At 61.4% G+C, this 115343-nt stretch carries 90 protein-coding genes, 4 tRNA genes, 3 rRNA genes, 1 other RNA gene and 3 pseudogenes (2 of these 101 only partly in view); 66 read left to right on the forward strand and 35 right to left on the reverse strand.

Annotated features, from left to right (window positions below; all coding sequences use genetic code 11):
* From K8374_RS02840 to K8374_RS02850, 3 genes and pseudogenes are all read right to left on the reverse strand, one after another.
* Nucleotides 1–195 (reverse strand): annotated as a pseudogene (locus K8374_RS02840) (hypothetical protein) (its annotated part extends 52 nt beyond the left edge of the window); the annotation flags it as partial.
* A gap of 654 nt (nucleotides 196–849) precedes the next feature.
* On the reverse strand, nucleotides 850–1338 hold the full coding sequence (locus K8374_RS02845) for a LexA family protein (RefSeq protein WP_224457852.1): 489 nt from the start codon (nucleotides 1336–1338) through the stop codon (nucleotides 850–852).
* Nucleotides 1339–1668: 330 nt separating this feature from the next.
* Entirely contained in the window at nucleotides 1669–2544 is an 876-nt protein-coding gene (locus tag K8374_RS02850; protein ID WP_224457853.1) for a WYL domain-containing protein, read from the reverse strand.
* Between the two features lie 73 nt (nucleotides 2545–2617).
* On the opposite strand from K8374_RS02850, the gene K8374_RS02855 reads away from it, so the two are divergent.
* From K8374_RS02855 to K8374_RS02905, 11 genes are all read left to right on the forward strand, one after another.
* Nucleotides 2618–2962 (forward strand): hypothetical protein, encoded by a 345-nt coding sequence (locus tag K8374_RS02855; RefSeq protein WP_224457854.1) that lies wholly within the window; start codon nucleotides 2618–2620, stop codon nucleotides 2960–2962.
* Between the two features lie 65 nt (nucleotides 2963–3027).
* A complete protein-coding gene (locus K8374_RS02860; RefSeq protein ID WP_224457855.1) occupies nucleotides 3028–3675 on the forward strand; it encodes a peptidase M15 in 648 nt (215 codons plus the stop codon).
* A 395-nt stretch (nucleotides 3676–4070) separates the two neighbouring features.
* The gene (gene hsdR, locus K8374_RS02865) at nucleotides 4071–6437 is read left to right on the forward strand and encodes an EcoAI/FtnUII family type I restriction enzme subunit R (RefSeq protein ID WP_224457856.1); all 2367 of its coding nucleotides are present in this window, start codon (nucleotides 4071–4073) and stop codon (nucleotides 6435–6437) included.
* A gap of 38 nt (nucleotides 6438–6475) precedes the next feature.
* Complete coding sequence (locus tag K8374_RS02870; RefSeq protein ID WP_224457857.1) at nucleotides 6476–7795, forward strand: HNH endonuclease; 1320 nt, start codon at nucleotides 6476–6478, stop codon at nucleotides 7793–7795.
* Nucleotides 7796–7797: 2 nt separating this feature from the next.
* The gene (locus K8374_RS02875) at nucleotides 7798–9267 is read left to right on the forward strand and encodes a type I restriction-modification system subunit M (RefSeq protein ID WP_224457858.1); all 1470 of its coding nucleotides are present in this window, start codon (nucleotides 7798–7800) and stop codon (nucleotides 9265–9267) included.
* Nucleotides 9264–10901 carry a restriction endonuclease subunit S gene (locus tag K8374_RS02880; protein ID WP_224457859.1) on the forward strand — a complete coding sequence of 546 codons (1638 nt, stop codon included), beginning with the start codon at nucleotides 9264–9266 and terminating at the stop codon, nucleotides 10899–10901. Before K8374_RS02875 ends, K8374_RS02880 begins: the two co-directional genes overlap by 4 nt.
* 17 nt (nucleotides 10902–10918) lie before the next feature.
* Nucleotides 10919–11995: an endonuclease NucS domain-containing protein gene (locus K8374_RS02885; protein ID WP_224457860.1), complete on the forward strand. Its 1077-nt coding sequence runs from the start codon at nucleotides 10919–10921 to the stop codon at nucleotides 11993–11995.
* Between the two features lie 52 nt (nucleotides 11996–12047).
* Complete coding sequence (gene zorA, locus K8374_RS02890) at nucleotides 12048–14174, forward strand: anti-phage ZorAB system protein ZorA (protein ID WP_224457861.1); 2127 nt, start codon at nucleotides 12048–12050, stop codon at nucleotides 14172–14174.
* Nucleotides 14174–14938, forward strand: coding sequence for a flagellar motor protein MotB (locus K8374_RS02895; RefSeq protein WP_224457862.1), 765 nt, complete (start codon nucleotides 14174–14176; stop codon nucleotides 14936–14938). The genes zorA and K8374_RS02895 overlap by 1 nt, the downstream gene beginning before the upstream one ends.
* Nucleotides 14935–17100, forward strand: a complete 2166-nt coding sequence (locus tag K8374_RS02900) for an EH signature domain-containing protein (protein WP_224457863.1) — start codon at nucleotides 14935–14937, stop codon at nucleotides 17098–17100. The genes K8374_RS02895 and K8374_RS02900 overlap by 4 nt, the downstream gene beginning before the upstream one ends.
* On the forward strand, nucleotides 17100–20141 hold the full coding sequence (locus K8374_RS02905) for a DEAD/DEAH box helicase (RefSeq protein ID WP_224457864.1): 3042 nt from the start codon (nucleotides 17100–17102) through the stop codon (nucleotides 20139–20141). The genes K8374_RS02900 and K8374_RS02905 overlap by 1 nt, the downstream gene beginning before the upstream one ends.
* Nucleotides 20142–20306: 165 nt before the next feature.
* On the opposite strand, the gene K8374_RS02910 is transcribed toward K8374_RS02905, so the two are convergent.
* The 10 genes and pseudogenes from K8374_RS02910 to K8374_RS02955 all read right to left on the reverse strand — a co-directional run bounded on the left by K8374_RS02910 (nucleotide 20307) and on the right by K8374_RS02955 (nucleotide 30284).
* Entirely contained in the window at nucleotides 20307–20579 is a 273-nt protein-coding gene (locus tag K8374_RS02910; protein ID WP_224457865.1) for a hypothetical protein, read from the reverse strand.
* Nucleotides 20580–20641: 62 nt separating this feature from the next.
* A pseudogene (gene tnpC, locus K8374_RS02915) lies at nucleotides 20642–22033 on the reverse strand (IS66 family transposase).
* Between the two features lie 63 nt (nucleotides 22034–22096).
* Nucleotides 22097–22432, reverse strand: coding sequence for an IS66 family insertion sequence element accessory protein TnpB (gene tnpB, locus K8374_RS02920; RefSeq protein ID WP_224457866.1), 336 nt, complete (start codon nucleotides 22430–22432; stop codon nucleotides 22097–22099).
* Nucleotides 22429–22749 (reverse strand): IS66-like element accessory protein TnpA, encoded by a 321-nt coding sequence (gene tnpA, locus K8374_RS02925; protein ID WP_224457867.1) that lies wholly within the window; start codon nucleotides 22747–22749, stop codon nucleotides 22429–22431. Before tnpA ends, tnpB begins: the two co-directional genes overlap by 4 nt.
* Before the next feature lie 101 nt (nucleotides 22750–22850).
* Nucleotides 22851–23421: pseudogene (locus K8374_RS02930) on the reverse strand (tyrosine-type recombinase/integrase); the annotation flags it as partial.
* Nucleotides 23422–23493: 72 nt separating this feature from the next.
* Nucleotides 23494–23885: a transfer-messenger RNA gene (gene ssrA, locus K8374_RS02935) on the reverse strand.
* An 89-nt stretch (nucleotides 23886–23974) separates the two neighbouring features.
* The gene (locus K8374_RS02940) at nucleotides 23975–24274 is read right to left on the reverse strand and encodes a hypothetical protein (protein ID WP_224457868.1); all 300 of its coding nucleotides are present in this window, start codon (nucleotides 24272–24274) and stop codon (nucleotides 23975–23977) included.
* Between the two features lie 245 nt (nucleotides 24275–24519).
* Nucleotides 24520–27330: an FAD-binding and (Fe-S)-binding domain-containing protein gene (locus K8374_RS02945; RefSeq protein ID WP_224457869.1), complete on the reverse strand. Its 2811-nt coding sequence runs from the start codon at nucleotides 27328–27330 to the stop codon at nucleotides 24520–24522.
* A gap of 74 nt (nucleotides 27331–27404) precedes the next feature.
* A complete protein-coding gene (gene lldD, locus K8374_RS02950; protein ID WP_224457870.1) occupies nucleotides 27405–28550 on the reverse strand; it encodes an FMN-dependent L-lactate dehydrogenase LldD in 1146 nt (381 codons plus the stop codon).
* Between the two features lie 63 nt (nucleotides 28551–28613).
* Complete coding sequence (locus K8374_RS02955; protein ID WP_224457871.1) at nucleotides 28614–30284, reverse strand: lactate permease LctP family transporter; 1671 nt, start codon at nucleotides 30282–30284, stop codon at nucleotides 28614–28616.
* A gap of 253 nt (nucleotides 30285–30537) precedes the next feature.
* Between K8374_RS02955 and K8374_RS02960 the strand changes: the two genes are divergently transcribed.
* Nucleotides 30538–31305 carry an FCD domain-containing protein gene (locus K8374_RS02960; RefSeq protein ID WP_224457872.1) on the forward strand — a complete coding sequence of 256 codons (768 nt, stop codon included), beginning with the start codon at nucleotides 30538–30540 and terminating at the stop codon, nucleotides 31303–31305.
* Between the two features lie 168 nt (nucleotides 31306–31473).
* Here K8374_RS02960 and smpB read toward each other — a convergent pair whose 3' ends face one another.
* Nucleotides 31474–31956 carry an SsrA-binding protein SmpB gene (smpB, locus tag K8374_RS02965; protein ID WP_084855496.1) on the reverse strand — a complete coding sequence of 161 codons (483 nt, stop codon included), beginning with the start codon at nucleotides 31954–31956 and terminating at the stop codon, nucleotides 31474–31476.
* 162 nt (nucleotides 31957–32118) lie between these two features.
* Between smpB and K8374_RS02970 the strand changes: the two genes are divergently transcribed.
* Nucleotides 32119–32553 carry a type II toxin-antitoxin system RatA family toxin gene (locus K8374_RS02970; protein ID WP_224457873.1) on the forward strand — a complete coding sequence of 145 codons (435 nt, stop codon included), beginning with the start codon at nucleotides 32119–32121 and terminating at the stop codon, nucleotides 32551–32553.
* Complete coding sequence (locus K8374_RS02975; protein ID WP_224457874.1) at nucleotides 32546–32854, forward strand: RnfH family protein; 309 nt, start codon at nucleotides 32546–32548, stop codon at nucleotides 32852–32854. The genes K8374_RS02970 and K8374_RS02975 overlap by 8 nt, the downstream gene beginning before the upstream one ends.
* Nucleotides 32855–32910: 56 nt before the next feature.
* Here the strand turns inward: K8374_RS02975 and K8374_RS02980 are convergent, their stop codons facing one another.
* Nucleotides 32911–33441 carry an outer membrane protein assembly factor BamE gene (locus K8374_RS02980; RefSeq protein ID WP_224457875.1) on the reverse strand — a complete coding sequence of 177 codons (531 nt, stop codon included), beginning with the start codon at nucleotides 33439–33441 and terminating at the stop codon, nucleotides 32911–32913.
* Nucleotides 33442–33538: 97 nt separating this feature from the next.
* On the opposite strand from K8374_RS02980, the gene fur reads away from it, so the two are divergent.
* Nucleotides 33539–33943, forward strand: a complete 405-nt coding sequence (gene fur, locus K8374_RS02985) for a ferric iron uptake transcriptional regulator (protein WP_084855492.1) — start codon at nucleotides 33539–33541, stop codon at nucleotides 33941–33943.
* A gap of 197 nt (nucleotides 33944–34140) precedes the next feature.
* On the opposite strand, the gene recN is transcribed toward fur, so the two are convergent.
* Complete coding sequence (gene recN, locus K8374_RS02990; RefSeq protein ID WP_224457876.1) at nucleotides 34141–35808, reverse strand: DNA repair protein RecN; 1668 nt, start codon at nucleotides 35806–35808, stop codon at nucleotides 34141–34143.
* A 192-nt stretch (nucleotides 35809–36000) separates the two neighbouring features.
* On the opposite strand from recN, the gene grpE reads away from it, so the two are divergent.
* The 8 genes from grpE (at nucleotide 36001) to K8374_RS03030 (ending at nucleotide 46396) form a co-directional block, all read left to right on the forward strand.
* Entirely contained in the window at nucleotides 36001–36555 is a 555-nt protein-coding gene (grpE, locus tag K8374_RS02995; protein WP_084855490.1) for a nucleotide exchange factor GrpE, read from the forward strand.
* Nucleotides 36556–36656: 101 nt separating this feature from the next.
* Complete coding sequence (dnaK, locus tag K8374_RS03000) at nucleotides 36657–38582, forward strand: molecular chaperone DnaK (RefSeq protein ID WP_084855489.1); 1926 nt, start codon at nucleotides 36657–36659, stop codon at nucleotides 38580–38582.
* A gap of 190 nt (nucleotides 38583–38772) precedes the next feature.
* Nucleotides 38773–39897 carry a molecular chaperone DnaJ gene (gene dnaJ / locus K8374_RS03005; RefSeq protein WP_224457877.1) on the forward strand — a complete coding sequence of 375 codons (1125 nt, stop codon included), beginning with the start codon at nucleotides 38773–38775 and terminating at the stop codon, nucleotides 39895–39897.
* Between the two features lie 13 nt (nucleotides 39898–39910).
* Nucleotides 39911–40717 (forward strand): 4-hydroxy-tetrahydrodipicolinate reductase, encoded by an 807-nt coding sequence (gene dapB, locus K8374_RS03010; protein ID WP_084855487.1) that lies wholly within the window; start codon nucleotides 39911–39913, stop codon nucleotides 40715–40717.
* A gap of 316 nt (nucleotides 40718–41033) precedes the next feature.
* The gene (gene carA, locus K8374_RS03015) at nucleotides 41034–42170 is read left to right on the forward strand and encodes a glutamine-hydrolyzing carbamoyl-phosphate synthase small subunit (RefSeq protein WP_224457878.1); all 1137 of its coding nucleotides are present in this window, start codon (nucleotides 41034–41036) and stop codon (nucleotides 42168–42170) included.
* A 107-nt stretch (nucleotides 42171–42277) separates the two neighbouring features.
* Nucleotides 42278–45499 (forward strand): carbamoyl-phosphate synthase large subunit, encoded by a 3222-nt coding sequence (gene carB / locus K8374_RS03020; protein ID WP_084855485.1) that lies wholly within the window; start codon nucleotides 42278–42280, stop codon nucleotides 45497–45499.
* The gene (greA, locus tag K8374_RS03025; RefSeq protein ID WP_003258067.1) at nucleotides 45496–45978 is read left to right on the forward strand and encodes a transcription elongation factor GreA; all 483 of its coding nucleotides are present in this window, start codon (nucleotides 45496–45498) and stop codon (nucleotides 45976–45978) included. Before carB ends, greA begins: the two co-directional genes overlap by 4 nt.
* On the forward strand, nucleotides 45956–46396 hold the full coding sequence (locus K8374_RS03030; RefSeq protein ID WP_224457879.1) for an MFS transporter: 441 nt from the start codon (nucleotides 45956–45958) through the stop codon (nucleotides 46394–46396). The genes greA and K8374_RS03030 overlap by 23 nt, the downstream gene beginning before the upstream one ends.
* A 141-nt stretch (nucleotides 46397–46537) precedes the next feature.
* Here K8374_RS03030 and yhbY read toward each other — a convergent pair whose 3' ends face one another.
* A complete protein-coding gene (gene yhbY / locus K8374_RS03035) occupies nucleotides 46538–46846 on the reverse strand; it encodes a ribosome assembly RNA-binding protein YhbY (RefSeq protein WP_084855483.1) in 309 nt (102 codons plus the stop codon).
* A gap of 102 nt (nucleotides 46847–46948) precedes the next feature.
* Here yhbY and rlmE point away from each other — a divergent pair, with 102 nt between their 5' ends.
* From rlmE to K8374_RS03115, 16 genes are all read left to right on the forward strand, one after another.
* Complete coding sequence (rlmE, locus tag K8374_RS03040; protein WP_084855482.1) at nucleotides 46949–47575, forward strand: 23S rRNA (uridine(2552)-2'-O)-methyltransferase RlmE; 627 nt, start codon at nucleotides 46949–46951, stop codon at nucleotides 47573–47575.
* A gap of 204 nt (nucleotides 47576–47779) precedes the next feature.
* Nucleotides 47780–49687, forward strand: a complete 1908-nt coding sequence (gene ftsH, locus K8374_RS03045; protein ID WP_224457880.1) for an ATP-dependent zinc metalloprotease FtsH — start codon at nucleotides 47780–47782, stop codon at nucleotides 49685–49687.
* Nucleotides 49688–49695: 8 nt separating this feature from the next.
* Nucleotides 49696–50547 carry a dihydropteroate synthase gene (gene folP, locus K8374_RS03050; RefSeq protein WP_224457881.1) on the forward strand — a complete coding sequence of 284 codons (852 nt, stop codon included), beginning with the start codon at nucleotides 49696–49698 and terminating at the stop codon, nucleotides 50545–50547.
* A 16-nt stretch (nucleotides 50548–50563) separates the two neighbouring features.
* Nucleotides 50564–51904 (forward strand): phosphoglucosamine mutase, encoded by a 1341-nt coding sequence (glmM, locus tag K8374_RS03055; RefSeq protein ID WP_224457882.1) that lies wholly within the window; start codon nucleotides 50564–50566, stop codon nucleotides 51902–51904.
* 66 nt (nucleotides 51905–51970) lie between these two features.
* A complete protein-coding gene (tpiA, locus tag K8374_RS03060; RefSeq protein ID WP_224457883.1) occupies nucleotides 51971–52726 on the forward strand; it encodes a triose-phosphate isomerase in 756 nt (251 codons plus the stop codon).
* A 4-nt stretch (nucleotides 52727–52730) separates the two neighbouring features.
* The gene (secG, locus tag K8374_RS03065) at nucleotides 52731–53123 is read left to right on the forward strand and encodes a preprotein translocase subunit SecG (protein WP_224457884.1); all 393 of its coding nucleotides are present in this window, start codon (nucleotides 52731–52733) and stop codon (nucleotides 53121–53123) included.
* A gap of 21 nt (nucleotides 53124–53144) precedes the next feature.
* Nucleotides 53145–53230, forward strand: a tRNA-Leu gene (locus K8374_RS03070).
* A gap of 98 nt (nucleotides 53231–53328) precedes the next feature.
* Nucleotides 53329–53405: transfer RNA gene (locus K8374_RS03075), tRNA-Met, on the forward strand.
* A gap of 130 nt (nucleotides 53406–53535) precedes the next feature.
* Nucleotides 53536–53994 (forward strand): ribosome maturation factor RimP, encoded by a 459-nt coding sequence (gene rimP, locus K8374_RS03080; RefSeq protein ID WP_043210161.1) that lies wholly within the window; start codon nucleotides 53536–53538, stop codon nucleotides 53992–53994.
* A gap of 59 nt (nucleotides 53995–54053) precedes the next feature.
* On the forward strand, nucleotides 54054–55535 hold the full coding sequence (nusA, locus tag K8374_RS03085; protein ID WP_224457885.1) for a transcription termination factor NusA: 1482 nt from the start codon (nucleotides 54054–54056) through the stop codon (nucleotides 55533–55535).
* Nucleotides 55536–55562: 27 nt separating this feature from the next.
* Nucleotides 55563–58100: a translation initiation factor IF-2 gene (gene infB, locus K8374_RS03090; RefSeq protein ID WP_224457886.1), complete on the forward strand. Its 2538-nt coding sequence runs from the start codon at nucleotides 55563–55565 to the stop codon at nucleotides 58098–58100.
* Between the two features lie 115 nt (nucleotides 58101–58215).
* The gene (gene rbfA / locus K8374_RS03095; protein WP_224457887.1) at nucleotides 58216–58614 is read left to right on the forward strand and encodes a 30S ribosome-binding factor RbfA; all 399 of its coding nucleotides are present in this window, start codon (nucleotides 58216–58218) and stop codon (nucleotides 58612–58614) included.
* A gap of 3 nt (nucleotides 58615–58617) precedes the next feature.
* Complete coding sequence (truB, locus tag K8374_RS03100) at nucleotides 58618–59535, forward strand: tRNA pseudouridine(55) synthase TruB (protein WP_224457888.1); 918 nt, start codon at nucleotides 58618–58620, stop codon at nucleotides 59533–59535.
* A gap of 149 nt (nucleotides 59536–59684) precedes the next feature.
* Complete coding sequence (gene rpsO, locus K8374_RS03105; RefSeq protein ID WP_011532144.1) at nucleotides 59685–59954, forward strand: 30S ribosomal protein S15; 270 nt, start codon at nucleotides 59685–59687, stop codon at nucleotides 59952–59954.
* Between the two features lie 250 nt (nucleotides 59955–60204).
* Nucleotides 60205–62310 (forward strand): polyribonucleotide nucleotidyltransferase, encoded by a 2106-nt coding sequence (gene pnp / locus K8374_RS03110; protein WP_084855473.1) that lies wholly within the window; start codon nucleotides 60205–60207, stop codon nucleotides 62308–62310.
* 255 nt (nucleotides 62311–62565) lie between these two features.
* Entirely contained in the window at nucleotides 62566–62913 is a 348-nt protein-coding gene (locus K8374_RS03115) for a BON domain-containing protein (protein ID WP_084855472.1), read from the forward strand.
* A gap of 102 nt (nucleotides 62914–63015) precedes the next feature.
* Here the strand turns inward: K8374_RS03115 and K8374_RS03120 are convergent, their stop codons facing one another.
* Nucleotides 63016–63330, reverse strand: a complete 315-nt coding sequence (locus K8374_RS03120) for a putative quinol monooxygenase (RefSeq protein WP_084855471.1) — start codon at nucleotides 63328–63330, stop codon at nucleotides 63016–63018.
* 60 nt (nucleotides 63331–63390) lie between these two features.
* On the opposite strand from K8374_RS03120, the gene K8374_RS03125 reads away from it, so the two are divergent.
* The gene (locus tag K8374_RS03125) at nucleotides 63391–63804 is read left to right on the forward strand and encodes a VOC family protein (protein ID WP_084855470.1); all 414 of its coding nucleotides are present in this window, start codon (nucleotides 63391–63393) and stop codon (nucleotides 63802–63804) included.
* Between the two features lie 120 nt (nucleotides 63805–63924).
* Here the strand turns inward: K8374_RS03125 and K8374_RS03130 are convergent, their stop codons facing one another.
* The 13 genes from K8374_RS03130 to dksA all read right to left on the reverse strand — a co-directional run bounded on the left by K8374_RS03130 (nucleotide 63925) and on the right by dksA (nucleotide 82737).
* Nucleotides 63925–66861: a DUF748 domain-containing protein gene (locus tag K8374_RS03130; RefSeq protein ID WP_224457889.1), complete on the reverse strand. Its 2937-nt coding sequence runs from the start codon at nucleotides 66859–66861 to the stop codon at nucleotides 63925–63927.
* Between the two features lie 79 nt (nucleotides 66862–66940).
* Entirely contained in the window at nucleotides 66941–67810 is an 870-nt protein-coding gene (locus K8374_RS03135; protein WP_224457890.1) for an oxygenase MpaB family protein, read from the reverse strand.
* Between the two features lie 30 nt (nucleotides 67811–67840).
* Nucleotides 67841–69775 (reverse strand): acetate--CoA ligase, encoded by a 1935-nt coding sequence (gene acs / locus K8374_RS03140; RefSeq protein ID WP_224457891.1) that lies wholly within the window; start codon nucleotides 69773–69775, stop codon nucleotides 67841–67843.
* A 198-nt stretch (nucleotides 69776–69973) separates the two neighbouring features.
* On the reverse strand, nucleotides 69974–71638 hold the full coding sequence (pgi, locus tag K8374_RS03145; RefSeq protein ID WP_224457892.1) for a glucose-6-phosphate isomerase: 1665 nt from the start codon (nucleotides 71636–71638) through the stop codon (nucleotides 69974–69976).
* Nucleotides 71639–71866: 228 nt separating this feature from the next.
* Nucleotides 71867–72730: a pantoate--beta-alanine ligase gene (gene panC, locus K8374_RS03150; protein ID WP_224457893.1), complete on the reverse strand. Its 864-nt coding sequence runs from the start codon at nucleotides 72728–72730 to the stop codon at nucleotides 71867–71869.
* Nucleotides 72727–73527: a 3-methyl-2-oxobutanoate hydroxymethyltransferase gene (panB, locus tag K8374_RS03155; RefSeq protein ID WP_224457894.1), complete on the reverse strand. Its 801-nt coding sequence runs from the start codon at nucleotides 73525–73527 to the stop codon at nucleotides 72727–72729. The genes panC and panB overlap by 4 nt, the downstream gene beginning before the upstream one ends.
* A gap of 251 nt (nucleotides 73528–73778) precedes the next feature.
* On the reverse strand, nucleotides 73779–74258 hold the full coding sequence (gene folK / locus K8374_RS03160) for a 2-amino-4-hydroxy-6-hydroxymethyldihydropteridine diphosphokinase (RefSeq protein ID WP_224457895.1): 480 nt from the start codon (nucleotides 74256–74258) through the stop codon (nucleotides 73779–73781).
* A 2-nt stretch (nucleotides 74259–74260) separates the two neighbouring features.
* Complete coding sequence (locus K8374_RS03165) at nucleotides 74261–75649, reverse strand: polynucleotide adenylyltransferase PcnB (RefSeq protein WP_224457896.1); 1389 nt, start codon at nucleotides 75647–75649, stop codon at nucleotides 74261–74263.
* 838 nt (nucleotides 75650–76487) lie between these two features.
* A complete protein-coding gene (locus K8374_RS03170) occupies nucleotides 76488–77945 on the reverse strand; it encodes a sigma-54-dependent transcriptional regulator (RefSeq protein WP_224457897.1) in 1458 nt (485 codons plus the stop codon).
* A 4-nt stretch (nucleotides 77946–77949) separates the two neighbouring features.
* A complete protein-coding gene (locus tag K8374_RS03175) occupies nucleotides 77950–80925 on the reverse strand; it encodes a sensor histidine kinase (protein ID WP_224457898.1) in 2976 nt (991 codons plus the stop codon).
* On the reverse strand, nucleotides 80909–81085 hold the full coding sequence (locus K8374_RS03180) for a hypothetical protein (protein ID WP_003250005.1): 177 nt from the start codon (nucleotides 81083–81085) through the stop codon (nucleotides 80909–80911). The genes K8374_RS03175 and K8374_RS03180 overlap by 17 nt, the downstream gene beginning before the upstream one ends.
* Before the next feature lie 255 nt (nucleotides 81086–81340).
* Entirely contained in the window at nucleotides 81341–82228 is an 888-nt protein-coding gene (gluQRS, locus tag K8374_RS03185) for a tRNA glutamyl-Q(34) synthetase GluQRS (RefSeq protein ID WP_224457899.1), read from the reverse strand.
* Nucleotides 82229–82290: 62 nt separating this feature from the next.
* Complete coding sequence (gene dksA / locus K8374_RS03190) at nucleotides 82291–82737, reverse strand: RNA polymerase-binding protein DksA (RefSeq protein WP_084855459.1); 447 nt, start codon at nucleotides 82735–82737, stop codon at nucleotides 82291–82293.
* Between the two features lie 211 nt (nucleotides 82738–82948).
* Between dksA and K8374_RS03195 the strand changes: the two genes are divergently transcribed.
* Together K8374_RS03195 and sfsA are read left to right on the forward strand one after the other, a co-directional pair.
* Nucleotides 82949–84121 (forward strand): pyridoxal phosphate-dependent aminotransferase, encoded by a 1173-nt coding sequence (locus K8374_RS03195; protein ID WP_084855458.1) that lies wholly within the window; start codon nucleotides 82949–82951, stop codon nucleotides 84119–84121.
* The gene (sfsA, locus tag K8374_RS03200; RefSeq protein WP_224457900.1) at nucleotides 84121–84834 is read left to right on the forward strand and encodes a DNA/RNA nuclease SfsA; all 714 of its coding nucleotides are present in this window, start codon (nucleotides 84121–84123) and stop codon (nucleotides 84832–84834) included. Before K8374_RS03195 ends, sfsA begins: the two co-directional genes overlap by 1 nt.
* Here sfsA and K8374_RS03205 read toward each other — a convergent pair.
* The gene (locus K8374_RS03205; protein ID WP_224457901.1) at nucleotides 84824–85141 is read right to left on the reverse strand and encodes a Rieske (2Fe-2S) protein; all 318 of its coding nucleotides are present in this window, start codon (nucleotides 85139–85141) and stop codon (nucleotides 84824–84826) included. The genes sfsA and K8374_RS03205 overlap by 11 nt on opposite strands.
* A gap of 151 nt (nucleotides 85142–85292) precedes the next feature.
* Between K8374_RS03205 and K8374_RS03210 the strand changes: the two genes are divergently transcribed.
* From K8374_RS03210 to K8374_RS03225, 4 genes are read left to right on the forward strand one after another with little or no spacing between them, the layout of a single operon-like run.
* Nucleotides 85293–86162 carry a hemin ABC transporter substrate-binding protein gene (locus K8374_RS03210; protein ID WP_224457902.1) on the forward strand — a complete coding sequence of 290 codons (870 nt, stop codon included), beginning with the start codon at nucleotides 85293–85295 and terminating at the stop codon, nucleotides 86160–86162.
* Nucleotides 86163–86212: 50 nt separating this feature from the next.
* Entirely contained in the window at nucleotides 86213–87196 is a 984-nt protein-coding gene (locus tag K8374_RS03215; RefSeq protein WP_224459260.1) for a FecCD family ABC transporter permease, read from the forward strand.
* Nucleotides 87196–87963: a heme ABC transporter ATP-binding protein gene (locus tag K8374_RS03220; protein WP_224457903.1), complete on the forward strand. Its 768-nt coding sequence runs from the start codon at nucleotides 87196–87198 to the stop codon at nucleotides 87961–87963. Before K8374_RS03215 ends, K8374_RS03220 begins: the two co-directional genes overlap by 1 nt.
* Nucleotides 87964–87974: 11 nt before the next feature.
* Complete coding sequence (locus K8374_RS03225) at nucleotides 87975–88853, forward strand: ChaN family lipoprotein (RefSeq protein WP_224457904.1); 879 nt, start codon at nucleotides 87975–87977, stop codon at nucleotides 88851–88853.
* 189 nt (nucleotides 88854–89042) lie between these two features.
* Here K8374_RS03225 and K8374_RS03230 read toward each other — a convergent pair whose 3' ends face one another.
* Together K8374_RS03230 and K8374_RS03235 are read right to left on the reverse strand one after the other, a co-directional pair.
* Nucleotides 89043–89321 (reverse strand): TfoX/Sxy family protein, encoded by a 279-nt coding sequence (locus K8374_RS03230; protein ID WP_224457905.1) that lies wholly within the window; start codon nucleotides 89319–89321, stop codon nucleotides 89043–89045.
* 215 nt (nucleotides 89322–89536) lie between these two features.
* Nucleotides 89537–91099 carry an AAA family ATPase gene (locus tag K8374_RS03235; RefSeq protein WP_224457906.1) on the reverse strand — a complete coding sequence of 521 codons (1563 nt, stop codon included), beginning with the start codon at nucleotides 91097–91099 and terminating at the stop codon, nucleotides 89537–89539.
* A gap of 153 nt (nucleotides 91100–91252) precedes the next feature.
* Between K8374_RS03235 and mrcB the strand changes: the two genes are divergently transcribed.
* From mrcB to K8374_RS03320, 17 genes are all read left to right on the forward strand, one after another.
* A complete protein-coding gene (mrcB, locus tag K8374_RS03240; RefSeq protein ID WP_084855449.1) occupies nucleotides 91253–93571 on the forward strand; it encodes a penicillin-binding protein 1B in 2319 nt (772 codons plus the stop codon).
* Nucleotides 93572–93596: 25 nt separating this feature from the next.
* Nucleotides 93597–94379: a tetratricopeptide repeat protein gene (locus K8374_RS03245; RefSeq protein WP_224457907.1), complete on the forward strand. Its 783-nt coding sequence runs from the start codon at nucleotides 93597–93599 to the stop codon at nucleotides 94377–94379.
* Nucleotides 94376–94708 carry a YqcC family protein gene (locus K8374_RS03250; RefSeq protein WP_224457908.1) on the forward strand — a complete coding sequence of 111 codons (333 nt, stop codon included), beginning with the start codon at nucleotides 94376–94378 and terminating at the stop codon, nucleotides 94706–94708. Before K8374_RS03245 ends, K8374_RS03250 begins: the two co-directional genes overlap by 4 nt.
* 408 nt (nucleotides 94709–95116) lie before the next feature.
* Nucleotides 95117–96841 (forward strand): acetolactate synthase 3 large subunit, encoded by a 1725-nt coding sequence (locus tag K8374_RS03255; protein WP_084855570.1) that lies wholly within the window; start codon nucleotides 95117–95119, stop codon nucleotides 96839–96841.
* A gap of 1 nt (nucleotide 96842) precedes the next feature.
* Nucleotides 96843–97334 carry an acetolactate synthase small subunit gene (gene ilvN / locus K8374_RS03260; protein ID WP_003250040.1) on the forward strand — a complete coding sequence of 164 codons (492 nt, stop codon included), beginning with the start codon at nucleotides 96843–96845 and terminating at the stop codon, nucleotides 97332–97334.
* Nucleotides 97335–97392: 58 nt separating this feature from the next.
* On the forward strand, nucleotides 97393–98409 hold the full coding sequence (gene ilvC / locus K8374_RS03265; protein WP_043215774.1) for a ketol-acid reductoisomerase: 1017 nt from the start codon (nucleotides 97393–97395) through the stop codon (nucleotides 98407–98409).
* A 153-nt stretch (nucleotides 98410–98562) separates the two neighbouring features.
* Nucleotides 98563–99420: a CDP-diacylglycerol--serine O-phosphatidyltransferase gene (pssA, locus tag K8374_RS03270; RefSeq protein WP_084855446.1), complete on the forward strand. Its 858-nt coding sequence runs from the start codon at nucleotides 98563–98565 to the stop codon at nucleotides 99418–99420.
* Between the two features lie 71 nt (nucleotides 99421–99491).
* Nucleotides 99492–100505 (forward strand): protein-methionine-sulfoxide reductase catalytic subunit MsrP, encoded by a 1014-nt coding sequence (gene msrP / locus K8374_RS03275; RefSeq protein ID WP_224457909.1) that lies wholly within the window; start codon nucleotides 99492–99494, stop codon nucleotides 100503–100505.
* Complete coding sequence (msrQ, locus tag K8374_RS03280; protein ID WP_224457910.1) at nucleotides 100505–101113, forward strand: protein-methionine-sulfoxide reductase heme-binding subunit MsrQ; 609 nt, start codon at nucleotides 100505–100507, stop codon at nucleotides 101111–101113. Before msrP ends, msrQ begins: the two co-directional genes overlap by 1 nt.
* A gap of 485 nt (nucleotides 101114–101598) precedes the next feature.
* Nucleotides 101599–103135: ribosomal RNA gene (locus K8374_RS03285) — 16S ribosomal RNA — on the forward strand.
* A gap of 85 nt (nucleotides 103136–103220) precedes the next feature.
* Nucleotides 103221–103297 (forward strand) — tRNA-Ile (locus K8374_RS03290).
* 21 nt (nucleotides 103298–103318) lie between these two features.
* Nucleotides 103319–103394: transfer RNA gene (locus tag K8374_RS03295), tRNA-Ala, on the forward strand.
* A 241-nt stretch (nucleotides 103395–103635) separates the two neighbouring features.
* Nucleotides 103636–106529 (forward strand): 23S ribosomal RNA (locus K8374_RS03300).
* A gap of 127 nt (nucleotides 106530–106656) precedes the next feature.
* A 5S ribosomal RNA gene (rrf, locus tag K8374_RS03305) occupies nucleotides 106657–106772 on the forward strand.
* The 16S, 23S and 5S rRNA genes sit together here with 2 tRNA genes alongside, the layout of an rRNA operon.
* Nucleotides 106773–107068: 296 nt before the next feature.
* Nucleotides 107069–107728 carry a paraquat-inducible protein A gene (locus tag K8374_RS03310; RefSeq protein ID WP_224457911.1) on the forward strand — a complete coding sequence of 220 codons (660 nt, stop codon included), beginning with the start codon at nucleotides 107069–107071 and terminating at the stop codon, nucleotides 107726–107728.
* Entirely contained in the window at nucleotides 107715–108338 is a 624-nt protein-coding gene (locus K8374_RS03315) for a paraquat-inducible protein A (RefSeq protein ID WP_224457912.1), read from the forward strand. The genes K8374_RS03310 and K8374_RS03315 overlap by 14 nt, the downstream gene beginning before the upstream one ends.
* Nucleotides 108331–110631, forward strand: coding sequence for a PqiB family protein (locus K8374_RS03320; RefSeq protein WP_224457913.1), 2301 nt, complete (start codon nucleotides 108331–108333; stop codon nucleotides 110629–110631). Before K8374_RS03315 ends, K8374_RS03320 begins: the two co-directional genes overlap by 8 nt.
* A gap of 132 nt (nucleotides 110632–110763) precedes the next feature.
* On the opposite strand, the gene rpsT is transcribed toward K8374_RS03320, so the two are convergent.
* Complete coding sequence (gene rpsT, locus K8374_RS03325; RefSeq protein WP_023382471.1) at nucleotides 110764–111042, reverse strand: 30S ribosomal protein S20; 279 nt, start codon at nucleotides 111040–111042, stop codon at nucleotides 110764–110766.
* Between the two features lie 251 nt (nucleotides 111043–111293).
* Here rpsT and murJ point away from each other — a divergent pair, with 251 nt between their 5' ends.
* The 3 genes from murJ to ileS form a co-directional block, all read left to right on the forward strand.
* Nucleotides 111294–112832, forward strand: a complete 1539-nt coding sequence (gene murJ / locus K8374_RS03330; protein WP_224457914.1) for a murein biosynthesis integral membrane protein MurJ — start codon at nucleotides 111294–111296, stop codon at nucleotides 112830–112832.
* A 118-nt stretch (nucleotides 112833–112950) separates the two neighbouring features.
* Complete coding sequence (gene ribF, locus K8374_RS03335) at nucleotides 112951–113901, forward strand: bifunctional riboflavin kinase/FAD synthetase (protein ID WP_224457915.1); 951 nt, start codon at nucleotides 112951–112953, stop codon at nucleotides 113899–113901.
* Nucleotides 113898–115343, forward strand: the 5' portion of a protein-coding gene (gene ileS, locus K8374_RS03340; RefSeq protein ID WP_224457916.1) for an isoleucine--tRNA ligase. 1392 nt of this gene lie beyond the right edge of the window; the window shows 1446 of its 2838 coding nt (coding positions 1–1446); the start codon lies at nucleotides 113898–113900; the stop codon falls past the right edge of the window. The genes ribF and ileS overlap by 4 nt, the downstream gene beginning before the upstream one ends.

A 115343-nucleotide genomic window follows, 5' to 3' on the forward strand; every position in this document is an offset into this window, starting at 1 on the left:
TTGGGCGTTGACGAATAAGATCCGGGCAGAAATGGGTACGGGGAGTGAGTCAATGTAACAGCCGGGGTGTTGTTCGATGTCTGGGTAATGGCTGCTGCCGCTGCCAGCCTGCGGATGTTTTCAGGCAAGGCCAGTGCCAGCGGCAATACCGCCCGGGAGTTGCGCGTGGAGGCGCTGAAGATTTACCGCGCGTGGTTCGCTGGGCTGTAGGCGCCGCGGGCGCGCTGAGAGCAAACCGAGCCGCGGTGCCACGGGTCAGAATCCAGCTGATTGCCGTGCTCGCGCTCTTCGTGCAGCTTCTGGGGGTTGCTCAGGGTACGCTCGTTGGAAGGGGGGGTTATGCTAGGCACCTGATGATGCCCCACGGGAATGTAAAACGTCAGTGGTATACCGGTAAAAAATGCTAGTTCTGGATAGTGCAAATTCCCAAAGAAGAGACGTCCGTGGACGTTTTTAATGGCCGGGGTAATCTGAAATGATTTTATATACTATTGATTTGTAAGGAACGGCGTTTTTCAAGGTAGTTTTCGCGTCAACTATCCCCCGGCGGCCCTGCAAAAGCTGCAGCCCCTGCGATGTTGACCGGGAGTAATCGGAGTAGACCACAATATTGATTTATGACGGGGTAGTCCAAAACTAATTTTGCTGCCAGTGAGTGGCTGCCCTTGGCCGCTTGTCGCCCGTTACGACCGAACGATTTGGGGCGACTGCAGCCGATGAAGGAAGCGCCATTTCGAGTGGTGACATACATATCCTTGCCATTGGCTAGATTCAGTAGAATACGGGCCTCGAAAAATCTATGAATAGTTACAAACAGTAACGCGTTGAATTACATTAAAAAAATCAATACTAACGGTTAGTAAGGGTCCGGAAGCATTGCAGTCGACGAGTGCGTATACCGATACAGCCATGGGCTAGGTGATTCCGCAGGCTGTGAGTGACGACGCCCCAAATCGTCAGCTCATCGTTCTCTAGGATGTAGCGTGGAGAGTAATTCGGGTTCTCCGACTGCAAAATGTACTGGCCCTGCTCCTTTGCCAGGCGCTTTACCAAGACATCACCGTTTAGGCAGGCAACGACCACATGGCCAGGTTTTGCCGTGATGGCGCGGCTGACGATCAGATGGTCACCATCGAATATGCCTGCACCTGTCATGCTGTCACCGCTCACGGCAACCACATAAGTGTGTGTGGCCTGCAGATCCAGCGCATCAAGCGAAAGCTTGTGCTCCATGTGGTCAAGCGCGGGGCTGGGAAAACCAGCCGGAACGCGTGCATCAAAGAGCGGGAGTGCTGTGCTGCTGAGCTGCAGCGGGCCGAGGATAAATGCAGTGCTCATAGCGGGATGCTCAATTACTGTGTCTATATACAGTAATCCGGCCTCCGCAATCCAAACAAGGTGCGTTCGTCGCCGGTGCCTAGGGTATGCACGAATTGTTTACAGGCGAAAAGTAGACAGATCGCGCTGTCGGGTCGATTTAGCTAGGTTGGTGGAAACCGACCAGGAGGATCTCCTATGAACTTGCTGCCAACCCTTAGCGATCTTTTGCCACTGGTGCTGCTGTTGCCTGCACTGCTCGGGCTGGCCAAGCTGGCCTGCGGTGGTACTACGGACTAAGAAATAGCCTCGCCTGGCAGCATCGACTCAAGCCGATGCGCTTGTTCCTTGTCAGTGATACAGCCAGGGCTGCAGCTCATCCAGGTTGGTTACGACGATCTGCTGAGCCGTTGCCTTGGCATGCACCTTGGTTGGGTCGATCTGATAGCGCTGCAACACGTACTGCACCAACGCGCCTCGGGTCTCGATCACCAGTTGTCCATCACGCATACCGTAGTCTGCTTCGATAATCGTTCGCTGCTCGGGTTTCAGGCGTGAGTCCGGCTCGATGATGACTTGCACCCGCGTGCTCCACCCAGGATCTTGTTCGCGGGTATTTTCGGTCTTGTCGTCCATCAACTCCGGCACACCGCGAAAGCGGCTGAGCACGAAGTCGCGATAATCCCTGTTCTTCTCGCAATACGCCCGCACATGCCAGCGCATACCTGTGTAGATCAGTGTGTGTGGGGCGATCAGGCGCGTTTCACCGTCCGGAGTTGTGAAAGACACGTACTCACATTCCAGCCGCAGCCCTTCGCGGCAGGCGCGCAGAAGCGGGCGCAGCAGCTCCGGCCGCACCGAGCGATCCGGCACCAGCAGCACCTCGGTGTGCGCATAGGCCAATGCCAGTCCTTCGATGTGTGGTGCACGGTCATGGTTCTGGTTGAGTAGGTGCAAATAGGCGCTGGCACTGTCATCTATAAACAGCGGTCTGAAGTGGCTGCTCGGCACATACCCCTTCAGATGCTTGTCGTATTCCAGGTTCTTCGGCGCGTAGTCGGTGATGTAGGAATTGATGTCCTTCGATGCTTGCTGCCGGCTGATACCGAAGCTCTGCATCAGGTGCCCGGTGGTTAAACGTCCTTCCCACCACACCACCGTCTCGATCAGGCGATAGCGCAGCGCCAGATCCCAGCGTACGGACTCGATTTCCTGTTTGCGTTTCATGGTCTCTCCATCTGCACGAAAACTTTACCTGTACGGGCAAACACTCTAGATACGTCGTTTAAAGCTACATATCGTGGCGCTGTCATTCAAGCTCGCCGTAACACGGCGGGCCAGCAAGGGAGAGCGAAGCGTGTTTGGACTTGGGGTGTCGTGGCTCGTCGTAGGTGTTTGCTTAGTAATTGTCCAAGGTGCCGGAGCTGCGCTGTACTGGCAGATTCTTAAGCAGCGCGAAGCACGTGCCAACTTGCATGCCTCACAGACCAAGCTGGAGTACCTTCAGATGCGGGTGCATCAGCAAGAGGACGAAATACTTGAGCTGACGGCCGGCCTGCGAGCCGAAAGGGCGCATGTCGAGCAGTTGAAGCGTCAGCTTGAGTTTGCTCAGGGGCAAGCTACGCAGATGCGGCACGACAGCTGATGATCTACAGGTAGCGTTGATTTACCGGAAGCAATGGATATTGAGTCGCAGCGGAGCACATTAGGATGAATAAGCCAGCATCGGTACAGGCCCTAGAAGAGCTGGGGCGCGTCCGGCTATCCAAGCACTTTTTCATGCGGGATTTCCTCTACTCGGAAATCAGCCAGATCGAGGGCATCCCCAACATTCCGGATTATCCTGATCGCGCCATTGAAGCCGGGCGAGGGCTTTGCGAACAGCTGTTGGAGCCACTTCAGGAGCGCTTTGGGCGGATCGTCATTCGCTCGGCTTACAGGGCTCCGGCAGTCAACGCTAAAGGGGCCGAGAACAACAACCAGTACAGCTGTGCCGCCAACGAAAAAAACTACGCGGAGCACATATGGGATTATCCGGACCCTGAAGGGCATCTGGGCGCGACTGCCTGCATCGTGGTGCCGGCATTGCTGCCCTGGTATGAGGAGCGCAAGGACTGGACGCCGCTGGCCTGGTGGACTCACGACAACCTGCCGTATGCCAGCCAGTTCTGGTTTCCCAGACTTGCGGCATTTAACCTTCGGTGGAGCGCAAACCCGAACACGTTACCCAGCATCAGCACGTACGTTACCAACCCCCATACCGGGGACAAGAAAGCATTGGTAAAAGACGGGGTAGCCACACTCAGTCTGGATGAGCGCAAGGTGATCGTTCGCCCATGGTTGGAGAGCCTGGCATGAGCCGTGGCTCCAGTAAGCTGAAACATCGCGGATGCGGCGTGCCATCTTGCCGAGACGGAACCTCGCGTGAAGGAACAGCCTGCAGATGTGGTCTACAGGAGCATTCCCCGTCAGGGTGCCTGCGCGACAGATTGCATTAGGGGAACTGAGCATTTCAGCTGCTGCTGATGTGAGTCAGCTCAGTGGTTGGCATGTTGCTTTTAATCTTTACCCGGTAGTGGCAGATGGATATTGTGACGGGCATCGCACCAGGGCAGGCCGAAGTACCTCAGGGAAGGCCATTTATAGCGGTTGCATACGTTTTCAAGTCCTCCGGGGCCTATCACTGCCATCTGGTTCGATCACCTGATGCTCATGATTTGAGCATGCGCATTGGTTTCGTTTAAGGCCGGAGCATGGACAAGAAATCGCTTTCCGAGCGTGATATCTGCAGCAAATTCATTTCACCAGCTATTGGCAACGCTGGCTGGGATTTGCATAAGCAGGTACGTGAGGAAGTCAGCTTCACCAAGGGACGCATTATCGTGCGCGGCAAAATGCACAGCCGTGGCGAGTCGCGCCGAGCTGACTACATTCTCTATCACCAGCAGAACCTGCCCATTGCCGTGATCGAGGCGAAGGATAACAAGCACTCGCTCGGCTCCGGCATGCAACAGGCCCTCGGCTATGCTGAGGCGCTCGACGTGCCGTTCGTGTTTTCCAGCAATGGCGATGGCTTTCTGTTCCATGATCGCAGCGGCACCGGCGCGCAGGTTGAAACCGAGCTAGGGCTCGACCAGTTTCCCAGCCCGGACGAGCTCTGGCAGCGGTATTGCCAATGGAAAGGCCTGGATGGCGCCGCTCGGCAAAAGATCGAAGCGCCATACTACGACGACGGCTCCGGGCGCATGCCGCGCTACTACCAGATGAATGCCATCAACCGCACGGTTGAGGCCGTAGCGCGTGGTCAGGATCGCGTTCTGCTGGTGATGGCCACCGGCACCGGCAAGACCTACACCGCGTTTCAGATCATCTGGCGGCTGTGGAAGTCGAAGCAGAAGAAACGCATCCTCTTTCTTGCCGATCGCAATATTCTGGTCGACCAGACCAAGAACAACGACTTCAAGCCCTTCGGCCAGGCGATGACCAAGATCGCCAAGCGCCAGATCGAGAAATCCTACGAGATCTACCTGTCGCTTTACCAGGCAGTAACTGGCTCCGAAGAAGAAAAGAACGTCTACAAGCAGTTCTCCCCGGACTTCTTTGATCTGGTTGTGATCGACGAATGCCACCGTGGCAGCGCCGCGGAAGATTCCGCCTGGCGCGAGATCCTCGAGTACTTTTCCAGCGCCACTCACGTCGGCCTGACCGCCACGCCCAAGGAAACCAAGGACGTTTCCAGCATCACCTATTTTGGTGAGCCGGTGTACAGCTACACCTTGAAGCAAGGCATCGAGGACGGCTTCCTCGCCCCTTATAAAGTGGTGCGCATCGACTTCGACAAGGACCTGCAGGGCTGGCGCCCGCCCAAGGGCATGCTCGACAAGAACGGCGAGCTGATCGAAGACCGCATCTACGACCTCAAGGATATGGACCGCCATTTGGTCATCGAAGCGCGTACCCAGATGGTGGCGCAGAAGGTCACCGAGTTCCTCAAGGCCACCGACCCGTTTCAGAAGACCATCATTTTCTGCGATGACATCAACCACGCCGAGCGCATGCGCCAGGCCCTGGTCAACCTCAATCCTGAGCGCATCGCCGAGAATCGCAAGTACGTCATGCGCATCACCGGCGATGACCAGGAAGGCAAGGCCGAGCTGGACAACTTCATCAACCCGGAAGCGCGCTACCCGGTCATCGCCACCACCAGCAAGCTGATGACCACCGGCGTCGATGCGCAGACCTGCAAGCTCGTGGTGCTCGACCAGCACATCAAGTCGATGACCGAGTTCAAGCAGATCATCGGTCGTGGCACGCGCATCAACGAGGACTACGGCAAGTTCTGGTTCACCATCATGGACTTCAAAAAAGCCACCGAGCTGTTCGCCGATCCGGCATTCGATGGCGAACCCGTGGTGATCTTCAGCCCCGAAGGCGATGACTCGCCTGTGCCGCCAGATAGTCCTCTGGCGGATGAGGAAGGCATCGTCGACGGTGGCGATTGGCTGCCCGAGGGCGACGAAACCGATGGCGGCGAAGAGGGCAAAAAGCGCATCAAGTACGTGATCGACAACGTGCCGATCCACGTCATTGCCGAACGTGTGCAGTACTACGGCCCGGACGGCAAGCTGATCACCGAATCGCTGCGCGACTACACCCGCAGCTGCGTGAAAAAGCAGTTCGCGTCTCTGGATGACTTCCTGCGTCGTTGGACGGATGCCGAGCAGAAAAAGGCCATCATCGACGAGCTCGCCGCCCAAGGTGTGATGTGGGAAGCCCTGGACGAGGAAGTGCAGGCCAAGCGCGGCCAGCCGCTCGATCCTTTCGACCTGATCTGCCATATCGCCTTCGACCAGCCGCCGCTGACTCGCAGGGAGCGGGCCGAGCAGGTGAAAAAACGCAACTATTTCGCTAAATACTCCGGCGCCGCCCGGCAGGTGCTGGAGGCCTTGTTGGACAAATACGCCGACACCGGCATCGAGCATATTGAAGACATCAAGATTCTCCAGCTCGATCCTTTCAGCCAGATCGGTGCGCCGATTGAGTTGGTCAGGGCGTTTGGCGGTAAGCCTGGTTATCAGCAGGCGATTCAGGAGTTGGAGAGTGAGCTCTATGCATCCTGATAGGCGGCCGGCTTATCCGCGTGTTTTAAGGACCGAGCATGGAGCTTAAGGACAAGGGGCAGTGGCGTACTTTCCTGGTCTCAGCCATGGACAGCCCACCGACGGTTACGCTTGCCCGGGCTATCAGGCCGGTAAGCACTGACGAATACCGGCAGGCATTGCAGAGCTTGGCGCCCGCAATCACTGAGAAGCAGCGTCGCATGCTCATCGGGCATGCCCAGGCTCCGGGCCACGCAATCACCATGTCCGAACTCGCTGCTTTGGTGGGGTTCCCGGGTTACAGCGCTGCAAATTTGCAATACGGCCTTTTGGCTGGAAAGTTGGCTGATGCCCTGAGCGTCCCGCGTCCGAGCTTTCTGGTGTACGTCCTTGCCAGTTTTGATGACGATCCAGGTACGTCTCATAGCCGAGCTCATATGTACCCCGAGCTCGTCGAGGCGCTGCAGCAACTGGGGTGGGCCGAGAGTGAGTCCGCGAATCGGGACGAGGGTTCGACCACAGATGCGGGCAGTGACTCGCTGACAATTCAGCAACTGATGATGACGCTAGAGCGCCAGGGGTTCACTCGGCCCGTGCAATCAGGCCTGAAAGTGCTACGTATGGAACATCCGTTGCTGCCTCAGCCGTTATTCGTCAAACAAAGCACCAGCGCTCAAGCTCGGCCAAAGACACCGTTGGTATTGCATCCGGATTACGAAAGCCAGCTACCTGAGCTGCTAGCCATCAGCGGTGTTGAGCGCAGCGATGGGCGTTACTACCACAACAGCAACCTGCGCGGCTTTCCCAAGCGCCGCAATGGTGGGGCGACTGATATCGCCTACGGCTTGGATCTTGGCTTTCGGCACGTCGCCGCCCTGGAGCAGTTGTTGGTGCATCTTCTGGGTAAGGCGTCAGATACTGCGACTCAGGAGCCCAGCCATACCAACGTGCTCTTGCCGAATGACTTTGGCTTGCAAGACCAGGCAGTAACCGACACCGAGCGTGACGCCCTGATCAAGGCCCGCATTGGTCAGAGTGGTTATCGCGATGATCTGTTGGCCTACTGGGGTGGCTGTGCGGTGACCGATTGCAGCGTACCGGAGCTGCTGCGCGCCTCGCATATCAAACCCTGGCGCGCTGCCAGCCCGACCGAGCGGCTCGATCCATTCAACGGCCTGCTGCTCACACCCAACCTCGATCTTGCCTTCGACCAGGGTCTGATCAGTTTCGACGACCAGGGGCAGATTCTGATAGGTGAGGATCTCGACCCCGACAGCGCCCGTGCGCTCAACATCACCCCGCATCTTCGCCTGCGCCAGATCGAGCCGCGTCACCGTGGCTACCTGGCCTGGCATCGTGAACACCTGTTTAGGAAGTAAGCATGTCCATCAGCAGCACCATCAAATCCATCCAGGACATCATGCGCAAGGACGTCGGCGTCGACGGCGACGCCCAGCGCATCGGCCAGCTCGTGTGGATGTTGTTCCTCAAGATATTCGATGACCGCGAGCAGGAGTGGGAACTGCTGGATGACGCCTATCGCTCGCCGATTCCAGAAAGCTGCCGCTGGCGCACCTGGGCTGCCGACCCGGAAGGCATTACTGGTGACGAGCTTAAGAGCTTTATCGACAACAACCTGTTCCCGCAACTGCAGAACCTTCACGAATACAGCACCACTCCAGCCGCCTACGTGGTGCGTGGCGTATTCGAGGATGCCTACAACTACATGAAATCCGGCCAGCTTATCCGCCAGGTGATCAACAAGATCCAGGAGGGCGTGGACTTCAACAAGGCGCAAGAGCGTCATGCCTTCGGCGACATGTACGAGCAGTTGCTGCGCGACCTGCAGAATGCCGGCAACGCCGGTGAGTTCTACACGCCGCGCCCGGTCACCGAATTTATGGTGCGCATGGTCGATCCCAAGCTGGACGAGAAGGTCATGGACCCGGCCTGCGGCACTGGCGGCTTCCTTACCTGCACCATCGAGCACAAGCGCCAGCGCTACGTGAATACCGCCGAGGACGAGCGCGTGCTGCAAGCCAGCATCTTCGGCGTGGAGAAAAAGCCGCTGCCGCACCTGCTGGCCACCACCAACATGATCCTGCACGGCATCGAGGTGCCCAGCCAGATCAGGCACGACAACACCCTGAGCCGCCCGCTGATTAGCTGGGGGCCGGGCGAGCGGGTCGACTGTATCGTCGCCAACCCGCCGTTCGGTGGGATGGAAGAAGATGGCATCGAAACCAACTTCCCCGCCGCCTTCCGCACCCGCGAGACCGCCGACCTGTTCCTAGTGCTGATCATGCACCTGCTCAAGGACGGCGGCCGCGCCGCCGTGGTGTTGCCGGACGGCTTCCTGTTCGGCGAAGGCATCAAGAGCCGGATCAAGGAAAAGCTGCTCACCGAGTGCAACCTGCACACCATCGTTCGCCTGCCCAACGGCGTGTTCAACCCCTACACCGGCATCAAGACCAACCTGCTGTTCTTCACCAAGGGCACGCCGACCAAGGATGTGTGGTTCTACGAGCACCAGTACCCGGCCGGTTACAAGAGCTACTCCAAGACCAAGCCCATGCGCATTGAGGAGTTCGCCGTCGAGGAAGCCTGGTGGGGCCGCGAGGCCGATGGCTTTGCCGCGCGGGTGGAAAGCGAGTTCGGCTGGAAAGTCAGCCTGGATGAGCTCAAGGCGCGCAACTGGAACCTGGACTGCAAAAACCCGCATGTGGGCGAGCAGATCAGCCATGATCCGGACGAGCTGCTGCGCGATTACGCCAAGCTGCAAGGCGAGATTGGCGAGCTGCGCGACCAGCTCAAGGCCGTGCTGGCCGAAGCACTGGAGCGCCAGGTATGACGGCGTTGCTCACCGACAACCTGCCGCTGCTGGCCGGTGCGCCCAATGGTATTAAAAAGCTGCGTGAGCTGATTCTGGAGCTGGCGGTGCGCGGCAAGCTGGTGCCGCAAGATCCGAATGATGAACCGGCCAGTGAATTGCTGAAGCGGATTGCCGAGCAAAAGGCGCGACTGGTGGAAAAGGGTGAGATCAAAAAGCAGAAGCCGATGGCAGCGATTGCTGAGGAAGAAAAGCCATACGATCTGCCAGATAGCTGGGCGTGGGTAAGGCTTCCAGAAATCTATTACTCGGTCTCGGTCAGTGGGAATAAATTGCTGTCCTCTCAGATTAGTGAAGAAGGAATTTTTCCTGTCGTCGACCAAGGGAAAAAGTTTGTTTCTGGCTTCACAGACGACGAATCTCTATTGATTCGCCTCCCTGGCCCAGTTGTTGTGTTTGGTGATCACACGACGGAACGGAAATACGTCGACTTTGATTTTGTCGCTGGGGCTGATGGCGTCAAGATTCTCAGGCCAGTTCTGCTAGATGAGAAGTTCTTCTGGTGGCATCTAGTTGGTTTAAAGCTAGAAGGCAGAGGATACGCACGGCACTTCAAAGTTTTGAATGATGCTTTCTTTGCGTTACCTCCCAAGGGCGAGCAGTCGCGCATCGTCGCCAAAGTCGATGAGCTGATGGCTCTGTGCGACCGGCTGGAAGCCCGGCAGGCCGATGCCGACAGCGCCCACGCCCAACTGGTGCAGGCGCTGCTGGATAGCCTGACCCAGGCGCGCGATGCCGAGGACTTTGCGCAAAGCTGGCAGCGCCTAGCCGAACACTTCCAAACCCTGTTTACCACCGAATCCAGCATCGACGCCCTCAAGCAAACCCTGCTGCAACTGGCCGTGATGGGCAAACTGGTGCCGCAAGATCCTAGCGATGAGCCAGCCAGTGAGTTGCTTAGCCGTATTGCTGAGGAAAAAGCGCGACTAGTAACTGAAGGCAAGCTCAAGAAGCAGAAGCTTTTGGATGAGATAGATGAGAAGGAGCAAACATTCAATTTGCCTGATGATTGGGAGTGGGTTCGCCTTGGCAGCCTGAGCCAAGTTAAAGGCGGTAAACGTTTACCTGCTGGAGCAACGTTTTCATCTTCTAGAACTCCGCATGTGTACATCCAGGTCACCAATATGAAGGGCGGCACTATTATTGATGAAAACCTTAAATATATTGATGAGGTGACCCAGGCTGCCATCAAGCAATACACCATCTCAAAGGATGACATCTACATAACTATTGCAGGCACCATTGGTGAGGTTGGCACTGTTCCTGAGCGCTTTGACAAGATGAACCTTACTGAAAACGCAGCAAAGATAGTATTCCAGAGGATCAATAAATACTGGTTGCAGCGCGCATTAAGTAGTCAGTTTGCTCAACGCCAATTCTCAGATAACACAAACCAGTTAGCTCAGCCCAAGCTAGCGCTTCATCGGATCGCTGATGCAGTTCTCGCGTTGCCACCTCTCGAGGAACAACACCGCATCGTCGCGAAAGTCGATCAGCTAATGTCGCTGTGCGACCAACTCAAAGCCCGCCTTAACCAGGCCCGCCAGGTGCATGAGCAGCTAGCCAATGCCCTGGTTGAGCAGGCCATGGCCTAGGCAACAGGAGTGCAGGGATGCCCATTCGCACCCAGATCTGGACCGTCGGCGCGCAGCCCGCGCCGCTGAAAAATGCCGTGTTGGCCAGCGAGCAGTTTCTTGAAGAAATGATCGTCAGTGCCCCGGCGCTGCTCTCCGAGGACTGGCTGCTGATCGGCCGCCAGGAAAGCACCGGCCAGGGCGGGCGTATCGACCTGCTGGCGCTGGCGCCGGATGCCTCATTGGTGCTGATCGAACTCAAGCGCGAGCGCACCCCGCGCGAGGTGGTGGCGCAGGCGCTGGACTATGCGGTGTGGGTCGAGCGCTTGCAGGCCAACGAGATCGAGGCCATCTATCAGCGCTTCAAGCCGCAGGGCGATCTTGCCGCCGACTTCCAGACTCGTTTCGGCACGCCGCTGGAGGCCGAGGCGCTGAACCAGAGCCATCAGATCGTTATCGTCGCCGCCGAGCTGGATGCCAGCAGCGAGCGCATCGTCGGCTACCTGAGCGAGCGCGATATCGCCATCAACGTGCTGTGCTTTCAGGTGTTTCAGTTGAGCGAGCAGCAACTGATCAGCCGCGCCTGGCTGCTCGACCCAACCGAGGCGCCGCAGGCCAGCAGCGCCAGTAAGCCCGGCATGCCGGCCGAACCCTGGAATGGTGAGTTCTATGGCTCCTTTGGCCACAGCAGCACGCGCGACTGGGCCGAGGCGCGGCATTTCGGTTTCATCTGCGGCGGTGGCGGCAGTTGGTACAGCAACAGCCTGAAGATGCTCGCTCCCGGCGACCGTGTATGGGTCAACGTGCCCGGCGCCGGTTACGTGGGCGTGGCCAAGGTCACCGGCCACGCTACCCCGGCCAGGGACTTCTGCCTGCTGCACAACGGCGAGGAACGCCCGGCGTTGGACGTGCTGCAGGCGGACTACCACCGCGAGTTCGTCGACGACCCCGAGCGCTGCGAATACTTCGTGCCGGTGCAGTGGCTGCACAGCCTGCCGCTGAACGAGGCAGTAAAGGAGGTCGGCCTGTTCGGCAACCAGAACACCATCTGCCGCCCGACCACGCCGAAATGGCGGTGGACGGTGGAGCGCTTGAAGGAGCGCTTCGCGCTCTGAACGCTTTGTTGAGATTTATCCCGTAACCGATGCAGTGATTGGAAGCTTTGCCATGATGGATCTGCTGAAACACCTGATCCCCGACTTCGCCCACATGTTCAGTGCCAATCCCAACGGCATCAGTGCCTGGTTTTGGTCTGCGACGGCACTGATTTTCGTCCTGTCGCTGTACTTTCTGTCTGTGCACTTTCGCCATTTTCGTACCCGGCTGCGTGCCCTGCGTTCTTTGCTTGAAGGGCAAAGCAAGGAAACCCTGGCGCTTAGCCGGCGCGAAACCATGCAAAAGGCGCAGGGTTTGGATGCGCCCAATGTCGGCATGCTGTGGCGTGAGTTCGACGAAAGCCTGGTGCTGTCGTCCGATCAGAAGCATCTGTTCAATACGCTGGATGCCGAGCATTTCTTCAATGCCCGAACCTTGGCTCCCGGCCTGACAGCCAGCCGCTTGCTGGCTGCTGCACCGAGCTTCCTGGTGGCCATTGGTGTGCTCGGAACATTCGTGGGCCTGACGGTGGGGCTGGAAGGATTGGTCGGCACCTCGGATGAGATCGAGTCGCTCAAGGGCGGTATCAACAAGCTGATTTCCGGTGCTGCCGTAGCTTTCATGACGTCGGTATGGGGGGTGTTCTTCAGCCTATTACTGAACTTTGTCGAAAAGATGTTCGAGCGTTCAGCGCTGGGCCAGATCCAGCAGCTGCAGCACGACATCGATTTCCTCTATCCGCGTATTCCCGCCGAGCAGTCGCTGGTGCATATCGCCGAGTACGGCAAGGAGAGCAAGGAAGCGCTGCAGGAGCTGCACGAGCGTATTGGCGATCGTCTGCAGGAAACGCTCAATGGCATGAGCGAAGCGATGCAGACGGCGCTGACCGATGCCCTGAACAACATAATGGCGCCAGCCATTCAGACCCTGGTCAGCACCACCAGCCAGCAGTCCACGCAGGTGCTGGAAAAGCTGGTGGGTAATTTCATGGACGGCATGACCTCTGTGGGCCGTGAGCAGGGCTTGCAGATGCAGCAGGCGGCGGCTGACGTGAACGCTGCCGTCAGTGGAATGAGTGAGCGCTTGAACCAACTGTTCAGCACCCTGAGTGAACAGCAGGGTCGACAGATGGAAGTGGCTCAGCAACAGAGTGCGGCCTTCGAGACGCAGCTGCAGCGCATCAGTGGTTCTGCCGAAGAGCGCCAGGCACAGATGGAGCAACGCTTTGCTGAGTTGATGTCGGGGCTGACGAACCAGTTGCAGACCCAGTTGGGTACTGCCCAGCAGCGCGACGAGGAGCGCCAGGTGCTGTTCGAGCGCCTGCTTGGCCAGGCTAGCAGCAGCCAGATGGCGATGTTGGAGCAATTTTCCAGCTCAACCCGCGAGCAGATGCAAGCGATGGCTGAGGCGGGCAACGAGCGCCACAGCATTCTGGAGAAGGTGTTCTCTCGTTTGATGATGAACCTCAACACCCAGCTCGATTCACAAATGGGCGCGGCAGAGCAGCGCGAGCAGGCACGCCAACAACGCTTTCAGGAGCAGCTCGATCAGGTGTCGACCCATCAACAGGAACTGCTCTCAGGTCTGGCCAGCGCTGTGCAGGCGACCCAGCAGCAAAGCCGCCTAATGGCGGATCAGCATCAACAGTTGCTGGGCCAGCTCAAGCAGGTATCGGAAGCGACTGCACAAAGCAGCAAACATCTGGACAGCAGTGCGAATCAGCTTGGGCTTCTATCCGCGAATCTGCGCCAGGCCGCCGATACCTTGGGGCAGCGACTGGAGGCCGTTACTCATGGTGTCGAGAAAGCCGGCCAGCAGAACGCCGAATTGGCAGCTCAGTTGCAAAGCCAGGCCGCTACCCTGGCGCAGTTGCAGGCCACGTTGCTTGAGGGGGCGCAGCGTTTCGAGCAAGCAGCAGGTGAGGCGCGTAATGGCTTTGGAGAGATGAAATCCGCTCAGCAGGAGTTTCTCTCTGGCGTACGCCACGAATTCACCGCGCTGGGTGAAAAGCTACGTGAGCAGGTCGAGGCGGTAGAGAAGCAAGCCGAGGAGTGGCTGCGCAGCTATGCCGGCGAAGTACGGATGCAGATCGATGACCGCATGAACAAGTGGAACGAGGTATCGCTCAGCTACGCCGACCAGATGCATCGAACGGTGCAAGCCATGAGCAGCATTCTGGATGAGCTGGAGGCACGCTGATGCGCCTCGGTAAATCCAAGGAAGTGAGCGTCGACGAAGAGAACCCTTATTGGATGTCCTTCTCGGACATCATGTCGGCGCTATTGGTGATCTTCATTCTGGCTTCGGTGATTCTGATCCTGCAGTTGATGGAAATTCAGCGTGAGCTGAAAGAGCGCCAGGTGCAGTTCGAGCAGGAACTGGTCGAGCTGAAAAAAGCAGAGCAGGTGCGCCGCACTATTCTTGATGAGGCCGTGGAGGCCCTGCGCGAGCGCGGCATCAAGGTCGAGGTGAGCGAGAACCATACGGTCCTGAGTATTCCCAACGATCTGCTGGGTTTCGACACCGGTGCCTATGACATACATGCCGCCTATCAGGCGCGTGCTCTGGAGATCGGCAAGGTCATCAATGAGGTGATCTCGCGAGAGGATCGAGTCGAGTTCCTCGATACGATCTTCATCGAGGGGCATACGGACAATCGTCCGCTCCAGGGCTTTATGGGCAAAGGCAACTGGGGGCTCTCAACCTTCCGTGCCATTTCTCTCTGGCAGTTCTGGGGCAGCGCGCTGTCCGCCGATGAGCAACTGGCAAGGCTGAAGAATAAGGATGGCAAGCCACTGTTCTCGGTTAGCGGTTACGGCGAAACCCGCCCCGTTCTGGTCGACCAGCAGACTGAGGATGACTTCAAGCGCAACCGACGCATCGATATCCGCTTCACCATTCGTCGTCCCGACAGCGCTCAGTACGAGCAGGTGCGTGAGCGTCTGGAGGAGGTCAAGCCGTGAAGTTGCCTCCTGTTCACATGCCGGTCGCTGAATGGGCGCCCGTGGTGCGGGAGCGATGGACGGTGCTGGTCGAAAAGGTCGCTCGAATGAAGGCCGCAAGTGGCAAGAGCGATGCCTTTGACGCCATGTTGGCACGATTGCGCGACATGGCGAGTACGGGGCGTTTCGACGGCCTGCCTGAGCTGCTAAAACGTCGTCTCACTGCGCGTGCGTTGACCTGGTTGTGGCTCAACGACGAGGCCATGGGTAGGCGTTTGCTTAGTTCGCGTCTGCTTTCGGTGCTGGTCGATGCTCAGCAGCCGAGGCTGACACGTATCACCTTGCAGCAGTTGGCTCAGTTTTACTTTCGTCGCTTCGACAAGCTGGATGAGCACGATGGGCTGCGTGAGCAGCTTGAGCAGATTTTGCTCCAGCAACTGCATTTAATGCCCGAGCCCAAAGTAAGTGGCCCCCAGACTGATCCGCTGGTAACCCTCAAGCGTGATGGTCATTGGTTGTTGCCGCCTGACGGGCCAGTCCAGCTAGTTGAGCGGGTACGCGACAGTGGCCATGAGCTGGGCGAGACCTTTGAGGTCATGGGATTGCAGGGCTTTGATGACGGGCGTTATGGCGATATCTGCCGGGCCCACTTCTACCTGGAAACCTTACGAGGGCTTTCGCCCGGTGAATACGATCCCGTGCTGGATGAGTTGCAGAAGCCCGCTGTGTCCAAGGCTCCGTACGAGGGCGAGCGTCGTATCGGTCATATTGCGCTGGAGATTCTGATCGATCGCGCCGGTCAGGAACCGGGGGAGGTCTGGCAGAACTTTATTCTCAATCTGGCGGGGGATCCGCGGATCGCAAGTACCGCAGCCAACTACCGTGAGTGGTGGCAACCACTTGGTGAGGCGCGTATCCAGAAGGTGCGTGGTTGGTTGTCTAAGGAAGACCTTCGGTTGTTCCTGCAGGCGGTTGAGCAATATGGCTTGGAGTCGGGAAAGGAAGATCTCAAGCGTATGTTCCCGGCGCGCAAACTGTTCTTGGAGGGATTGTTTGCGCTCGGCTTGATCCGACATACGAGGTTGATGCTTGGCCGCAATGCCAAGCTGTCGGTGAAGCGTATTCTCGGAAGTGAGGTAAAAACCAGCTTCGCGGGCATGGATTCAGCCATGAGCGACAAGGCGGTGATCTATCTCGATTGTGGCGACTTCCATCTGGTCGAGGGCTCCCATAGTTTCAAAATTTGGGTTTACCTCGGCCAGCCAGGGCATTGGGTCAAGTCGTATGAGCGAAATCAGTTCTCGCACTTCGATCTGACAACGTCGTTGCCTAATCAATACAAGGCAGCCTACCCAAGCCTTCCCTACGAGGCAGTGACCCATAACGGTTCCTGGCAGCGTAAGGTGTTCGATTTCCTGGCGGATAACGGTATTGCGCTGGATATCGAAAAATTGCTTAGCCGGTCGGAGTACAAGGCATATTTGAGCAAATACGGCCTACCCGTCGTGAGGGGCAAGAAAGCGCGCGTTGAGCCACTGGTTCAGCAAAGCGCGAAGTCTGATTCGGCCCCAGTTTCTCAGGGTGGAGCAACCGGCTCTGTGTCCGCGCATCGTATGGCTGAACCGCGTCCTCCTGCTGTGGATGCTTTTGCCTCAGAAGCTCCAAGAGCCTCCGGCACCGAACTGACCGACACGCAATTATCGATTCTGGCCTACCTGTCCAAGCACCCGGAAAGCTTGATGGGAGATATTCGTCGAGCCCTAGAAGGCGATGAAGCACTCTTTTACGAGATCCAGGACGCTCTTCGAGGCAGTATTTCAAGCTACGTCCAACAGAACGAAGTCTTCCAATGGTCCCTATCCAGCAAGGGAGAGGCATTGTTGCGTAAAGCGGATTTAGATCCTGCACCCAACACCTCTGATGCAGACCAGCAACCTTTAAAGGCTACTTTGCAGCATTTGGGGACGTTTGACTTGCAGGTGCTGTGGTACTTCAAAAATAACCCAGGCGACAAGGTGCGCCACGCAGCGAACGTTTTCGGCGTCGAGGCGCGGGTGATTAATCAGGTGCTTTACGGTTCGTTGAAGGGCATGTGTGTGCAGGACAAGCAGTTCGGCTGGTCCGTTAATGAAACGACTCGCCTCTCACTTGAAGCGTTGGATAAACAGGACAGGGCTGAATAATGGGATTGATGGATATTTTCCGCTCGCTGATTGGTGAGCGGGACGGAGCGCTCAGTACCCAGCAAGGCTTTCAGTCTCAGCCTGATTCCAATGGCTTGAATTTCTATCTGCCCTTGCCGGCCTTCAAGGCACTGCAAGCCGGGCAGGGCAGTGCTTTAGAAAAAATTCAGCTGATAGTGCTCAACATGCTGGTTGAGCAAGGGGTTGCCGAAAACACGGCCAACGGTTTTCACATCGGTGCAGAAGATATTGCCGGGATGGATTTGGAGCAGGCGGAGATCCTGCGCTTGCCAAGACGTCTGGCCGGACGCTTTCTCACTTCGATTAGTGGGCGCACGGGCAACAGTGGTTTTCGTGTGGCGATCACGCTGGAAATGCCGGACGGCCCTGCCAGCTTCAATCGCAAAGGCCCCTATCTGTATCTAACCAGCAGCGAGTGCTATTGGCTGACGCCGGCTGAAATGATGGGGTTGCAGGCTTGGGAGCGGCATGAGTCTTTAGGCCCAGAACAGCGAGGAGAGGCGGCTAATCTGCGCCTGATGGCCGAGCTGCAGACCGCTGCGCGCAGCGGGATGCGTATTGATCTTAGCCACTTTGAGCGGCTGGATGTCGTGGTGCCTCAGAACATCGGAGTTATCGCTACGCGTTTACCGGACGGCAGCCTCCAACTCTGCCCGAGCCTGGGGGATGGTTCCAGTGCTGACCAGCTGGAAAAACGCTGGTCGCAGTTGGATATGACTGCCGATGGCGGTGTACTGCGCATCGATAATCGCGTACTGCTGCTGGATCAGGCGCGGATGGATGGCATCCGCAATGTGCTGGCTAAAAAACGTATCCCGGCTGATCAGGTCAACGAGTTTATAGCCACGCCAACGGCGTTTCTCGATGCTGCGCTGGTCAATCTTGAGGTGGGCTTCTCTACCCGGGTTGCGGGTATTGGCAAACTTCAGCACATGGATTTCGGTGTGCTGGATGCAACCAAGAATGACTGGTTTGCGCTGGATAAGCGCCCGGCACCTGCAGCGATCCTGAGCAAGCTGATTCAGTCTCCTGAGGATTTGCAGCGCTTCGAGGAGGTACTGCAGGCGGCTAATGAACAGGGCGCGACGAGTCTGTCGTTTGCTGGCGAGGTGATCGATATCTCTGACGCGCCGACTGTTCAGCAAGAGCTGGCCAGGGCTCGCCAGAACATGGCTCATGTGAGCGATAGCGAGCCGCACAGCGAGGAGGGTGTTCTCCCTGGGGAGGACAAGGAGAAAGTCGGGGTCATTCTGAAGGATGCCGACGAGATTAATTCTGCGCTGTTGCGTAAGGCTGCTGCTGCGAAGCCGCTGGTGGTGCCAGATTGGTCGGCCTATGCCCGGGAGCCGTTCCCTCATCAGCGTGAGGGGATCGAGTGGATGCTGAAGCTGATGGGCGCAGCGTTGCAGGATGAAACTGATGATCTCTATCGCCTGCAGGGTGGTTTGCTTGCAGATGACATGGGGCTCGGCAAGACATACATGTCGCTGGTCGCAGTCGGGGAGTATCTGGCCAGTCAGCGCGCAGCTGACAAGCCGCAGAAGCCGGTTCTGGTGGTGGCGCCACTGAGTCTGCTGGAAAACTGGGAGGATGAAGTCGGTAAGACCTTCGCCAGCATCCCGTTCCGCGATGTGGTGGTGCTGCAGTCGGGGCGTAGTCTGCGTGACTATCGTGTCAAAGGTGCTGAGCGTGAATCGGTGCAGTTGGCGTCGATGATTGATGACAGCAGCGGCATGCTGGATGAGCAGAGCATTCGCTATGCACTGCATGTGGGGCCGGAGGCAGGCGTGCATCGTCTGGACATGGACCGTCGCTTGGTGCTCACGACCTATCAGACCCTGCGTGATTATCAGTTCTCCTTGTGCCGAATCGACTGGGGCATGGTCATCTTCGACGAGGCGCAGAACATCAAGAACCCCAATGCACTGCAGACTATTGCCGCTAAAGGGCTCAAGGCGGATTTCAAACTGTTGGCGACTGGAACACCGGTAGAAAATAGCCTGGGCGATTTCTGGTGCCTGATGCATACGGTGCAGCCTGGCTTACTTGGTGGCTGGGAAAGCTTCCGCGATACCTGGATCAAGCCAATTCTGGCTGCAAGCGATGAAGAGCGTGATGAGGTACGGGCGCGTTTGGGCGAGCAGCTGCGGCGTGCTGTAGGCATATTCATGTTGCGGCGGGTTAAAGAAGATCAGCTCAAAGGCCTGCCAGCCAAGACTATTCTCAGTGGTGTCGAGCAAGCCGATCATGGCCTGCAACGGTATGCGGCGCAGTTGGGTGTGGTGATGAAAGGCATCCAGTTGCAGGCCTACGACGAAGTCCTCGACAGCTATCGGGCTCGTCGTGCAAGCGCTGAGGATATGCGTGGTACCGCACTGGCGGCTTTGACTCAGCTTCGCTCCATTTCCCTGCACCCACGGCTGGAGAATGAGTCGGCGCTGTACAGCGAGGATGGCAAGCAGGCGCGACAACTGATGATAGAGTCCGGCAAGCTGGCGGTGCTGCTGCAGTTACTCGATGAGATCAGTAGCAAGGGTGAAAAGGTCATCCTGTTCATGATGACCAAGCGCCTGCAGCGAGTCCTCAAGCTTTGGCTAGATCAGATCTATGACCTGAATGTGGCGGTGATCAATGGTGACACCCAGGCTGTGGCGAGTCGCGCCGAGGATATGACGCGCAAGAAGCTAATTGCCGAGTTTGAAGCGAAAAGTGGCTTCAACATCCTGATCATGTCGCCAGTAGCCGCTGGTGTCGGTTTGACGGTGATTGGGGCCAACCATGTGGTGCATTTAGAGCGCCATTGGAACCCGGCTAAAGAAGCGCAAGCGTCCGATCGGGTTTACCGGATCGGCCAAACCAAGCCTGTGTTCATCCATCTGCCTGCCGTCACTCACCCCCAGTTTGATTCATTCGATGTGCACCTCGACCGCTTATTGCGCGGAAAGCTGATGCTTAAAGACGCGGTAGTGACACCAGAGGCGGTTAGTGAAAGTGAGATGATTCAATCGATGGGGCTCTGATTGGGACACAGGCGCTGTTTTGCAATCGAACTCTGAATTTAAGATTCGGAGCTCAGATAGCTGGTACTTCAGGCATTGGCTGATAGCCGACGTCCTTCATCGGGGCAAAAAATAAGTCATGCCGCGTACCCGTAGGTACGAGGCATGTGTTTGCACAAAAGTCAGTCACTGGCTCGGCAGACCACACTCTTCAAGGATCTGACGGATCATGTAGTAATCCTCCAGCGGTGCGCCTATTTTGCTCTCAATGGCATTGACGGCGTCGTCGTGGCAGGCGTCGGTGCTGTATTTGGCGATGTTTACCAAAGGCTCGTAAGGTGCGTCGCCTCTGTCCGGTCCAACATCTCCATGGTATGCAGTGGCGTGACCATTGCTGTCATAGCCTAGGTACCAACCCGATTCGATGATGAAGTAACCGTTGGCTCCTTTACCTACCATCGTGCCCTTCGGAAACCCTGGCTGATTCGAGGTAAGCGTACGGCTAACTCACATTGCGTAAATCAGGCCGGTACCCACTGATGCGGTGGCAATTGCCCGATCTCACTGGCCCGCTGCGTCGACAACCGCGTCAGAACATCTTTGAGATAGGCATACGGATCATGCCCATTCATGCGCGCCGACTGGATCAAGCTCATAATCGCCGCAGCCCGTTTGCCACTGCGCAGCGACCCGGCAAACAACCAGTTCGAGCGCCCGAGTGCCCATGGCCGGATCTGGTTCTCCGCCTGATTGTTGTCGATGGGCACAGCCCCATCGTCCAGGTAGCGCGTCAGCGCTACCCAGCGTTTCAGGCTGTAATCGAGGGCTTTGGCCGTGGCTGATCCGTTGGGCGCCAAGTCGCGCTGGGCCAACATCCAGTCATGCAGTGTTTTGCTGATCGGTACCGCCATTTCCTGACGTAGTCGCCAACGGTCTTCGTTGCTCATATCCCGAGCCTGGCGTTCAATCTCGTACAAAGCGCCAATCGAGTGCAGCGCCTGTTCCGCCAACAGGCTTTTGTTCGCGACATGCAGGTCGAAGAACTTGCGGCGAGCATGAGCCATGCAGCCGATTTCAGTGATGCCTTGCTCAAAACCGGCCTTGTATCCAGCGAAATCGTCGCAGACCAGCTTGCCGTTCCAGTCGCCCAGGAAGTTACGTGCATGTTCTCCGGCACGGCTTGGGCTGAAGTCGTAAACCACCGCTTTGAGCGCCGAAAACGGTGTAGCGCTATACGCCCAGACGTAGGCCCGGTGGGTTTTCTTCTCGCCTGGCGCAAGCATTTGAACCGGTGTTTCGTCAGCGTGAATCACGCCCTGGTTCAGCACCGCTTCACGCAGTGCATCGACCAGCGGCTGGAGTCGCACGCCGGTTTGCCCGACCCACTGGGCCAAGGTCGAACGAGCGATTGCCAGCCCGGCGCGACCAAAGATTTTCTCCTGCCGGTAGAGCGGCAAGTGATCGGCGAACTTGGCACCATCACGTGGGCCAACAGGCCTGCGGTTGGAAACCTTTGTCGATGACCTGCGCGGGCACTGGGTGCTTTCTGGCTCGTGATGAATCACAGTGCGCGGAAACTGCGGCGGCAATGGCACACGTTTGGGCGATTGCCGTGGCTCGGCCTGTGACGAAGCGGGAAGAAGCTGTTTTAGCTCGGCCTCGATAGCGTCAAGGTCTGTATCGAGCAGGTCATCCAGCAAGCTGCCTTGCGCCGGGCTGATTTGCTCGCTGCGCTTAGCAAACTTGTGGCGTTTGAGCAGGGCGATTTCGAACTTGAACTGATCGACGAGGATTTCATCGTTCTGGATCTTCCTGCTCATCGCCTCGACTTGAGACTGCAACTGCAACGTCTGTGCCGCCAAGGCACGAAGCTGTTCCGGGGTCATCTGATCGAGGTTGGGCGAGAAAGTCATGTCGCCGATTGTGCCAGAGCAGGCGCAGGACGACGACAAGCAGATCGGTCAAATGGCCGGCGATTACAGCATGCTGATCACACCACCTGCGCCGACGCGCTGCCAAGGCAGGCCCAATACCAACGCCTGGAGTTGTTCGCTATCGAGTTCGACCTCGCCGCCATGGCGAATGTCCGGCCAGTGGAACTTGCCTTGATTCAGTCGTCTCGCTGCGAGCCAGACGCCCACGCCGTCGTGCACCAACACTTTCATCCGGTTAGCCCGGCGATTGGCGAACAGGTAAGCGCAGTGCGGCTTCGCCGCACCGAACACCGCGATCACCCGGGCCAATGCGGTTTCGGTACCGGCGCGCATATCCATCGGCTCGGTGGCCAGCCAGATTGCATCGATGCGGATCATCGAGCGACAGCCCGGATAAATTGCGCGCAGCCCTCGGGGTCTGAGGTTGACCATTTCACGGTGATCACTTGGCCGGCCATGGGCAACTCGATGATCACTGATGCTTCGGCTGGCCGTTTAGGTGCGGCTTTTAGCGGAACAAATGCCGGTAGTGAAGCCGCTGCGGGCTGGTCTCGATAGAGCGGCATCCATTTGCGGATGACGTTGGCATTGATGCCGTGGCTGATGGCGACACTGGAAATGGATGCGCCAGGTTGCAGGCATTCCTGAACGACCTGGGCTTTGAACGGTTTCGGATAAGAGCTTCGTTGGCGCATGGAAATCCTTGCGATAAGGGTGATCGCGTCCGCTTAAAAATACGCGGACACCATCGCCCTTAAAGCTGGCGTTCGGAAGATGAGTTTGCCGGACGCTTACCTAGAGCCTGCTCTGTGAGCGGGACGATATGCGTACGGCGTTTCTTCCTGCGCTCTGCAGGGATCGTCCAGATCCTCCTCCATATCGATACCTGCCCAGCGTGTGGTTGCTGCTTCCGCTGGCCGAGTCATGGTGTGGAGCTGCCACTCGATCAGGCAGCGAGTGGTCCTTTTGATGCTCGCCTTAGCGATTGCCACCATGAGCTCTTTCAGCTCATTAGGAGGGAGCGCCGCCATGTTCTTTTTCTTCGGCTTCTTGAAGACGGAGCGGATCCCGCTAAGTGGGTTCGCGTGAATTCCGAATTGACCCCGTAGGTCATGATCTCGTTGAGCCGCTGCGTCAGCCGCTTCACGGTCTCAAGGCTGCCCTTAGTTTCAAGCGGCCGGAGCAGGTTGATGACTTGAGGGGGCGTTGATGGCAGAGATCGGGGTAGTGCCCAAGTTGGGGAAGATGTGCAGCGTGAGGGAGCGCCAGATGTCCTCGGCGTAGGGCTGAGTCACCGTATGCTTTTTCAGTTCGTACCAGGCCGTCGCGACGTTCTGGAAGGTGTGCTCGGTCGCCGCCTTTGATGACGCTGAAAGCCCCGTATTTACTGGATCTCAGGCACAAAAAAAGACGTCCATGGACGTCTTTGTTTGATAATTTGGTGGAGCCGGGGGGATTTGAACCCCCGTCCGCCAGTACTCCGCTGTCGGTACTACATGCTTAGCCGTGTCTACTGAGTTAATCCGCAGCCGCCCGACGGGCAGGGTGCTTTGGACGAGTTGTGTAAGTTTTAGTCGCTTTGCCCACAACGTGCTACACGACGATCCTGTTCTGTATGACAATCACTTCGGGTTTACAGGCATCCCCTGGTGATTGCTGGAGCCGAAGCTACCAGGAGAGCGGGCTCAGCTGCTTACGCAGCGAGAGCGTAGCCCTCGTAGTTTTCGTCATTGGCAACTATAGAAAGTTGCAACAGTGGATTTACGAGTTCTGTTACCAACTCGGCATGCACCTAGAGTTTCGCTACCGGCGTCGAATCCTGATCGGCCCCACACTCAGCTCTAGCTGACGTGCCCTTCGACACGTGAGCGCAGTATACGCCTTTGCATGGGCTGCGTCGACTGCTGCGACCGGCGTGCCTCAAGAGCCGCTGCCGGTGCCGCCGGAGGGGCCGCTGCCTTTCTCGGTTTTCTCCATGCGTTCGAGCACTTTGGAGGTGACGGCGATGCATTCCTTGGTATCGCCGGCGGCTTGGGCTGCCTTGGCTTTGTCGACCTGCTCGGTGATGGCTTTGTCCAGGCCTTCGGAGGTGGCGCCGACGGTGGCCATGTTGTCATCGATCTTCTGCAGGTTGATGGCGCAGAGGTCCTCGGCGGCGAACACCGGCGAGGCCAGCAGGGTTGCGGCCGCGAACAGGGCGGAAAGCGCAGTACCTTTCATGGGTGTCTCCTCGTGATGGCCTCTGGTAGGTGGGCCTGTAAGGGTGGACTCCCGGGATTTGGCGAGGGTTCAATCGAGGTGCAGGGGCTGTGGGCGAGAATCCGGTCCTTGGGGGCGCACAGAGAATATAAGGTTGCACCGATGTTGTAGGGGGCATGCCCGTGATCATGCCATGCGGCCACGATGGCAGGACGGGCGCAATCGCGGGACAAGCCCGCTCCTACAAGGTTCGCGCCGCGCCGCAGTCACGGGGTTCGTGGTCGGGTCACGCGATCCACCAGGTACACCAGCCCGTGATAGTCGATGCCGCTGTGGCTGGACAGGCCGATTTCGCAGGTGCGGCTGGTGGAAATGCCTTCGCTGCACTGCTGCACCGCATCCTTGAGGGTGCGCAGGGAGTGGGCGTTGAGCTCGGGTGTGGTGAAGCCTTTGTCGCCGGCGAAGCCGCAGCAATGGATGCCTTCCGGGATCACCACCTGCTGGCTGCACAGTCGCGCCAGGTCGATCAGCGCCTGGCTTTCGCCCAGGTGCTGGGTGCTGCAGGTGACGTGTACGGCCACGGGCTCGCGCTGCGGCGTGAACTCCAGCTTGTCCACCAGGTGGGTGCGGATGAAGCGCACCGGGTCGTAGAGGTCCAGGCGGGTGTCGCCCAGGTCCTGGACCAGGCGCAGGGTGCAGGGGCTGGTGTCGCAGTAGATGGGATCGAGGCCGCCGCGGCTGGCGTGCAGCAGGGCGTTGATCAGTTCCTGGCGTTTGTGTTCGGCCTGCTCTGGGTAGCCCTTGGAAGCGAACGGCTGGCCGCAGCATAGGTTGTCGGCGTTTTCCGGGAATATCACGTGGTAGCCGGCTTTTTCCAGCAGGGCGCGGGTCTTGTCCAGCAGTGAGCTTTGTTCCTTGTCGCCAGCGGCCGGGCCCATGACCCGGGACACGCAGGCAGCCAGGTAGACCACCCGTGGGCGGGCGTCGTTGCTTGGCAGGGCCGGGGCGAAGGTGCGCAGCGGCTGCGGCATGGCTGGGGTCCACTGCGGCAGGCGGCCGTTGCTGGCCTTGCTCAGCGAGGCGCTCAGGCGCTCCAGGCGTGGGGCGCCGAGCAGTTTGCGCGCGCCGTTGGCGGCGGCCAGCGTCAGGCGTGCGCCGCGCAAGGCGGTATGGAAGTTATCGGCGAGCCAGTCGGCGGCCTTGTTGTGCTCGGCCGCCTGGCTGCGCAGCTTCTTCACCAACTCGCCGGTATTGATGCCCACCGGGCAGCGCTGGGCGCACAGGCCGGTGGCGGCACAGGTGTCGATGCCCTGGTACTGGTAGGTCCGCATCAGTTCGCGGGTATCGACGCCGGCGCGTTTCTTGGCCTGGATGTCGCGCCACATGACGATCCGTTGGCGTGGGCTCAGGGTCAGCCCTTTGGACGGGCACACTGGCTCGCAGAAGCCGCATTCGATGCACTTGTCGACGATGTCATCGGCGGCCGGCAGGGGCTTGAGGTGCTTGAGGTGGATGTCTCGGTCGTCGCTGAGCACCACGTCAGGGTTGAGGATGCCGTTGGGGTCGAGCAGGCGCTTGAGCGTCCACATCAATTGATAGGCCTCATGGCCCCATTCGAGCTCGACGAAGGGGGCCATGTTGCGCCCAGTGCCGTGCTCGGCCTTGAGTGAACCGCCGAATTCCACGGCCACCAACTGCGCCACATCGTCCATGAAGGCCTGGTAGCGCGCCACTTCCTCGGTGCTGTTGAAACCTTGGGTGAACACGAAGTGCAGGTTGCCCTCCAGAGCATGGCCGAAAATGATCGCTTCGTCGTAGTGATGCTTGTCGAACAGCTGGATCAGGCGGTTGACGCCTTCGGCCAACTGTTCGATGGGGAAGGTCACGTCTTCGATGATCACCGTGGTACCGGTCTGGCGCACGGCACCGACGGCGGGGAAGGTGTCCTTGCGGATCTTCCACAGCTGGTTGTACACCGCCGGGTCTTCGCTGAAGTCGACCCGCTGCTCCAGCGGGAATTCGGCGATGGCGGCCATCACCTGGCCAAGCTGCTCGTGCAGCAGGCTGTGGCTGGCGGCGCGGGACTCGATCAGCAGGGCGCAGGCATTGGCCGACAGGCCTTTCACCCAGCTCGGCATGCCGGGCATGCCCTGCACCGAGCGCAGGCTGCGGCGGTCGAGCAGTTCCACGGCGGACACCGGCTGCGGCTTGAGTACGGTCACGGCGCGGCAGCAGCTTTCCACCGTGGGGAAGACCAGCAACGCGCTGGCCTTGTGCGGGTGGTCGGGCACGGTGTCGTAGGTGACCGCGCTGATGAAGCCGAGGGTGCCTTCGGAGCCGACCAACAGGTGCTGGAGGATGTCCAGCGGCTGGTCGTAGTCGATGAGCGAGTTGAGGGACAGCCCGGTGGTGTTCTTCAGGCGGTACTTGTGTCGGATCTTGTCGGCCAGGGCCGTGTTGGCGCGGGTTTCGCGGCCCAGGCGGGCCAGCTCGTCCAGCAGTTTGGCGTGGCTCTGCTCGAAGGCGGCGACGCTGGCCGGGTCTTCGGTGTCCAGGCGGGTGCCGTCGGCCAGCACCAGGCGCATGCCGGCCAGGGTGTGGTAGGTGTTCTGCGCCGTGCCGCAGCACATGCCGCTGGCATTGTTGGCGACGATGCCGCCGATCTTGCAGGCGTTGATCGAGGCCGGGTCCGGGCCGATCTTGCGGCCGAAGGGCGCCAGCCAGGCGTTGGCCTGGGCGCCGATCACGCCGGGCTGCAGGCGGATCTGCTCGCCCTGGCCGCGGATTTCGCGACCATTCCAGCTGTCGCCCAGCACGATCAGCACCGAGTCACTGATGGCCTGGCCCGAGAGGCTGGTGCCGGCGGCGCGGAAGGTCACCGGCACGCGATCGCGCTGGGCCAGGTGCAGCAGGCCGACCACTTCGTCTTCGGATTCGACCCTGACCACCAGCTTGGGGATGAGCCGGTAGAAGCTGGCATCGGTACCGAAGGCCAAGGTCGAGGTCGGGTCGTCGAACCGGCGCTCGGCGGGAATCAGGCGCTCGGCATCTCGCAGGAAGGCGGCGGGCAAGCTCATGCATTCTCCTCGCGGGGCCGCGGCGTCTGGTGCGCGGCGTGCCCCGGGCAATCAGGCAGTGTTCAGACGGGCACTCAGGCGCCCAGTTCGCGGACCAGCGAGTCGCGGCTGATCTCGCTGATGGACTTGGCGCCGGTCAGCACCATGGCCACGCGCATTTCCTTCTCGAACAGCTCGAGCAGGTTCTTCACCCCGGCTTCGCCGTGGGTGGCCAGGGCGTAGAGGAAGGCGCGGCCGATCAGCACGGTGTCGGCGCCCAGGGCGACCATGCGCACCACGTCCAGGCCATTGCGGATGCCGGAGTCGGCGAGGATCTTCAGGTCGCCCTTGACTGCATCGGCGATCGCCGGCAACGCGCGGGCGCTGGACTGCACGCCGTCCAGCTGGCGACCGCCGTGGTTGGACACCACGATGCCATCGGCGCCGAATTTCACTGCGTCCTTGGCATCCTCAGGGTCGAGGATGCCCTTGATGATCATCGGGCCGTCCCAGAACTCGCGGATCCACTCCAGGTCCTTCCAGGAAATGGACGGGTCGAAGTTGGCGCCCAGCCAGCCGATGTAGTCGGCCAGGCCGGTGGGGTTGCCACGGTACTTGGAGATGTTGCCCAGGTCGTGGGGGCGGCCCAGCAAGCCGACATCCAGGGCCCATTGCGGGTGGGTCATGGCTTGCCAGATGCGCCGCAGCGGCGCGTTCGGGCCGCTCATGCCGGAATGGGCGTCGCGGTAGCGGGCGCCGGGGACCGGCATGTCGACGGTGAACACCAGGGTCTTCACGCCGGCGGCCTTGGCCCGTTCCAGGGCGTTGCGCATGAAGCCGCGGTCCTTGAGCACATAGAGCTGGAACCACATCGGCCGGTCGATGGCCGGAGCGACCTCTTCGATGGGGCAGACCGAGACGGTCGACATCGTGAAGGGAATGCCCTTGGCCGCCGCCGCGCGCGCTGCCTGCACTTCGCCACGGCGTGCGTACATGCCGGTCAGGCCCACTGGGGCCAGGGCGACCGGCATGCTCAGGGTCTCATCGAACAGCGTCGTCTGCAGGCTCAGCTCGGACATGTTCTTCAGCACCCGCTGACGCAAGGCGATGCTCGCCAGGTCCTCGACGTTGTGGCGCAGGGTGTACTCGGCGTAGGCGCCGCCGTCGGCGTAATGGAAGAGGAAAGGAGGCAGCTTGCGTTGGGCCGCGGCGCGATAGTCGGTGGAGGCGGAAATGATCATGGATTCTCGCAGCGTGGGTGGGTGTGGTTGCCAGGCGCGCCAGGGCGCCCGGCCCCTTTCACTTTAGTGATGAACCAGCATGCCGGTGAGCCAGTAGGCCTGGACCAGGGTGATCAGGCCGACGAGGGTGGCGAAGAACAGGCTGTGCTTGACGGTGAAGCGGAACAGGTCGGACTCCTTGCCGACCAGGCCGGTGGCGGCGCAGGCCACAGCGATCGATTGTGGCGAGATCATCTTGCCGGTCACGCCACCGCTGGTGTTGGCCGCGACCAGCAGGGTGTCGTTGACGCCGATCTGGTGCGCGGTGGTGGCTTGCAGCGAGCTGAACAGGGCGTTGGACGAGGTGTCGGAGCCTGTCAGGAACACGCCCAGCCAGCCGAGGAACGGCGAGAAGAACGGGAAGGCGGCGCCCGTGCCGGCCAGCACCAGGGCCATGGTCGAGGACATGCCCGAGTAGTTGGTGACGAAGGCGAAGGCCAGGACCATGCCGATCGACAGGATTGGCCAGCGCAGCTCCCAGAAGGTTTCCTTCAAAGTGGTCAGACCGGTTTTGAAGTTGATCTTCAGCACCATCATCGACAGCAGCGCCGAGAGGAAGATCGCGGTGCCGGTGGCGGAGATCGGGTCGAGCTTGAAGATCGCTGGCATGGCGGTTGGCGTGGCGGCGATCGGCGCGCCCTTGATCACCAGTTGGTCCAGGTGCGGGATGGCGAAGTTGAACACGAAGTCGTACATCGAGCCACCCGCAGCGAACGCGGCCTTGAACGGCTTCAGCGTCCAGATGGTCACCAGTACGGTGAGGATTAGGAACGGCGACCAGGCCTTGAAGATCTCGCCCAGGCTGTACGGGGAAGGCTGGCTGCCACCGCTGCTGACCACGGCGGCACCGACGCTGCCCTGGGCTTCGGCGAAGGCGCGCTTGGGCTGCCAGACTTTCAGGAACAGGGTCAGGGCGATCAGGCTGGCCAGGGCCGAGGTGATGTCCGGCAGTTCCGGGCCGATGAAGTTCGAGGTGAAGTACTGGGTGACGGCGAAGCTCAGGCCAGCGACCAAGGCGGCAGGCCAGGTTTCCTTCACGCCGCGCAGGCCGTCCATCATGAACACCAGCCAGAACGGCACGAACAGCGACAGCAAGGGCAGCTGGCGGCCGGTCATGGCGCCGATGTGGAAGGCGTCGATGCCCGTCACCTGGCCGGCGACGATGATCGGAATGCCCAGGGCGCCGAAGGCCACGGGCGCGGTGTTGGCGATCAGGCACAGGCCGGCGGCGTACAGCGGGTTGAAGCCAAGGCCCACCAGCAGCGCGGCGGTGATGGCCACCGGAGCGCCGAAGCCGGCCGCACCTTCCAGGAAGGCGCCAAAGCAGAAGCCGATCAGCAGCACTTGCAGGCGCTGGTCGTCGGTGATCGACAGGACTGAGCTGCGGATCACTTCGAACTGGCCGCTCTTGACCGTGAGTTTGTACAGGAACACCGCGGCGACGATGATCCAGGCGATGGGCCATAGGCCGTAGAGGAAGCCATAGCCCGCGGCGGCCAGGGCCATGTCGACAGGCATCTGGAAGGCGAAGATCGCCACCAGGATCGACAGGGCAAGGGTGATGCTGCCGGCGACGTGGCCTTTGAGGCGGAACACGGCCAGGGCAAGGAAGAAGAACACGATGGGAATGACTGCCGCCAGCGCGGACAGGCCAAGACTACCAAGCGGACTATAGAGCTGTTGCCAGGTTTGCATATGGGGTGGCCCCTAATTGTTGTTGGTCAGGCACTGGCATTGGATAATTGGTAAGACCAATTTACAATGGCTGGTCGCTAGGTTAAAAGCCTCGTCGAGGCCGTGTCAATTTGTCTCGGGGAAAACTTTGGTCGGATGTCGATGAATGGGCATCTGCCGGGTAGGGAAAATCGTCATCTGATGGGTGTCGTCGTGGCCGGTATCGGCGAGAATAGGCGGCCCCGGTGTTCGTGGGGTTTGTGGAGAACATGTGATGGTTTTTGATCAGGTCCGCCAACGGCGCCTGTCCGACGATATCGTCGACCGGTTGGAAGGGATGATTCTCGAGGGCACGCTGACCTCGGGGCAGCGCCTGCCGGCCGAGCGTGTCCTGGCCGAGCAGTTCGGTGTGTCCCGGCCGTCCTTGCGCGAGGCGATCCAGAAACTCGTGGCCAAGGGGCTGCTGGTCAGTCGCCAGGGCGGTGGCAACTACGTCGCCGAGACGCTGGGCTCGACCTTCAGCGACCCGCTGATGCAGCTGTTCGAGCGCAACCCCGACGCGCAGCGCGACCTGCTGGAGTTTCGTCACACCCTTGAGGCTTCATGCGCCTTCTACGCAGCCCAGCGCGCTACCGAGCCTGACCGCGAGCGGCTCAAGGCGGCCTTCGACGCGCTGCAGGACTGCTATTCCCGGGCCGACGAGGTCAGCCGGGCGGAGGAGGGCGCGGCCGATGCGCGTTTCCACCTGGCGATTGCCGAGGCCAGTCACAACGCGGTGTTGCTGCATACCATCCGTGGCCTGTTCGACCTGCTCAAGCGCAACGTGGTGACCAACATCGGCGGCATGTACCAGCAGCGCTCCGAGACCCGGGACATGCTGATCAGCCAGCACCGGGAGCTGTACCAGGCGATTGTCGAGGGCAGGGCGGAGGAGGCGCGGGAGGTGTCGAGCCGGCATATCCTGTATGTGCAGGAAGTGCTCGAGGAAGCGCAGGAAGAAGCCCAGCGGGTGGCGCGGGCGGAGCGGCGCAGCGGGCGTTGATCGCCCGCGGCCGACGATCTACGGTCGTTGTAGGAGCGGCCTTGCGCCGCGAAAGGGCCGCATGGCGGCCCCGGGGCCTTGGCCTTGGTGCTCAGAGTGCTGGGGCTGCTGGGCAGCCCTTTCGCGGCACAAGGCCGCTCCTACAACTGCGCCAGCTGGCTAGGGGGATTACTCGTCCTTGCCCTTGTTACGCACAGCCCGCTGCAGCTCGCGGTTGGAATCGCGTTCGCGCATGGTGTCGCGCTTGTCGTATTCCTTCTTGCCCTTGCCGAGCGCGATTTCGCACTTGATCAGGTGCTTGCTCCAGTACAGCGACAAGGCCACGCAGGTGTAGCCCTTCTGGGCCACGGACGCTTCCAGGCGCTCGAGCTCGCGCTTGTTCAGCAGCAGCTTGCGGGTGCGCGTGGGGTCGGCGATGACGTGGGTGCTGGCGGTGGTCAGCGGGGTGATGTGGCTGCCGAACAGCCAGGCTTCGCCGTCCTTGAGCAGCACGTAGCTGTCGGTCAGGTGCGCCTTGCCGGCCCGCAGGCTCTTTACTTCCCAGCCGGACAGGACCAGCCCGGCCTCGAACTTGTGCTCGATGAAGTAATCGTGTCGCGCTTTCTTGTTTTGCGCGATGGTCCCGGTCGGATGTTTCTTTTGCTTAGCCATAGGGGCCGCATTATAGGGAGTCGCCGCGTTGTCGGCTACGGGGTTTAGGTGTGCTTGAGCCTGTAGGATGAATCCCGGACAATGCAGGGCCTGTTTCTTTGAACAGCACTGTTTTCGAAGCGCTGAGAAGCGCTGCCGCCCTGTCTTGGAAGTGACGCCTGGATGACTACCCATATTCAACGCTCTGCCCTGCTGCCATACCCTGCCCAGGCGCTCTACGATCTGGTCAACGATGTGGCCAGTTATCCGAAGTTCCTGCCGTGGTGCTCGGCCGCGACTGTGATCGAGGCCAGCGAGACGCACATGCGGGCGAAGCTGGAAGTGGCCAAGGGCGGCATGAGCCAGCAGTTCGTCACGCGCAATGTGCTGGTGCCGGGGCAGTCGATCGAGATGAACCTCGAAGAGGGGCCGTTCACTCAGTTGCACGGCGTGTGGGTATTCAAGCCGCTGGGCGAGAAGGCCTGCAAGATCAGCCTGGACCTGTCCTTCGACTACGCCGGGCCACTGGTGCGCGCCACCCTGGGGCCGCTGTTCAACCAGGCAGCCAATACCCTGGTCGATGCCTTCTGCCAGCGGGCCAAGCAGCTCAATGGCTGACGCGGGCCTGAATATAGAGGTGGTGTATGCCACGGCCGAGCGCCAGTGGTTGTTGGCGTGCGTGGTGCCTGAAGGGACGTGTGTGCGTGAGGCGCTGCGTCTGTCCCGGCTTGCTGAGCAGGTGCCTGGCCTGGACCTGGAGGCGTGCCCGGTAGGAGTGTTTGGCAAGGTGGTCGCTGATCCTGCGCAGCGCAAAGTGGAGGAGGGTGACCGGCTGGAGGTCTACCGCCCACTGCTGGCCGACCCCAAGGACGTGCGCAAGCAGCGGGCAGCCAAGGCGCGGGCAGCGCGGCAAGGTTGAGGATGCGTGCATGAAAAAGCCCGGGCACTGCCCGGGCTTTTTCGTGTCCGCCGCGTTTACTGCGGGGAGGTTTCCAGCGGTGCAGGTGTCGGGACCGGTGTGGTCTCGATGGTGTCGATCTCTTTCTGGATCGACTCTTCAAGCGAACCTGGCTTGGCGGGTTTTTCTTCCGGTTGGCTCGGCTGGCCCTGTTCCGCGGCTGGGCTGACAGTGGTGTCGCCGCTGCCACCGAGGATTTCCTGGTCGCGGCTCACGCCTGGCATGAAGTCGCCGGACAGGCTGACCAGTTGGTCGCTGTCGTTGAAGAAGATGCTCATGCGCTCTTGCTGGCGCTGGCCACCACCAGGCTGGAGGCTGTAGAGGTAGTCCCAGCGGTTGGTATTGAAGGTGTCCTGAATCAGTGGGTTGCCCATGATAAACCTTACTTGCCGGCGGGTCATTCCGGGGCGCAATTGGTCTATCATGTCCTGCGTAACGACATTGCCCTGCTGGATGTCGATTTTGTAAACCCCGGGAAACGAGCAACCGGCGAGTGCGAGCAGTCCCACGAGGGTGAGGCTGGTTAGCAAGAGCTTGGTGTTTTGCATCGGTGGGCGACTTCCACTATCTTGGCTGGACAACGTAAACCCCGATCATACCCGTATTAAGAGAAGCTGCGAAGCAGCATCGGCGAGAAAGCTGACCATGGTTGAAAATAGCGAATTGCGCAAAGCCGGTCTCAAGGTGACCCTGCCTCGAGTCAAGATCCTACAGATGCTCGACTCCACCGAGCAGCGTCACATGAGCGCCGAGGATGTCTACAAGGCGCTAATGGAGGCTGGCGAGGATGTTGGCCTGGCGACCGTGTATCGCGTACTGACCCAGTTCGAAGCGGCGGGTCTGGTGGTTCGCCACAACTTCGACGGCGGTCATGCAGTATTCGAGCTGGCTGACGGCGGCCACCACGACCACATGGTCAACGTGGATTCCGGCGAGGTCATCGAATTCATGGATGCCGAGATCGAGAGGCGCCAGAAAGAGATCGTTGCCCAGCACGGCTACGAGCTGGTGGATCACAATCTGGTCCTGTACGTGCGCAAGAAAAAGTAACGATTTTCTCGTTACCAAAAGCAAAGGCGACCTTCGGGTCGCCTTTGTACTTTCAGCAGGTGATGCCCGCCCCTGTAGGAGCGGCCTTGTGCCGCGAAGGGGGTGTGTAGCGCTCCTTAATTTCAGCTTCGCAGCAGAGATTGCAGGGCCGCTTTGCGGCCCTTTCGCGGCACAAGGCCACTCCTACAGCATTGATATCAGGGCTTCACCACCATCTTGCGCGCATGGGCCAACGATTCCTTGGTCAGGTCGATGCCTCCCAGCATTCGCGCCACTTCCTCCACCCGCTCGCGCTTGCCCAGGTTGGCAACTGCCGTGTGGGTGGTGTCGCTGTTGCGCACCTTGTGCACGAACAGGTGGTGGTGCCCTTGCGCGGCGACTTGGGGCAGGTGGGTGACCGTCAGTACCTGGCCACGCTCGCCCAGGCGGCGCAGCAGTTGGCCAACGATCTCGGCGGTCGGGCCGCCAATGCCCACGTCCACTTCGTCGAACACCAGGGTCGGGATGCGCGAGGTCTGTGCGGTGATCACCTGGATCGCCAGGCTGATGCGTGACAGTTCGCCGCCCGACGCTACCTTGGCCAGGCCCTTGAGCGGTTGCCCGGGGTTGGCGCTGACCAGCAGTTCGACCGTTTCAATGCCATGGGGTGACAGTTCGTCGCCCGTGTACGGTGTCAATTCGATAGAGAAGCGCCCACCGGGCATACCCAGGCGCTGGATTTCCTGCTCGACGGCGGTTGCCAGCTGTTTGGCTGCCTGCTGGCGCAAACCGCTGAGCTCGGTGGCTTTTTCGCGGTAATGCTGGGCGTAGGCTGCGAGCTCTTCGCCCAGGCGCTCGATCGACTCGTCGCTGGCGTTGAGCCCTTCCAATTCTTCCATCAGGCGTTGCTGCAGGTGCGGAAGCTCGGTGGGGTGCACGCGGTGTTTGCGTGCCAGGGTATAGATGGTGTCGAGCCGCTCTTCCAGGGCCTGCAGGCGCATGGGGTCGGCGTCGAAATGATCGAGAAAACGGTTGAGCTCGCCCACTGCTTCCTCGACCTGGATCTGTGCGCTGGCGATCAGGTTGGCCGCTTCACCGAGTGCCTTGGGTGCATTGGCCACGGCGCTCAGGCGGTTGAGGCTGGCTGTCAGGGCGCTGAGCACATTGCCCGAGTCGCTTTCGCTGCATTGGTCGATGACCTGGCGGCAGATGCCGAACAAGGCCTCGGCGTTGGTCAGGCTCTTGTGTTCCTGTTCCAGTTGCTCCAGTTCGTTCTCGCCCAGGCCGAGGTTGTCCAGCTCCTCCAGCTGGTAGCTGAGCAGTTGATGGCGGGCGCGTTGCTCGTCGCCGGAGTTGGACAGGCGCTCCAGCTCCAGACGGGTCTGGCGCCAGCGCTGGGCCGCCAGCTGTACCTGGCGGGCCAGGTCGATGGCGCCGGCGTATTCGTCCACCAGGCGGCGATGGGTGTCGGCTTTGAGCAGGGACTGGTGCTCGTGCTGGCTGTGGATGTCGATCAGCAGTTCACCGAGTGCCTTGAGGTCGCCCAGCGGGCAGGGCGTGCCATTTATATAGCCACGGCTACGGCCCTCGCCGGTGATCACCCTGCGCAGGATGCACGGGCCGGCGTTGTCCAGGTCGCGTTCGGCGAGCCAGTTGCGGGCCTCCGGGATTTCGTCCAGGTCGAAGGTGGCGAGGATGTCCGCCTTGTCCGCACCCGGGCGTACCACGCCGCTGTCGGCGCGATCGCCCAGGGCCAGGCCGAGGGCGTCGAGCATGATCGACTTGCCCGCGCCGGTCTCGCCAGTGATCACGCTCATGCCGCGGGCAAGCTCGAGATCCAGGTGTTCGACGATGGCGTAGTTGTGAATGGACAGGTGCACCAGCATGGGGCGGCTCCCGGAGGCTTTTGTCTGTTTATTTATACAGTACTTTTTTCAGGCCTGCCAATCCCCGCAGGGCGAACAGGGTGTGTCATGAAAAGCGACCTCCCCCTTGAACCCGGTTTTTCCGACCCCATATAGCCGGCAAGACAAGACGAGCTCGGCTCGCCCACCAAGAAATTGCGGAGGAGAAACCTAATGGCTGACGAACAGCTGGATGAGAAGAACCTTAACGCCGAAGAGGCTGGTGCAGAGGATCTCGGTGCCCGCGTCCAAGTGCTCGAGGAGCAGCTGGCCGCCGCCAAGGACCAGTCCCTGCGTACTGCCGCCGAGCTGCAGAACATCCGCCGTCGCGCCGAACAGGATGTCGAGAAGGCCCACAAGTTCGCTCTTGAGAAGTTCGCTGGCGACCTGCTGCCGGTGGTCGACAGCCTGGAGCGTGGCCTGGAGCTGTCCAGCGCCGACGACGAGACCATCAAGCCGATGCGCGAAGGCATCGAGCTGACCCTGAAGATGTTCCACGACACCCTCAAGCGCTACAACCTCGAGGCGGTCGACCCGCACGGCGAACCCTTCAACGCCGAGCACCACCAGGCCATGGCCATGCAGGAAAGCGCCGAGGTCGAGCCCAACAGCGTGCTCAAGGTGTTCCAGAAGGGCTACCTGCTCAATGGTCGCCTGCTGCGTCCCGCCATGGTGGTGGTCAGCAAGGCGCCGGCGGCGCCCCAGCCATCGATCGACGAAAAGGCTTGAAATCCTTCCGGGCATCCCCATCTAGGTGTCAAGCATTCAAGTATTACCGCAGTTGGCCAAAGTAGTCGCTGCTACCTAATTCAAGTTTCGGGAGAGTAAACATGGGCAAAATCATCGGTATCGACCTGGGGACCACCAACTCGTGCGTCTCCATCCTGGAAAACGGTAACGTCAAGGTCATCGAGAACGCCGAAGGCGCGCGTACCACCCCTTCGATCGTGGCCTACGCCAACGATGGCGAGATCCTGGTCGGCCAGTCGGCCAAGCGCCAGGCCGTCACCAACCCGCACAACACCCTGTTCGCAGTGAAGCGCCTGATCGGCCGTCGCTTCGAAGAAGACGTCGTGCAGAAAGACATCAAGCTGGTGCCGTACAAGATCGTCAAGGCCAACAACGGTGACGCCTGGGTCGAAGCCGGCGGCAAGGAAATGGCGCCCCCGCAGATCAGCGCCGAAGTCCTGAAGAAAATGAAGAAAACCGCCGAAGACTACCTCGGCGAGCCAGTCACCGAAGCGGTCATCACCGTTCCGGCCTACTTCAACGACAGCCAGCGCCAGGCCACCAAGGACGCAGGTCGCATCGCCGGCCTGGACGTCAAGCGCATCATCAACGAGCCGACCGCTGCTGCGCTGGCCTACGGCATGGACAAGGCCAAGGGCGACCACACCGTCATCGTCTATGACCTCGGTGGTGGTACCTTCGACGTCTCGGTCATCGAAATCGCCGAAGTCGACGGTGAGCACCAGTTCGAAGTACTGGCCACCAACGGCGACACCTTCCTGGGTGGCGAAGACTTCGACATGCGCCTGATCGACTACCTCGTCGACGAGTTCAAGAAAGAGTCCGGCATGGACCTGAAGAACGACCCGCTGGCCCTGCAGCGCCTGAAGGAAGCAGCTGAAAAGGCCAAGATCGAGCTGTCGTCCTCGCAGTCGACCGACGTCAACCTGCCGTACATCACTGCAGACGCGACCGGTCCTAAGCACCTGAACGTGAAGATCTCCCGCGCCAAGCTGGAGTCGCTGGTCGAAGACCTGGTCAAGCGCACCATCGAGCCTTGCCGCATCGCCCTGAAGGACGCCGGTATCGACGTCAGCAAGATCGACGACGTGATCCTGGTCGGCGGCCAGACCCGTATGCCGCTGGTACAGAAAGCCGTTGCCGACTTCTTCGGCAAGGAAGCGCGCAAGGACGTCAACCCGGACGAAGCCGTGGCCATGGGTGCAGCCATCCAGGGTGCGGTACTGGCCGGTGACGTGAAGGACGTGCTGCTGCTGGACGTCAGCCCGCTGACCCTGGGTATCGAAACCATGGGTGGCGTGATGACCGCGCTGATCGAGAAGAACACCACCATCCCGACCAAGAAGTCGCAGGTGTTCTCGACCGCCGACGACAACCAGAGCGCCGTGACCATCCATGTACTGCAGGGTGAGCGCAAGCAGGCTGCACAGAACAAGTCGCTGGGCAAGTTCGACCTGGCCGACATTCCGCCGGCTCCGCGTGGCGTGCCGCAGATCGAAGTCACCTTCGACATCGACGCCAACGGCATCCTGCACGTCGGCGCGAAGGACAAGGCCACCGGCAAGACCCAGTCGATCGTGATCAAGGCCAACTCCGGCCTGTCGGACGAAGAAATCGAGCGCATGGTGCGTGATGCCGAGGCCAACGCCGAGGAAGACCGCAAGTTCGAAGAGCTGGCCGCTGCCCGTAACCAGGGTGACGCGCTGGTGCACTCGACCCGCAAGATGGTCGCCGACGCCGGTGACAAGGTCACCGCCGAAGAGAAAGCTGCCATCGAGGCTGCCGTCGTTGCCCTGGAAGCCGCTGTCAAAGGCGACGACAAGGCCGCGATCGACGCCAAGGTCGAGGAGCTGTCCAAGGTCTCCGCGCCGGTTGCCCAGAAGATGTACGCCGAGCAGCAGGCCGAGCAGCCTCAGGGCGGTGCCCAGCAGGCCGAGCCGGAAGCCAAGCACGACGACGTGGTCGATGCCGAGTTCGAAGAAGTGAAAGACAACAACAAGCAGTAATCCCTGCATGTTGTCGGCCGGCTCACCGTCGTTTGTCGGTGAGCTGGTAGGATGTCGCCGCGCGGGGGCTTGCTCCCGCGTTGGCGTATCTGGAATTCGAGAATTTTTACAGCATCTGTCAGCGCCGAGGGGCGGCAGGTGTTGATGGCGTGGCGCAGATGCCAGACGCCCAACAAGGTGCAAATGACCTATGTCCAAGCGTGATTATTATGAGGTACTGGGTGTCGAGCGCGGCGCCAGCGAAGCAGACCTCAAAAAAGCCTATCGTCGGCTGGCGATGAAGTACCACCCGGACCGCAACCCGGGCGATAAAGAGTCGGAAGACAAGTTCAAGGAGGCCAACGAGGCCTACGAAGTGCTGTCTGACGCGAGCAAGCGTGCAGCGTTCGACCAGTATGGCCATGCCGGCGTCGACCCGAGCATGGGTGGCGGTGGTGCCGGCTTCGGTGGCGCCAACTTCTCCGATATTTTCGGCGATGTGTTCAGTGACTTCTTCGGCGGTGGCCGGGGCGGTGGACGTGGCGGTGCCCAGCGCGGCAGCGACCTGCGTTACACCCTGGAGCTGAACCTCGAGGAAGCGGTGCGTGGCACCACGGTCAGCATTCGCGTGCCGACGCTGGTCAACTGCAAACCGTGCGATGGCTCCGGTGCGAAGAAGGGCTCGGCTCCGGCGACCTGCCCGACCTGCGGCGGTATCGGCCAGGTGCGCATGCAGCAGGGCTTCTTCTCCGTGCAGCAGACCTGCCCGCGCTGCCACGGCCAGGGCAAGATCATCACCGACCCATGCTCGTCCTGCCATGGCGAAGGCCGTGTCGAGGAATACAAGACCCTATCGGTCAAGGTGCCGGCCGGTGTCGACACCGGCGATCGCATCCGTCTCTCCGGCGAGGGCGAGGCGGGTACCCATGGTGGTCCGACCGGTGACCTGTACGTGGTCATCAATGTGCGTGAGCACCCGATCTTCCAGCGTGACGGCAAGCACCTGTATTGCGAAGTGCCGATCAGCTACACCGATGCCGCCCTGGGCGGCGAGCTGGAGGTGCCGACCCTCGATGGCCGGGTCAAGCTCAAGATCCCGGAAGGTACCCAGACTGGCAAGCAGTTCCGCCTGCGCGGCAAGGGCGTGGCCCCGGTGCGTGGTGGTGCGGCAGGTGACCTGCTGTGCCGCGTGGCGGTGGAAACGCCGGTCAACCTGAGCCGCCGCCAGCGCGAGCTGCTCGAGGAGCTGCGTGACTCGCTGCAGGGCGACAGCTCCCATTCGCCCAAGGCCAGCGGCTGGTTCGAGGGTGTGAAGCGCTTCTTCGGCGATCTCTGACAAGGAACAGGCTATGCGACGTATTGCAGTGATGGGCGCGGCGGGGCGGATGGGCAAGACCCTCGTCGAGGCCGTGCAGCAACAGGCGCCCCAGGCGGGCCTGACGGCGGCGATCGATCGCCCCGACAGCACCCTGGTCGGGGCCGATGCCGGTGAGCTGGCGGCGCTGGGGCGCATCGGCGTGGAAATCTGTGGTGACCTGGCCAAGGTCGCCGACGAGTTCGATGTGCTGATCGACTTCACTCACCCCTCGGTGACCCTGAAGAACCTGGCGTTCTGCCGCAAGGCGGGCAAGGCCATGGTCATCGGCACCACCGGCTTCACGCCGGAAGAGAAAGAGCTGCTGGCTGAGGCGGGCAAGGAGATCCCGATCGTCTTCGCTGCCAACTTCAGCGTTGGCGTCAACCTGTGCCTGAAGTTGCTGGATACTGCAGCGCGGGTGTTGGGCGACGAGGTGGACATCGAAATCATCGAGGCGCACCACCGGCACAAGGTCGATGCGCCGTCCGGTACCGCGCTGCGCATGGGCGAGGTGGTGGCCCAGGCGCTGGGGCGTGACCTGGGTGAAGTGGCGGTCTATGGTCGCGAAGGCCAGACCGGTGCCCGTGATCGCCAGACCATCGGTTTCGCCACGGTGCGGGCCGGCGACGTGGTGGGTGACCACACCGTGCTGTTCGCCGCGGAAGGCGAGCGCGTCGAGATCACCCACAAGGCCTCCAGTCGCATGACCTTCGCCAAGGGGGCGGTGCGTGCCGCGCTGTGGCTGGATGGGCGCGAGCCAGGCCTGTACGACATGCAGGATGTGCTCGAGCTGCGTTGATCGTAATGGGGTCGCTTCGCGGCACAAGGTAGCTCCTACAGGTCTGGCGCCGCTCTCGAAGGCGGTGAGGTGCTTGTAGGGGCTTGTCCCGCGATTGCATTTGATCAGGCAGCACTGTCGCCTGTCGCATTCCCGTGTTTCAGAGACACATACGCGGTAGACCTAAAACGTAATTTTCTGTAAGCTACAGCTTTAGTGTGTCCACTAAAAGCGCGCAGACAAATTCAGCATAAAAGCGGGGTGACGTGTCCATACGTCATTCCGCTTTTTTGCAACCTGCGATCGCCCTTTCAGGCTTGATTTACGGGAGGTCTTCTTGACTAAGCCAGCCATACTCGCCCTTGCCGATGGCAGCATTTTTCGCGGTGAAGCCATCGGAGCCGACGGTCAAACCGTTGGTGAGGTGGTGTTCAACACCGCTATGACCGGCTACCAGGAAATCCTTACAGACCCTTCCTATGCCCAGCAAATCGTCACCCTGACTTACCCGCACATCGGCAATACCGGCACCACCCCTGAAGACGCTGAGTCCAATCGCGTCTGGTCCGCCGGCCTGGTCATCCGCGACCTGCCGCTGCTGGCCAGCAACTGGCGCAACACCCAGTCGCTGCCTGAATACCTGAAAGCCAACAACGTCGTGGCCATCGCCGGCATCGACACCCGCCGCCTGACCCGTATCCTGCGCGAAAAAGGCGCTCAGAACGGCTGCATCCTGGCCGGTGACGACATCAGCGAAGAAGCCGCCATCGCCGCTGCCCGCGCCTTCCCGGGCCTCAAGGGCATGGACCTGGCCAAGGAAGTGTCCACCAAGGATCGCTATGAGTGGCGCTCCAGCGTGTGGAACCTGGCAACCGACAGCCACCCGACCCTGGAAGCGGCCGACCTGCCCTACCACGTGGTGGCCTACGACTACGGCGTCAAGCTGAACATCCTGCGCATGCTGGTCGCCCGTGGCTGCCGCTTGACCGTGGTGCCGGCCCAGACCCCAGCCAGCGAAGTCCTGGCCCTGAACCCTGATGGCGTGTTCCTCTCCAACGGCCCTGGCGACCCCGAGCCGTGCGATTACGCGATCCAGGCGATCAAGGATATCCTCGAGACCGACATCCCGGTCTTCGGTATCTGCCTGGGCCACCAGCTGTTGGCCCTGGCCTCCGGCGCCAAGACCATGAAAATGGGCCACGGCCACCACGGTGCCAACCACCCGGTCCAGGATCTGGACAGTGGCGTGGTCATGATCACCAGCCAGAACCACGGTTTCGCCGTCGACGAAGCCACCCTGCCGGGCAATGTTCGCGCCATCCACAAGTCGCTGTTCGACGGCACCCTGCAGGGTATCGAGCGTACCGACAAGAGCGCGTTCAGCTTCCAGGGCCACCCTGAAGCGAGCCCAGGCCCGACCGACGTCGCGCCACTGTTCGATCGTTTCATCGATGCCATGGCCAAGCGCCGCTGAGCATCCTGCATCAAGGCCCCGGGGCGGCTCGCGCCGCGCCCGGAAGCGCCTGACCCAGATTGTTCAAGACGGCTTGCCGACTGACCCGCGGATTTGAGTGACAACCCATGCCAAAACGTACAGACATCAAAAGCATCCTGATTCTCGGCGCCGGCCCGATCGTGATCGGCCAGGCCTGTGAATTCGACTATTCCGGCGCCCAGGCCTGCAAGGCCCTGCGCGAGGAAGGCTTCCGCGTCATCCTGGTGAACTCCAACCCGGCCACCATCATGACCGACCCGGCCATGGCCGACGCCACCTACATCGAGCCGATCAAATGGCAATCGGTGGCCAAGATCATCGAAAAGGAACGCCCGGACGCGCTGCTGCCGACCATGGGGGGCCAGACCGCCCTGAACTGCGCCCTGGACCTCGAGCGCCACGGCGTGCTGGAGAAGTTCGGCGTGGAAATGATCGGCGCCAATGCCGACACCATCGACAAGGCCGAAGACCGTTCGCGTTTCGACCAGGCGATGAAGGCTATCGGCCTGGAGTGCCCGCGCTCCGGTATCGCCCACAGCATGGAAGAAGCCAATGCGGTGCTCGAGCGCCTGGGCTTCCCCTGCATCATCCGCCCGTCGTTCACCATGGGCGGTACCGGTGGTGGTATCGCCTACAACCGTGAAGAATTCGAAGAAATCTGCGCCCGCGGCCTGGACCTGTCGCCGACCAAGGAGCTGCTGATCGACGAATCGCTGATCGGCTGGAAGGAATACGAGATGGAGGTTGTCCGCGACAAGAAGGACAACTGCATCATCGTCTGCTCCATCGAGAACTTCGACCCGATGGGCGTGCACACCGGCGACTCGATCACTGTCGCTCCGGCGCAGACCCTGACCGACAAGGAATACCAGATCATGCGCAACGCCTCGCTGGCGGTGCTGCGTGAAATCGGCGTCGAGACCGGTGGTTCCAACGTGCAGTTCGGTATCTGCCCGAACACCGGCCGCATGGTCGTGATCGAGATGAACCCGCGGGTATCGCGTTCCTCGGCCTTGGCCTCGAAGGCCACCGGCTTCCCGATCGCCAAAATCGCCGCCAAGCTGGCTGTCGGCTACACCCTCGACGAGCTGCAGAACGACATCACCGGCGGTCGTACCCCGGCATCCTTCGAGCCTTCCATCGACTACGTAGTCACCAAGCTGCCGCGCTTCGCCTTCGAGAAGTTCCCGAAAGCCGACGCCCGCCTGACCACCCAGATGAAGTCCGTGGGTGAGGTCATGGCCATCGGCCGTACCTTCCAGGAGTCCATGCAGAAAGCCCTGCGCGGCCTGGAAGTCGGCGCCTGCGGCCTGGACCCGAAGGTCGACCTGGCCAACCCGGAAGCCATGAGCATTCTCAAGCGTGAGCTGACTGTGCCGGGCGCCGAGCGTATCTGGTACGTCGCCGATGCCTTCCGTGCCGGCATGAGCCGTGACGAAATCTTCGCCCTGACCAAGATCGACCACTGGTTCCTGGTGCAGATCGAAGACTTGATCCAGGAAGAAGAGAAGGTCAAGACCCTGGGCCTGGCCGCCATCGACAAGGCACTGATGCTGCGCCTCAAGCGCAAGGGCTTCTCCGACCAGCGTCTGGCCAAGCTGCTGGGCGTGACCGACAAGAACCTGCGCCGTCACCGCCACAAGCTGGAGGTGCTGCCGGTCTACAAGCGCGTCGACACCTGCGCCGCCGAGTTCGCCACCGACACCGCCTACCTGTACTCCACCTATGAGGAAGAGTGCGAGGCCAACCCGTCGACCCGCGACAAGATCATGATCCTCGGTGGTGGCCCGAACCGTATCGGCCAAGGCATCGAGTTCGACTACTGCTGCGTGCATGCAGCCCTGGCACTGCGCGAAGACGGTTACGAGACCATCATGGTCAACTGCAACCCGGAAACCGTCTCCACCGACTACGACACCTCCGACCGCCTGTACTTCGAGCCGCTGACCCTGGAAGACGTGCTGGAAATCTGCCGTGTCGAGAAGCCAAAAGGCGTCATCGTCCACTACGGCGGCCAGACTCCGCTGAAACTGGCGCGCGCGTTGGAAGAAGCCGGCGTGCCGATCATCGGTACCAGCCCGGACGCCATCGACCGTGCCGAAGACCGTGAGCGTTTCCAGCAGATGGTCCAGCGCCTGAACCTGCGCCAGCCGCCAAACGCCACCGTGCGCAGCGAAGACGAAGCCATTCGCGCCGCCGGCGACATCGGCTATCCGCTGGTGGTGCGTCCGTCCTACGTGTTGGGTGGCCGTGCCATGGAAATCGTTTACGAGCTGGACGAGCTCAAGCGCTACCTGCGCGAAGCGGTCCAGGTGTCCAACGACAGCCCGGTACTGCTCGACCACTTCCTCAACTGCGCCATCGAGATGGACGTGGATGCGGTCTGCGACGGTACCGACGTGGTGATCGGCGCGATCATGCAGCACATCGAGCAGGCCGGCGTGCACTCCGGTGACTCCGCGTGCTCGCTGCCGCCGTACTCGCTGCCGGCCAACGTCCAGGACGAAGTCCGCGAGCAGGTCCGCAAGATGGCCCTGGAGCTGGGCGTGGTCGGCCTGATGAACGTGCAGCTGGCCCTGCAGGGTGACAAGATCTATGTGATCGAAGTCAACCCGCGCGCCTCGCGTACCGTGCCGTTCGTCTCCAAGTGCATCGGCACCTCTCTGGCGATGATCGCGGCCCGTGTCATGGCCGGCAAGTCGTTGAAGGAGCTGGGCTTCACCAAGGAAATCATCCCGAACTTCTACAGCGTCAAGGAAGCCGTCTTCCCGTTCGCCAAGTTCCCGGGTGTTGACCCGATCCTCGGCCCTGAGATGAAATCCACCGGTGAAGTCATGGGCGTCGGCGACAGCTTCGGTGAAGCCTTCGCCAAGGCCCAGATGGGCGCCAGCGAAATCCTGCCTTGCAGCGGTACCGCGTTCATCAGCGTGCGCGACGACGACAAGCCACAAGTGGCCGGTGTCGCCCGCGACCTGATCGCCCTGGGCTTCGAAGTGGTCGCTACCGCGGGCACCGCCAAGGTCATCGAGGCGGCAGGCCTGAAGGTGCGCCGCGTGAACAAGGTGACCGAAGGTCGCCCGCACGTGGTCGACATGATCAAGAACGACGAAGTGTCGCTGATCATCAACACCACCGAAGGCCGCCAGTCGATCGCCGATTCCTACTCGATTCGTCGCAATGCGCTGCAGCACAAGATTTACTGCACCACGACCATTGCGGCAGGTGAAGCCATCTGTGAAGCGCTGAAATTCGGTCCCGAGAAGACCGTTCGTCGCTTGCAGGATCTGCACGCAGGATTGAACGCATGAGCATTACCAAGTACCCGATGACCGTCCAGGGCGCTCGCGCCCTGGAAGAGGAGCTGCTCTTCTTGAGCAAGACCGAGCGCCCGCGCCTGAGCCAGGCGATTGGCGAGGCGCGTGAGCTGGGTGACCTGAAGGAAAACGCCGAATACCATGCCGCCCGCGAGGAGCAGGGCATGGTCGAGGCGCGTATCCGTGACATCGAGGGTCGCCTGCAGAACTCGGTGGTGATCGATGTCACCACCATTGCGCACACCGGCAAGGTGATCTTCGGGACCACCGTGGACCTTGAGAATACCGAGACCGGCGATCAGGTGACCTACCAGATCGTGGGTGAGGACGAGGCGGACGTAAAGAAAGGCAAGCTCTCGAACAGTGCGCCGATCGCCCGGGCCATCATCGGCAAGGAAGAAGGTGACACCGTTGTCGTCAAGACACCAAACGGCACGGTCGAGTACGAGATTGTCGAAGTCAAGCACATCTGACCGGCATCCGCGGGCGCCATCCCTCGAAGGGATCCTCTGGCAGCTGGCCCAGGTCTTCTGGGTCGGCGGCCTATGGGTATTTCATGTAGGCTTGGTGCCGGCGCTCAAGGTGACCGGCCTTGCGCCATTGCTCGTGCAGGACGTGGCTGCGCAGATCGACCGCTGGTTGATCGGCGTCGCGTTGCTCGGCCTGATGACCCAGCTGGCGGTATTGGCGAGGGTGGATGGCCTTTCAGCCTGGTGGCGACAGTTCCGCGGCCAGATGCTATTGCTCGGCTTCGGTGCCTGCATCGGCTACTACACGCTGCGCTACGGGATCTCCGTGGGCGAGCGGTGGCAAATGTTCTGTTTCCTGGTGCTGGGCTTTTCCGGCATCGTGTTGGTGGCTCAACCGGTCCCGGTCAGGCCGCGCCGGTGAATGGCGTGGCATTGCGGGGCCGCTTTGCGGCCCTTTCGCGGCACAAGGCTGCTCCTGCAGGAATTGCATTGCGCCAAAGGTCGGTGCGCCCCCTGTAGGAGCGGCCTTGTGCCGCGATGGGCTGCGCAGCAGCCCTTTGCCTTACTTGTAGCGGTGGATATTGGACAACTGCTTGTTCGGCTGCGGGTTCTTGCGGTAGATCAGCGCCTTCTTGCCGATGGTCTGCACCAGCTCGGCACGGCCGGCCTTGCACAGTTCTGCAATGGCGGCGGCACGCTCTTCGCGGTCTTCCGAGCGGATCTCGACCTTGATCAGTTCGTGATCGGTCAGGGCGCGCTCCAGTTCGGCGACCACGCCTTCGTTCAAACCATTGCCCGCGACGATCAGGACCGGCTTCAGGTCGTGACCAATCGATTTGTATTGTTTCTTCTGCTCGTTATTGAGCGGCATAATCTGACCCTTTTCGTCTGATTCTGTAAAATTGGTGGCCATTTTACCCGAGGGCCACTGGCTCCGCCCAGTCAATCACGACGCATATCATCGAGGTGCCCTGTGGCGCAACGTTCCAAGAGCAGCCATAACTGGCTGAGAGAGCATTTCAACGATCCTTTCGTCAAGCAGGCGCAAAAGGATGGCTACCGCTCGCGCGCGAGCTACAAACTGCTGGAGATCCAGGAAAAGGACAAATTGATCCGCCCTGGCATGAGCGTGATCGACCTGGGCGCGGCCCCGGGAGGCTGGTCACAGGTGACCAGTCGTCTGATCGGCGGGCAAGGGCGTCTGATCGCTTCGGACATCCTGGAAATGGACTCGATCCCCGACGTTACCTTCATCCAGGGCGATTTTACCCAGGATGAAGTGCTCCAGCGCATCCTCGAGGCGGTGGGTGATTCGCACGTGGACCTTGTGATTTCCGACATGGCCCCCAATATGAGTGGTACGCCCGCCGTGGACATGCCACGCGCCATGTTCCTCTGTGAGCTGGCCCTGGATCTCGCGACCCGCGTATTGCGCCCTGGTGGGGACTTCCTGATCAAGATCTTCCAGGGTGAGGGTTTCGACCAGTACCTCAAGGATGTACGCAGCAAGTTCGACAAGGTGCAAATGCGCAAGCCTTCGTCTTCCCGGGATCGCTCCCGCGAACAGTACCTGTTGGGCCGCGGCTTCAAAGGGGCGTGAGTGACGTTTTGCGGGGCCTCCGATAGTTATTTCCAATCGGCGGTTCCGTCCAGGATCGTCCGAACTTCGTGTAGTCTAGCTTTCACAAAGGGTTACAGACGGCGCCTGCGGATGCGTAGGTAATGTAGTAAGTTAGGGCGGTGAATATCATGCGAGGCACGGCAGCGTCGTGCGCTGGCCTCAGAGGGTAGCTAATTGAACGACATGGCAAAGAATTTGATCCTGTGGTTGATCATCGCGGCAGTCCTCGTGACGGTGATGAACAACTTCTCCAGCCCGAACGAGCCGCAGACCCTCAACTACTCCGACTTCATTCAGCAGGTCAAGGACGGTAAGGTCGAGCGTGTCACCGTCGACGGCTATGTCATTACCGGCAAGCGCACCGACGGCGACAACTTCAAGACCATCCGCCCGGCCATCACCGACAACGGCCTGATCGGCGACCTGGTCGACAACCACGTCACCGTCGAAGGCAAGCAGCCCGAGCAGCAGAGCATCTGGACCCAGTTGCTGGTGGCCAGCTTCCCGATCCTGGTGATCATTGCCGTGTTCATGTTCTTCATGCGCCAGATGCAAGGGGGCGCGGGCGGCAAGGGCGGCCCGATGAGCTTCGGCAAGAGCAAGGCGCGCCTGTTGTCCGAAGACCAGGTCAAGACCACCCTGGCTGACGTCGCTGGTTGCGACGAGGCCAAGGAAGAGGTCGGCGAACTGGTCGAGTTCCTGCGCGACCCGGGCAAGTTCCAGCGCCTGGGTGGCCGCATTCCGCGTGGCGTACTGATGGTCGGCCCGCCCGGTACCGGTAAGACCCTGCTGGCCAAGGCCATCGCGGGCGAGGCCAAGGTGCCGTTCTTCACCATTTCCGGTTCCGACTTCGTCGAGATGTTCGTCGGCGTGGGTGCCAGCCGTGTCCGTGACATGTTCGAGCAGGCGAAGAAGCACGCGCCTTGCATCATCTTCATCGACGAGATCGACGCTGTGGGTCGCCATCGTGGTGCCGGCATGGGCGGTGGTCACGACGAGCGCGAGCAGACCCTCAACCAGTTGCTGGTCGAGATGGACGGCTTCGAGATGAACGACGGCATCATCGTGATCGCCGCCACCAACCGTCCGGATGTCCTGGACCCTGCGCTGCTGCGTCCTGGCCGCTTCGACCGCCAGGTGGTGGTCGGCCTGCCGGATATCCGTGGTCGTGAGCAGATCCTCAAGGTGCACATGCGCAAGGTGCCGGTCGGCGAGAACGTCAACGCGGCTGTCATCGCTCGTGGTACCCCCGGCTTCTCCGGTGCTGACCTCGCCAACCTGGTCAACGAGGCCTCGCTGTTCGCCGCTCGCGCCAGCAAGCGCCTGGTCGAGATGAAGGAGTTCGAGCTGGCCAAGGACAAGATCATGATGGGCGCCGAGCGCAAGACCATGGTCATGTCCGAGAAGGAAAAACAGAACACGGCCTACCATGAGGCGGGCCATGCCATCGTCGGTCGCCTCGTTCCCGAGCACGACCCGGTGTACAAGGTTTCGATCATCCCGCGCGGTCGTGCGCTGGGCGTGACCATGTTCCTTCCCGAGGAAGATCGCTACAGCCTGTCCAAGCGTGCGCTGATCAGCCAGATCTGCTCGCTGTATGGTGGCCGTATCGCCGAGGAAATGACCCTGGGCTTCGACGGCGTCACCACCGGTGCCTCCAACGACATCATGCGCGCCAGCCAGATCGCCCGGAACATGGTCACCAAGTGGGGCCTGTCCGAGAAGCTTGGCCCGCTGATGTATGCCGAGGAGGAGGGCGAGGTGTTCCTCGGTCGCAGCGCGGCGAGCCAGCATGCCAGCGTGTCGGGCGAGACGGCCAAGCTGATCGACTCCGAGGTGCGCAGCATCATCGATCACTGCTACGCCACGGCCAAGCAGATCCTGACCGACAACCGCGACAAGCTCGACGCCATGGCCGAGGCCCTGATGAAGTACGAGACCATCGATGCCGACCAGATCGACGACATCATGGCAGGCCGTACGCCGCGCGAACCGCGTGACTGGGACAACGACGCCGGTACCTCCGGCAACCCGGCCTCCCAGGGCGATCGTCCGGAGTCGCCGATCGGCGGTCCAGCGGCTCAACACTAAGGGCACCTATGACCTCACAGCAGTACCCGACCCGGTTGCCTTGCGGCAACCGGGTTCTTGATTTGTCCCGTACCCATGTCATGGGTATCCTCAATGTCACCCCCGATTCCTTCTCCGACGGCGGGCGCTTCAGTCAGCGTGACGAGGCCTTGCGCCACGCCGAGGCGATGGTGGCGGCCGGCGCGACCCTGATCGATATCGGTGGCGAGTCCACCCGCCCTGGGGCGCGGGCGGTTTCGCCCACCGAGGAGCTGGAGCGCGTGGCGCCCATGGTCGAGGCGATCAACAGCCGCCTTGACGTGATCATCTCGGTCGACACGTCTACGCCAGCCGTCATGCGCGAGTCGGCCCGCCTGGGCGCAGGCCTGATCAACGATGTGCGCGCCCTGGAGCGCGACGGCGCGCTGGATGCAGCCGCGGCCACCGGCTTGCCGGTGTGTCTCATGCACATGCGTGGCGAGCCCGGCAACATGCAGGACAATCCACATTACGACGATGTGTCCGTGGATGTGACGCGCTATCTTGAAGAGCGGATGGCGGCATGCGCAGCCGCCGGGATCGACGCCGAACGGATCATCCTCGATCCGGGCTTCGGTTTCGCCAAGACGCTCGAGCATAACCTGAGCCTGTTCAAACACATGGAAGTGCTCTACCGCCTGGGGCGCCCGTTGCTGGTCGGGGTCTCGCGCAAGAGCATGATCGGCCTGACGCTGGATCGTCCTGTCGGTGAGCGGCTTTACGGCAGCCTGGCGCTGGCCGCGCTGGCCATGACCAAGGGTGCGAGCATCCTGCGCGTGCACGACGTGGCCGAAACCGTCGACGTGGTACGCATGATTGCCGCGGTGCAGAACGCCGAATAAGAACATTGGAGTCCCTATGAGCAGAAAATACTTTGGTACCGACGGCATCCGTGGCCGCGTCGGCGAATACCCGATCACTCCCGACTTCATGCTGAAGCTGGGTTGGGCGGCGGGCATGGCCTTCCGCAAGCAAGGCAATTGCCGCGTGCTGGTGGGCAAGGACACGCGCATCTCCGGCTACATGTTCGAGTCCGCTCTCGAGGCCGGCCTGTCCGCGGCTGGTGCCGACGTGTTGCTGCTGGGGCCGATGCCGACGCCGGCGATCGCCTACCTGACGCGTACCTTCCACGCCGAAGCCGGTATCGTCATCAGCGCTTCGCACAACCCGCACGATGACAACGGCATCAAGTTCTTCTCCGGCCAGGGCACCAAGCTGCCCGACGAAGTCGAGCTGATGATCGAGGAGCTGCTCGACCAGCCCATGACCGTGGTCGAGTCGAGCAAGCTGGGCAAGGTGTCGCGCATCAACGACGCGGCCGGCCGCTACATCGAATTCTGCAAGAGCAGCGTGCCGAGCAGTACCAGCTTCGATGGGCTCAAGCTGGTGGTCGACTGCGCCCATGGCGCGACCTACAAGGTGGCGCCAAGCGTCTTCCGTGAGCTGGGGGCGGAGGTCACCGTGCTGCACGCCCAGCCTGATGGCCTGAACATTAATGAAAACTGCGGCTCGACCCATATCGAATCGCTGCAGGCTGCCGTACTGGTGGGGCATGCCGACCTGGGCATCGCCTTTGACGGTGATGGTGATCGGGTGCTGATGGTCGACCATACCGGCGCCATCGTCGATGGTGACGAGCTGCTGTTCATCATTGCCCGCGACCTCAAGGACCGTGGCAAGCTGCAAGGCGGCGTGGTGGGCACCCTGATGAGCAACCTGGGCCTGGAGCTCGCGCTCAAGGACCTCGATATTCCGTTCGCTCGGGCCAAGGTTGGCGACCGTTACGTGATGGCCGAACTGCTTGAGCGTGACTGGCAGCTCGGTGGCGAGAACTCTGGGCATGTGGTGTGCGGCAACCACACCACCACCGGCGATGCGATCATCGCGGCGCTTCAGGTGCTGATGGCGCTCAAGCGCCGGGGCGAGACCCTGGCCCAGGCGCGCCAAGGGCTGCGCAAGTGCCCGCAGGTATTGATCAACGTGCGCTTCGGTGCAAGCAAGGTCGACCCGCTGGAAAACCCCGCCGTGCAGGAGGCCAGTGCCAAGGTCACCGAGGCCATGGCCGGTCGCGGCCGGGTGCTGCTGCGCAAGTCTGGCACCGAGCCTTTGGTTCGGGTGATGGTCGAAGGCGACGACGAAAACCAGGTCCGTGGCCATGCCGAGGCATTGGCCAAGCTGGTTGGCGAAGTTTGTGCCTGAAAGACGCTTGCCAGCACAGTTCGGGTTGGGTAAGATCTGCGCCCACTTTGACCGACGAGGTAAAGCATGCGTCGCCCCATGGTAGCTGGTAACTGGAAGATGCACGGTACCCGCGCCAGCGTCGCTGAGCTGACCGAGGGCTTGAGCAATCTGGCCCTACCGAGCGGTGTGGAAGTCGCGGTGTTTCCACCGGCGCTGTTCATCAATCAGGTAATTGATGGGCTGCAAGGGAAGGGGATCATCGTCGGAGCCCAGAATTCTGCTGTACAGCCCGAGCAGGGCGCGCTGACCGGGGAAATCTCACCGGTTCAGTTAGCTGAGGTGGGCTGCAAGCTTGTGTTGATCGGGCATTCGGAGCGTCGCCAAGTCATTGGCGAGAATGACGAAGTGCTCAACCGCAAGTTCGCAGCTGCCCAGGCAAGTGGTTTGAAGCCGGTGCTCTGCGTAGGGGAAACCCTCGAGGAGCGCGAGGCAGGCAAGACGCTCGAAGTCGTCGGGCGTCAACTGAGCAGTATCATCGACGCGTTCGGTGTTGCCGCTTTTGCCGATGCGGTAATCGCCTATGAGCCTGTTTGGGCCATCGGCACAGGTCTGACGGCCTCGCCCCAGCAAGCCCAGGATGTGCATGCAGCCATTCGGGCGCAGTTGGCGGCGCTGGACGCTGAAGTTGCCCAGAACGTGCAGCTTCTCTACGGCGGCAGCGTGAAGGCGGCCAATGCGGCCGAACTGTTCGGCATGCCGGATATCGATGGGGGGCTCATTGGTGGAGCGTCCCTGAACGCAGACGAATTCGGTGCAATTTGTCGCGCCGCAGGAAACTGAACAAATGCTGGAAACAGTCGTAGTTGTTTTTCATCTGTTGGCGGCCGTGGCACTCGTAGTGTTCGTGTTGCTGCAACAGGGTAAAGGTGCGGAAGCAGGTGCATCTTTCGGCGCAGGTGCTTCAAATACTGTGTTCGGAAGCCAAGGTTCCGCTACCTTTTTGAGTAAAGTTACTGCTATACTTGCTGCCACTTTCTTTTTGACTGCTCTTGGGTTAGGATACTTCGCTAAAGAGAAAGCTCACCAGCTGACTCAAGCAGGTCTGCCAGATCCAGCAGTGCTGGAAGTCAAAGAGCAGAAGCCGGCAGTAAATGATGATGTACCGGTGCTCCAGGAGAAGAAGAGCGAAACCACCAACACTGGTGATGTACCTCCTCCAACCGAAGAGCAGAAGTAACGGGTTTCAAGAAGTAGTATTGCCGAGGTGGTGGAATTGGTAGACACGCAACCTTGAGGTGGTTGTGCCCATAGGGTGTAGGGGTTCGAGTCCCCTTCTCGGTACCAATTGAAGCATGAGAGCCCGCTTTAGCGGGCTTTCTTGCAGGTGGAGGTCGGATTGACCCTGTAACGGGTTCGGTCTTATACTTTCGCCCCAGCTTTGTCGCGGGGTGGAGCAGCTTGGTAGCTCGTCGGGCTCATAACCCGAAGGTCGTTGGTTCAAATCCAGCCCCCGCAACCAGCTTCAGCGGAGCCCCTTTTCAGGGGCTTTTTGCTAGCTGAACAGTTCTTCGCGTCGTTGTCCAACGGCGCTTTCAGGGATGGGCGCTTTGCCCATTTTTTATTTGCACAGCATGCACGAGGGGGTTCAGGTGTCGAGCAAGCTAGAACAGTTGCAGGCCTTGTTGGCCCCGGTGGTCGAGGGTCTGGGCTATCAATGCTGGGGGATCGAGTACGTTTCCCAGGGTAAGCATTCGGTACTGCGTATCTATATCGACAAGGAAGGCGGGATCCTGGTCGACGACTGCGAAGCGGTCAGTCGCCAAGCCAGCGCCATCCTCGATGTGGAAGACCCGATCACCAACGAATATACCCTTGAGGTGTCCTCTCCTGGCATGGACCGCCCACTGTTCACTCTGGAACAGTTTGCCTCGCATGCCGGCGAACAAGTGAAGATCAAGCTGCGTACGCCCTTCGAAGGTCGTCGTAACTTCCAGGGCCTTCTCCGCGGCGTGGAGGACCAGGATGTGGTGGTCCAGGTGGACAACCATGAATTCCTGCTGCCGATCGACTCGATCGACAAGGCCAATATTATTCCCAGTTTTGACTGAGACGTGCCGGGCCCGGCGGACTATCCGGGCCCAATGGCTTGCGCAAGGCGAGGCGTACGATGAGCAAAGAAGTACTGCTGGTTGTTGAATCGGTATCCAACGAAAAAGGTGTACCGCCCGGCGTCATTTTCGAAGCGCTGGAAGTGGCCCTGGCCACTGCAACCAAAAAACGTTTTGAGGACGAAGTCGACCTGCGTGTGGAAATCAACCGCCACACCGGTAGCTACGAGACCTTCCGTCGCTGGACCGTGGTCGACGAGAACGACCTGGACGATCCGGCGATCGAGACCTGGCTGAGCAAGATCCAGGACACGCATCCGGACGCCAAGATCGGTGACGTGATCGAAGAGAAGATCGAGTCGATCGAGTTCGGCCGCATCGCCGCCCAGACCGCCAAGCAGGTGATCGTGCAGAAGGTTCGCGAAGCCGAGCGCGCCCAGGTGGTCGACGCCTACCGCGAACGTGTTGGCGAGATCATCTCCGGCACGGTCAAGAAGGTGACCCGCGACAACGTCATCGTCGACCTGGGCAACAACGCCGAGGCGTTGCTGGCCCGTGAAGACATCATTCCACGTGAGACCTTCCGTGTCGGCGTGCGCCTGCGCGCACTGCTCAAGGAGATCCGCACCGAGAATCGCGGCCCGCAGCTGATCCTGTCGCGCACCGCGCCTCAGATGCTGATCGAGCTGTTCCGCATCGAAGTGCCGGAAATCGCCGAAGGCCTCATCGAAGTCATGGCCGCCTCCCGTGATCCGGGGTCGCGTGCCAAGATCGCCGTCCGCTCCAAGGACAAGCGCATCGACCCGCAAGGTGCCTGCATCGGCATGCGCGGTTCGCGCGTCCAGGCCGTATCCGGCGAGCTGGGCGGTGAGCGCGTGGATATCGTCCTGTGGGACGAGAACCCGGCGCAATTCGTCATCAACGCCATGTCGCCTGCCGAGGTTGCAGCGATCATCGTTGATGAGGACGCCCATGCGATGGACATTGCCGTCGCCGAAGACAACCTGGCCCAGGCCATTGGCCGTGGCGGTCAGAACGTTCGCCTGGCCAGTCAGCTGACCGGCTGGACCCTGAACGTGATGACCGAGAAGGATATCCAGGCCAAGCAGCAAGCAGAAACCGGCGACATCCTGCGCAATTTCATCGAGGAACTGGAAGTCGACGAGGAGCTGGCCCAAGTGCTGGTCGACGAAGGCTTCACCAGCCTCGAGGAAATTGCCTACGTACCGTTGGAAGAAATGCTCAACATCGATGGCTTTGACGAGGACATCGTCAATGAGCTTCGCGCTCGTGCCAAGGACCGTTTGTTGACCAAGGCCATCGCTACCGAAGAAAAACTGGCAGACGCCCACCCGGCCGACGACCTGCTCTCCCTCGAGGGCATGGACAAGGACCTGGCGGCGGAACTGGCGGTGCGCGGCGTGGTTAACCGCGAAGACCTGGCCGAGCAGTCGATTGACGATCTGCTCGACATCGACGGCATCGACGAAGAGCGTGCCGGCAAGTTGATCATGGCCGCCCGAGCCCACTGGTTCGAGTAATTAGGCGTGGCCTGAGGAGAGAAGTGCATGACGCAAGTCACGGTGAAAGAGCTGGCCCAAGAGGTCGAGGCACCGGTAGAGCGCCTGCTGCAGCAGATGCGTGAGGCAGGTCTGCCGCACACCGACGCCGGTCAGGTAGTGACCGACAATGAAAAGCAGGTTCTGCTGACTCATTTGAAGAGCAGCCACAAGAGCAAGGCGGAAGAGCCGCGCAAGATCACCTTGCAGCGCAAGACCACCAGCACCCTGCGTGTCGCCGGTAGCAAGAGCATCAGCGTAGAAGTACGCAAGAAGAAAGTATTCGTGCAGCGCAGCCCGGAAGAAATCCAGGCTGAGCAGAAGCGTGAGCTGGAAGAGCGCCGTGCAGCCGAAAACGCTGCTCGCGAAAAAGCCGACGCCGAAGCGCGCCAGCGCGCCGAAGAGCAGGCCCGTCGCCAGGCCGCCGAAGCCGCCTCCGCGGCGCCTGCGGCCAAGGCCGAGCCGGCTCCGGCGCCTGTCGCCGCACCGGTAGTGGCCGAGGCCCCAGTCTCCGAAGACGCAGCCGCCCGTGCCGCCGAGCGCAAGAAGGACGAGACCCGCCGCAACGAAAGCCGTACCCGCGACGACGACCGTCGTGGGGGTGGCGAGCGCCGTGGCGAAGCCCCGCGCGTTTCGATCAAGGTCAAGGTCAAGGAAAAGGAAAAAGCGCCTACGCCTCGCGCAGCGCCTCGTACCACCGACGAAGAGAGCGATGGTTTCCGTCGCGGTCGCGGTGGCAAGGGCAAGCCGAAGAAGCGCAACCAGCACGGCTTCCAGAACCCGACCGGTCCAGTCATCCGTGACGTGACCATCGGCGAGACCATCACCGTTTCCGAGCTGGCGCAGCAGATGTCGGTCAAGGCCGCTGAAGTCGTCAAGTTCATGTTCAAGCTGGGCACCCCGGTCACCATCAACCAGGTGCTCGACCAGGAAACCGCTCAGCTGGTAGCCGAGGAACTGGGCCACAAGGTGACCCTGATCAGCGACACCGCCCTGGAAGACTCCCTGGCCGAATCGCTGAAGTTCGAAGGTGAAGTCGAGCCGCGTGCACCGGTCGTGACCGTCATGGGCCACGTCGACCACGGTAAGACCTCGCTGCTCGACTATATCCGTCGTGCCAAGGTTGCCGCTGGCGAGGCCGGTGGTATCACCCAGCACATCGGTGCCTACCACGTGGAAACCGACCGTGGCATGGTCACCTTCCTCGACACCCCAGGCCACGCCGCGTTCACCGCGATGCGTGCCCGTGGTGCCAAGGCCACCGACATCGTCATCCTGGTGGTGGCGGCGGACGACGGCGTGATGCCGCAGACCCGCGAAGCGGTACAGCACGCCAAGGCTGCCGGCGTTCCGCTGGTGGTCGCGGTGAACAAGATCGACAAGCCGGGTGCCGATATCGACCGCATCCGTAACGAGCTGGCCGTCGAAGGCGTGACCTCCGAGGACTGGGGTGGCGATACCCCGTTCGTCAAGGTCTCCGCGAAGATGGGTACCGGTGTCGACGAACTGCTCGAAGCGGTCCTGCTGCAGGCCGAGATTCTCGAGCTCACCGCCACCCCGACCGCTCCAGGCCGTGGTGTCGTGGTCGAGTCTCGCCTGGACAAGGGCCGTGGCCCGGTGGCGACCATCCTGGTCCAGGACGGTACCCTGCGTCAGGGCGACATGGTTCTGGTCGGCTCCAACTATGGCCGCGTGCGCGCCATGCTCGACGAGAACGGCAAGCCTGTGAAGGAAGCTGGCCCGTCGATCCCGGTCGAGATCCTCGGCCTGGACGGTACCCCGGAAGCCGGTGACGAGCTGTCCGTGGTCGCCGACGAGAAGAAGGCCCGCGAGGTTGCCCTGTTCCGTCAAGGCAAGTACCGCGAGGTCAAGCTGGCACGTGCTCACGCAGGCAAGCTGGAAAACATCTTCGAGACCATGGGTCAGGAAGAGAAGAAGACCCTCAACATCGTCCTCAAGACCGACGTGCGTGGCTCCCTGGAAGCATTGCAGGGTTCGCTGTCGAGCCTGGGCAACGACGAAGTTCAGGTGCGCGTGATCGGTGGCGGCGTCGGTGGTATCACCGAGAGCGATGCCAACCTGGCGCTGGCTTCGAATGCAGTACTGTTCGGCTTCAACGTGCGTGCCGATGCCGGTGCGCGCAAGATCGTCGAGCAGGAAGGTCTGGATATGCGTTACTACAACGTGATCTACGACATCATCGAAGACGTCAAGAAGGCCCTGACCGGCATGCTCGGCAGCGATGTTCGCGAGAACATCCTGGGTGTCGCCGAAGTGCGTGACGTGTTCCGCTCGCCGAAGTTCGGCGCCATTGCCGGCTGCATGGTCATCGAAGGTACCGTGTACCGCAACCGTCCGATCCGCGTACTGCGCGAGGACGTGGTGATCTTCGAAGGCGAACTGGAATCGCTGCGTCGCTTCAAGGACGACGCCTCCGAAGTGCGTAACGGCATGGAGTGCGGTATCGGCGTCAAGAGCTACAACGACGTCAAGGTCGGCGACAAGATCGAAGTCTTCGAGAAAGTCCAGGTGGCTCGTACCCTGTAAGGGGCGAGCGTGGCGCAGCCCCCGCCCCAGGGCGGCTGGCAGCGCCTCTGAAGGTAGCGCCCGGTCAGGCTTGAGCCTGTCCGGGCGTTTGCCGCTTTAGTTACAGGTAGCAAGAATGGCAAAAGAATATAGCCGTACCCAACGCATCGGCGATCAGATGCAGCGTGAGCTGGCCGAGCTGATCCGTCGCGAAGTCAAGGATCCGCGAGTTGGCCTGGTGACCATCACCGCCGTGGATGTCAGCCGCGACCTGGGCCATGCCAAGGTCTTCATCACCGTCATGGGCCAGGACGGCACCGATGCCGTGCCGCAGACGCTCAAGGCGCTCAACAGCGCTGCGAGCTTCCTGCGCCTGCACCTGGGCCGTGTCATGCAACTGCGCAGCGTGCCGCAGCTGCATTTCCACTTCGACGAGAGTGTCAGCCGTGGTGCCCACCTGTCGGCGCTGATCGAGCGTGCCGTGGCCGAGGATCGCCTGCACAAGGATGCCGACAAAGCGGACGCCGAGGAGTAACGGGTGGCCCAGGTCAAACGAATCCGCCGCAATGTCAGCGGCATCATCCTGCTGGACAAGCCGCTGGGGTTCACCTCCAACGCCGCCTTGCAGAAGGTCCGCTGGCTGCTCAATGCCGAGAAGGCCGGCCACACCGGTAGCCTCGACCCGCTGGCCACCGGCGTGCTGCCGCTGTGCTTCGGCGAAGCCACCAAGTTCTCCCAGTACCTGCTCGATTCCGACAAGGGCTACGAGACGGTCATGCAGCTGGGGCAGACGACCAGCACCGGCGATGCCGAGGGTGAAGTCCTGCAGAGCCGCGAGGTGACCGTTGGTCGTGCCGATATCGAGGCCGTGCTGCCGCGCTTTCGTGGTCAAATCAGCCAGATTCCGCCGATGTACTCGGCCCTCAAGCGTGACGGCCAGCCGTTGTACAAATTGGCGCGTGCAGGAGAGGTAGTGGAGCGCGAGGCGCGTTCTGTTACTATTGGCCGCTTGGAGTTGCTCGAGTGCGAAGGCACCCGGGTTCGCCTGTCGGTCGGTTGCAGCAAAGGCACCTATATTCGCACCCTGGTGGAGGATATCGGTGAGGCGCTGGGCTGTGGTGCCTATGTCGCCGAATTGCGCCGTACCCAGGCCGGCCCGTTCGAGTTGGCCCAGACCGTGACCCTCGAGGCCCTCGAGCAGGTCCATGCAGACGGTGGCAACGAAGCGCTCGACCGCTTCCTCATGCCGTCCGACAGTGGGTTGCAGGATTGGCCGCTGGTGCGTCTCTCCGAGCACAGTGCGTTCTACTGGCTGCATGGCCAGGCGGTTCGCGCCCCGGATGCCCCGCAGTTCGGCATGGTCCGGGTACAGGATCACAATGAACGCTTCATCGGTATCGGTGAAGTGAGCGAAGACGGGCGTATTGCGCCGCGTCGATTGATTCGATCTGAATGATCGAAATCGCAGGCCGAGGCCCCGGCCGAAACCTGCGGAACCGAGGGTGGCTGTCAATAGGCACGGTCACTCCTCTTCTCATTAATACAGGGACTTGTCCCTGGCCTATTGGAGACCGTTCGCGGGATCCCTTTATCAGGAGAAGCCAAATGGCCCTCAGCGTCGAAGAAAAAGCTCAGATCGTTGCCGAATACCAGCAAGCCGCCGGCGATACCGGTAGCCCGGAAGTGCAGGTTGCTCTGCTGACCGCCAACATCAACAAGCTGCAAGGCCACTTCAAGGCCAACGAAAAAGACCACCACTCCCGTCGTGGCCTGATCCGTATGGTCAACCAGCGTCGTAAGCTGCTGGACTACCTGAAGGGCAAAGACACCACTCGTTACAGCGCCCTGATCGGTCGCCTGGGCCTGCGTCGCTAATAGCGTCCTGGCCAGTGGTGTGCATGGCGTGTCGCATGTTTCGGGAATGCTGCCTGGCAGCATTCGCGTCAGGCACGCCATGCGTATCTCCGAGGTTGGCAGCCTGGCTGTGCTGAGCGGATTTTCCGCCCGGCGGCCAGGCTCCCAGCCTCGTGTTGTATCTGGACGGTCAATGGGGCCGATTCCCCGTTCTGCCCAAGCATTCGCAAGAACAAGTTCCCCCCAGAGCCACTGAAAAAGGTAGGAAACCGTGAACCCGGTAATCAAGACGTTCCAGTTCGGTCAGTCGACCGTTACTCTCGAGACAGGCCGTATCGCCCGTCAGGCCACCGGTGCTGTACTGGTCACCGTCGATAACGATGTCACCGTGCTGGTGACCGTGGTCGGTGCCAAGCAGGCCGATCCAGGCAAGGGTTTCTTCCCGCTGTCTGTCCACTACCAGGAAAAGACCTACGCCGCCGGCAAGATCCCGGGTGGCTTCTTCAAGCGTGAAGGCCGTCCTTCCGAAAAGGAAACCCTGACCTCGCGCCTGATCGACCGTCCGATCCGCCCGCTGTTCCCTGAAGGGTTCATGAACGAAGTGCAGGTCGTCTGCACCGTGGTTTCCACCAGCAAGAAGACCGACCCGGACATCGCTGCGATGATCGGTACCTCGGCTGCCCTGGCCATTTCCGGTATTCCGTTCGAAGGTCCGATCGGCGCTGCCCGTGTCGCCTTCCATGAAAGCACCGGCTACCTGCTGAACCCGACTTACGAGCAACTGCAAGCATCCAGCCTGGACATGGTCGTCGCCGGTACCGAGTCCGCGGTACTGATGGTCGAGTCCGAAGCCAAGGAACTGACCGAAGACCAGATGCTGGGCGCCGTGCTGTTCGCCCACGACGAGTTCCAGGCCGTGATCCAGGCCGTCAAGGAACTGGCTGCCGAAGCCGGCAAGCCGACCTGGGACTGGCAGGCACCTGCTGCCAACACCGAGCTGCTGAACCTGGTACGCGCCGAGTTCGGCGAGGCTATTTCCCAGGCCTACACCATTACCCTGAAGGCAGACCGCTACAACCGTCTGGGCGAGCTGCGCGACCAGGCTGTTGCCCGCCTGTCCAACGAAGAGACCGGCCCGACCGCCGGCCAGATCAAGGACATCTTCGGCGAGCTGGAATACCGCACCGTCCGCGAAAACATCGTCAACGGCAAGCCGCGTATCGATGGCCGTGACACCCGCACTGTCCGCCCGCTGAACATCGAAGTCGGTGTTCTGCCCAAGACCCATGGTTCGGCCCTGTTCACCCGTGGCGAAACCCAGGCCCTGGTCGTCGCGACCTTGGGTACTGCCCGTGACGCCCAGCTGCTGGACACCCTCGAAGGCGAGAAGAAAGACGCCTTCATGCTGCACTACAACTTCCCACCGTTCTCGGTCGGCGAGTGCGGCCGCATGGGCGGCGCCGGCCGTCGCGAGATCGGCCACGGCCGTCTGGCTCGTCGTGGCGTCCAGGCCATGCTGCCGAGCGACGACGAGTTCCCGTACACCATCCGCGTGGTATCGGAAATCACCGAATCCAACGGCTCCAGCTCCATGGCCTCGGTGTGCGGTGCTTCCCTGGCCCTGATGGACGCAGGTGTGCCGATGAAGGCGCCGGTTGCCGGTATCGCCATGGGCCTGGTCAAGGAGGGCGACAAGTTCGCGGTCCTGACCGACATCCTGGGTGACGAAGACCACCTGGGCGACATGGACTTCAAGGTTGCCGGTACCGCCAAGGGCGTCACCGCGCTGCAGATGGACATCAAGATCAACGGCATCACCGAAGAGATCATGGAAATCGCCCTGGGCCAGGCCCTGGAAGCGCGCCTGAACATCCTCGGCCAGATGAACCAGATCATTGCCCAATCGCGCAGCGAGCTGTCGGCCAACGCCCCGACCATGCTGGCCATGAAGATCGACACCGACAAGATCCGTGACGTCATCGGCAAGGGCGGCGCCACCATCCGCGCCATCTGCGAGGAAACCAAGGCTTCGATCGATATCGAAGACGACGGCTCGATCAAGATCTTCGGCGAAACCAAGGAAGCCGCTGAAGCTGCCAAGCAGCGCATCCTGGGTATCACTGCCGAGGCCGAGATCGGCAAGATCTACGTGGGCAAGGTCGAGCGCATCGTCGACTTCGGCGCCTTCGTCAACATCCTGCCGGGCAAGGACGGCCTGGTGCACATCTCCATGCTCAGCAACGAGCGTGTGGAGAAGGTCACCGACGTCCTGAAGGAAGGCCAGGAAGTCGAAGTGCTGGTACTGGACGTGGACAACCGCGGCCGTATCAAGCTGTCGATCAAGGACGTGGCGGCTGCCAAAGCCTCCGGCGTCTAAACGTCGGCGACAAAAGAAGAGCCCTGCGGGGCTCTTTTTTTTCGCCTCGATTTTTACTTTGCCCGCTTGCATCTTGCATGCAGGATTTTGCCCAGGGTTGCAAATTGCACGATGGCATTTGTTTGTCATCAACTGTAAGTTGTTGATTTTAAAGGATTTAATAATCTGAGAAAGCTGGCACAGCGCGTGCAACAGTATTCACACCTGCTGCCAGGAACGACGGCGCAGGCCTTTCGAACAACAGGAGTGACTCACATGAAGAAATTCGCCATTGCTGCCGCTACTGCCACCGCCTTGACCCTGACCATGGCTAATGCGGCATTCGCCCAGCAACCCGCCCAGCCAATGACGCTGGCGGCCGGTGAAATGACCAAGGCCAAGGAAGAAACCAAAGACACTTGGATCACCACCAAAGTGAAGGCCGACCTGATGACAGAGAAAGGCATCCCTGGCAGCGACATCAAGGTCGAGACCAACAAAGGCGTGGTCTCCCTGTCTTCCGACGTGGCCATTACCCAGTCGCAGAAAGAACAGGCGATCGCCATCACCAAGAAGATCAAGGGTGTGCAGGCCGTATCCGCTGATGGCCTGAAAGCCGAATAAGGCATGTCCCGTCGGCCAAACGGAATTGGCCACCCCTTCGCACAAGGCCGCTCCTCTCTGTAGGAGCGGCCTTTTGCCGCGATAGGGCGTACGCGTTTCCGCTCACTCCCCGCCCAGGCGCACCGGGTTGAAGGCGATCACATCGCTCTCGAAGCATTCCTGCTCAAGAATCAACGGCTCGACCAGCGGCCTGCTGTCGCGGAAATGGGCCGTCTGGGTATGGGCCTCGTACGCTGCGTCATCACGGTAGATCTCGTAGAGATAGATCACCTCGGGATCGACACGGTCCTGGGACACATCGAACACGAGGCAGCCCGGCTCGTTGGCCACCGAAGCGGCGGCATTGACCTTGATGGCCGAAAGAAAGGCTTCGGCGCTACCGGGTTTTACACGGGTCTTGATGAACAAACTGTACACAGGGTGACCCTTTTGTTTTAAATTCGGCTTCAAATTGTATACATAATAGGAGCCGAGTCCATGTCCGATCTACCCGTCCGTCCTGGCCGCCTGAATGGCTTGCGCCATCTGGCCCTGCTGGTCCCGAATCTGGAGGAGTGCGAGCGTTTCTACGTCGACCTGCTCGGCATGGAGGTGCTGCACCGTGCCCATGAAGACCTGGTGTACCTGACCTGCGGTAACGATAACCTGTCCCTGGGGCGTGCCGCAGGGGCGGCCAATGGGTTACAGACCATGGACCACTACGGGTTCATCGTCGACAGCGTGGAAGAACTCGATGCCTGGTACGCCTATTTCAAGGCCCATGGCGTGACCCTGCTGGACCGCCCGTTCGACCACGGCGATGGAGCGCGCAGCTTCCATGTGCTTGACCCAGCAGGTAACAAGGTGCAGCCGCTGTATCACCCGGCGGTGTCCGGGCAGCGGTTGGTTTGAAGGAAAGGCCTGCCAATGAGATTCGCGGGTAAACCCGCTCCCACAGGGTTGCGCAAAATGCTGTGGGAGCGGGTTTACCCGCGAAATGACACGCTTCAGGGCGAGAAATGCCGCTGATGCCTACTCGGCATCCAGGTGCATTGGCGTAATGACCTGCCCATCGCTCTCGGCCTGCCCCAGGGTGGTATCGAGGAAATATACCCGGTCATCCTCCAGCTGGCCCTTGTCCACCAGATAGTCCTTGATGCTGCTGGCGCGCTCCTGGCCGAGGGTGCGCAGCAGTGCTGCGCTTTCGGCCCAGGACTTGATCACCGCATCGCGCAGCTTGACGGTACGCTCTTCGCGGCCGAGCTCTTTCCATTCGGCCGGAGGCTGCTGTTTGAGGCGGGTGCGGTAGATGCCTTCGAGCATGGCCGGCTTGTCGCTGTCGTCGACCACCAGCATCGAAGCATTGGCCGGTACCTTGTCACCGCGGCGTTGGAGCATCTTGTACCAGGTGGCCTGGTATTCACGCTCCAGGCGCTGTTGGGCGATCAAGGGGCCGTCGCTGCTCTGGGCGCTGGTGCCTTCGATTTCCAGGCGCAGCTCCGGGCGTTCCTTGAGGGCCGCTGCCAGCTTGTCCAGGGCCGACTGGGCATCGCTGCTGAGCTCGCTGGAGCCGGGCGCGAATTTTACGGTGCCAAGGTCTTCCGAGCCGCCGCCGGCGATCAACCCTCCGATGAACTTGAACGGCGCCTGGGCCGCGCGCAGCACCAGGTTGCGCAGGGTCTGCCAGACGATCGGCATGACACTGAACTGAGGGTTGTTCAGGTCGCCTGAAACCGGCAGCTCGATGGAGATCTTGCCCTCGGTATCCTTGAGCAGCGCGACCGCCAGGCGAATCGGCAGGTCCACGGCATCGGGGCTGTCCACCTTCTCGCCCAACTGCAACTGTTCGACCACCACTTTGTTCTCGGCCTTGAGCTGGCCGTTGGTGATCAGGTAGTGCAGGTCGAGGTTGAGTCGGCCCTTGCGGATGCGGAAGCCCGCGAACTTGCCGGAGTAGGGCGTCAGGGTGGTCAGCTCGACCCGCTTGAAGCTGGTGGCGATGTCCAGGCTCGCCAGAGGATTGAACGGGTTGAGCGCCCCTTTGATGGTGACCGGGGCGTAGCGGTCGACCTTGCCCTTGACGTCCACTTTGGCCGGTGCCGGCTTGCGGTTGTCGATGGTGCCGATCTGGCCGTTGAGCTGCTGCACCGCCGTGGCGAAGTTGGGCGTGAGGGTCAGGTCGGCGAAGTTGGCCGAACCATCGTTGATGTCGATCTGCCCGATACGGATGCCCAGCGGCTTTTCATTGCTCGCACTGGCCGGTTTGGCCTGGCCGCTGCTCGGTGCGCCCGCCGGTTGGGGGATCAGCAGGTCGTCTACGTTGGTGGTGCGGTCTTCGTTGATGATGAAGCGTGCATAGGGCTGCAGCAGGCTCACCTTGTCGATCGACAGGGCATCGCCATGGACGTAGGACAGGCCGCTCAGGTCCAGTTGCTGCCATTTGACGAAGTCCCGGTCCTTGATGGTATCCAGGGTATGCAACTGGCTGACCTGGGCCTTGCCGCCAACGGTGAAGGCCAACGGTTCGGTGCTCTTGAGGTCGACCTTGAGGTCGCTGGCGAGCATGCCGCTGCGCAGTTCCAGGCGGATATACGGGCTGATGTAGGCCTGGGCCACGCGCAGGTCGATGTCACGGGTGCTGACGTCGAGCTTGGCCGTGACCGGTGCCAGGTTGACCTGGCCTGCCGCCTGCAGCTTGCCTTGCTTGCCCACGCCGGTGTCCAGCTTGAGCGTAAATGGCGACTGGTTGAGGCTGTCGAAATTCTGCAGGTCCAGGTTGAGCGGGCCGACATCCAGCGCCACCGGTTCCTTCTGGCTGCGGTCGGCCAGATGGACCTGGTAGTTGCGCAGTTGTACATCCTTGAGCAGCACCTGCCAGGGCTTGCTCGGCGCCTTGGCGGCCTTTTCCTTGTCGCTCGGTTCGGCGGCGGCGGGCTCGGCCTTTTCCTTCGGGGTGGCCTTGGCCGGCTGGCTGGCGAACAGCTTCTGCCAGTCGAGCTGGCCATCCTGTTCCAAGGCGGCCCAGGTCTCCAGCTTTTCGCTGCGGACCTTGCCTACGATTACCTGCTGCCTGGCCAGGTCGATGGACGTCTCGCTGACATCCAGGCTGGCCAGGCGCGCCAGTTGGCGGCCATCAGGGGCCTTGATGGCGAACGGTGCGATGCGCAGCGAGGTCTTGTCCAGCAGCAGTTCGGTTTCCTTGGCGAGGTTGAGCTTGTAGTGGGTATCGAGGCTCACTATGCCATCTTCCAGCACCAGCGGGACGGCATCGCGTACGTAGGGCCAGAAGGACTTCATTCGGCCTTCGGTGACCTTGAGGGTGCCTTCGGAGGCGATGGGGGCCAGGCTCAGGGTGCCCTTCCAGTCGATGCGCCCGCCGTTGGGGCCGTTGGCCACCAAGGTCATGTCGGCGTTGTCGTCGGGCAGGGTGCTGAGGTTCTTCAGCTCCAGGTTCATGGAGTCGTAGAGGAACTCGATGGGCTCGCTGGGGCGCAGGTCTTCGAAATGTAGGTAGCCTTCGCTGAGCTTGATGCTGCCGATGCGCAGCGGGAAGGGATCGCTGGGCGGTTCGTCGGGCTTGGGCTCGCTGGCCGGCAGTTTGAACAGCTGGGTCAGGTTCAGGCTGCCGTCCTTGGCGAACAGCACTTCGTTGCGCGGCTTGTCCAGCTCCACGGCATCGAGGTGCAGGGCCTTGGTCCACAGGCTGTCCAGCGAGAGGTTGGCGTACAGGCGTTCGAAGCCGACCTGTTCCTTGCCAGGCTCGCCGATCTGCAGGCCCCAGAGCGTCAGCTCCAGGCTGAAGGGGTTGAATTCGATGCGCTGCAAGTGCGCCGGCACCGTGGCGTATTGCGCCAGTTGCTGGTTGGCGATACGCAGGCCGACACCGGGGAGAATGAGAAAGCCAAGCAGGCTGTAAGAGGCAACGATGGCCAGCAAGGCGCCGAGGGCGCGAGTCAATCCTTTGGGCATGTAAGGCGTCATCTGTCTGAAGCGAGGTGCCTTGGAGTATGGCACGTTAAAACGGTTCCGACGAAACGACCAAAATACCTTACTCGACACCCATGCGTCGTCGCGCCCGATGCGCGGACCCGTCGCGCATGGCCCAGCGCAGCACGGGCGCGGTGCCTTTGATGCCCAGGCGGATCAGGCGCTGTTGCAGCGGGCCCTGGTGCAGGCCCAGCAGGCTGCGGCCCCAGTCGGGCAGCAGGTCGATGCCGGCGTGGAGCATCAGCTTGCCCACCGGCTCGGCCATGCGGCTGGGGGCGGGGGCGTCGAGCAGGATCCTCACCACTTCATGGCTGCGCGCATCGCACTGGAGCTGCGGGCGCATGCGCTGCAGGTAGCGCTCCACCTGCTGGCAGGAGCGTGGTATCTCCCGCGCGCCGAGCCGTTCGGCGATGAGGGCGATCTCGTCGTAGTAGGCATCCTGGTCGGCACGTGACAGGCCAGGGTTGCGGTAGCGCAGGTGGGCGGCGAGGAAGCTGCTGACTTCGGCGACATGCACCCAGGTCAGCAGGTCCGGGTCGCTGGCCGCATAAGGGCGGCCATCGGGCGCGGTGCCGACCACCTGCAGGTGAATGGTGCGAACCTTGTCGATCAACCATTGGGCGTCGCGGGTCGAGCCGAAGGTGGTGCCGGAAATGAACTGGCTGGTGCGGCGCAGGCGGCCGAGCAGGTCGTGACGAAAATTGGAATGGTCCCACACCCCCGACAGCGCCAGGGGGTGCAGCAATTGCAGCATCAGGGCGCTGATGCCGCCAACCAGCATGCTGGGGAAGTCGCCGTGCACCTGCCAACTGACGCTCTGCGGGCCGAACAGCCCTGGGTCACCCTTGGGCGACTCCAGGTCGAGCTGGCCGAGGGCCAGCCCGGTGAGGCTCATGACCTGGGTTTCGATGCGGCGGCGTAGGGCTTCCATGGCGGTCCTGCAGGCCGCCATGGCGGCCATCTACTGGTTGAGGCGTTTGTCGATCAGCCCCTGGACCACGCTTGGGTCGGCCAGGGTCGAGGTGTCGCCCAGGTTATCCAGCTCGTTGCAGGCGATCTTGCGCAGTATACGCCGCATGATCTTGCCCGAGCGGGTCTTGGGCAGGGCCGGGGCCCACTGGATCAGTTCCGGCTTGGCGAAACTGCCGATCTCCTTGCTGACCAGGGCGAGCAGCTCGGCCTTGAGCGCGTCGTCCGGGGTAACACCGTTCATGGGCGTGATGAAGGCGTAGATGCCCTGGCCCTTGAGGTCGTGAGGGTACCCCACCACGGCGGCCTCGGCGATGCTGTCGTGCAGCACCAGCGCACTTTCCACCTCGGCGGTGCCGATGCGGTGGCCAGAGACATTGATCACATCGTCCACGCGCCCGGTGATCCAGTAGTCACCGTCTGCATCGCGGCGAGCGCCGTCACCTGTGAAGTAGTAGCCGGGCATGGGTTTGAAATAGGTATCGACCATGCGCTGGTGATCGCCATAGACGCTGCGGATCTGCCCAGGCCAGCTGGCTTTTATTGCCAGCAGGCCGGCACCTGGCCCGTCGATCAGCTTGCCTTTTTCGTCCAGCAGCACCGGCTGCACGCCGAACATCGGCTGGGTGGCACAGCCTGGCTTGAGGTGCGTATTGCCGGGCAACGGGCTGAGCATGATGCCGCCGGTCTCGGTCTGCCACCAGGTATCGACGATGGGGCAGCGTTTCTGCCCGACTGCTTCGAAGTACCACTCCCAGGCTTCCGGGTTGATCGGCTCGCCCACGCTGCCCAGCAGGCGCAGGCTTTGTCGCGACGTGCCCTGCAGTGGCGCCTCGCCTTCGCGCATCAGGGCGCGCAAGGCCGTGGGGGCGGTATAGAAGATGTTCACCTGGTGCTTGTCCACCACCTGCCAGAAGCGCGAGCTGTCCGGGTAGTTGGGCACGCCTTCGAACATCAGCGAGATCGCGCCGTTGGCCAGGGGGCCGTAGACGATATAGCTGTGCCCGGTGACCCAGCCGACATCGGCAGTGCACCAGAACACCTCGCCGTCACGATAATCGAACACCACCTCGAAGGTGAGCGCGGCCTGCAGCAGGTAGCCGGCGGTGGTGTGCAGCACGCCCTTGGGCTTGCCGGTGCTGCCGGAGGTATAGAGGATGAACAGCGGGTCTTCCGCGTCCATGGGCTCGGGTGCGCAGTCGTCACCGGCCTGTTCCGTCGCGTCGTGGTACCACAGGTCGCGGCCTTCGCTCCAGGCGATGTCGGCCTGGGTGCGGCGTACCACCAGCACGCTGGTCACATTGGGGCAGCTTGCCAGGGCCTTGTCGACGTTCTGCTTCAGCGGGATACGTTTGCCGCCGCGCACGCCCTCGTCGGCGGTGATCACCGTGCGGCAGTCGGCATCGAGGATGCGGTCACGCAGGGCATCGGGCGAAAAGCCGCCGAACACCACCGAATGAATGGCGCCGATGCGTGCGCAGGCGAGCATGGCATAGGCCGCCTCAGGGATCATGGGCATGTAGATGCACACTCGGTCGCCTTTCTTCACGCCCCGGGCCTTGAGGGCATTGGCCAGTCGGCAGACCTGGCGGTGCAGTTCGCGGTAACTGATCGCCTTGGCGTCCTTTGGGTCGTCGCCTTCCCAGAGCAGCGCGGTCTGGTCACCTCGGGTGGCCAGGTGGCGGTCGATGCAGTTGTAGCTGACATTGAGCTGGCCACCGTCGAACCAGCGCGCCGCGCCGGTATTCAGGTCGCATTGCTGCACCTGCCGCCAGGGCTTGATCCAGTCCAGGCGTTTGGCCTGTTCGGCCCAGAAGCTGTCGGGGTCTTCGACCGACTGGCGGTAGAGGCGGCGGTACTCGTCGGGGGAAAGGCGTGCGGACTGGCTGACGGCCAGAGCCTGGGGGTAGTCGCGAATATCGAACATGGCGGGTGGTCCTGCTCTTGTGAGGGGCGGTGGACAGCAGCGGCTATTCGATGGACAGTGTAGCTGGAAGGGTTGTTCAACCGGTGCCGGCCTCATCGCGGGACAAGCCCGCTCCCACAGATTCTCCGGTGCTCTCGATAACACCTGGGTACCTGTGAGAGCGGGCTTGTCCCGCGATGAGGTCGAATCAGGTTCGGATCAACCGCGGTGACGACCGCGGAAGTAGTTGATCAGGCCTTGGGTGGAGCCATCCTCGGCACTGTCTTCCAGGCTACCGACCAGGCGCTGGTATACACCCTTGCCCAGCTCCTTGCCCAGTTCCACACCCCACTGGTCGAAGGCATTGATACCCCAGACGACGCTCTGCACGAACACCTTGTGTTCGTACATGGCCACCAGCGCCCCGAGACGACGTGGGCTGATGCGCTCGACCACCAGGGTGTTGCTCGGGCGGTTGCCCGGGATCACCTTGTGCGGTGCGAGTTTCTCGATGTCCGCTTCGTTCAGGCCCTTGGCCCGCAGCTCGGCTTCGGCTTCCGCGCGGGTCTTGCCGAGCATCAGCGCCTGGCTCTGGGACAGGCAGTTGGCATACAGCCATTGATGGTGGTCGGCCACCGGGTTGAAGCTCACCACCGGCACGATGAAGTCGGCGGGGATCAGTTGGGTGCCCTGGTGCAGCAGCTGGTGGTAGGCGTGCTGGCCGTTGCAGCCGACACCACCCCAGATCACCGGGCCGGTTTCGGTCTTCACGGGGGTACCGTCCTGCAGCACGCTCTTGCCGTTGGACTCCATGTCCAGTTGCTGCAGGTGCTTGGTGATGTTGCGCAGGTAGTGGTCGTACGGCAGGATCGCGTGGCTCTGGGCGCCCCAGAAGTTGCCATACCATACGCCCAGCAAGGCCAGCAGCACCGGCATGTTCTTCTCGAACGGTGTGTTCTGGAAGTGCTGGTCCATGGTGTAGGCACCGGACAGCAGTTCCTTGAAGTTGGCGGTGCCGATGGCCAGGGCGATCGGCAGGCCGATGGCCGACCACAGCGAGTAGCGACCGCCCACCCAGTCCCACATGGGGAAGATGTTCTCTTCACGGATACCGAAGGCCACGGCGGCGGTCTTGTTGCTCGATACGGCGATGAAGTGGCGGTAGAGCTCGGCCTCGGAGCCGCCCTGGGCCAAGTACCAGGTGCGTGCGGCCGTGGCGTTCTTCAGGGTTTCGAGGGTATTGAACGACTTCGACGAGACGATGAACAGGGTGGTCTCGGCGCGCAGCTTGGCCGACAGCTCATGGAATTCGCTGCCGTCGATGTTCGCCAAGTAGTGGCAGCGTACGCCGCGCTGGGCGTAGGGCAGCAGCGCCTCGGAGACCAGCTCCGGGCCCAGGAACGAGCCGCCGATGCCGATGTTCACCACGTCGGTGATCGGCTTTTCGCTGTAGCCGCGCCACAGGCCATCGTGGATGCGGCCCACCAGCTCGGTGATCTGGTTGAGCACCTTGTGCACTTCGGGCATCACGTTGACGCCATTCACGCTGAGCTTGTCGCCTACCGGGCGGCGCAGGGCGGTGTGCAATACCGGTCGACCTTCGGAGGCGTTGATGATCTCGCCGCTGAACATCGCTTTGATCGCGTCCGCCAGGCCCACTTCATTGGCCAGGTTGACCAGCAGGTCACGGGTCTGCTCGGTGATCAGGTTCTTCGAGTAGTCGAGGAACAGGCCGCAACTGCTGAGGGAAAACTGGTCGAAGCGCTTGGGATCGGCTGCGAAGGCTTCGCGCATGCTGAAACCTTGCATGGCGTCGCGGTGTTGCTGGAGCGCCTGCCAGGCGGGCAGCGCCGTCACATCGTGGGGAGTACGGTAATACGCCATTGCGGATGCTTTCCTTGGTGCGTGGTCTGGCCTTGGACATCAGGCCGTGGCTGCCAGTTGCAGGCCGGCCATCATTATAGGCATTGGTGGCGCGGGGGGAATGGGGAGCGGAGGCGCTGTGTGCGCCTTTCGCGATACAAGGCCGCGGCGCGATCTCTTGTGGGAGCGGCGGTGATATCGGGCCGGGCCGAATCGCGGGGCAAGCCCGCTCCCACATGATGTCGGGCGTTATGCGGTCTTTTCGTCCAGATGCACGTACAGGTTGTCGATCAACCGTGTCGTGCCCATGTACGCGGCGGCCAGCACCACCACATCACGGTCATCGACCATTGCCGGGCGCAACGTCAGGGCATGGCGCACTTCCAGGTAATCCGGGCGGAACCCGGCAGCCACCAGCTGAGCTTGGCCATCGGCGATCAACGCGGGGAAATCACGCTGGCCCCGGCGGATGGCTTCGGCCATGGCGCTCAAGGTACGGTACAGCGCAGGCGCGGCGGCACGTTGCTCCGGGCTCAGGTAACCGTTGCGCGATGACAGTGCCAGGCCGTCTTCGGCACGTACGGTAGGCTCGCCGATGATCTGGATCGGCATGTTCAGGTCACGCACCATGGCGCGGATCACCGCCAGTTGCTGGTAGTCCTTCTCGCCGAACACGGCAAGGTCCGGTTGGACCATGTTGAACAACTTGCTGACCACCGTGGCCACGCCTTCGAAATGGCCAGGCCGGCTGGCGCCGCACAGGCCTTCGGACAGTTGCGGCACGCTGACACGGGTCTGTACCGCCATGCCGTCGGGGTACATCTCTTCCACGCCCGGGGCGAACAGCAGGTGGCAGCCGGCCTGGAGCAGGCGTTCCTGATCGGCTGCCAGGGTGCGCGGGTACTTGTCCAGGTCTTCGCCGGCGCCGAACTGCAGCGGGTTGACGAAGATGCTGGCGACCACGAAGTCGGCGCGTTGGGCCGCCTTGGTCACCAGCGCGGCATGGCCGCTGTGCAGGTTGCCCATGGTCGGCACGAAGCCGATCCGCTTGCCTTCGTCGCGGGCGCGCGCCACGGCGGCGCGCAGTTCTCGGACGGTCTTGACTGTATTCATGCGCTGAACCCGTGTTCGCTGCCTGGGAAGCTGACGTCCTTGACTGCCCCGACATAGGCGGCAAGGGCGCTGTGGATGTCCGGCTGGCCGGTCATGAAGTTCTTCACGAACTTCGGTACGCGGCCGCTCAGGGAAAGGCCGAGCATGTCGTGCAATACCAGCACTTGCCCGTCGGTGGCGCTGCCGGCGCCAATGCCGATGACCGGAATGCTCACGGCCTGGGTGATTTCCGCCGCCAGCTCGCTGGGTACGCATTCGAGCAGGAGCATGGCCGCGCCGGCCTGTTCCAGGGCGATGGCGTCGGCGCGCATCTGCCGCGCCTGGGCTTCCTGGCGGCCCTGAACCTTGTAGCCGCCCAGGACATTGACCGACTGTGGCGTCAGGCCCATATGCGCGCACACAGGCACGCCGCGCTCGGCCAGCAGGCGGATGGTTTCGGCCAGCCAGGCGGCACCCTCGAGCTTGATCATGTGGGCGCCGGCTTGCATCAGGGTGGCGCAGTTGGCGAACGCCTGTTCGGGTGTGGCGTGGGCCATGAAGGGCAGGTCGGCGAGGATCAGCGCCCCGCTGTTGCCGCGCTTCACACAGGCGGTGTGGTAGGCCATCTCGGCGGTCGTCACCGGCAGGGTGCTGTCATGGCCCTGCAGGACCATGCCCAGGGAGTCACCCACCAACAGTATTTCCACACCGGCCTCGCTGGCGGCCTTGGCGAAGGTCGCGTCGTAGCAAGTCAGCATGGCGATTTTCTCACCCTTGGCCTTGAGGCCGTGCAGCGTGGTCAGGGTTACTTCAGGCATGTAGGAAATCCTCGTTCAGGCGCTGTGAAAAACGACTGCGTACAACGCGTGTAATCATCTTTCGGAGCGGCACATCATCGCGCGTGATGTTTGGGCACAGGTCCGTCCGAGCCTAAATCGGTCAATGAGGCGGCACTTTGGTGCCACGGGACGCCTATAGTCGTGAGCGAGGGGGGGGAAGTCAATCACCCTGTTACCGCATTGTTACGATCAGGGTGTTACTGGCGTTACCGATGGCCGGAACGCCCGATTTACAGGCGTTCCAGGCCCACGAAGGGGCAGGCTTCGAGCAGCTGCGCCAGGCTGCGGCCGTCGGCAAGGCGAAAGTCGGCGGGCACCAGTTCGGCCAACGGGTAGAGCACGAACGGGCGGGCTTGCATGTGATAGTGCGGCACTTTCAGGCGCGGCACGTCGATCACTTCTTCGCCGAACAACAAGATGTCCAGGTCGAGGGTGCGCGGGCCCCAGCGCTCCTTGCGTACCCGGCCCTGGTCGTTCTCGATGCCTTGCAGGGCATCGAGCAGGTCCAGCGGCGCGAGGCTGGTGTCCAGAGCCGCTACTGCGTTGGTGTAGCGCGGCTGGCCGGGCAGCAGCGAATCGCTGGTATATAGCGCCGAGGCTGCGGCCAGGCGGGTGTCGGCGATCTGGTCCAGCGCCTGCAGGGCGCTGCGCAGCTGTTCGGTGGGAGCGTCGAGGTTGCTGCCCAGGCCGATATAGACGCGCACCGTCATGTTCAGTCCCAGGCCTCGTCATTACTGCGCTTGCGTTTGCTGCCACTGCGCTTGCGCTTGCGTGGGGCGGCGCCGGAGGCGTCGTCGCGGCTGCCCAGCTCACGGATCATTTCGCGCCGCTCGCTGTCGTTGGCGTCCTGGTAGTCGGTCCACCATTGGCCCAGCTCATCGGTTTCCTCGCCGGCGCTTTCGCGCAACAGCAGGAAGTCGTAGCCGGCGCGGAAGCGCGGGTTGTCGAGCATCACGTCGGCACGCTTGCCGCTGCGGCGTGGCAGGCGTTCCTGCATGTCCCAGATTTCGCGGATCGGCAGGGTGAAGCGCTTGGGAATGGCGATGCGCTGGCATTGCTCGGCGATCAGGTCGTGGGCTGCGCCGTTCATGGCCGGAATCGGCGGTACTCCCTGGCTTTGCAGGTACAGGACGCGACCGGGCAGTGCCGGCCAGAGCAGGGCGGCGAACAGGAACGCCGGCGTTACCGGCTTGCCCTGCTTGACGCGCAGGTCGGTGTTGGCCAGGGCCTGGCTGATCAGGGTATGGGTGTAGGTCGGGCGTTCTTCCAGCGCGTGGGCGCTGGCTGGGAACAGTGGGTCGAACAGTTGCAGGTCGACCAGCATTTCGAAGGTGATGGCGCCCTGGCCAGAGAGGAACAGCTTGAGGCTTTCTTCGAACAGGCGCGCGGGCGGAATTTCGCGCAACAGCGGTGCCAGTTCGCGAATCGGCTGCACGGTGTGCTTTTCGATGCCGAAGTCGAGCTTGGCGGCGAAACGCACGGCCCGCAGCATGCGCACAGGGTCTTCCTGATAGCGCTGGGTCGGGTCGCCGATCAGGCGCAGCAGGCGGTTGCGAATGTCATGCACGCCATTGGCGTAGTCGAGGATGCGCTCGCTGACCGGGTCGTAGTACAGGGCATTGATGGTGAAGTCACGACGCTGTGCGTCGTCCTCCAGCGTGCCGTATACGTTGTCGCGCAGGATGCGCCCACTGGCGTTGTGCGACGAACGGTGGCTATCGCCTTGGTCTTCTTCGGAATGGTGGGCACGGAAGGTCGCGACTTCGATGATCTCGCGGCCGAAGTGCACATGGACCAGCTTGAAGCGCCGGCCGATGATCCGAGCATTGCGGAACTCGGCGCGCACTTGTTCAGGAGTGGCGCTGGTGGCGACATCGAAGTCCTTGGGGGTGATACCCAAAAGCAGGTCGCGCACGCAGCCACCGACCAGATAGGCCTGGTAGCCGGCGCCCTGCAGGCGCTCGACGATACTCACCGCGTGGCGGCTGAACTGGCTGCGCTGCAGCGAGTGCTGGCTCTTGTTGATCACTTCAGGCGTGGTGCGCCTGTGGTGTTGACCACGAAGGGGAGGGCGGAACGACTGGAACAGCTTCTTCAGCATGGGATGCACTGTTTGAAGGAATGTTCGGCCAAGAATAGGAGAATGGCCGCATGATGGGCGGGGATTCTAGCATTTACTCTGGGAATGGTGTAGGCGGTACACCCGGGTGTCGCTGCGGGGGGGAGAAACGACATGGGGAGCCGAAGCTCCCCAGGAAAGTCGTTGCGTGCTCTTATTGTTTTTCTGCCGGGCTTCTTGTTTTTGTTGAATGCCCTGCCCACAAATCTCGAAGCTTGTGGACGACCCCCAACCCGGGGGTGAAGAGCAAACGGATTGCTTTGGTCGCTGATGTTATGCTGATCGATCGATCCAACCAGTTCAGGCGCTGCTTTTTAGTGCAGTTTTTGTTGTTCTCTGCCTGGTTGTGGGGCAAGCCCCAAACACAACTCCTCTCCAAAAGAATCAGTTAGCTGCGCCTCCGCCGTCTTGTTTTTATTGTGCGTGAGCCGTTTCGTCTTGTTCTTATTCTGGATTGCAGTGCTTGTTATTGTTCTTGTACCAAAGATATAGCAGGTGCCGTGCCAACTTTTAGAAATCCAGCAAAATCAGGGGGTTGAGAGGTTTGCGCAGGATCCGGAAGGCAGGAAATGTGGAAATTTCGTTACCGTACGCCTCGGTGGATGTTACGGCTGGGCAGGCTGGGTAACAGATTTCGGCGCAGTGAGGGGGCCCTTGCCTATGCCATGCGATAGCAGGGCCGGCCCAATCGCGGGACAAGCCCGCTCCCACAGGGGCCGTCGGGCACAACAATCCTTGTGGGAGCGGGCTTGTCCCGCGATTGCGGTATCGAGAACGAGCAGAGAAAGAGGCGGGAAGCTGTGTTCCCGCCCAGGAAGGATCAGTTATCGCTGGTGGCGTTGCTCTTGCGCCGTGGAATGCCCAGGCGCTGGCGGCGCTCCCACAGGCATTTGCGGCTGACGCCGAGCTTGCGGGCCAGTTCGGTCTCGGTCATGTGGTCCTGGTGCTCGAGGACGAAGTGCTGGAAGTAGTCCTCCAGGGAGAGGTCCTCGGTCGGCTCATGGCTCGCATTGTTGGCGTTGGCGCCCGGGGCGGCTGGCGCGAGATCGAAGGCTTCTTCGTCCTCCAGGCCGCTCAGCTCGATGTCGATGCCCAGCAGATCTGCGGAAATTTCCGAGCTCTCGCTGAGAATCACCGCGCGCTCCACGGCGTTTTCCAGCTCGCGCACGTTACCCGGCCAACTGTAATGGCGGATGGCTTGCTCGGCCTCGGTGGAGAAGTGCAGGTCGTCACGACCGATACGTGCGCTCTGCCGGGCCAGGAAGGCGTCGGCGATTTCATTGACGTCGCTGCCGCGTTCGCGCAGGGCCGGAAGCTTCAGCGCGATGACATGCAGGCGGTAATAAAGGTCTTCGCGGAACTGGCCGGCCTTGGCCAGGTTCTTCAGGTCCCGGTGGGTCGCGGCGATCAAGCGCACGTCGACCTTCTGCGACTGCACCGAGCCGACCCGGCGGATCTCGCCCTCCTGCAACACGCGCAGCAGGCGGGCCTGGGCTTCCAGCGGCAATTCGCCGATTTCGTCGAGGAACAGGGTACCTCCGTCGGCCGCTTCGACAAGGCCCGCACGGCCAGCACTGGCGCCGGTGAAGGCGCCCTTCTCGTGGCCGAACAGTTCCGACTCGATCAGGGTTTCCGGAATGGCCGCGCAGTTCACCGAGATCATCGGTGCCTTGGCCCGACGCGACAGGTTGTGCAGGGCACGGGCGACCAGCTCCTTGCCGGTACCGGACTCGCCCTGGATCAGCACATTGGAGTCGGTGGGCGCGACCTTGCGGATCTTGCTGAACATGTCCTGCATGGGCGGGCACGAGCCGATGATGCCGATCTCGCCGGTCGCGGGGGCAGGGCTGCCCTTGTCGGAAGCGACGGGCTTGCCGTTGGCCCGCGGTTCGGTACCGCCGACGGCCGCGGCAGGTGCCGGGGCGTTTTGCCGGTCGCGCAGGATGCGCGCCACGGCCTGGAGCATCTCGTCATGGTCGAAAGGCTTGGCGATGTAGTCCACCGCGCCCATCTTCATGGAGTCGACCGCCGAACGCAGGCTGGCGTAGCTGGTCATGATCAGCACCGGCGTGCCCTGGCCGAGCTTGATCAGCTCGGTGCCCGGGGCGCCGGGCAGGCGCAAGTCGCTGACGATCAGGTCGAAGGTGGCAATGCTGAAGCGTTCCTGGGCTTCCTGCACCGAGCCGGCTTCGCTGACCTGGTACTGGTTCCGCTCGAGCAGTCGACGCAAGGCCGAGCGGATGATGGTTTCGTCTTCGACGATCAGAATGTGCGGCATTGATTCAATTCTCTCGACGGTCTCGAATTTCAGGGGACGTCGCTACGACATGCCGGGGCAGGGTCACGCGGATCCGGGTGCCACGCTGCCGTTCGATATCGGCGGGGCTGTCGATGGTGATTTGCCCATAATGCTCTTCCACGATGGAATAGACCAGAGCAAGCCCAAGTCCGGTGCCTTCGCCCGGGTCCTTGGTGGTGAAGAAGGGTTCGAACAGACGGTCCATGATGTTTTTCGGGATCCCGCTGCCTTCATCCTCGACGACCAGGTCGACGGTGTGCTCGTTGACCTCGCTGCGCACACGCACGGCACTGCCGGGTGGGGACGCGTCGCGGGCGTTGGAAAGCAGGTTGATCAACACCTGGGCCAGGCGTTGCGGGTCACCTTCGACCCAGTGGTCCGGGTCGCAAAGGTTGAAGAACTGTACTTCGAAATTGCGCCGGTTCAACGCCAGCAGACCAATGGCATCCTGCGCCACCTCGGCCAGGCATACCGGCTCCTCGCTGTTCTGGTGGCTGCCGCCGGCATGGGCGAAGCTCATCAGCGACTGCACGATGCGCGAGACGCGCTTGGTCTGCTCGATGATCTGGCTGGACAGCTCGATGATCTCGCCGTCGCCGTCACGTTCTTCACGCAGGTTCTGCGCCAGGCAGGCGATGCCGGTGATGGGGTTGCCGATCTCGTGGGCCACGCCCGCGGCCAGGCGGCCGATGCTCGCCAGGCGCTCGGAATGCACCAGCTTTTCTTCCAGGGCCTGGGTCTCGGTGAGGTCCTCGACCAGCAGCACCAGGCCGCTGTTGCCCGGCGCCAGTGGCTCGGCGATGGCGGCTTTGTGCAGGTTCAGCCAGCGGGTCTGGCCGTCCAGGGCCAGGCGCTGCTTGTGCAAATGTTCGTCCGGGACATTGATGAAGTTCTGCAGCAGCCCACGCCAGGGCTCGGAGACGGTGACCAGGCGCGAGCCGACCACATGCTTGGCGGCAACACCGGTCAATTCCTCCATGGCCTTGTTCCACATCAGGATCTCCTGATCCTTGGCCAGGGAGCAGACGCCCATCGGCAGCTCCTGCAGGGTCTGGCGGTGGTAGCGACGCAGGGCGTCGAGCTCGGCGGCAAGGCCGGTCAGGCGCGAGTGGTAGTCTTCCAGGCGGCTCTCGATGAAGTGGATGTCTTCGGTGACGTAGTTCTCGTTGCCCGACTTGTACGGGAGGAAGGTCTCGACCATGTCCTGGGCCACGCTTGGCCCCATCAGGCCGGACAGGTTGGCCTCGATACGGTCGCGCAGGCGCCGCAGGGCGTAGGGCCGGCGTTCGTCGAAGGGCAGGTAGAGGTCGCGCAGGGCCTGCTCCACCTCCTTCTGCGCAGCCTTGGCGCCCAGCGGTTTGGCCAGCTGGGTGGCGAACTCCTGGGGCGAGGCGGCATGCAGCTCCCGACGCTGCGGGCGGCGGACGTTGTCGACGGCGCAGGCCTCGGCGGCGCTGACCTCTTCGCTGCTGGCGTTGGTGAACAGCGAGATCAGGGTGAACAGCAGCACGTTCGCTGCCAGCGAACCGATGGCAGCCATGTGCCAGCTGGTGTCGTCCAGCACATAGATCATGTCCAGCAAGGGAATATAGAAGCCCTGCAGGTTGCCCAGCAGCGGCAGCAGCATGGTCACCATCCACACCGCGATACCGGCCATCAGGCCGGCGATGAAGCCGCGCCGGTTGGCGGTCGGCCAGTACAGCACCGACAGCACGCCAGGCAAGAACTGCAAGGTGGCGACGAAGGCGACGATGCCTAGGTTGGCCAGGCTCTGATGGTTGTTCTGGGTCAGGTAGAACACGAAGCCGGCGGTGATGATGGCCACGATCAGGGCCCGACGGGTCCACTTCAGCCAGCGGTAGATGTTGCCTTCGGCCGGTGGCTGGTAGAGCGGCAGCACCAGGTGGTTCAGTGCCATGCCCGACAGCGCCAGGGTGGTGACGATGATCAGGCCACTGGCGGCCGACAACCCGCCCACGTAGGCGAGCAGCGCCAGCGCTGGGTTGTCGGCGGCGATGCCCAGGCCCAGGGTGAAGTACTCGGGGTTGGTGCTCGCGCCCAGGCGCAGCCCTGCCCAGAGTACCAGCGGCACGGCCAGGCTCATCAGCAGCAGGAACAGCGGCAGGCCCCAGCTGGCGCTGACCAGCGAGCGTGGATTGAGGTTCTCGGTGAAGGCCATGTGATACATGTGCGGCATGACGATCGCCGAGGCGAAGAACACCAGCAGCAGGGTCCGCCAGGGGCCTTCCTGCAGCGGGGTGTGCAGTGCGGCCAGGGCGGTCTGGTTCTGCAACAGCCAGACCTCCAGCTGGTGCGGGCCGCCGAATACCCCATACAGCGCGTACAGGCCGATGCCGCCCAGGGCCAGGAGCTTGATCACCGATTCGAAAGCAATGGCAAATACCAGGCCTTCATGCTTCTCGCGGGTGGCGATGTGGCGCGAGCCGAAGAAGATAGTGAACAGAATGATCAGCGCGCAGAAGGCAAAGGCCACCCGTGCCTTGACTGGCTCACCGGTGAGAATGCTGATCGAGTCGGCGACCGCCTGGATCTGCAAGGCCAGCAACGGCAGCACGCCGATCAGCATGAAGATGGTGGTCAGCGCGCCGGCCCAGGTGCTGCGAAAGCGAAACGCCAGCAGGTCGGCCAGTGACGAGAGCTGGTAGGTGCGCGTGATCTTCAGGATCGGGTAGAGCAGCACCGGGGCCAGCAGGAAGGCGCCGGACACCCCCAGGTAGCAGGCCAGGAAGCCATAGCCGTACTGATAGGCAAGGCCTACCGAACCATAGAAGGCCCAGGCACTGGCGTAGACGCCCAAAGACAGGGTGTAGGTCAGCGGGTGGCGGATGATCGAGCGCGGGATCAGCCCGCGCTCGCTGATCCAGGCCACGCCGAACAGCACCAGCAGGTAGGCGGCGCTGATCAGGATCATCTGGGTCAGGCTAAAGCTCATCGGCATCTCGTTGGCTCTGCAGAATGAAGGTGACGACGATGAGGATCAGCCAGAGCAGGTAGGGGCGGTACCAGGCACCGGTCGGCTCGATCCACCAGTCCATGATGGCTGGGGAGAAGAGGTAGATCCCCACGACCAGAAGCAGGACCAAACGATAGATGTACATGCTGGCCTCGTTGATTGGGCGCTGCGGGCTTGGACTTATTATTGGCGCAAATGGCTGGAGCGATGCTAGCGGGAATCGATAGGGTTCGCCAAGGGTTTGAATTTATTGGCCTTTTGTTTTTCAGCCGGCACGCCCTCCGTAGGAGCGGCCTTGTGCCGCGATGGGGCGCGAAGCGGCCCCAGGTCCTTGACGTCAGAGGCTGCTCTGCAGCCTTTCGCGGCACGAGGCCGCTCCTCATCGATCGTGTCGGCTGTATCAGTGCAGATCAGCCTCAGGCACGCTTAGTTGCCGTGCAATCGCCTCCGGCCGCCAGCGTTGCCGGGCGACAGCCAGTACCTCGGCGGGGCCAGCACTCGCCATGGCAGGCTCCGTGTCCTGCCCCAGCGCACGCAAGGCCCGCAGCAGCAAGGGCGTTGCCTGGTCGGCCTCGAGCGGTGGCGAACGGTATGACTTGCCCAGCTTGTGCCCATCCGGCTGCACGATCAGCGGAATGTGCAGGTAACGCGGCTGCGAGAAGCCCAGCAGCTCCTGCAGGTACAGTTGGCGTGGGGTGTTGTCGAGCAGGTCGGCGCCGCGCACGATGTCGGTGACACCCTGCCAGGCATCGTCCAGCACCACCGCCAACTGGTACGCATACAACCCGTCGCGGCGCTGGATGACGAAATCGCCCACCTCGCGGCCCAGGTGTTGCTGGAATTCGCCTTGCACCCGGTCGGTGAAGCGGTAGATCAGCTCCGGTACCCGCAAGCGGATCGCGGCCCCCTCTCGGGCATGCCCGGCGTTGCGGCACAAGCCCGGGTAGATGCCGTTGTACCCCTCCAGTTGCTTGCGCGAGCAGGTGCAGGCATAGGCCAGGCCCATATCGAACAGGCGGTCGACCACGGCGGCATAGGCGTCGTGCCGCTGGCTCTGGAATACCACCTCGCCATCCCACTCCAGGCCGTAGCGCTCCAGGGTCTGCAGGATGGCATCGCGGGCGCCGGGCATTTCCCGTGGTGGGTCGGTGTCTTCCATGCGCAGCAACCAACGGCCGCCCACCGCGCGGGCATCGAGCCACGAGGCGAGGGCGGCGACCAGGGAGCCGAAATGCAGAAAACCACTGGGCGTAGGGGCGAAGCGTCCGATGTAGCGGGAGTCGTTCATGGGGTACAGGCTATATAAATGAAACGGGGCGCCTCGAGCGCCCCGTTCAGGTGGGAATCAGGTCAGGCCTTGCCGACCTGCTTTTCCTTCTTCTCCGCCAGCTCCTTGCAGTCGAAGCACAGGTCGGCGGTCGGGCGGGCTTCCAGGCGACGCAGGCCAATCTCGACGCCACAGGCATCGCACCAGCCGTATTCGTCTTCCTTGATCTTGTCGAGGGTCTTGTCGATCTTCTTGATCAGCTTGCGCTCGCGATCACGGTTACGCAGTTCCAGGGCGAATTCTTCTTCCTGGCTGGCGCGGTCGGCCGGGTCGGGGAAGTTGGCCGCTTCGTCCTTCATGTGATCCACGGTGCGATCCACGCTGGTCATCAGTTCCTGCTTCCAGGCGCTGAGGAGCTTGGTGAAGTGCTGCTTCATGGGCTCGCCCATGTACTCTTCACCCTTGGTTTCGACGTAGGGTTCGACACCGTACATGGTCTGACCGGCTTTTTGCTTTTCTACGGTGGACATGAATAGACCGCCTCTTACTCATCTGATCCAATGCGCAGGCTGCTCCATCTCCGGCACCCGCCGGCCCTGCGACTGCGAGCCGCCGAACTTACCAGATAGATCGGGGGTGCGCTACCCCGCCCGATCCTAGGTGTTGACAGCGACGCAAGCCGCACGTTCGATGCCGCGCAGAGGTAGAATCACCAGTTTAGACCCAATTGAGAGAAGGCCCATGGCTCAGCCACACAGTGCGCGCAGTCGCGCCATCGAACCCTTCCACGTCATGGCCTTGCTGGCGCGCGCCAATGAGCTGCAGGCGGCCGGCCATGATGTCATCCACCTGGAGATCGGCGAGCCGGACTTCACCACAGCGGAACCCATCGTGGCTGCAGGCCAGGCGGCATTGGCCGCAGGCCACACCCGCTACACCGCGGCGCGTGGTCTGCCGGCGCTGCGCGAGGCGATCGCCGGCTTCTATGCCCAGCGCTATGGCGTGAGCGTGGACCCGGAGCGCATCCTCGTCACCCCGGGCGGCTCGGGTGCACTGCTGCTGGCCAGCAGCCTGCTGGTCGACCCGGGCAAGCACTGGCTGTTGGCCGACCCTGGCTACCCCTGCAACCGGCACTTCCTGCGGCTGGTCGAAGGTGGGGCGCAGCTGGTGCCGGTAGGGCCGGAGGTCAATTACCAGCTCACCGCCGACCTGGTCGAGCGCTACTGGGACAAAGACACCGTCGGTGCGCTGGTGGCCTCGCCGGCCAACCCCACTGGCACGGTCCTCGACCGCGCCGAGCTGGCCAGCCTGTCCAAGGCCACCCGTGAACGCCACGGCCACCTGGTGGTAGACGAGATCTACCACGGCCTGACCTATGGGATGGACGCGCCCAGCGTGCTGGAAGTGGACGACCAGGCGTTTGTCCTGAACAGTTTTTCCAAGTATTTCGGCATGACGGGCTGGCGGCTCGGTTGGCTGGTAGCGCCTCCCAGTGCTGTGGGCGACCTGGAAAAACTCGCTCAGAATCTCTACATCAGTGCGCCCAGCATGGCCCAGCACGCCGCGCTGGCATGTTTCGAGCCTGCGACCCTGGCCATCCTCGAGGAACGCCGGGCCGAGTTCGCCCGGCGACGCGACTACCTGCTGCCGGCCCTGCGCGAGCTGGGCTTCGGCATTGCCGTGGAGCCCCAGGGCGCCTTCTACTTGTACGCCGATATCAGCGCCTTCGGCGGTGATGCCTTCGCCTTCTGCCGGCATTTCCTGGAAACCGAGCACCTGGCCTTCACCCCCGGCCTGGACTTCGGCCGCCACCAGGCCGGCCACCACGTACGGTTCGCCTATACCCAAAGCCTGCCGCGCCTGGAGGAGGCGGTGCAGCGCATCGCCCGTGGCCTGAAGAGCTGGCAAGGCTGATGCTGTTCTTTCCCGCACTTGAACAGGCGCGCCTGCTGCGCCGCTACAAACGTTTCCTGGCCGATATCGAACTGGCCAGTGGCGAACAACTGACCATCCATTGCCCGAATACCGGGTCCATGCTCAATTGCATGCGCGAGGGCGGGCAGGTCTGGTTCAGCCGCTCCAATGACCCCAAGCGCAAGCTGCCGGGCACCTGGGAAATCAGCGAGACGCCCCAGGGACGCCTGGCCTGCGTCAACACCGGTCGGGCCAATGCCTTGGTGGAGGAGGCCCTGCGCGGTGGGCAGATTGCCGAGCTGGCCGGCTTCACCGCGCTCAAGCGCGAGGTGGCCTATGGCGAGGAAGGCAGCCGGGTGGACTTTCGCCTGGAGTTTCCGGACGGGCCGGCCTACGTGGAGGTCAAGAGCGTTACCCTGGGCTACCCGGATACACCGATTGCCGCCTTTCCCGATGCGGTGACCCAGCGCGGCGCCAAGCATCTGCGCGAGCTGGCGGCGCTGGCGCGCCAAGGTATTCGCGCGGTGCAGCTGTACTGCGTCAACCTCACCGGCGTGGAGGCGGTGCGCCCGGCCGAGGAGATCGACGCGGCCTACGCGCAGGCTTTGCGAGCTGCAGTGGCAGATGGCGTCGAAGTGTTGGCCTACGGTACCCGGCTGGATGCCGAACAGATCGTCATCGACCGGCCATTGCCGGTATTGCTCACGCCTTGAGCCAGATGCCCTGGCTGTCTTCCAGGCAGCCCAGGGCATCCAGCTGCTCGCCCTTGCAAGGGCCGGCCACGCATTCACCACTTTCGATCAGGAACAATGCGCCATGGTGGGCGCAATGGATCAGGCTGGCACTGTCGTCGAGAAAGGCATCGGCATCCCAGTTCAAGGGAATGCCGCGGTGCGGGCAGCGATTGCGGTAAAGGTAGACCCGGCCTTGGCGGCGCACACCGAACAGGTGCTCGCCAGCTACGCTGAAAGCGCGGCTGGCACCTTCGGCCAGGTCGGTTGAGGCGCAGAGAAAATGCATCGATGCAGACGACTCGTGTCACAAAGGGATGGCTTGACGCTTCAATGCGAATAATTATCAAATTGCCCGCATTCGCTGCGTCCGGCTGTCTATGGTGCGCAGTTCCGCCGCCTGCGACAAGCGTGTGGCCCGCCCTCTGCAAAGGAATACGATGATGCGTCGTCCTGCTGCCCTGATCGCCCTGTGCGTGGGTGTCTTTCTCTCCACTCAGGCCCTGAGCGACGAGCTGCCCAAGCGCTGGGTCAGTGCCGGCGGGGCGTTGAGTGAATGGATCAGTGCCTTGGGGGGCGAGCCCCGGTTGGTTGGGGTCGATACCACCAGCCAGCACCCGGCATCGCTCAAGGCACTGCCCAGCATCGGCTACCAGCGCGCGCTGTCTGCCGAAGGCATCCTCAGCCTGCGACCTGACGTGCTGGTCGGTACCGAGGAAATGGGACCACCGCCGGTGCTGGCGCAAGTCCGCAAGGCCGGTGTTCGGGTCGAGCTGCTTTCCGGCAAAGCCGAACTGGATGTGGTGGACAGCAACCTCGAGCAACTGGGCAAGCTGCTCGGTGCCGAGCAGAAGGCCGCCGAGCTGAGCGCCGAATACCACCAGCAACTGGAAGCTGTGCAGGCGAAGGTCAAGCAGGCCCAGGCCAGCGGGAAGGTTCCGGGAGTCCTGTTGTTGGTCGGTCATGCCGGCGCCAAGCCCCTGATGGCAGGCCGGGGCACGTCGGGAGACTGGCTGCTGCGCCAGGCCGGTGCCCGCAACCTGGCCGATCACCAGGGCTACAGGAACTTCTCCGTCGAGACCCTCGCTGCCCTGGACCCGGATGTGGTGGTGTTTTCCGACCGCGCCCTGGAGGGGGAGCAGGCCATGCAGGCGCTGCTCAAGGAAAACCCAGCTCTGGCGGCCTCCCGTGCGGCGCGTGACAAACGCCTGGTTTCCCTGGACCCGACCTTGCTGGTCGGTGGCCTCGGCCCGCGCCTGCCAACGACCTTGAACGGCCTGGTCGAGGCCTTCTATCCGGTCGCCCAATGAGACAACGTGTCCAGCCTCGTGCCCTGTTCATCGGCCTGACCCTGCTGTGCCTGTTGGCGACCTGGTTGTCGCTGGCGTTGGGCCCGGTGAGCCTGCCGCTGTTCGATACGTTGCGTGCCGGGCTGCGCCTGTTGGGGTTGCCCATGGCCGCCGATGGCCTGGAACAGGCCGAGATGATTCTCGGCCAGATCCGTCTGCCGCGTACCCTGCTGGGGTTGGCGGTGGGTGCGGTGCTGGCGCTGTCGGGCGTGGCGATGCAGGGGTTGTTCCGCAACCCGTTGGCCGACCCCGGGCTTGTCGGCGTTGCCAGTGGCGCGGCCCTGGGCGCGGCAGTGGCGATCGTCGGCGGCAGCTGGTTGGGCGGGATCCCGGAGTGGTTCGCCCCTTACCTGTTGTCGGCGTGCGCTTTTCTTGGCGGCCTTGGCGTCACTGCGCTGGTCTATCGCCTGGGGCGGCGCGACGGCCAGACCAACGTTGCCACCATGCTGTTGGCGGGCATCGCCCTGACCGCGTTGGCGGGTTCGGCCGTGGGGCTGTTCACCTACCTGGCCGACGATGCCACCTTGCGTACATTGACATTCTGGAACCTGGGCAGCCTCAACGGCGCCAGCTACGAGCGCCTGTGGCCTTTGTTGCTAGTGGCGACGGCCGTCTCGTTGTGGTTGCCACGCCGAGCCCAGGCGCTCAATGCCCTGCTGCTGGGAGAATCGGAGGCGCGGCACCTGGGTATCGACGTGGAAGCGCTCAAGCGCGAGCTGGTGTTCTGTACTGCCTTGGGAGTGGGGGCCGCCGTTGCTGCAGCCGGGCTGATCGGCTTCATCGGCCTGGTGGTGCCACACCTGGTACGTCTGCTCTGCGGGCCGGACCATCGGGTGCTGTTGCCGGCGTCCTTGCTGGCCGGCGGGGCGCTGTTGCTGTTCGCCGACCTGGTGGCGCGCCTGGCGCTGGCACCCGCAGAACTGCCGATCGGTATCGTGACCGCATTCATCGGTGCGCCATTTTTCCTGTTCCTGCTGATTCGAGGGCGCGCCTGATGTTGCAAGTCGACGGCCTGCACCTGCGGCGTGGCAGCAATGATGTGCTGCACGGGATAGACCTGCAGGTGCGGCCCGGGCAGGTCCTGGGTGTGCTAGGGCCCAATGGCGCCGGCAAGAGCAGCCTGTTGGGCGCCTTGTGTGGCGAGTTGGTGCCCAGCCAGGGGCAGGTGCGGTTGCAGGGGCGCCCGTTGGCAGACTGGCCGGGCCAGGAGCGCGCTCGTCGCCTGGCGGTGTTGCCACAGGTCTCCAGCCTGGGTTTTGCTTTTGGCGTCGAAGAGGTGGTCGGGCTCGGCCGGCTGCCTCATGCCAGCGGCCGCCAGCGTGATCGGGAAATCGTCGAGGCGGCCTTGCGTGCGGCAGATGCCTGGCACCTGCTGGAGCGCAACTACCTGGCGCTGTCCGGCGGCGAGCGCCAGCGGGTGCACCTGGCCCGGGTATTGGCGCAGTTGTGGCCAGGCGAGGCGGGCAGCACGTTATTGCTGGACGAACCCACCTCGATGCTTGACCCGTTGCACCAGCACACCACCTTGCAGGCGGTACGTCGATTCGCCGACCAGGGGGCTGCGGTCCTGGTCATCCTGCATGATCTCAACCTGGCGGCGCGCTACTGTGACCGTATCCTGTTGCTGGAGCAGGGGCGCAGCCATGCCCTGGGTACGCCGCAACAAGTCCTTGCACCCGCGGCGCTCAAGGCGGTGTTCGGCATCGATGTGCTGGTGCAGGCGCATCCGGAGCGTGGGCATCCGCTGATCATCATCCGCTAGGAGGTTCCGTCATGCGTAATGGGTTGTTGTCCGGCTTGCTGGCCCTGGTATTGACCGGCTGCCAGGCCAGCCTGCCGCCGTTGCCCGCCTGGCAGAGCTCAGAGGGGCGGAATGATGCGCAGCTAGGGGAGATCCGCAACCTGGCTGATGGCCAACGGCTCACGCCTGACCAGCTCGTGGCGCAGTTGGCGCGGGCTCCTCGGGTGCTGGTGGGCGAAAAGCACGACAATCCCGACCACCACGCCTTGCAGTTGTGGTTGCTGCGTGCGCTGGAAACCCGGCGTGCGCAGGGCAGCCTGTTGCTGGAAATGCTACAGCCAGTGCAGCAACCTTTGGTCGATGCACTGCAAGGGCAGGCGACACCGCCCGAGAAGCTGCCCCAAGCCCTGGCCTGGCAAGAGGGATGGGACTGGCGGTTGTACGGGCCTATCGTGCGTGAGGCCCTGCAGCGGCAGATCCCTTTGCTGGCAGCCAACCTGACGCCAGATGAAATGCGCCAGGCCTATCGCAACCCGCTGGTGTTGGAGGGGCAGCACTCGAATGCTCCGGCGGTGAAGGCTGCGTTGCTCGAACAAGTCCGTGCTGGCCATTGTGGGTTGCTGCCGGAGCAGCAACTGCCAGCCATGCTTGCCGTCCAGCAGCAGCGCGACCGGCGTATCGCGGAACGGATGATGGCTGCGCCGGCCCCGGCCTTGCTGTTCGCTGGCAGCTACCATGCGCGCAAGGACCTTGGCGTGCCGCTGCACTTGGCAGACCTGAGGGCGCCGGGCGAGACGAAGGTCTTGTTGCTGGTGGAGGTCGGAGAGAAAGTCGAGCCCGGCATGGCGGACTATGTGTGGTACACGGCGGCACTGCCTGCCCAGGACTATTGCGCTCAGTTGCGGCGATGAGATACCGCCGTTGCCGAATGCCGGGCAAAAAAAGACCCGGCAAAACTGCCGGGTCAATAACCGTGATTAGCCTGATGAGGAGATAATCTGAGCGTCCGAACCAGGGACCTTTCAGCTTATCCAACCAGTCTCGCGACCAGTTGCGTTAATCATAACGATTCTCATTTCGTCGTCAATCCCTCCACCCGATTATTTTGGTTTTTTTTGCGCAGGGGTCTTGGCATCCAGTTGATCGTCGAGCGCCTGCTTGCGCTCGGCGGGCAAATCGTTCCAGTGCATGTCCAGCAATGCTGCCTCGATGGAGTACAACAACACCTTCGAGGCCCGGAACCCTCGCGACTTCACGGCCTGATAGGCGCCCACCGCGCCCAGGCGGCGCAGGTCCGATGCACTGTGGATACCGACGGCATGAAGCCATTGTGCGGAGGTCTTGCCAAGATTTCTCAGATGCTGCAATTCATCGTTCATCTGGCCTCCTGGCGATGGCTGAACGAGGTCTGTGGAATAAATCGCGAGCAGGTCAGAAAGGAGTGTAGCGGGGGTTGGGAAATACGCGGCCTTTTGCCATCGCCCCCCGACGAGGGCCATCCTGAATGCCGGGCAGCGGCATCCGTGAGAGTGGCTTTATCCGGCCGCGATGGCGTGCAAAAAAAGGGCTGCAAAAGCAGCCCTTCTTGAATCGTTCAGATGCCCGGGAGGCGCTGGCGAATCTGCTCGATCAACTGGTCCATGCTGGCACTTTCCTGAGTGTCCACCCGCTTGCAGTGGGGCAGTTCTTCGGCGCTCAGCGGTTCGCGGCTGGCCTGTTGGGCCTTGACCACTTCCAGGGTGGCATCGGAGGGGTCGTTAGCCTCGGTCTGGCGCTGGGTCAGCCAACTGGCAATGACGGCGTCGGGCGCCTGGCAGTCGAGGATCAGGAACGGAACGCCCGTTTCGTTGGCAACCTGGGCCGCGGCCTGGCGCTGGGCCAGCTTGAGGTAGGTGGCATCGAGCACCACCGGGAAGCCTGCACGCAGGATGATCGCCGCCAGCTCATGCAGGCGCTGATACGTGGCGCGGCTGGCGTCCTGGTCATAGATGCCGGCCTGCAGTTGGCCTGCGCTTTGTTGCTGTTGCTCGCCGAACAGGCGCTTGCGCTCGACATCCGAACGTACACGAACCGCGCCCAGGGCTTCGACCAGGCGCATGGCCACGTGGCTCTTGCCCACGGCCGAGACGCCATGGGTGATGGCCAGCAGGCGCGATGGAATAGCGCTGTAGCTTTCGGCCAGGTTGGCATAGTTGCGGTAGGTGCGCAGGGTGGTGGCGCGCTGCACGCCGTCGGCTTCGGCCGGCATGCTGAACAGGGCGACCTTGGCGCGTACCAGGGCACGGTACGCTTTGTAGAAGTTCAGCAACTCCAGGCCTTCGTAGTCGCCGGTCAGCTCCAGGTACTGGCTGATGAAGCGGCGTGCCAGGCACTTCAGGCCGCGGTCCTCGAGGTCCATGGCCAGGAAGGCGATGTCGGCGTAGACATCGGTCAGGCGGAAGGGCTCGTTGAATTCGATGCAATCGAAGATCACCACCTTGCCATCGATCAGCGTGGCATTGCCCAGGTGGATGTCGCCGTGGCATTCACGGATGAAGCCATTGACCTTGCGCGACTCGAGCAGGCCGTGCAGCCGCTCGAAGCTGCTGCGGGCCCAGGCCTGCAGGTTGTCCAGTTGTTGCAGGTCGGCCTTGTCGGTGAGGAACGGGCGGATCTGCTCGAAGTTCTGCTCCACCGGGGCCATGACGCTTTCCGGTGTCCCCAAAGGGTGATCGACCGCGACCTTGGGCGCCTGCAGGTGGAACTCGGCGATCTGCCGGGCCATCTGGTCGATGTGGCCGGCGTTCAGCTCGCCATTGGCCTGCAGGGTATTGAGCATCTGCCCTTGGGGGAACTGACGCATCTTCAGTGCATATTCGATCGGCTCGCCGTCGCCGCCCAGTTGCGGGGCCTCGGCGCTGCCGGTGATCGGCAGGACTTCCAGGTACAAGCCGTCGGTCAGGCGCTGGTTCAGGCGCAGCTCTTCGTTGCAGAAATGCCGGCGCTGGTCCAGGCCGGTGAAGTCGAGGAAGCCGAAGTTCATCGGCTTCTTGATCTTGTAGGCATATTCGCCGGTCAGCAGCACCCAGGAGATATGCGTCTCGATGAGCTGGAACCCGTCCACCGGATGGGAATAGAGGGCGGGGTTCTGCAGCGCGCTGATCAGGGCTTGGCTCACGGGCAATCCTTCTGGAGGCAGGGAATTCGAAAGCGCCATTATGGTCAATGGTGCCGTCCCTGCAAACCGCTGGAGTTCCAGGCGGACGAAGCGACTATTCGGAATCGCCCCGCAGCCCACCAGCCTTGACCAAAGTGCGTATAATCCGCCGCCATGACTCGTACCCGAAACTCCCGCACCCCCAAGAAACGCCCGACCGGCCGCTCCCGCGCCTGGCTGGGCTGGGCCCTCAAGCTCAGCCTGGTCGGCCTGGTGTTGATCGCCGGCTTCGCGGTCTACCTCGATGCTGTCGTCCAGGAGAAGTTCTCCGGCAAGCGCTGGACCATCCCGGCCAAGGTGTACGCCCGGCCATTGGAGCTGTTCGTCGGCCAGAAGCTGAGCAAGAACGACTTCCTCACCGAGCTCGATGCCCTCGGCTACCGCCGCGAAACCGCCGCCCAAGGCCCGGGCGAAGCATCGGTCAACGGTAACACCGTCGACCTCAATACCCGTGGCTTCCAGTTCTACGAGGGGATGGAGCCCGCGCAGTTCGTACGCGTGCGTTTTTCCGGCGACTACGTGGCAGGGCTCTCCGGGGCCAATGGCGGCAAGCTCGACGTGGTGCGCCTGGAGCCGCTGATGATCGGCGGCATCTACCCCAAGAACCTGGAAGACCGCATCCTGATCAAGATCGACCAGGTGCCACCGTATCTGCTGGAAACCCTGGTGGCCGTGGAAGACCGCGACTTCTACAGCCATTTCGGCGTATCGCCCAAGTCCATCGCCCGTGCCATGTGGGTCAACACGTCGGCAGGCGCGATGCGCCAGGGCGGCAGTACGCTGACCCAGCAATTGGTGAAGAACTTCTACCTCACCAACGAGCGTAGCCTCAGCCGCAAGCTGACCGAAGCGATGATGGCGGTGTTGCTGGAGCTGCACTACGACAAGCGCGAGATCCTCGAGGCCTACCTCAATGAGGTGTTCGTCGGCCAGGACGGCCAGCGCGCCGTGCACGGCTTCGGCCTGGCCAGCCAGTTCTTCTTCAGCCAGCCGCTGGCCGAACTCAAGCTGCACCAGATCGCCCTGTTGGTCGGTATGGTCAAGGGGCCGTCCTACTACAACCCGCGGCGCCATCCGGACCGCGCCCTGGCCCGTCGCAACCTGGTGCTCGACCTGCTGGCCGAGCAGGGCGTGGCGACCCCGGAAGCGGTCGCGGCGGCGAAGAAGATGCCGTTGGGCGTGACCAAGCGCGGCAGCCTCGCCGACAGCTCCTTCCCGGCATTCCTCGACCTGGTCAAGCGCCAGTTGCGCCAGGACTACCGCGACGAAGACTTGACCGAAGAAGGCCTGCGCATCTTCACCAGTTTCGACCCGATCCTGCAGATGAAGGCCGAGACGGCCATGAGCGAGACCTTCAAGCGCCTGGCCGGGCGCAAGGGCGCTGATGAGGTGGAGTCGGCGATGGTGGTGACCAACCCCGAAACCGGCGAGGTGCAGGCACTGATCGGCAGTCGCCAGGCCGGTTTCGCCGGCTTCAACCGTGCCATCGATGCGGTACGGCCGATCGGCTCGCTGGTCAAGCCGGCGGTGTACTTGACCGCCCTGGAAAAACCGACCAAGTACACCTTGACCAGCTGGGTGCAGGACGAGCCGTTCTCGGTCAAAGGTGCCGACGGCCAGGTCTGGCGCCCGCAGAACTACGACCGTCGCCCCCACGGCACCATCTACCTGTACCAGGGCCTGGCGAACTCGTACAACCTGTCCACCGCCAAGATCGGCCTGGAAGTGGGTGTGCCCAACGTGATCAAGACCATCGGTAGGCTCGGCGTGAACGTCGATTGGCCAGCATTCCCGTCGATGCTGCTGGGGGCTGGCGGCATGTCGCCGATGCAGGTCGCGACCATGTACCAGACCATCGCCAACGGTGGCTTCAACACGCCGATGCGCGGTATCCGTAGCGTGCTCACCGCCGAAGGCGAGCCGCTCAAGCGCTATCCGTTCCAGATCCAGCAGTCCTTCGACCCAGGCGCCATCTACCTGGTGCAGAACGCCATGCAGCGGGTGATGCGCGAAGGTACGGGCCGCTCGGTCTACAACGTGCTGCCACGCTCGCTGACCCTGGCCGGCAAGACCGGTACCAGTAACGACTCGCGCGACAGCTGGTTCTCCGGTTTCAGCCAGGACCTGCTGGCGGTGGTCTGGCTGGGGCGTGACGACAATGGCAAGACCCCGTTCACCGGTGCCACCGGCGCCCTGCAGGTTTGGACCAGCTTCATGCGCAAGGCCGACCCACTGCCGCTGGACATGCCGCAACCGGACAACGTGGTGCAAGCCTGGATCGATCCGTACAGCGGCCAGGGGTCGGACAGCAGCTGTCCGGGGGCGGTGCAGATGCCGTATATTCGAGGGAGTGAACCGGCTCCCGGTGCCATCTGTGGCCCACAGGACCCGGTCGAGTCCGTCATGGACTGGGTCAAGGGATGGATGAATTGAGCGCTAGCTTCGAAGAGGGTGTGACGTGAACAAGTGGTTGTTTCCTGCCTTGACGGCGATGGCCGTGCTCCATGGCTGTGCCAGCGTGCCGCGCGGCAATATCCCGGTGGTGGACTCCAGCACCCGGGTCTCCAACAGCGAGCGGGTCGCGGCCAACCGCAGCGGTGGCCTGCCGACCAGTGGCGGCACCCGCCAGGCCCAGGCCCTGCCCGAAGACTCCGGCGTGACCGTAATGATCCCGCAAGGGGCCGGCGGTGCGCCGATCCAGTCCTTCCCGGCTGGCAGCAGCGTGGCGCCGATCAGTACCGGGCCGATCACGCCCGGGCCTGTCAGCACTGGCCCGATCACGACCAATCCCAACCCGATTGCCGACGAGCCGTTCGATATCGCTTCGATGAACAGCACGCCGAGCGCCACCTCCAGCGCTCCGACCGGCATCCCGCGCAACAATGCGGCCAGCGGCGGCCTGTCGGCCGATGAACAATTGGACGGCCCGGTGCTGGCACTGCTGACCACCGCCCAGCAGCAACAGGGCGGTGGCGACTTCAACGGCGCCGCGTCGAGCCTGGAACGTGCCCAGCGCATCGCCCCGCGCGAGCCGCAAGTGCTGTTCCGCCTGGCCCAGGTACGCTTGGCCCAGGGCGATGCGGCCCAGGCCGAGCAATTGGCCCGTCGCGCCCTGACCTATGCCAACGGTCGCCCTGACCTGCAGGCCGAGCTGTGGAACACCATCGCCCAGGCCCGCGAGAAGCAGGGTGACAGCGCTGGCGCGGCATTGGCGCGGCAGAAGGCGCGGACGACATCGTGATGGAGCAGCGCATCCTGGACATCGCCGACCACCTGCTGTTGATCGAGCGCGAGCTACAGGTCCAGGGCTGGTGGAGCGAGGAAGCACCCAGCGCCGAGGCGCTTGCCAGCGTGGTGCCCTTCGCGGTGGACGCCATGGCCTTCGAGCAGTGGCTGCAATGGATTTTCCTGCCCCGCATGAAGATCATCATCGAGCAGGGCCATCCATTGCCCAACGCCTCCGGCATCCTGGTCATGGCCGAAACCGTGTTCGTCGATCGTCCGGAACAGAGCCGCGAGCTACGGCGCCTGCTGGCAGCGTTCGATCAATTGATCAGTCCTTCCGCCTGATTTCTTCTCTTTTTCCTTCGAGGGCCGCAGATTGTGGCCCTTTTTTATTAAATTCTTTGTTTTTCTGCTGCAGGGCTCGTTTTTAGTGGTGGCAGCACTTCATCCTTGGGAAAAATTGGCAATAATTTTTCTTGACTTACGCGTGCCGAATCAGAAGAATCCAGTTTCCGCTGTAGAGGGACTGCCAGAAGCAGACCCGCTAAGCAGATCATGAGGCGCACACCCGCGCCGACTTGTTACACCCCGCAACGCGTTACCTCGCGCTGGGTGGGAACCCCCCGCAACACTCTGGGGTGCTCCCAATACTTGCTCAGTCAGTGCTGACGTTCGCTCATGCTCTGCTTGGCAGTAAACCTATTAAGACCCGCCCAGTGAGGGCGGTATTCTGGCGTTTTAGAGGTGAACAACGTGGAGCTTTTATCTGGCGCTGAGATGGTCGTCCGCTTCTTGCGTGACGAAGGCGTTAAGCACATCTATGGGTACCCTGGCGGTGCTCTCCTTCATGTTTACGACGCCCTGTTCAAGGAACCGGAGATCAACCATATCCTGGTTCGTCATGAGCAGGCTGCCACCCATATGGCGGACGGCTACGCCCGTGCCACCGGCAAGGCCGGTGTGGTGCTGGTGACTTCCGGCCCGGGCGCGACCAATGCTATCACCGGCATTGCCACCGCCTACATGGACTCGATCCCGATGGTCATCCTGTCCGGCCAGGTGCCTAGCACCATGGTCGGTACCGATGCCTTCCAGGAAACCGACATGATTGGTATTTCCCGGCCGATCGTGAAGCACAGCTTCATGGTCAAGCACGCCACGGAAATCCCCGAAGTTCTGAAAAAAGCCTTCTACCTGGCGCAATCCGGTCGCCCAGGCCCGGTCGTGGTCGACATTCCAAAAGATATGACCAACCCGGCCGAGAAGTTCGAATACGTCTACCCGAAGAAGGTCAAGCTGCGCTCCTACAGCCCGGCGGTACGCGGTCACTCCGGCCAGATCCGCAAGGCGGCCGAGATGCTCCTGGCCGCCAAGCGCCCGGTGGTGTACTCCGGCGGCGGCGTCATCCTCGGCGGCGGCTCCGAAGCGCTCACCGAGATCGCCAAGTCGCTGAACCTGCCGGTCACCAATACCCTGATGGGCCTGGGGGGCTTCCCGGGTACCGACCGTCAATTCCTCGGCATGCTCGGCATGCACGGCAGCTACACCGCCAACATGGCCATGCACAATGCCGACGTGATCTTCGCGGTCGGCGCGCGCTTCGATGACCGCGTGGTCAACGGCCCGGCCAAGTTCTGTCCGAATGCCAAGATCATCCACATCGACATCGACCCGGCGTCGATCTCCAAGATGATCAAGGCCGACGTGCCGATCGTAGGCCCCGTGGAAAGCGTCCTCAACGAGATGCTGGCCATCCTCAAGGAAATCGGCGAGCAGCCTGACAAGGCCGCGCTGGATGCCTGGTGGAAGCAGATCGAAGAATGGCGTGGTGATCGCGACCTGTTCCCCTACGACAAGGGCGACGGCAGCGTGATCAAGCCGCAGACCGTGATCGAGACCCTCTGCGAAGTGACCAAGGGCGATGCCTTCATCACCTCCGACGTAGGTCAGCACCAGATGTTCGCGGCGCAGTACTACCGCTTCAACAAGCCGAACCGTTGGATCAACTCCGGCGGCCTGGGCACCATGGGCTTCGGTTTCCCGGCGGCAATGGGCATCAAGCTCAACTTCCCCGATCAGGACGTCGCTTGCGTGACCGGCGAAGGCAGTATCCAGATGAACATCCAGGAGCTGTCCACCTGCATGCAGTACGACCTGCCGGTGAAGATCGTCAACCTGAACAACGGTGTGTTGGGCATGGTTCGCCAGTGGCAGGACATGGCCTACAGCGGCCGTCACTCGCACTCCTACGTGGAGTCGCTGCCTGACTTCGTCAAGCTGGTCGAGGCCTATGGTCACGTGGGTATCCGCATCACCAGCCTGAAGGATCTCAAGCCGAAGCTGGAAGAGGCCTTCGCGATGAAGGACCGCCTGGTGTTCATCGACATCGCGGTCGACAGGACCGAGCACGTCTATCCGATGCAGATCAAGGACGGCTCGATGCGTGACATGTGGCTGAGCAAGACGGAGCGTACCTGATATGCGGCACATCATTTCCCTGCTGTTGGAAAACGAACCCGGTGCCTTGTCTCGCGTGGTCGGCCTGTTCTCCCAGCGTAACTACAACATCGAAAGCCTGACCGTGGCGCCGACCGAGGATCCGACCCTGTCGCGCCTGACCCTGACGACCGTTGGTCATGACGAAGTGATCGAACAGATCACCAAGAACCTGAACAAGCTGGTCGAAGTGGTCAAACTCGTCGATCTGTCGGAAAGTGCTCACATCGAGCGCGAGCTGATGCTGGTCAAGGTCAAGGCCACCGGCGCCCAGCGCGCCGAGATCAAGCGCACCACGGATATCTTCCGTGGCCAGATCGTCGACGTCACCGCCAGCGTGTACACCGTGCAACTGAGCGGCACCAGCGACAAGCTGGACAGCTTCATCCAGGCCATCGGCACGGCGTCGATCCTGGAAACCGTGCGCAGCGGCGTTACCGGCATTGCCCGTGGCGACAAAGTGCTCAGTATCTGAATACGCATACAAGAATCAGTGATGGCTCCGTGGAGCCGAGATATAACAGGGGTATTTCATGAAAGTTTATTACGACAAAGACTGCGACCTTTCCATCATCCAGGGCAAGAAAGTCGCCATCATCGGTTATGGCTCCCAAGGCCACGCCCAGGCGTGCAACCTGAAGGACTCCGGTGTGGACGTTACCGTCGGTCTGCGTAAAGGTTCGGCCACCGTGGCCAAGGCAGAAGCCCACGGCCTGAAAGTGGCCGACGTGGCCACTGCCGTCGCTGCCGCCGACCTGGTCATGATCCTGACCCCGGACGAGTTCCAGGGCGCTCTGTACAAGAACGAGATCGAGCCGAACATCAAGAAGGGCGCTACCCTGGCCTTCTCCCACGGCTTCTCGATCCACTACAACCAGGTCGTTCCGCGTGCCGACCTCGACGTGATCATGATCGCGCCGAAGGCGCCGGGCCACACCGTGCGCTCCGAGTTCGTCAAGGGCGGCGGCATCCCTGACCTGATCGCTGTCTACCAGGACGCCTCCGGCAACGCCAAGAACGTTGCTCTGTCGTACGCCTCGGGTGTCGGCGGTGGCCGTACCGGCATCATCGAAACCACCTTCAAGGACGAGACCGAAACCGACCTGTTCGGCGAGCAGGCCGTTCTGTGCGGTGGTACCGTCGAGCTGGTCAAAGCCGGTTTCGAAACCCTGGTCGAAGCGGGCTATGCCCCGGAAATGGCCTACTTCGAGTGCCTGCACGAGCTGAAGCTGATCGTCGACCTCATGTACGAAGGCGGTATCGCCAACATGAACTACTCGATCTCCAACAACGCCGAGTACGGTGAGTACGTCACCGGTCCGGAAGTCATCAACGAAGAATCCCGCAAGGCCATGCGCAACGCTCTGAAGCGCATCCAGGACGGCGAATACGCGAAGATGTTCATCTCCGAAGGCGCCACCAACTACCCGTCCATGACTGCCAAGCGTCGCAACAACGCTGCCCATGGCATCGAAGTCATCGGCGAGCAGCTGCGTTCCATGATGCCGTGGATCGCTGCCAACAAGATCGTCGACAAGACCAAGAACTAAGGTCTGCTTCGATACATGAAAAAACGCGGCTTCGGCCGCGTTTTTTCATTTAGGCGGCCGGCTTCTGGTATAAAGCGACCAGTGGCTTGCCGTTAGAACCTGTTTAGCAGGCCCATGTCGAATTTTTTCCACTTCCGTTGCAAGGTATTTTTCATGAGCGAACGTCCCGAAGAGCCGAACAAGCCCTCCGACGCCGAAAGCCTGCTACCTGTCGATGAGCATATTGAAGAAGGGCATGACGCCGAAGGCCGCAAGGTCCGCCATCGTGGCATCTATCTGCTGCCCAACCTGTTCACGACCGCCAACCTGTTTGCCGGGTTCTACTCGATCGTCAGCTCCATCAGTGCTCACGGCTATCTCAGTGCGGGCGACCCGCGCGAAGCGAGCAAGTATTTCGCCTTCGCCGCAATCGCCATCTTCGTGGCCATGGTCCTCGACAGCCTGGACGGTCGCGTGGCACGCATGACCAACACCCAAAGCGCATTCGGCGCCGAATACGACTCGCTGTCGGATATGGCCGCCTTTGGCGTCGCACCTGCACTGCTGGCCTTTGTCTGGGCGTTGGGCGATATGGGCAAGGTCGGCTGGATGGTGGCGTTCATCTATGTCGCAGGTGCTGCACTGCGCCTGGCGCGTTTCAACACCCAGGTCGGCACCGCCGACAAGCGCTACTTCATCGGCCTGGCCAGCCCGGCCGCCGCAGGTGTGGTCGCCGGTACCGTATGGGCCTTCAGCGACTACGGTATCCAGGGCTCCAAGCTGTCGTTCCTGGTTGCCTTGTTGGTGGCGGCTGCGGGTATGCTGATGGTCAGCAACATCAAGTACAACAGCTTCAAGGAGCTTGACCTCAAGGGGCGTGTGCCGTTCGTTGCGATCCTGGCCGTAGTGCTGGTGTTCGCCGTGGTGTTCAGCGACCCGCCCCGTATCCTGCTGCTGATCTTCCTCGGTTATGCCGTGTCCGGCCCGGTGCAGTACCTGCTGCGTGGTCGCCGTCGCAAGACACCTCAATGAGTTAATGCTGGAATAACCCTCCGGCTCCATAGTCTTACAGGTACATCCGTTGCCTGTGCTATGGAGCCGTCATGCTTATCAAGTCTCCCAGATCGTCCGATTGCAAAGCATCGGAGATCACCCCTGAAACTATCTATCTTTCCCGGCGTACCTTGATCGGCGGCTCCCTTGCCGGCCTGGCGCTCAGTGCGCTGCCGGCAGCCGGTATGGCGGCTGAGCCGTCGCGCTATGCCGATGTCGCGCCAGGCGCGCCGCCACGTTGGTTCGGCGAAAAGCTCGCGGGTACACGTTGGCAGGCGGTCACGGTCAAAGATGAGGCGATCACGCCCTTCAAGGACGCCACGCACTACAACAACTTCTATGAGTTCGGGCCGGACAAAGGCGACCCAGCCGCCAATGCCGGCAGCCTGAAGACCGAACCCTGGAGTCTGGTGGTCGATGGCGAGGTGGCCAAGCCAGGTCGCTATGCCCTGGAGGACTTCGTCAAACCCTACCAGCTCGAGGAACGCATCTACCGCTTGCGCTGCGTCGAGGCATGGTCGATGGTCATTCCCTGGCTGGGCTTCCCCTTGGCCGAAGTACTCAAGCAGGTGCAGCCGACCTCGAAGGCGCGTTATGTGCGCTTCGAAACCCTGCAGGACCCCAAGTCCATGCCCGGCCAGCGTTCAGGCTTTGCCCTGATCGACTGGCCCTATGTAGAAGGGTTGCGCCTGGATGAGGCGATGAACCCGCTGGCAATCCTGGCAGTGGGGATGTATGGCCGTGAGCTGGCCAATCAGAATGGCGCACCGCTGCGCCTGGTGGTGCCTTGGAAGTACGGGTTCAAGAGCATCAAGTCGATCGTGCGTATGAGCCTGGTGGAAGAGCAGCCGCGCACGACTTGGCAGAGCCTGGCGCCCGAGGAGTACGGATTCTATGCCAACGTCAACCCGACGGTGGATCACCCGCGTTGGACTCAGGCCAGGGAGCGGCGCCTGCCTAGCGGGCTGTTCAGCCCCAATGTGCGCGATACCTTGATGTTCAATGGCTACGCCGATGAAGTGGCGTCGCTGTATACCGGGCTCGACCTGCGGAAGAACTATTGATGCGCTATCCCTGGTTTCGTCTGGCTATCTTCCTGGTGGGGTGCGTGCTCCCGGCCTGGTGGCTCTATGAGGCAGCTATGGGCTTGCTCGGGCCCGATCCTGGCAAGATCCTGGTGGATCGCCTGGGGTTGGGCGCGTTGACCTTTCTCCTGGTCACCCTGGGCATGACGCCGTTGCAACGGCTGACGGGGTGGTCGGGCTGGATTGTGGTGCGCCGACAGCTGGGGTTGTGGTGCTTTGCCTATATCATGCTGCACATGACGGCCTATATGGTGTTTATCCTGGGGCTGGATTGGGGGCAGTTGGGTGTCGAGCTGCGCAAGCGGCCGTACATCATCGTCGGTTTCCTGGGCTTCCTGGGCCTGCTCGCGCTGGCGGCCACTTCCAATCGATACAGTCAACGGCGGCTGGGTGCCCGGTGGAAGAAGTTGCACAGATTGGTATACGTCATCCTGGGGCTGGGGCTGCTGCACTTTCTCTGGATCGTGCGTTCGGACCTCAAGGAATGGGTGGTGTATGCCTCTATTGGTGCGCTGTTATTGGCCGTGCGATTGCCGCCGGTATGGCGCCGTGTCCCTCGCTTGGTGGGGCGGGGGAGGGCAGGTTGAAACTTTATTGAAATAACTGTTGACGCCCTTCTGAATCCCCTTATAATGCGCCCCACTTCCGACGCAGTCGAAACGCAAAACTCCTTGAGATTCAATGAGTTGAACGCTTCAGGTAGTATCGGAAGGCTTCGGTCTCACAGATCGACAGCGGTGAAAAAGGCAGTTGACAGCAGGTTTTAACGCTGTATGATTCGCCTCCCGCTACGAGAGATCGCAGCGCGTTAAGCGGTTGAAGTTGAACGAAAAACTTCAAAATAAACGCTTGACAGACTCTGAGGAAAGCGTAGAATGCGCGGCCTCGGTTGAGCAAAGCGCTTAACCAAATCGCTCTTTAACAATCGAATCAAGCAATTCGTGTGGGTGCTTGTGAGTACGGTCTGATAGTCGCCAAGATTATCAGCATCACAAGTGGCCATGCGAGAAATCACATAGTCATTTGAGATTGCTGAGCCAAGTTTAGGGTTTCTTAAAACCCAAGCAGTATTGAACTGAAGAGTTTGATCATGGCTCAGATTGAACGCTGGCGGCAGGCCTAACACATGCAAGTCGAGCGGATGACGGGAGCTTGCTCCTTGATTCAGCGGCGGACGGGTGAGTAATGCCTAGGAATCTGCCTGGTAGTGGGGGACAACGTTCCGAAAGGGGCGCTAATACCGCATACGTCCTACGGGAGAAAGTGGGGGATCTTCGGACCTCACGCTATCAGATGAGCCTAGGTCGGATTAGCTAGTTGGTGAGGTAATGGCTCACCAAGGCGACGATCCGTAACTGGTCTGAGAGGATGATCAGTCACACTGGAACTGAGACACGGTCCAGACTCCTACGGGAGGCAGCAGTGGGGAATATTGGACAATGGGCGAAAGCCTGATCCAGCCATGCCGCGTGTGTGAAGAAGGTCTTCGGATTGTAAAGCACTTTAAGTTGGGAGGAAGGGCAGTAAGTTAATACCTTGCTGTTTTGACGTTACCGACAGAATAAGCACCGGCTAACTCTGTGCCAGCAGCCGCGGTAATACAGAGGGTGCAAGCGTTAATCGGAATTACTGGGCGTAAAGCGCGCGTAGGTGGTTCGTTAAGTTGGATGTGAAAGCCCCGGGCTCAACCTGGGAACTGCATCCAAAACTGGCGAGCTAGAGTATGGTAGAGGGTGGTGGAATTTCCTGTGTAGCGGTGAAATGCGTAGATATAGGAAGGAACACCAGTGGCGAAGGCGACCACCTGGACTGATACTGACACTGAGGTGCGAAAGCGTGGGGAGCAAACAGGATTAGATACCCTGGTAGTCCACGCCGTAAACGATGTCAACTAGCCGTTGGAATCCTTGAGATTTTAGTGGCGCAGCTAACGCATTAAGTTGACCGCCTGGGGAGTACGGCCGCAAGGTTAAAACTCAAATGAATTGACGGGGGCCCGCACAAGCGGTGGAGCATGTGGTTTAATTCGAAGCAACGCGAAGAACCTTACCAGGCCTTGACATGCAGAGAACTTTCCAGAGATGGATTGGTGCCTTCGGGAACTCTGACACAGGTGCTGCATGGCTGTCGTCAGCTCGTGTCGTGAGATGTTGGGTTAAGTCCCGTAACGAGCGCAACCCTTGTCCTTAGTTACCAGCACGTCATGGTGGGCACTCTAAGGAGACTGCCGGTGACAAACCGGAGGAAGGTGGGGATGACGTCAAGTCATCATGGCCCTTACGGCCTGGGCTACACACGTGCTACAATGGTCGGTACAGAGGGTTGCCAAGCCGCGAGGTGGAGCTAATCTCACAAAACCGATCGTAGTCCGGATCGCAGTCTGCAACTCGACTGCGTGAAGTCGGAATCGCTAGTAATCGCGAATCAGAATGTCGCGGTGAATACGTTCCCGGGCCTTGTACACACCGCCCGTCACACCATGGGAGTGGGTTGCACCAGAAGTAGCTAGTCTAACCTTCGGGAGGACGGTTACCACGGTGTGATTCATGACTGGGGTGAAGTCGTAACAAGGTAGCCGTAGGGGAACCTGCGGCTGGATCACCTCCTTAATCGAAGACATCAGCCTGCTGATGAGCTCCCACACGAATTGCTTGATTCCTTGAAGAAGACGATGCTGTAACGCGACCCTGTTATAGGTCTGTAGCTCAGTTGGTTAGAGCGCACCCCTGATAAGGGTGAGGTCGGCAGTTCAAATCTGCCCAGACCTACCATTCGCTGGGTGCAGAGACGACGGGGCCATAGCTCAGCTGGGAGAGCGCCTGCCTTGCACGCAGGAGGTCAGCGGTTCGATCCCGCTTGGCTCCACCATTTGCTTTGCTGCACAGTTACCTGCAGAACTTAGAAATGAGCATTCCGCTGCGAATGTTGATTTCTGACTTTTGTCAGATCGTTCTTTAAAAATTCGGATATGTGATAGATAGACTGATGACCACTTTCACTGGTGGGCCATCAGGCTAAGGTAAAATTTGTGAGTTGCTCGCAAGAGCATCAATGCGAATTTTCGGCGAATGTCGTCTTCACAGTATAACCAGATTGCTTGGGGTTATATGGTCAAGTGAAGAAGCGCATACGGTGGATGCCTTGGCAGTCAGAGGCGATGAAAGACGTGGTAGCCTGCGATAAGCTTTGGGGAGTCGGCAAACAGACTGTGATCCAGAGATCTCTGAATGGGGGGAACCCACCTAGGATAACCTAGGTATCTTGCACTGAATACATAGGTGTAAGAGGCGAACCAGGGGAACTGAAACATCTAAGTACCCTGAGGAAAAGAAATCAACCGAGATTCCCTTAGTAGTGGCGAGCGAACGGGGACCAGCCCTTAAGCTGGCTTGAGATTAGTGGAACGCTCTGGAAAGTGCGGCCATAGTGGGTGATAGCCCCGTACACGAAAATCTCTTGCCAGTGAAATCGAGTAGGACGGAGCACGAGAAACTTTGTCTGAACATGGGGGGACCATCCTCCAAGGCTAAATACTACTGACTGACCGATAGTGAACCAGTACCGTGAGGGAAAGGCGAAAAGAACCCCGGAGAGGGGAGTGAAATAGAACCTGAAACCGTATGCGTACAAGCAGTGGGAGCCTACTTTGTTAGGTGACTGCGTACCTTTTGTATAATGGGTCAGCGACTTATATTCAGTGGCGAGCTTAACCGAATAGGGGAGGCGTAGCGAAAGCGAGTCTTAATAGGGCGTTTAGTCGCTGGGTATAGACCCGAAACCGGGCGATCTATCCATGGGCAGGTTGAAGGTTAGGTAACACTGACTGGAGGACCGAACCGACTACCGTTGAAAAGTTAGCGGATGACCTGTGGATCGGAGTGAAAGGCTAATCAAGCTCGGAGATAGCTGGTTCTCCTCGAAAGCTATTTAGGTAGCGCCTCATGTATCACTCCAGGGGGTAGAGCACTGTTTCGGCTAGGGGGTCATCCCGACTTACCAAACCGATGCAAACTCCGAATACCTGGAAGTGCCGAGCATGGGAGACACACGGCGGGTGCTAACGTCCGTCGTGAAAAGGGAAACAACCCAGACCGTCAGCTAAGGTCCCAAAGTCATGGTTAAGTGGGAAACGATGTGGGAAGGCTTAGACAGCTAGGAGGTTGGCTTAGAAGCAGCCATCCTTTAAAGAAAGCGTAATAGCTCACTAGTCGAGTCGGCCTGCGCGGAAGATGTAACGGGGCTCAAACCATGCACCGAAGCTACGGGTATCACCTTAGGGTGATGCGGTAGAGGAGCGTTCTGTAAGCCTGTGAAGGTGAGTTGAGAAGCTTGCTGGAGGTATCAGAAGTGCGAATGCTGACATGAGTAACGACAATGCGAGTGAAAAACTCGCACGCCGAAAGACCAAGGTTTCCTGCGCAACGTTAATCGACGCAGGGTTAGTCGGTCCCTAAGGCGAGGCTGAAAAGCGTAGTCGATGGAAAACAGGTTAATATTCCTGTACTTCCAGTTATTGCGATGGAGGGACGGAGAAGGCTAGGCCAGCTTGGCGTTGGTTGTCCAAGTTTAAGGTGGTAGGCTGAAATCTTAGGCAAATCCGGGATTTCAAGGCCGAGAGCTGATGACGAGTTGCCTTCAGGCGACGAAGTGGTTGATGCCATGCTTCCAAGAAAAGCTCCTAAGCTTCAGATAACTGGGAACCGTACCCCAAACCGACACAGGTGGTCGGGTAGAGAATACCAAGGCGCTTGAGAGAACTCGGGTGAAGGAACTAGGCAAAATGGCACCGTAACTTCGGGAGAAGGTGCGCCGGCGAGGGTGAAGGACTTGCTCCGTAAGCCCATGCCGGTCGAAGATACCAGGCCGCTGCGACTGTTTATTAAAAACACAGCACTCTGCAAACACGAAAGTGGACGTATAGGGTGTGACGCCTGCCCGGTGCCGGAAGGTTAATTGATGGGGTTAGCGCAAGCGAAGCTCTTGATCGAAGCCCCGGTAAACGGCGGCCGTAACTATAACGGTCCTAAGGTAGCGAAATTCCTTGTCGGGTAAGTTCCGACCTGCACGAATGGCGTAACGATGGCGGCGCTGTCTCCACCCGAGACTCAGTGAAATTGAAATCGCTGTGAAGATGCAGTGTATCCGCGGCTAGACGGAAAGACCCCGTGAACCTTTACTATAGCTTTGCACTGGACTTTGAGCTTGCTTGTGTAGGATAGGTGGGAGGCTTTGAAGTGGGGACGCCAGTTCTCATGGAGCCATCCTTGAAATACCACCCTGGCAACCTTGAGGTTCTAACTCAGGTCCGTGATCCGGATCGAGGACAGTGTATGGTGGGTAGTTTGACTGGGGCGGTCTCCTCCCAAAGAGTAACGGAGGAGTACGAAGGTGCGCTCAGACCGGTCGGAAATCGGTCGCAGAGTATAAAGGCAAAAGCGCGCTTGACTGCGAGACCCACACGTCGAGCAGGTACGAAAGTAGGTCTTAGTGATCCGGTGGTTCTGTATGGAAGGGCCATCGCTCAACGGATAAAAGGTACTCCGGGGATAACAGGCTGATACCGCCCAAGAGTTCATATCGACGGCGGTGTTTGGCACCTCGATGTCGGCTCATCACATCCTGGGGCTGAAGCCGGTCCCAAGGGTATGGCTGTTCGCCATTTAAAGTGGTACGCGAGCTGGGTTTAGAACGTCGTGAGACAGTTCGGTCCCTATCTGCCGTGGACGTTTGAGATTTGAGAGGGGCTGCTCCTAGTACGAGAGGACCGGAGTGGACGAACCTCTGGTGTTCCGGTTGTCACGCCAGTGGCATTGCCGGGTAGCTATGTTCGGAAGAGATAACCGCTGAAAGCATCTAAGCGGGAAACTTGCCTCAAGATGAGATCTCACTGGGATCTTGAATCCCCTGAAGGGCCGTCGAAGACTACGACGTTGATAGGTCGGGTGTGTAAGCGCTGTGAGGCGTTGAGCTAACCGATACTAATTGCCCGTGAGGCTTGACCATATAACACCCAAGCAATTTGCTGTTGCGAATTGCGGTGGTGAAGACGAACGAACCGAAAGTTTGCATCACAAATTCACATATCCGAATTGGCTGGCATGTCCATCTGGACGTTCTGGCAACAGAATTTCTTGACGACCATAGAGCATTGGAACCACCTGATCCCATCCCGAACTCAGCAGTGAAACGATGCATCGCCGATGGTAGTGTGGGGCTTCCCCATGTGAGAGTAGGTCATCGTCAAGATTCATTTCGCAAAACCCCTATCTGCGCGAGCAGGTAGGGGTTTTGTCTTTCCGCTCCCCGAAAGACGCGCGCCTCTCCCTGAGCGGCCTTATGCCGCGAATCGATCGCGCAGCGACCGCCAACCCTGCCACCCCGATCGTCTAGGCACACCGCGTCGCCTGGGCTTACGGCCGCTGCGCGCCCGCTTCGCGGCACAAGGCCGCTCCTACATAAAAGTGGGTTACCGTTATGGCTATCTCCCACAATTCGAGTCAGAACACTAGAATAGAGCCCATTCCTCCATTCAGACGTCTGATATGCCCAACCCCCCCGACCCCGAAGCGCTGGCTCAGTTGCCGCTGGAAGAGCTCGTCGCCTGCCATGAATGCGACCTGCTGATGCGCAAGCCAACGTTGCAGAATGACGAAAAGGCGCATTGCCCCCGCTGCGGTTACGAGCTCTATGCTCACCGCCATAACGTGGTCAACCGCAGCCTGGCTCTGGTGATCACTGCGCTGTTGCTTTATGTGCCCGCCAACTTCCTGCCCATCATGCAATTGCACCTGCTCGGCCAGACCTCAGACGACACTGTCTGGAGCGGTGTGCTGGGCCTGTACAACTCGCAGATGCGCGGTGTTTCCGTGGTGGTGTTCCTGTGCAGCATGGCGATTCCGTTGCTCAAGTTGCTCTGCCAGTTGCTGGTATTGCTGAGCATCCGCCTGGATATCGGACGCAGCCATGGCCTGCTTTTCTATCGTGTCTATCATCACCTGCGAGACTGGGGCATGCTCGAGGTGTATTTCATGGGGGTTCTGGTTGCGATCGTCAAACTGGTCGACCTGGCTGAACTGACCATAGGGCTTGGCCTGTTCTGTTTCATCAGCCTGTTGCTGGTTCAGGTCTGGCTGGAAGTCGTGATGTCGCCACACCAGATCTGGAGTGCATTATCGGGGGAGGATGAGCATGCGGGCGATTGATGCAGGCATCCTGGTCTGCAATGAATGCCATGAGCTCAACCGCCAGGAACCTGGTAGTGATTCGCAGACCTGCACCCGCTGTGGGGCGATCGTGCATGCGCGTCGGCCTAACAGCATCGTGCGTACCTGGGCGTTGCTCATCACGGCGACAATTCTCTACATCCCTGCCAACGTCTTGCCGATCATGACGGTGAGTGCGTTGGGGCAGGGCAGCCCGGACACGATCATGTCCGGCGTCATCACCCTGCTCAAGCACGGCATGCTGCCTATTGCTGCCGTGGTGTTCATCGCCAGTATCCTGGTGCCGACGTTCAAGTTGGTCGGCATCGGGCTGCTGCTTTATTCGGTGCAGCGGCACCAGCCCCTGTCGGCCCGGCAGAGGATATTGATGTACCGCTTCATCGAATTCATTGGGCGTTGGTCCATGCTGGATATTTTCGTCATTGCCATCCTGGTGGCAGTGGTGAATTTCGGCCGCATCGCCAGCGTCGAAGCCAACCTGGGCGCCGTCGCTTTCGCCTCTGTGGTGATTTTGACGATGCTCGCTGCTTTAACTTTCGATCCCCGACTGATCTGGGATAACACGGAGTCGGATGACGACCATGAGTGACATGCCTACGGCTAAAACCCGCCCAGCCTCGAACTGGTCGGCCATCTGGATCCTGCCGCTGATCGCGTTGGTGATCGGTGGCTGGCTGGCCTGGCAGGCCTACCGTGATTCGGGGGTGGATATCCAAGTGCGTTTCCTGTCCGGTGAAGGCATCGTCGCCAACAAGACCGAAGTCATCTACAAAGGCATGTCGGTCGGCAAGGTGAAGACCCTGGTGCTCGATGCGGAAGGCAGCAACACCGGTGTCATCGCCACCATCGAGATGAACAAGGCCGCCGAGCCACACCTGACCACCGGTACGCGCTTCTGGTTGGTCAAGCCAAGCGTCAGCCTGGCCGGTATCTCCGGCCTGGAAACCCTGGTCTCGGGTAACTACATCGCTGTCAGCCCTGGCGAGGGCGAGAAGACCAAGCGCTTCACCGCCTTGTCGGAAGCACCGCCTCTGTCTGACACCGAGCCGGGCCTGCACCTGACCCTCAAGGCGGATCGCCTGGGGTCGCTCAACCGCGACAGTCCTGTCTTCTACAAGCAGATCAAGGTCGGCCGGGTGAAGAGCTACCGCCTCTCCGAAGACCAGGATACCGTCGAGATCAAAGTGTTCATCGAGCCTGCTTACGCCAACCTGGTGCGCAAGCACACACGTTTCTGGAATGCCAGCGGCATCAGCATCGATGCCGACCTGTCGGGCGTGAAGCTGCGTAGCGAGTCCCTGGCCAGCATTGTGGCTGGCGGTATCGCCTTCGCGACCCCTGAGCATCGCAAGGACAGCCCGCCCACGGATCCGAGCCTGCCGTTCCGCCTGTACGAGGACTTCGATGCGGCCCAGGCCGGTATCCGCATCAAGGTCAAGCTGGCGGATTACGAGGGGCTGCAGGCAGGCCGTACGCCGGTCATGTACAAAGGTATCCAGGTCGGCTCGCTCAAGACCATGAAGATCGCCGACGACCTGAGCAGCGCCACGGCCGAGTTGACCCTGGACCCGTTGGCCGAAGACTACCTCGTCGAAGGCACGCAGTTCTGGGTGGTCAAGCCGTCCATTTCGCTGGCGGGTATCACTGGCCTGGAAGCCTTGGTCAAAGGTAACTACATTGCCATCCGCCCGGGCGAGAAGGGCGCCAAGCCCCTGCGTGAGTTCGAGGCACGTGCCAAGGCGCCACCGCTGGACCTCAAGGCGCCGGGCCTGCACATGGTGTTGTTCGCCGAGAACCTCGGCTCGCTCGAAGTCGGCAGCCCGGTGATGTATCGCCAGGTCAAGGTCGGTAGCGTGCAGAGCTACCAGTTCGCCCGCAACAGCAAGCGGATCCTGATCGGCGTGCACATCGAGAAGGAATACGCCAACCTGGTCAACGGCTCGTCACGGTTCTGGAACGCCAGCGGCATCACCCTCTCTGGTGACCTGTCAGGGATCAAGGTCAAGAGTGAGTCGTTGCAGACGCTCATGGCCGGTGGTATCGCCTTCGACACGCCGAAGCCGGATGTGCCCCTCAAACGCCATATTCCACGTTTCCGCCTGCACGAGAACCAGGAAGCCGCCGACCGTGCCGGTACCCTGATCACCATTCGCGTCGATCGCGCCGATGGCCTCAAGCCGGGCACGGCGATTCGCTTCCGCGGCCTGGATGTGGGCAGCATCGAGAGTGTCGACCTGACCGCAGACCTGCAGGCCGTGCTGCTGCGGGCGCGCATCACCCAGGCGCAGGCGCGCATCGCCCGTGCCGGCACCCAGTTCTGGGTGGTCAAGCCTGCCTTCGGCCTGGTACGTACGGAAAACCTCGACACCCTGGTGGGGGGGCAGTATCTGGAAGTCTTGCCAGCCATCAAGGACAAGGGGCCCCAGCATGACTTCATCGCCTTGCCCGAAGCCCCCGAAGTGGCCGGCCCGGTGGTCGGGCTACCGCTGACCCTCAGTGCGCCCCGGCGTGGCTCGATCAAGCCAGGCGTACCGGTGACCTATCGCGAGGTCACGGTCGGCAAGGTCACTGGCTTCGAGTTGGGGCAAACGGCAGACCGCGTGCTGATCCACATCCTCATCGAGCCTCGCTATGCGGCCCTGGTGCGCGGCGGCAGCCGTTTCTGGAACAGCAGTGGCTTCGGCTTCGACTGGGGCCTGTTCAAAGGCGCCACGGTGCGTACCGAGTCGCTGGAGACGTTGATCGATGGCGGTATCGCCTTCGCCACGCCGGAAGGCGAGCAGATGGGCAACCCGGCCCGGCCGCAGCAGACCTTCGCCTTGTTCGACAAGCCTGAGGATGAGTGGCTGAAGTGGGCGCCGAAGATCCAGGTCGGCAAGTAAGCGTAGAGGGCCGCTATGCGGCCCTTTTTGCCAGGAGGCGCTCTCCCTGTGTAGGAGCGGGCATGAATGCGGCCCCAAATCGCAGGCAATAAAAAACCGACCCTAGGGTCGGTTTTTCGACAAGCGCGTCGCTTAGGCAGCTGCAGCTTCTTTCAGCGCCTTGATGTGGCCATTCAGACGGCCTTTGTGGCGAGCAGCCTTGTTCTTGTGGATGATGCCCTTGTCGGCCATACGGTCGATTACAGGCACAGCCAGGATGTAGGCGGCTTGCGCTTTTTCGGCGTCTTTTGCGTCGATGGCCTTGACTACATTCTTGATGTAGGTGCGGACCATGGAACGCAGGCTGGCGTTGTGGCTGCGACGCTTCTCAGCCTGTTTTGCACGTTTCTTGGCGGAAGGTGTGTTGGCCACCGTCGAGCTCCTCGAAAGACTTTAGGTAAATAGCAAACAAAATAGGCCGCGAATCATGCCGATCAGTCGAACGGTTGTCAAGGCCACCTTGAGGGTTCCGCCGAGCGGTGCGCAAGCGAGAAGGAAGGATTTCTTTCTGCGCAGCGACCTGTAAACTCGGGAGTTTTGGCTTCCCCGTCAAAAGGCGCGGAAGTATCGCATATTCGGGCGCTTTCTGGCAGCGCCCTCCGTCTCAGGCGCGAATTTTTTCCATGAACCTGCTCAAATCCCTGGCCGCCGTCAGCTCCATCACCATGATTTCCCGGGTGCTCGGGTTCATACGCGATACTATCCTGGCCCGTGTATTCGGCGCCGGCATCGCCACCGATGCCTTCTTCATCGCCTTCAAGCTGCCCAACCTGCTGCGGCGCATCTTCGCCGAAGGGGCCTTCTCCCAGGCGTTCGTACCGATCCTGGCCGAGTACAAGACCCAGCAGGGCGAGGAGGCCACCCGGACCTTCATCGCTTACATCAGCGGGCTGCTGACCTTGGTCCTGGCCGTGGTCACGGCTCTGGGCATCCTCGCTGCGCCCTGGATCGTCTGGGTGACGGCCCCCGGTTTCGTCGATAGTGCCGAGCGCTACGAACTGACCACGGCTCTGCTGCGGGTGACCTTTCCTTATATATTGCTGATTTCGTTGTCTTCGCTGGTAGGCGCGATCCTCAACACCTGGAACCGCTTTTCCGTCCCCGCATTCACGCCCACCTTGCTGAACGTGGCGATGATCGCCTTCGCCGTGTTGCTCACGCCGTACTTCGACCCGCCGATCATGGCCCTGGCCTGGGGCGTGCTGGCCGGTGGCCTGGCACAGTTGCTGTACCAGCTGCCTGCTCTGAAGAAGATCGGCATGCTCGTACTGCCACGGGTGAGTTTGCGCGATACCGGCGTCTGGCGGGTGCTCAAGCAGATGCTGCCGGCGATTCTCGGCGTTTCCGTCAGTCAGATCTCGCTGATCATCAACACCATCTTCGCCTCGTTCCTGGTGGCAGGTTCGGTCTCGTGGATGTACTACGCCGACCGCCTCATGGAGCTGCCCTCGGGCGTGCTGGGCGTGGCCCTGGGCACCATCCTGCTGCCTACCCTGGCCAAGACCTACGCCAACCGTGACCGCCACGAGTATTCGCGGATCCTCGACTGGGGCCTGCGCCTGTGCTTCCTGCTCGTATTGCCTTGCACCCTGGCCCTGGCGATCCTCGCCGAACCGCTGACCGTGGCGTTGTTCCAGTACGGCAAGTTCACTGCGTTCGATGCGGCCATGACCCAGCGCGCGCTGATCGCCTACTCCGTCGGCCTGCTGGCGATCATCCTGGTCAAGGTACTGGCACCGGGCTTCTATGCGCAGCAGAATATCCGCACGCCCGTGAAGATCGCGATCTTCACCCTGGTCTGCACGCAATTGCTCAACCTGGCGCTCATCGGCCCGCTGCAGCATGCCGGGCTTGCCTTGGCCATCAGCCTCGGCGCCTGCCTCAATGCCGGCCTGTTGTACTGGAAGCTGCGCAGCCAGCAGCTGTTCAAGCCGCAGCCGGGCTGGACGATGTTCCTGCTCAAGCTGCTGCTGGCGGTTACGTTGATGTCCGGCGTGCTGCTGGCCGGCATGCATTACCTGCCAGCCTGGGAGCAGGGCGGTATGCCCGAGCGCTTCCTGCGTCTGGGCGCGTTGATCCTCGCAGGCGTGGTGACCTACTTCGGTTGCCTGTACCTGTGCGGCTTCCGCCCCCGGCATTTCGCCCGCAAGGCCTTGCACTGAGGGCAACGGCGGGTCAGGCGTCGGTTTTTCGCATTCCACGCCGCCCTGTGGCGCTGCTGCCTGTCACCGGCGCCCGGGTGTGGTTATAATCGGCCACTTTATGAGCAAGAAGCGCGTTATGCAGCTGGTTCGAGGTCTTCACAACCTGCGCCCCGAGCATCGGGGCTGTGTCGCCACCATTGGCAACTTCGACGGGGTTCACCGTGGCCACCAGGCAATCCTGGCGCGCCTGCGTGAGCGTGGGCAGGCGCTTGGCCTCCCGACTTGCGTAGTCATTTTCGAGCCACAGCCGCGCGAATACTTCGCCCCCGATACCGCGCCGGCCCGCCTGGCCCGGCTGCGCGACAAGGTCGAGCTGCTGGCCGCCGAAGGCATCGACCGGGTCCTGTGCCTGGCCTTCAACCAGCGCCTGAGCAAGCTCAGCGCTGACGAATTCGTCAAGACGATCCTGGTCGACGGCCTGGGCGTGCGCCACCTCGAGGTGGGGGATGACTTCCGTTTCGGCTGTGACCGCGCCGGCGACTTCGCCTTCCTGGTCGAGGCCGGCAAGCACTACGGTTTCTCGGTCGAGGCCGCCAACACCGTGATCCAGGACGGCCTGCGCGTTAGCAGCACCGAAGTGCGCAAGGCGCTGGCCGATGGCGACTTCGCGCTGGCCGAGCACCTGCTGGGCCGCCCATACCGTATTACCGGTCGCGTGCTGCACGGGCAGAAGCTGGCCCGCCAGCTCGGCACGCCGACTGCCAACATCCAGCTCAAGCGCCGCCGCGTGCCGCTGTCCGGGGTCTACCTGGCCAGCATCGAGATCGACGGCAAGGCCTGGCCGGGTGTCGGCAACATCGGTGTGCGCCCCACCGTCGCTGGCGACGGCCGGCCGCACCTCGAGATTCATCTACTGGACTATGCCGGCGATCTCTATGGCCGGCGCCTGACGGTGGAATTCCACCACAAGCTGCGCGAGGAGCAGCGTTTCGCCTCCCTGGAGGCGCTGAAGTCGGCGATCGACGCGGACATCGCCGCCGCACGTGCCCACTGGCACGCTCAACCGCTAACGAAGAGCCTGAAATGACCGACTACAAAGCCACGCTAAACCTTCCGGACACCGCCTTCCCGATGAAGGCCGGCCTGCCTCAGCGCGAACCGCAGATCCTGCAGCGCTGGGACAGCATTGGCCTGTACCAGAAGCTGCGCGAAATTGGCAAGGATCGTCCGAAGTTCGTCCTGCACGACGGCCCGCCCTACGCCAACGGCAAGATCCACATCGGTCATGCGCTGAACAAGATCCTCAAGGACATGATCGTCCGCTCCAAGACCCTGTCGGGCTTCGACGCGCCCTATGTACCGGGCTGGGACTGCCACGGCCTGCCGATCGAGCACAAGGTCGAGGTCAGCCACGGCAAGCACCTGACTGCCGACCGCACCCGCGAGCTGTGCCGCGAATATGCTGCCGAGCAGATCGAAGGGCAGAAGACCGAGTTCATCCGCCTGGGCGTGCTGGGTGATTGGAACAATCCCTACAAGACCATGGACTTCGCCAACGAGGCCGGTGAAATCCGCGCCCTGGCCGAAATGGTCAAGCAAGGCTTCGTGTTCAAGGGCCTCAAGCCTGTGAATTGGTGTTTCGACTGCGGATCGGCCCTGGCCGAGGCGGAGGTCGAGTACGCAGACAAACAATCCCAGACGCTTGACGTTGCCTTTCCGATTTCCGACTCCGATGCTGGCAAGCTAGCTGCCGCCTTCGGCCTGGACAGTCTGGCCAAACCAACGGCGATGGTTATCTGGACCACCACGCCATGGACGATTCCGGCCAATCAGGCGCTGAGTGTGCATGCCGATTTTAGCTATGCCCTGGTAGATACAGGTGATCGCTTCCTGGTTCTGGCAGAAGAATTGGTAGCATCCTGCCTCAAGCGGTATGGTCGCGAAGGGCAGGTGGTTGCCCGTGCGCCGGGCGCATCGCTGGAACTAATCAATTTCCGACACCCGTTTTACGATCGCAATTCGCCAGTTTACCTGGCTGATTACGTGGAACTCAGCGCCGGTACCGGCATCGTCCACACTTCGCCATCCTATGGCGAAGACGACTTCGTTACCTGCAAACGCTACGGCATGCACAATGACGAAATCCTCACCCCGGTGCAGAGCAACGGGGTGTACGTGCCATCATTGGAATTCTTCGGTGGCCAGTTCATTTTCAAGGCGGGCCCAGCCATCGTTGACAAGCTGAGTGAAGTCGGTGCGCTGATGCACACCGAGACCATCAGCCACAGCTACATGCACTGCTGGCGCCACAAGACCCCGCTGATCTACCGCGCCACCGCCCAATGGTTCGTCGGCATGGACAAGCAGCCCAACACCGGCGAGCCGCTGCGCGAGCGTGCCCTCAAGGCCATCGAGCAGACCAAGTTCGTCCCGTCCTGGGGCCAGGCGCGCCTGCACGCGATGATCGCCAACCGCCCAGACTGGTGCATCTCGCGCCAGCGCAACTGGGGTGTACCGATTCCGTTCTTC

Source organism: Pseudomonas sp. p1(2021b), from assembly GCF_020151015.1.
Taxonomy (GTDB): Bacteria; Pseudomonadota; Gammaproteobacteria; order Pseudomonadales; family Pseudomonadaceae; genus Aquipseudomonas; species Aquipseudomonas putida_K.

Coding starts and splice junctions, on each gene's coding strand:
- K8374_RS02845 (WP_224457852.1), bottom strand. CDS start 1,338: ATGAGCACTGCATTTATCCTCGGCCCGCTGCAGCTCAGCAGCACAGCA.
- K8374_RS02850 (WP_224457853.1), bottom strand. CDS start 2,544: ATGAAACGCAAACAGGAAATCGAGTCCGTACGCTGGGATCTGGCGCTG.
- K8374_RS02860 (WP_224457855.1), top strand. CDS start 3,028: ATGAATAAGCCAGCATCGGTACAGGCCCTAGAAGAGCTGGGGCGCGTC.
- hsdR (WP_224457856.1), top strand. CDS start 4,071: ATGGACAAGAAATCGCTTTCCGAGCGTGATATCTGCAGCAAATTCATT.
- K8374_RS02870 (WP_224457857.1), top strand. CDS start 6,476: ATGGAGCTTAAGGACAAGGGGCAGTGGCGTACTTTCCTGGTCTCAGCC.
- K8374_RS02875 (WP_224457858.1), top strand. CDS start 7,798: ATGTCCATCAGCAGCACCATCAAATCCATCCAGGACATCATGCGCAAG.
- K8374_RS02880 (WP_224457859.1), top strand. CDS start 9,264: ATGACGGCGTTGCTCACCGACAACCTGCCGCTGCTGGCCGGTGCGCCC.
- K8374_RS02885 (WP_224457860.1), top strand. CDS start 10,919: ATGCCCATTCGCACCCAGATCTGGACCGTCGGCGCGCAGCCCGCGCCG.
- zorA (WP_224457861.1), top strand. CDS start 12,048: ATGATGGATCTGCTGAAACACCTGATCCCCGACTTCGCCCACATGTTC.
- K8374_RS02895 (WP_224457862.1), top strand. CDS start 14,174: ATGCGCCTCGGTAAATCCAAGGAAGTGAGCGTCGACGAAGAGAACCCT.
- K8374_RS02905 (WP_224457864.1), top strand. CDS start 17,100: ATGGGATTGATGGATATTTTCCGCTCGCTGATTGGTGAGCGGGACGGA.
- K8374_RS02910 (WP_224457865.1), bottom strand. CDS start 20,579: ATGGTAGGTAAAGGAGCCAACGGTTACTTCATCATCGAATCGGGTTGG.
- tnpB (WP_224457866.1), bottom strand. CDS start 22,432: ATGATCCGCATCGATGCAATCTGGCTGGCCACCGAGCCGATGGATATG.
- tnpA (WP_224457867.1), bottom strand. CDS start 22,749: ATGCGCCAACGAAGCTCTTATCCGAAACCGTTCAAAGCCCAGGTCGTT.
- K8374_RS02940 (WP_224457868.1), bottom strand. CDS start 24,274: ATGAAAGGTACTGCGCTTTCCGCCCTGTTCGCGGCCGCAACCCTGCTG.
- K8374_RS02945 (WP_224457869.1), bottom strand. CDS start 27,330: ATGAGCTTGCCCGCCGCCTTCCTGCGAGATGCCGAGCGCCTGATTCCC.
- lldD (WP_224457870.1), bottom strand. CDS start 28,550: ATGATCATTTCCGCCTCCACCGACTATCGCGCCGCGGCCCAACGCAAG.
- K8374_RS02955 (WP_224457871.1), bottom strand. CDS start 30,284: ATGCAAACCTGGCAACAGCTCTATAGTCCGCTTGGTAGTCTTGGCCTG.
- K8374_RS02960 (WP_224457872.1), top strand. CDS start 30,538: ATGGTTTTTGATCAGGTCCGCCAACGGCGCCTGTCCGACGATATCGTC.
- smpB (WP_084855496.1), bottom strand. CDS start 31,956: ATGGCTAAGCAAAAGAAACATCCGACCGGGACCATCGCGCAAAACAAG.
- K8374_RS02970 (WP_224457873.1), top strand. CDS start 32,119: ATGACTACCCATATTCAACGCTCTGCCCTGCTGCCATACCCTGCCCAG.
- K8374_RS02975 (WP_224457874.1), top strand. CDS start 32,546: ATGGCTGACGCGGGCCTGAATATAGAGGTGGTGTATGCCACGGCCGAG.
- K8374_RS02980 (WP_224457875.1), bottom strand. CDS start 33,441: ATGCAAAACACCAAGCTCTTGCTAACCAGCCTCACCCTCGTGGGACTG.
- fur (WP_084855492.1), top strand. CDS start 33,539: ATGGTTGAAAATAGCGAATTGCGCAAAGCCGGTCTCAAGGTGACCCTG.
- recN (WP_224457876.1), bottom strand. CDS start 35,808: ATGCTGGTGCACCTGTCCATTCACAACTACGCCATCGTCGAACACCTG.
- grpE (WP_084855490.1), top strand. CDS start 36,001: ATGGCTGACGAACAGCTGGATGAGAAGAACCTTAACGCCGAAGAGGCT.
- dnaK (WP_084855489.1), top strand. CDS start 36,657: ATGGGCAAAATCATCGGTATCGACCTGGGGACCACCAACTCGTGCGTC.
- dnaJ (WP_224457877.1), top strand. CDS start 38,773: ATGTCCAAGCGTGATTATTATGAGGTACTGGGTGTCGAGCGCGGCGCC.
- dapB (WP_084855487.1), top strand. CDS start 39,911: ATGCGACGTATTGCAGTGATGGGCGCGGCGGGGCGGATGGGCAAGACC.
- carB (WP_084855485.1), top strand. CDS start 42,278: ATGCCAAAACGTACAGACATCAAAAGCATCCTGATTCTCGGCGCCGGC.
- greA (WP_003258067.1), top strand. CDS start 45,496: ATGAGCATTACCAAGTACCCGATGACCGTCCAGGGCGCTCGCGCCCTG.
- yhbY (WP_084855483.1), bottom strand. CDS start 46,846: ATGCCGCTCAATAACGAGCAGAAGAAACAATACAAATCGATTGGTCAC.
- ftsH (WP_224457880.1), top strand. CDS start 47,780: ATGGCAAAGAATTTGATCCTGTGGTTGATCATCGCGGCAGTCCTCGTG.
- folP (WP_224457881.1), top strand. CDS start 49,696: ATGACCTCACAGCAGTACCCGACCCGGTTGCCTTGCGGCAACCGGGTT.
- glmM (WP_224457882.1), top strand. CDS start 50,564: ATGAGCAGAAAATACTTTGGTACCGACGGCATCCGTGGCCGCGTCGGC.
- tpiA (WP_224457883.1), top strand. CDS start 51,971: ATGCGTCGCCCCATGGTAGCTGGTAACTGGAAGATGCACGGTACCCGC.
- secG (WP_224457884.1), top strand. CDS start 52,731: ATGCTGGAAACAGTCGTAGTTGTTTTTCATCTGTTGGCGGCCGTGGCA.
- nusA (WP_224457885.1), top strand. CDS start 54,054: ATGAGCAAAGAAGTACTGCTGGTTGTTGAATCGGTATCCAACGAAAAA.
- infB (WP_224457886.1), top strand. CDS start 55,563: ATGACGCAAGTCACGGTGAAAGAGCTGGCCCAAGAGGTCGAGGCACCG.
- rbfA (WP_224457887.1), top strand. CDS start 58,216: ATGGCAAAAGAATATAGCCGTACCCAACGCATCGGCGATCAGATGCAG.
- rpsO (WP_011532144.1), top strand. CDS start 59,685: ATGGCCCTCAGCGTCGAAGAAAAAGCTCAGATCGTTGCCGAATACCAG.
- K8374_RS03115 (WP_084855472.1), top strand. CDS start 62,566: ATGAAGAAATTCGCCATTGCTGCCGCTACTGCCACCGCCTTGACCCTG.
- K8374_RS03125 (WP_084855470.1), top strand. CDS start 63,391: ATGTCCGATCTACCCGTCCGTCCTGGCCGCCTGAATGGCTTGCGCCAT.
- K8374_RS03130 (WP_224457889.1), bottom strand. CDS start 66,861: ATGCCCAAAGGATTGACTCGCGCCCTCGGCGCCTTGCTGGCCATCGTT.
- K8374_RS03135 (WP_224457890.1), bottom strand. CDS start 67,810: ATGGAAGCCCTACGCCGCCGCATCGAAACCCAGGTCATGAGCCTCACC.
- acs (WP_224457891.1), bottom strand. CDS start 69,775: ATGTTCGATATTCGCGACTACCCCCAGGCTCTGGCCGTCAGCCAGTCC.
- pgi (WP_224457892.1), bottom strand. CDS start 71,638: ATGGCGTATTACCGTACTCCCCACGATGTGACGGCGCTGCCCGCCTGG.
- panC (WP_224457893.1), bottom strand. CDS start 72,730: ATGAATACAGTCAAGACCGTCCGAGAACTGCGCGCCGCCGTGGCGCGC.
- panB (WP_224457894.1), bottom strand. CDS start 73,527: ATGCCTGAAGTAACCCTGACCACGCTGCACGGCCTCAAGGCCAAGGGT.
- folK (WP_224457895.1), bottom strand. CDS start 74,258: ATGACGGTGCGCGTCTATATCGGCCTGGGCAGCAACCTCGACGCTCCC.
- K8374_RS03165 (WP_224457896.1), bottom strand. CDS start 75,649: ATGCTGAAGAAGCTGTTCCAGTCGTTCCGCCCTCCCCTTCGTGGTCAA.
- K8374_RS03170 (WP_224457897.1), bottom strand. CDS start 77,945: ATGCCGCACATTCTGATCGTCGAAGACGAAACCATCATCCGCTCGGCC.
- K8374_RS03175 (WP_224457898.1), bottom strand. CDS start 80,925: ATGCCGATGAGCTTTAGCCTGACCCAGATGATCCTGATCAGCGCCGCC.
- K8374_RS03180 (WP_003250005.1), bottom strand. CDS start 81,085: ATGTACATCTATCGTTTGGTCCTGCTTCTGGTCGTGGGGATCTACCTC.
- gluQRS (WP_224457899.1), bottom strand. CDS start 82,228: ATGAACGACTCCCGCTACATCGGACGCTTCGCCCCTACGCCCAGTGGT.
- dksA (WP_084855459.1), bottom strand. CDS start 82,737: ATGTCCACCGTAGAAAAGCAAAAAGCCGGTCAGACCATGTACGGTGTC.
- K8374_RS03195 (WP_084855458.1), top strand. CDS start 82,949: ATGGCTCAGCCACACAGTGCGCGCAGTCGCGCCATCGAACCCTTCCAC.
- sfsA (WP_224457900.1), top strand. CDS start 84,121: ATGCTGTTCTTTCCCGCACTTGAACAGGCGCGCCTGCTGCGCCGCTAC.
- K8374_RS03205 (WP_224457901.1), bottom strand. CDS start 85,141: ATGCATTTTCTCTGCGCCTCAACCGACCTGGCCGAAGGTGCCAGCCGC.
- K8374_RS03210 (WP_224457902.1), top strand. CDS start 85,293: ATGATGCGTCGTCCTGCTGCCCTGATCGCCCTGTGCGTGGGTGTCTTT.
- K8374_RS03220 (WP_224457903.1), top strand. CDS start 87,196: ATGTTGCAAGTCGACGGCCTGCACCTGCGGCGTGGCAGCAATGATGTG.
- K8374_RS03225 (WP_224457904.1), top strand. CDS start 87,975: ATGCGTAATGGGTTGTTGTCCGGCTTGCTGGCCCTGGTATTGACCGGC.
- K8374_RS03230 (WP_224457905.1), bottom strand. CDS start 89,321: ATGAACGATGAATTGCAGCATCTGAGAAATCTTGGCAAGACCTCCGCA.
- mrcB (WP_084855449.1), top strand. CDS start 91,253: ATGACTCGTACCCGAAACTCCCGCACCCCCAAGAAACGCCCGACCGGC.
- ilvN (WP_003250040.1), top strand. CDS start 96,843: ATGCGGCACATCATTTCCCTGCTGTTGGAAAACGAACCCGGTGCCTTG.
- ilvC (WP_043215774.1), top strand. CDS start 97,393: ATGAAAGTTTATTACGACAAAGACTGCGACCTTTCCATCATCCAGGGC.
- pssA (WP_084855446.1), top strand. CDS start 98,563: ATGAGCGAACGTCCCGAAGAGCCGAACAAGCCCTCCGACGCCGAAAGC.
- msrP (WP_224457909.1), top strand. CDS start 99,492: ATGCTTATCAAGTCTCCCAGATCGTCCGATTGCAAAGCATCGGAGATC.
- msrQ (WP_224457910.1), top strand. CDS start 100,505: ATGCGCTATCCCTGGTTTCGTCTGGCTATCTTCCTGGTGGGGTGCGTG.
- K8374_RS03310 (WP_224457911.1), top strand. CDS start 107,069: ATGCCCAACCCCCCCGACCCCGAAGCGCTGGCTCAGTTGCCGCTGGAA.
- K8374_RS03315 (WP_224457912.1), top strand. CDS start 107,715: ATGCGGGCGATTGATGCAGGCATCCTGGTCTGCAATGAATGCCATGAG.
- K8374_RS03320 (WP_224457913.1), top strand. CDS start 108,331: ATGAGTGACATGCCTACGGCTAAAACCCGCCCAGCCTCGAACTGGTCG.
- murJ (WP_224457914.1), top strand. CDS start 111,294: ATGAACCTGCTCAAATCCCTGGCCGCCGTCAGCTCCATCACCATGATT.
- ribF (WP_224457915.1), top strand. CDS start 112,951: ATGCAGCTGGTTCGAGGTCTTCACAACCTGCGCCCCGAGCATCGGGGC.